Genomic DNA, 115,343 nt, shown 5'->3' with positions numbered 1-115,343 from the left:
GCGCGGAAGACGACCTCCCGCACGGAGTTGCCGACATTGACGACGCCATGCCGTGCCATGAGGACCACGGTCTGGTTGCCGAGACTTTCGGCGATATCAGCGCAGACCCCGGAGCTGCCGCCGAAGAGATCCGTCTCGTCGCCATTCTTGTCGCGAATCTCGTAGACCGGGACTGACTCGCCGATGAAAGCTCCCATGTGGGTGACCGGCCGAAGCGGCGTATCGACGAAGCAGTACGGCAGGACGGCCGGAGAATGGGTGTGGAGCACACACTGAACGTCGGGCCGCGCCTTGTAGATCTCGCTGTGGATGTAGCGCTCAAGATAGGAGGGTCTGTTATCCGACGTCTCGCCGTCGAGATTGAAACGCTGGATGTCACCGACGGTTATAAGGCTCGGAGCAAGCTTCTGGGCCAGAAAGAAGCTTTCGGGATCGTCGGGGTCACGGGCGCTGATGTGTCCGAACGTGTCCAGAATGCCTTCGTTCAGAAGGATCTTCGTCGCTGTGACCAGCTCTTCGAAGACCGTCTGGCGCGCCGGGCTGTTGTCTTTCATTTCCAAATTCTCCCATTGCGCGGCGATGGCGACCATTTTTGTTCTTGTTATCGGTCGCCGAGGCCGCGGATTTCACTTGTTTTCGTAGATGCCGACGATCCGATTTTGCTCGATGATGTTTCCGGCATATTTCTGGAGGAACTCCTCCCTGGTGGGTGTCCCTTCGACCTTCGTGTCCAGGGCATAGACCCAGAAGTAGTAGTGATGCTCTCCATGGCCAGCGGGCGGCTGAGGCCCGTAATACTGCTTGCCGCCGGCGCCGTTGGGCCCGACGCGAAACTTTTCCTGCGCGTCCGAAAGATCGGTGGTCGACGGATCGATGCCGTAGACGACCCAGTGCGTGAAGCCGTTGGGCAAGGGCGCGTCGGGATCATGGCAGATGACCGCGAGCTCCTTCGTGCCTGCCGGGACGCCGCTGACCGTAAGCCTGGGCAATACGTTGCCCTTGTCGCCGGCATGCTCGTCGCGCAATTTCCCGAGCGGCTTGAAATCCGCCGAAGTGATCTTGAGGTCCTTGATGTTCAGGGGCATGGAATTCGTCCTTCGCCAATTTCGATCGAACTAGACACCGGCCTTGAGGTCGGCGACGGTTTTGCCGCCGACGCGCTGATGCACGCGCGGACCCGATGCGACGGCGACGCAGATCAAAAGCTCATCGGGGCGTGGGCCGTCCGGCACGGAAAACGTGACGGCATCATAGTGGGAACGGATGTAGAGCTCGTCCTTGTGGGCAAGCGGGATATCGATGGATGTGCCGGCGGCGGCGACCTTGCTGACCGACGAAATCCAGGCCTTGCCGCCCCCGACCTGCTGCCGCAGCGGATCTCCGAACACCGTGGTGATGCAGGCGACGACATGTTCCTGTTCGCCTGATGTACCCGCGATACCGCCCTTGCCATAGCTTTCGACCGGCCTGTTGCCGAGCAGCGCCACGGCCCGCTCACCGAGCGCATGACCGATGGCTGAGCTCGGATCCGTCAGCTCGGACAATTCCGCGACGAACTTTCCGGCGAACGGATTGCGTATGACGACGCCTGTCGCGACTTTGACGAGGGTGTCGCCAGGCTGGCCGCCGTCATGCCGGCTTTCCTGGACCGAGGCGTACCAACCCCTGACATCGTAGTCCCGTTCGACTTCACTGGAATAGTTCATCTTTATCTCCTGAAGGGAGCGCTGCTTGCGCGCGCGCCGATTAATTCGTTGACCGGCTTGTCCGGCGCTACTGCGGCCATGAGTAGACGCGGCGCAGCGGGTCGTAGCGGGCTGCTTCCAGGGCCGCCGGCGTGAACATGTTCCCCTTCGACAGCGAGCGGTTCGCCGCATAGTCGCCGGACAGGGCCTGGCAGCGATCGGTGATGGGGCGAATGCGCTTCTCCCACGCGACGAGTGCATCTTCGACCGAAGAGCCCGCCTCCAGGTCTTGCGACAGGCTAAACGCATTGACCATCGCGCAACCAGCGCCCTGAGCAAGAGCCGGGCACATCGCATGCGCGGCATCGCCCACAAGGGCGACCTTGCCTCTTGTCCAGCTATCCAGCTTGGTCGTCTCGTACTTGTCGTACCTTGCGGTTTTCAGCTTCGCCGCCTCGATCAGGCACGGTTCGAGAAAGGGGAACATCTCGACCCAAACATCGAGGTCTATCGGAACCTGCGACCCGCGGGGATCGGCGGCTGGAGCCATGAGGCCGAGATAGAGCTCATTTTCGTTGCAGGGCGAGTAGAGTATTCGTTGAACGCGCGGCCAGAAATTCCACATGTCTATGGTGTTGTCCCACTCGCCGTAACCGAGTTCCTTCTTCTTGCGAGGCACGATCAGCCGGATGAGACCATCTTTCGAAACCCACCGGTCCTGTTTGAAGCCGATGGAATCCCTGACCTTGGAGCCAACGCCGTCGGCACCGACGATCAAGTCGGCCTCGAGAACCTCTCCGGTCTGAAGAGTCAGGCGGCCTTCCGGATCGGCGGCGACCGCTTCGGAGTTGACTGATATGTCGACACCCAGCGCACGGGCGCGGTTGACCAGGGCATCGTGCAGGTGGCTCCGGGTCATGATGCGCCAGGGAAGACCGTTGAACGTCTCCTTGGAAACGGACTTGTTATGCATCCAGGTCTCGTAGGTCGGAGGCGTATGGGAGCCCTGGAGAACATCATCCAGGGTGCCCAGTCCTTCGAGCACGCGAAGGCCATTGTGCCAGAGATAGATACCCGCGCCGAATGCCCGGAGCTCCGAGCTCTTTTCGTGCAGCCTGACGTCCCAACCGTTCTGCCTCAGAGCGATGGCGGCTGTCAGGCCGGCAAAGCCGCCGCCAGCGACCTCGGCACGGCGCGCCTTACCCTGGGTTTTGTTTACATTGGCCATTTTCTATCCTGATGCTGCGTACAAGAAGACGGCGTGCTGGGGCCGTCAGGCGTCGATGAAATTCGTGATGGCTTTCAGCGTGATCTCGGGAGCTACCTCGTTGACGTAATGGTCGGCGCCCGGGACGACGACCACGGGCAGATCGGGCCGCAGCCGGCATGTTTTTGCCAGCGCCGCCGCCGAAACCAATTTGCTCGCCTCACCCCGAACGATGAGAACGGGCTTCGTCACGTCCCGATAGGCAGGCACCAGGTCCGATCGCAGGCCCTTGGCTGTCTGGGCCATGGCTGCGGGCGACGCCAATGGCCGCAGGCCGCCGTCGACCCGATGATAGGCGCTTTCGGCCCTGATCCTGATGGCGGCGGCGGGAATGTTTGGATAACGGCCGGCAAGATAGGATTCGACGGCATCGATACCCTCGAAAAGCTGGCTTCCCGCGTTCACGCGGGCTTCCAGCGCATCAAGCGCCTCGGTCTCGATGTAAGGCGTGAAGTCGATTGCGACGACCGACCGCACCAGTTCCGGATATCTCATTGCGGCCGTGACGGAATTTCTCGCGCCAAGCGAATGTCCGATGAGGATGGCAGGGCCGCGGTCGAGCGTGCGGATCAGGCCGGCAATGTCGTCAGCATAGTCATTCGCCTGGTAGCCGCTTTCCGGCTTGTCGCTGAGGCCATGCCCTCTCTGGTCGACGGCCACGGTCGTGAAGCGATCCGAGAGCCGAGCCATCAACGGCGTGAAGACCGCGGAGTTGGACGTTATGCCATGGAAAAACAGCATCAACGGGCCGTTACCCCCCTCGCGCACATTCAAGGCAATGCGATCGGCATCGACGCGTCGCGAGCCAAATTGGTCGCAGCTTATCTCCGCCGTCATGTCCATGATCCTCACCATCACTGCCCGTCTCCTTCAAAAGGATCATACAGCCACGGGGACGTCAAGCGGATTGTCTGACATTCTTGCAATCTTCAGATTTGACAATCTGGCTATTTTTTACGGCGTGGCGTATGCTGCTTCCGAAGATTGCGACTCAAACCCATGAGACGTTTAGAGATGCCTCCAGATTTGAATTTGCGAATTTCGCCACGGACGGTGCAACGGGAGACCGTCGACAAGTTACGGCTCGCCATCTTCTCCGGATTGTTCCAGCCGGGAAGCCGCCTCATCGAGAGTCAGCTGTGCACGCAACTCGGCATCAGTCGCCCTTCGCTAAGGGAGGCTTTGCGCAGTCTCGAGGCCGAGCGCCTGATCGAGATCGTACCCAACCGCGGACCGTCGATACCGTCACTTTCGTGGGAGGTGGCAACAGCCATCTACGAGGTTCGAGAGTTGCTGGAAGTCGAGGCGGCGGGACGATGCGCGTCGAGAATTTCCCCGGAGCAGTTGCGTGAACTCGAGAAATCTCTCTCGGCATTCGAGGAGGCGGCATCCAGCAATGACAGCCTGGCGCAGGTCATGACCGCCGCGGACTTCTATTCGATCATACTCGCCAATTGCGGGAATCCGATCCTCGAGGAAGTCCATCGTGGCCTGGTTGCCAGGATCAGCTTCTTTCGAGGACGGTCGATGTCATTGGAAGGCAGAGCGCAAAGCAGCCTGGCGGAGATGAAGGAGATATTCGAATCCATCGCCGCCGGCGACGAGAAGGCCGCCCGCAAAGCCTCGAAAAATCACCTGTTGAAGGCGAAAGCGGCAGCGAAGATGTCCATGGACAGCGCGATTTAGGTTTTCTCGGCGGGCGGTTATCCCCCCGTCTGAAGTCTCGAAATCCTTCATGGCGTATCGGACCAGATATCCACCCGACTGAGATCGGCACGCCGGGGTTTTGCCCTGTTAGCGCCGGACATGCCCGCGACCGAAGCCAGCATATGCAATATGGAGTGGCGATGACCAAGGCGGCTGTTGAGCGCGAACCGAGTGCCGATATCGTCATCGTCGGCGGCGGCTCGGCTGGCACTTTGCTTGCAGCGCGACTGAGCGAGGATCAGACCCGCAGCGTCTTGCTGATCGAAGCAGGCGAAGAGGCGGCGGACCCCGACATCTGGAACCCCGCCGCCTGGCCGGCGCTTCAAGGGCGCAGCTACGATTGGGACTATCGCACGGAGCTGCAAGCCGGAACCGCGGGCCGGCCACATCATTGGGCGCGCGGGCGGTTGATCGGCGGCTCGAGTTGCCTGCACGCGATGGGCTACATGCGTGGCCATCCCCTGGACTTCCAGGCATGGGTCGACGCGATCGGCGATAATAGATGGAGCTGGGATGAATTGCTGCCCGCGTTTCAGGCGATCGAAGATCACCCGCTCGGTGGCAACGGCCTTTACGGCAAGGGCGGGCCGATGCCGGTGCATCTGCCAGCCGACGAGGTAAGTCCGGTCGCACGCGCCTTCATCGAAGCCGGCGCTTCCCTCGGCCTGCCGCGTCTTGAAGGTCACAACAGTGGACAGATGATCGGCGTCACTCCGAACTCGTTGAACATTCGAGACGGGCGGCGGGTCACGGCGGCCGACGCCTGGCTGACGCCGGCTGTTCGAAGCCGCAAGAACCTGACCATTCTCATGGGATCGCGGGTGCGGCGGCTCAAGCTGGAGGGCAATCAGGTCCGCAGCCTCGAGGTCGTGGGGCAGCAGGGTCCGGTCCAAATCCTTGCGGATCAAATCGTGCTTTGCGCCGGCGCGCTGGAAAGCCCGGCTTTGCTGATGCGCTCGGGCATCGGTCCGCGCGATGTGCTCGACGCCGCGGGCGTCGGCTGCCTGATCGATATGCCGGAAGTCGGCGGAAACCTTCAGGATCACCTGCTTGGTGCAGGCAACCTTTATGCGGCCCGCAAGCCCGTTCCGCCATCGCGCCTCCAGCACTCGGAATCGATGGCCTACATGCGCGCCGACGGGTTCACCGGTGCCGCTCAGCCCGAAATTGTCGTTGGTTGCGGCATCGCGCCGATCGTGTCCGAACGCTTTCAGGCGCCTGCCGCCGGCACTGCATATTCGTTGCTGTTCGGGATCACCCATCCGACGAGCCGCGGCAGCGTGCGCATAAGCGGGCCGGAACTCGACGATCGATTGATCATCGACCCCGCGTACTTGCAAACCGGTCGGGATCGGGCGCTGTTTCGCCAGGCGCTGGAGGCAGCCCGGACAATCGGACATCGAGATGAACTCGCCGGCTGGCGAGAGCGCGAGCTCCTACCAGGCAGCCTGAACAGTGCGGCTGAAATGGACGACTTCATCGCGCAGTCGGTCATCACACACCACCATCCCTGTGGCACCTGCAGGATGGGCAAGGACCCGAACGCCGTCGTCGATGCGGATCTACGGCTCAAGGCGCTCGACAATCTCTTTGTCGTTGACGCGTCGATCATGCCCAGCCTCACCGCGGGACCTATACACGCCGCGGTTCTCGCGATCGCCGAGACCTTCGCTCGCCGGAAAATCCTGCTGTCTTGATCCGAGGGCTGCGCGCCCGTACCCTGGCGACAAGGCCCGGGCGCTGTTCCCTTGCACCTCAACGTGCGCTGAGCGCGACCATGCGATCAAGGGCTGCGCCAAGGCCTTTCAGCGACACCGGAAAACTCAGCGGGGTCTCGGCCGCGGTGGTGACGTTGAGCTTGAGCTCGGTGCCTGCCTTGAGTTTCTGCGTCAGCGCCCGGTCGACCGGAAACAGCGCCACGCATCCATTCGGCAGGCAGGTCCTGAACTTCAACGGTCCGACGGGCGGCTGGTCGTCGACCTGTGCCGCCACGCCGGGATCGAACAGGATGCCGAAGGGCAGCAGCAAGGTTCCGGCCAATCCGCCCTTCTGCCCCACGCGCAGTTCCACGGCCAGAAGCCTCTGGCCGTTTTTCTGCGTCTGGTCCTGCGTGACCGTGCAGACCCGGGCATTGTCCTGCATGCTGCAGGCCAGCTGCCAGTCCTGATAGGTTTCCTGGAGCGACGATGCGCCGTTCGGAAGCGACGCCGCTTGCTGCTGTTGGGCGAAAGCAGCCGGTACCGAAACGGAGAAGGCAGCCGCGCAGATGGCGGCTGCCTTCAGCGAAAAATGTCTACGAACCAATGAATGCGGCCTTCTCTTCGGTGCCGGGCAATGCCCAAAATATCGGCTTCGAGAGTCCGTGGTTACTGTCACGTACAGACCCATTCGCGGATCTTGCATTGAATCCCCCCTGCCTCGCAGGCCTGCAGGGCGAGGTCCTCAGCTTCCCGGCGGGTCTCGGCCGAGTTCACGCCCCACGGAGTGAACCGGTGCTCCACTTTGTCGGCCACGGCGAGCGCGCCGCAATGCTTGTAGGGAAATCCGGTCTCGTCGTCGTCCGTCCAATGGCGGTGATTGCGGAACACGGCCACGACATTGCAGGCCCTTCCGCCGGCATTCTCGCAATATTTCTGCGCTATGTCCTTCGCTTCCTGCCGCTTGTCGGCGCCCCAGAAGAAGCCGTACTTGGTATCGGTCTGGGAGTAGGCGATTGCCGCCCAGATGCCTTTCTCCTCCTGTGGCGGCTCGGACGGCTCCGCCAGATCGGCGGAGACCACCTGCCCGCTCCACAGCAAGGCCATGCACAAGACTGTCAAACGTCGCGATTTCATGGTCCGCAATCCTTTCCAGGGCGCCTCGCCCATTCGCCTGACATCCTCACTTGGCCGCCGATGCGATGGAAATCACCACGCATGTGTTGCCCGTCGGCAGCAGAAGGGCTTCGCCCGTGCTGCCGCCAAGCTCGTACACTTCGACCTGTCCGAGATGATCCGTGATCTTGCTGCCTTGCGGAAGAATGGACGGAATGTCCGCGCACGGACTGGCGAACGGCGCCACCCGCACCATCGCGCCCTCGCAGCCCGAAGCGGTGGGCGATGCGAAGACCACGCCGGCCGCCGGCCCGCTGTAACGGTCCGTGGCATAGTCCATGCCTACAAAGGCCTGGACGGCGTGCTTGTCGGCGGCCTGCTCGTTCCACAGGGATTTGACGCTGTATTTCGTGCCGGTCGTCAAAAGTTGTCCGAGCACCGGATAGACGGTCGAGCAAGCCTGCACGCCGGCCTGCTTGACGTGCTGGAGGAAGGGCGAGTCCGGCAGCGCGGGAGCGGCGGCCGCCTCGGCCTGTGCGGCCGTCGGGCTGCCGGCAAGGCCGGCGATCGCGGCATAGTTCGCGCCGGCAAAGCCAATGCCCATCATGACTAGCCCCAGCAGCGAGAATCCGACGACCCGCAGCCACCGCCGCGGCGGCTCGACGGTCCTCTTGCGGTCCGGCTCGGCGACCCGTCGCCGGTCCGGCTCGACGGTCGGATTGCTGCGCGTCGCGGAGATGAACGGGTCTTGCTGGCTCACGGTGCTGCCTCGGTTATTTGACTGGCGCAAGGGCCTCGGACAGCCCCTTGAGCGTTGCGATGACGGTAATGGTCTGGCCATCGACGGTCGGGTAGGAAATCGCCGGCGTTGCCTTCTGCGCTATCTCCTGGCGCATCAGGGGTCCCACCGGCAGCATGCCGACGCAGACCATTTCGTTGCAGCCATTCAGATGCACGTCGATCGGCTCGGCACGCCCATCGAACTTCAGCGACACCAGCCCATCGCTCCTGGCGTTCGGCGCGGTGCGCAGGATCATGTAGGGCTTGCCGTCCTGGGTGGCGGCGAGCGACCAGCTGAACGCCATCTTGCCGGCGCCGTCCTCGATCACCTGCGAGACGTTGCAGACCTTCTTGCGCGCCTTGAGGTTCTCGTCGCAGATCAGCGTCCAGTTCTCGAAGGGGCGGATGGTGCGCTGGTATTGTCCGAGCTTTACATCGGGAGGCACGATCACGTCGGAGGGCTTGATCCTGTAGGGCGAAGCCACCTGCCCGGCAGCCGGCGCCAGCCCGCCGGCAAGCGCCAGGCAGGTCAGGAATGCTATGGCAAATCCGGGAAAACCAAACGGATTTCCCGGATTCGCGTCTAGCCTGTCATGGCCGGTTCGCCTGTTCATTGCCGCCCTGCTGCCCGCCTCAGTTCAAGGTGAAGCTCAGCCCGGCGCCGACACCGACATTTCCACCGGCCGCCGTGCCGGACACATTGCCACGGATGCGGCCGTCCTCGCTGGTGTAGCCCGCACCGAAGGCAAAGGCGCTCGAATCCCGCCAGAAGCCACCGCCGGCCGCCACGCTCAGCTTGCCGGGACGGTCGTCATAGCGCAGCGATGCCGCCGCCAATCCGATTGCCGCCGCCTGCCGGGCTTCATCCCTGATGCCACTGATGTCGGAATTGAGCTGGCTGAACTTCTGGTCGGTATAATTGTTGGCCTGCTGCAACGTCGTGACCGCTACCTGGTCGGTATAGGTCTTGCTCTGAGCCAGGTTCAGGTTCAGCTGGTTGACGTTGACCGCGTCGGTGCCGGCAACGCCGGGGCCGACATTGGAGATGACGACAGGCGCATTCGGGTCGCCGCCCTGCAGCGTTATCTTGTTGGTCTTGGTCGTCGATCCGTCCGGATTGGTGACGGTGTCGTATTGCACGGTGTTTTGGACGGTGCCGCCGATGCCGCCAATCGTCTTGGTCAGATCCTCGATCGCCGTGTTGGTGGCGTAGAGCTGCGACCCGTTGATCGCATCGGTGCTGCCAGAAGAAACGCGTCCGGCGGCAACATTGGTGATCGTTCGCTCGGAGCCGGCGTCGCCGACGCTGACGGTTCCGGTCGGGGTGGTCCCGGCAAAGGCGTAGGTCTTGCCGTTGATGGTGGTGCTAGACGTGCCGACCGCGGTCTGCGACACCGAACCCGAACCGAGCGCCACATCGCTGGCGTTGTTGGCCTTTGCGCCCTGGCCGAGCGCCACTGCGCCTTGCCCCGCGGCTGTCGAACCATGGCCCGCGGCCAGGCTGTCGGTGCCGCTCGCCACGCTGGCCGGCCCGATCGCGACGCTGTCGGTGCCGCTGGCGGTGGAGTCGGCCAGCGTCGAATTGGCGTGGAAATACTTGATGCCGCCGCCATTGTTGATGTTGGTCAGCGCATTGTTGACGGCCGTGAAGCCGTCGTAGACGGTCGAGTAGTTGTTGCCCTGGATGGTATAGGTCGGACCGGTGATCGAGCCGTCCGGATTGACCGTGGTACCGCCGCCGAACAGGTTGGAAACGTTCTGCGACACGCCGCGCAGCTGCGAGACGTTGACGGCGTCGGTATTGGCCGAGCCAGCCGCGACATTGGTGAGCTTGCGCTCCGCCCCGGCGGCGCCGATTGACACCTCACCGACCGAGGTCTGCGGGGCGGTCAAGGCAAAGCCTGTGTAGTTGGCCTGCGCTCCAACCGTCGTGATGGATTGGGCACCCAGCGCGACGCTATTGGCGAACGTGCTCTGGGACCCCGCGCCGAGTGCCACCGACTGGATGCCGGCGGCGGTCGAATTGGTGCCGAGCGCAATGCCGTCGGCCAGCATGACATGGGCGTTCTGGCCGATGGCCGTGCCGCCGGGCGCCGTCTGGTCGACGATGGCGCCATTGCCGATGCCGACGCCGTTGTCGCCGTTCACGACGGTCGTTGGACCAACCGCGACCGACTCGGCGCCCACCGCGAGCGAGTCGCCGGCTGTCGAATTGGCATGGAAGTATTTGGTCGACGTCACCGAGACGGAGGCGATCGCCCCCTGCAGCTGGCGCACCGTCACGGCGTCCTGCTCCTGCGTGCCGTCGGCGACATTGGTGATCTGCCGGTAGGAGGTGGAGGTGCCGACCGACACGGCGCCAAGCAGCGTCTTGTCGGTGGTGTTGTATTCGATAATTGTCGACCCGGCGGGGAGTTGCCCGGTGGCGGGAGCGAGCGGCCGATCGGAGACCGAACCGGACCCAAGGGCCACGCCGCCGTCGATGCTGGCCTGGCTGTCACGGCCGAGTGCCAGCGCGCTGACGCCGGTCGCGGTCGCCTGGTAACCGACAGCGGTGGAGCCGACACCTTGCGCGAAGGAATCGGTTTGAGCCAATCCGGTCTCGTTGGTGCGGGCGTAGCGAATGCCCACGCCATTGGCGTCGGTATAGGCGGTCGAGGTGTCGCCGGCGATATTGTTGATCGTGTTGCCGAGATTGGTGATGTTGCCGCCGATGGCGGCTATGTCGGTGGTGTTCTGCGTCACCTGCTGGTTGGTGGCGAAGAGCTGCGAGCCGTTGACGGCGTCGGTCGATCCGCCGTTCAATTGCCCGGCCGCAACATTCTGGATCTGCCGCGCGGCCCCGGCCGATCCGACCGAGAAGGCGCCGGCCGGCGTGCCGCCGGCGAAGGTGTAGTTGACGCCGCCGATCGTCGTGCCGCCGACGGCGGTCGTCACGCCCGACGCCGAATTGAGGCCGATCGCGACGTCGCCGGCATTGTTGGCCACGGCGTTCGGGCCGACGGCGACAGAATCCGTTCCAAGGGCCTGTGAATCCGCCAAGATCGAATTGGCGTGGAAATACTTGATGCCGCCGCCGACATTGATGTTGTTGAGCGTGGCGCCGATGGCGTCGACCGCCTGGTTGGTGGCGAAGAGCTGAGAACCGTTGATAGCGTCAGTCGAGAGCGCGCTGATCCGCCCCGCCGCCAGATTGGTGAGCGTGCGCTCCGCGCCGGGCGCGCCGATGCTGACCGTCGAGGTCGGCGCGGTGCCTTGGAAGGCATAGGTCGTGCCGTTGATCACAGCACTGGCCGTACTTACCGCCGCGACGGTCGTCGAGCCCGAGCCAAGCGCCACATCGCCGGAGCTTGCCGCCGCTGTCGCGCCATCGCCGAGTGCGACGTTGCCCGCAAGACCGGCGGCGCCCGCCGTGGAACCATTGCCGAGCGCCACGGAGCCCTGTCCGATCGCCTTGTTGTTGTTGCCGATGGCGACTGCGCCCGCAGCCATGTTCCCGGCCGTGGCGCTTGCCGTGCCGTCGCTGTTGGCGATGTTGTTGGCGCCGCCGGTGAAGGCACCGGTGCCGCTGGCATAGCTCGGATCGCCGATGGAGACCGCGCCGTCGCCATAGGCTATATTGCCGGCGCCGATGGCAACGGCCTTGCCGCCATCGGCGGTCGCGCCCGAGCCGATGGCGACGGAGTCGGCGGAGAGCGCAGCGGACTGTAGACCGACCGCGATGGCGTTGGTTGCCGTCGCCTGGCTTTCGCGCCCCATTGCAATGGCGTCGTCGTCAGATGCCGTCACGTCCGTGCCGATGCCGATGGCGTTGTCTCCACTGGCGCTCGTTGCAAAAGTGCTTGAGCCGACATAGACGGCGCCTATTCCGGACGCCCTCGTCCCAGCGCCGAGAGAGATTGAGTTCAGGGCGCTGCTTTGGGCGCCGCGGCCGAGCGCGGTACTGTTGAGTCCGGTGGCGCGGGATTCACGTCCGACGGCAGTGGAATTGTCGGCGCTGGCTACGGTCCCGATGCCGAGAGCGGTGCTGGCGCTTCCGCCGGCGTTGGCGCTGACGCCGGCGGCGAGAGAATTGTCTCCAGCCGCATTTGCTCCGGACCCGAACGAGGAGGCGTTTGCGCCGCCGGCAACGGCGACGTTACCAACCGCTGTGCTGGCGGTGCCACTTGCAATTGAGGTGGTGCCCAGGGCTATGGCATCCTGCGCGCTCGCATTGGCTTGCTTGCCGATCGCCGTGCCGTCTACACCGCCCGCAGTGGCGCCCAAGCCCAGCGCGCTAGCGTTCGCGGCAGTCGCTGCGGCGTTATTGCCAAGCGCCGTGGTCGAGACGCCCGTGGCCTGGGCTCCCGAACCCGCCGCGACGGAGCCCACTCCGCTCGACACCGCCTGATTGCCAAGCGCCAGCGCGAAGTTGCCCGAAGCATTGGCGACGTTGCCGAGCGCTTGCGAGTTCAACCCCCCGGCGCTGGCCTGGTTGCCAATCGAAACGGCATTCGTCCCGGCGGCTTTGGCCAGGTAACCTAGGGCCGTGGTTCCGATACCGGAGGCGGCTGCCCCGTTGCCGATTGCCGTGGACTGGTTCGCCGAGGCTGTGGCGGACGTTCCGAACGCGCTGGCTCCAGTCCCGGTCGCGGAAGAGCTCGAACCTACGGCGGCCGACCATGCCCCCGTTGAGGCTGCGGCTGTGCCAAGCGCAACGGCCTCGAACGTGAAGCCGGCAGGAGCGGTGCCGCTTGCATTGGCATTCGTGCCAATGGCAACGGGAGAACCGCCGCCCGTTCCAGCGTTTGCCTTAGCACCGACCCCCATGGCTATGGCGGAACCGTTTGAAGATGAGGCGTTGGACGACAATCCAATCGCCACCGAGGCACCACCCGAAGCGCTGGCCGTTGAACCCAGCGCGACGGCGTTCGCCCCGTTTGCGGTGCTGTTGACACCAAAGGCCGATGCTCCATCCACGAGAGCGCGAGCGTTCCCGCCTACGGCAAGAGCATTGACGCCGTTGGCGTTCGCGAAGACACCTATGCCTATGGCGTTGAGGCCAGTGGCACTCATGGTATAGCCGATGGCAATCGAAGCATCGCCTGTTGCGGTGATACTGGTGCCCAACGCCACGCCGTTATTCCCATTCACATGGGCGCCAGCCCCGATGGCGGTTGAAGCGGAGCCGGGGGCGGTGCTGCCGCATCCGATCGCAGTGCTTTGCCCTCCTGCAGAGGGACTCGTGCAGTTCGCGACGTTGGTCAGAACCCCGTTACCGATGACAACCTGCGCGAAAGCCGCTTGCGGGGCTATTACTCCTGTGATGGCAACCAGCGCCCCAAGCACCCCACCGGTTCCAAGCGTCCCCAGACCCAGGCGCTTGCGTCCCATCCCGAGCACGCAATGGGCCATGCGCAGCACGGCCATCAGGCGGCGCCGAGCCGAGCGGGAGCGAGTGTCGGCCCCCGCGATCCAATGCCCTGCGAAATGCGCCGCGCGGCGCTGCACAAGAAGCGAGCCGCTCGAAATCTGATTGTCGGTCATGGTGCCCTCTCCGCTGGCCGGCATGGAATCGTCTGACAATTCCAATCCACGACAGGAAGACATGATTCCCGCTTGCGGTATTTCACGATATTGCTGTCTTGTCAGAAAAGAGCCGAGCAACCGGGCAGAGGTTAATGGCTCGTTACCTTAGCCAGTGCTTTAAAACCAAGTAATCAAACAATGTCGCGAGCAGCGCCTCATCTAACCTTGGCGTTAAGCTTGCCAACGCGCGCCTGCAATGGCGTCACCTGCCGGTATTTCTTCATCATCGTGGTAAAATGGCTTTGGCTTGAAAATCCGCAGGAATGAGCGATGTCGGCGATCGTAATGCGGTTGTCGGCAAGCAGCCTTTCGGCGAGGTCCAGCCGCAGGTCGAGAACATATTGATGCGGCGGCACGCCGAACGTCCTGGCGAACGCCCGCACGAAGTGAGAGGGCGAAAGCGCGCACACCGCGGCCATCTCGGCAAGCGTCAGCTTGCGCGTGAGGTTCTCGTGCAGGAAGTCTTGCACCTTGCGTGCACCGTGGGGAGAAAGCCCGCCTTTTGCGTTGAGCGCCGGTTGCCGGGCGGAATTGTGTCCGGAAACCGACCCGGGTAAACCATCATCGCCCGGCATTTTTCCACCTCCTGATACGTCGCGGATGAAGTCCAAACCCGAGGCCTCCTTCACCGTTCCCCCGAAAAACAATTCGTGATTGATCGCGCGGCCCTGCATCGTCAGGCCCGTTCATGCGGTCGATCCGTTCGGACGGCGAACAATACGCAGGCTGCATGGCACGAGCACCCCCCTACGGATGTTCCCTGGCCAGCAATGTCCGCGAACCTGGTCCGCCAACGGAATAGATCACGCTTCCTTGCGCGGTGGCCCTTCGCGAACCGGCACTTTCAGGAATTATGTCCAGGACGTATCGGGCCGTCCGCTCCCAATCGATGCCTCGGGAAACGCCGCTTTCCCGAGCCTCGCCCGCATGTTTCATTCGCGCTGCCTCAGCCGTCTCGACGCCGCCTCAAATCCCCTTTCCCCGACCCGAAGACAGCGTAACGCACGCGTCTTGGCTTGGGAAGAACTCCCACGCGCAAAGAAAAATCTTTATTCGAGAAAGAAAGAAAGAAGCGTCGGCAAGCGTTTCATTTTCGCTCGGCGCGAGGCCTTCGCCATCCCAGAGTTTCGCCAATCGGTCATGACACGCGGTCACGCGATTCTGTCTTCTCGTCACCACTGATGGAGGCTGAAAGCCACGTACGGAGCCAGCATCTCGCCGCTAGAGATCACCGCGCCGGTTCTCGTACAGGTCCCAGGCGAGTTCCACGAAGGCCAGAAGAACGTCGTCCCTGTTCCAGCCGGCAGCCGCCGCCGCCTGGACGATCTCATTGATGAGAGGCAGCAACTGGTCCTGGCATTCGGCCGACATATCGCCGTCGCCCGGCCCTTCGAAGTTGAACGTCATCAATCGGCGCCCCCCTCGCCTTCAGCCGAAGTGTTACATCGGCAATTGCATTCCCTCTGATATACAATGGATGCAGTATCAAAGTACAGGAAGCCCTAGAGGACCAAAACAGCACGGGGCCACGCCGGACCACACGGGCTTTATGCTCCCCGGGGATAAGGGGGTGGACGCCGCTTTCAGCGTCCTGGTTGACTTGCTCAAATAACCGCGCGCCGACCGTTTTCGCACCCACCGAGAAGACCCGGCAGTGCCACGCGCCCAATGGGCGGATGTGGACATCGCCGACTGCATTGCCTTCTGCGGGCGCTCACTGGATAGTCCCGGCAATGTTCGAGACCCTGGTGATTCCCTGGCCCCAAATACTGGCGATCATCTCGGTGGTGATGGCGACCATCGGCATTGCCCATGCCGTCATGACCAAGGAGGACGTCCGCGCCGCCACCGGCTGGGTCGGCATCATGGTGCTGTCGCCGATCCTCGGCGTGCTGATCTACGCCGTGGCCGGCATCAACCGCATCCGCCGCGCCACGATCAGCGCACAGCGCCCGCTTGCCGAAGGCCTGGTGTCGGCCAAGCACGAGCGCGACGTCGCCGCCGAAGAGGCGTTGATCATCGAGCGCTATGGCCAGCGGTTCACCGGCCTCCGGACGCTGGGCGACAGGGTGGCACGGCGCGCGCTCAACCCGGGAAATGCAATCGACGTGCTGGAGAGCGGCGACGAGGCCTACCCCGCCATGTGCGCGGCGATCGACGGGGCCGAGCGCAGCGTCCTGCTCGAGACCTATATTTTCGACAATGACGCCGTCGGCCTGCTTTTCGTCGAAGCGCTGGCCGGCGCTGTCCGGCGCGGCGTCACCGTCCGTGTGTTGATCGATGCCGTGGGCGCCCGCTACTCCGTCCCCAGCATCCTGGGACACCTGCGCAGGGCCAACATCACGGCGGATGTCTTCAACGGCAACATCGTCATGGGCCTGCGCTTGCCCTACGCCAACCTGCGGACCCACCGCAAGATCCTGGTTGTCGACGGCACGGTCGCCTTTACCGGCGGCATGAACATCCGCAAGGGTTTTTCCGCGGAGTTCGCCGGGTCGAACAGCGCCAAGGATACGCATTTTCGGGTCACCGGGCCTGTTGTCGCCGATCTCTTCTCGGTCGCCGCGGAAGACTGGCGCTTCGCCACCAAAGAGCCGCTGAAGGGCGATGCCTGGCGGATCACACCGGTTTCACCGCCCGCCGGCCAGCAAATGCTGGTGCGTGCGGTCGCATCCGGTCCGGACGCCAGCAACGAAACCAACCACAAACTGCTGATCGGTGCCTTCTCGGTCGCGCGCAAGTCGATCCGGCTGATGTCGCCCTATTTCCTGCCGGACCGGGAACTGATCAGTGCCTTGATTACCGCGGCCAGGCGCGGTGTCGAGATCGATGTCGTGGTGCCGGCGGTGAACAACCTCTTCCTTGTCGACCGCGCCATGACGGCCCAATTCGACCAGATCCTGAAGAATTATTGCCGCATATGGCGCACGGAAGGACCCTTCGACCATTCCAAGCTCCTTTCGATCGACGGCGTGTGGGCCTATGTCGGGTCATCCAACCTCGACGCCCGCTCGTTGCGGCTCAACTTCGAGATCGATCTGGAGGTCCTCGACGCCGGCTTTGCCACCGAGATCGAGACCCGGATCGGATCGGCGATCGAAACGGCCGTTCCTGTTACGCTGGTCTCCTTGCGGGACCGGCCGTTCATCATCCGCCTGTTCGACCGCATCCTCTGGCTAGGATCGCCCTATCTCTGAGAAACTCTGCCTTTAACAAAACGACGTGTTTGCCAGATAGCGTGTCGCCAACCATGGAACATCGGCCGAAAGACTCTATTTCTAGGTGCATGGTGAGAACATCAAGGATGACGGGCGCGCTATGCGAATGAACGGGCGCAGCCTGCCGGCCAGCATGCTCCTGTCCATTCGCGACAGGCGGATGCGCAAGGCCAACGCCTTGTCGCCGAAGAAGGACGGCGTCACCGGGACGCTGGTCGCCTCCTACAACGTCCACAAATGCATCGGCGTCGACCGCAAATTCGATCCCGACCGCACCAGCCGCGTCATCCGCGAGATCGCCCCCGACGTCATCGCCCTGCAGGAGGCCGACAATCGTTTCGGCGACCGTGACGGGCTTCTCGACCTGCACCGTCTCGAAGTGGAAACCGGCCTCGTGCCGGTGCCGATTTCAGCAACGGGCAAAGGCCATGGCTGGCACGGCAATGTCTTGCTTTTCAAAAGGGGCGTCGTTCGCGACGTGCATCAGATCAGGCTTCCGGGTCTCGAACCGCGCGGCGCTGTGGTGGCCGAGATCGATCTCGACGGAAATCAGTCCTTGCGCATCATAGCGGCCCATCTGGGATTGCTGCGCCGCTCCCGCTCGCAGCAGGCCCAGGTCGTGCTGGATATCATGAACAGCGCCGACGAGAAGCCGACGCTCCTGCTCGGCGATCTGAACGAATGGCGGCTCGGAAACCGCTCCGCGCTGAACACGCTGCACGCGACTTTCGGCCCGCAGCCGCCGGCAGTCCCCACCTTCCCGTCCAACCTGCCGCTGCTGGCGCTCGACCGGATCATGGCCAACCGGCACGGCATGATCGCGACCGTCGAAGCGCATGACACGCCGCTGTCGCGCGTGGCCTCCGACCATCTGCCGCTGACAGCCTTCGTTCGCCTGTAGTATGTGACCGATAACACCTTGATGTCGCCGGTGTCGCAAAGCGTGTGGATACGAGCGGAACACCCGGTTCTTCCGCGAGTTTATGTGTGTTGAACATATAGGAGGATGGAATGAAGAAATTGATTTTGGCCTCGATGCTGGCGTTTGCCGCAACAGGGGCAGCGATTGCGCCCACGCAGGCTGCAAGTGTGACAATCCAGTCCGACGATTCCTCGGACGATTCCGGAATCGTCGTGCGCCGTCATCATGAGCGCCGCTACGACAACCAGTATGATGGCGACCAGAGCGTTCAGTATGGTGGCTACGACAATGGCGGCTACCGCTGGCGCCACCGCCATCATCGCTGCCACATCGAGACAGTCGTGCATTGGCGCCACCATCACAGGGTGGTCGAAGACATTCGCGTCTGCGGCTGACCGGGCCCAGCTCCGTTCTCGGACGGATCCTTGGCGGCGGAGGGATGCAGGCGCGCTGGGACACCGAGGAAAAGCGCTCGGCCGTGGCAAGCCACCCACCGCTCGGCCGCATCGGCACGCCGCAGGACATGGCCAACGCGACACTCTTCCTGCTCTCCGATGCCGCGAGCTACATTACCGGCATCGAGCTTGCCGTCGACGGTGGCCTGCTCATGCCCTGCGGGGCCGCGGCTGCAATCGCCGCAATCACAGGCATTGGAGCGGCCCGCGAGGCGCGCCGAACCTGTCCAACTGTTAATTCGACTTCGCGAAGGTTCGGCCATATTGGTTGATGGGGTTGGAAGATGCCGCCATGGACCAGCAGTTGGAAATGCCCCTGCAGACGACCGCCGCGCGACGCCGCTCGCGCGGCTGGATTCCGTGGCTAATCTTCATCGCCATTGTCGCCGCAACGGGCGCTTATCTCTACCAGCGCCCGCAGGTCACTGCCAGGGAATCTGGCAGCAGGCGCGGCGCACAGCCGGCGTCGATTGGCGCAGCCACTATCGAAAAGGGTACGATAGACGTCACCCTCAACGCCCTTGGCACCGTCACTTCGCTAGCCACCGTGACGGTGAAGTCACAAATCAGCGGCCAGCTCCTTCAGGTGAATTTCACCGAGGGCCAGGACGTCAAGAAGGGCGACCTGCTGGCGCAGATCGATCCCCGCCCCTACCAGGCCGCCTTGGCCCAGGCGCAAGGCCAGCTCGCGCGCGACCAGGCGATGCTGAAGGATGCCCAGCTCGACCTCGCCCGCGACAAGACGCTGGTCGACCAGGGGGCGGTGACGCACCAAGCCTACGATGCCCAGGCCGCCCTGGCCGGACAAGACGAGGGCACGATCGAGCTCGACAAGGCCTTGGTCCAGTCCGCCACCGTCAATCTCGACAACTGCCGCATCCTTGCGCCCACGGACGGGCGGGCGGGCCTGCGTCAGGTCGACGAGGGCAATTACGTGACGCCAGGCGATGCCAACGGCCTGGTCGTCATCACCCGCGTTCAGCCGATCAGCGTGCTGTTCACCGTGCCCGAGGACGAACTGCCTGAGATCGCGCAGCGCCTGCGGCAGGGTGCCACGCTGCCCGTCACCGCCTTCGACCGCGCTGGAGCCAAGAAGCTCGCCGACGGTCAGCTTCAGACCTTCGACAGCCAGATCGATCCAAGCACCGGCACCATCAAGCTGAGGGCGGGCTTCGCCAACGAAGCGCGCGTCCTCTATCCGAACCAGTTCGTCAACGTCACGCTTCAGGTCGACGAGCATAAGGACGTGGCTATCGCTCCGATCGCGGCGATCCAGCGTGGACTGCCCGGCACCTTCGTATATCTGGTCAACCCCGACAGCACCGTCTCGGTGCGCAAGGTCAAGCTTGGCGTCACCAGCGGCGAGCGCGTCGAGATTCTGGACGGCCTGACTCCGGGTGACCGTGTCGTCGTCGACGGCGCCGACAAGCTCCGCGACGGCGTCCATATCAACCTTCAGCAGGATAGCCAGACACAGGTCCCGGCACAGCCGCCGGGACAGGCTCCAGCGCAGACGCCTCCGCAGGGACCTACAGCTCCGCCCACCGGGACAGCGCTTCAATCCCAGGCGCAGGCCCCCGACCAGCCCACGTCCGATACGCCGAAGCCGGATGACACGGGCAAGCATAAGGGCCAGGGCCGCAAGCATCGTCACGCGGAGTCCGGGCAGCAGCAATGAGCCCGTCGCGAGCTTTCATCCTGCGGCCGGTGGCGACATCGCTGTTCATGGTCGCCATCATGCTGTCCGGTCTGCTGGCCTATCGGTATCTGCCCGTTTCGGCCTTGCCCGAGGTCGACTATCCGACCATCCAGGTGCAGACCTTCTATCCCGGCGCCAGCCCCGACGTCATGACGTCCTCGGTCACCGCGCCGCTGGAAGTCCAACTCGGCCAGATCGCCAACCTCAACCAGATGAATTCCGTGAGCTCGGCCGGGTCCTCGGTCATCACGCTGCAGTTCAGCCTGGCGATCTCGCTCGATGTCGCCGAGCAGGAGGTGCAGGCCGCCATCAACGCCGCCGGCAACCTGCTGCCGGCCGACCTGCCGGCTCCGCCAATCTATGCCAAGGTCAATCCGGCCGACGCGCCGGTGCTGACGCTCGGCCTGACCTCGGCCACGATGCCGCTGCGCGACGTGCAGCAGCTAGCCGACACCAGGCTGGCACAGAAGATATCGCAGCTGCCGGGCGTTGGCCTTGTCAGCCTCAGCGGCGGCCAGCGACCCGCCGTGCGCGTCCAGGCCGATCCGCGCAAGCTCGCCGCCTATGGCCTCAATCTCGACGATCTGCGCACCACGCTCGGCAGCGCCAACGTCAACACGCCCAAGGGCAATTTCGACGGGCCATCGCGCGCCTACACCATCAACGCCAACGACCAGCTGAAGAGTGCCGACGAATACCGCTCGCTGATCGTCGCCTACAAGGATGGCGCCGCGGTGCGGCTGAGCGATGTCGCTGATGTGGTCGACGCCACCGAGAACAACCGGCTGGCGGCCTGGATGAACAGCACGCCGGCGATCATCCTCAACATCCAGCGCCAGCCCGGCGCCAATGTCATCGACGTGGTCGACCGCATCAAGGCGCTGCTGCCGCAGCTCCAGGCCTCGCTGCCGAACGCCGTCGACGTGAAGGTGCTGACCGACCGCACCACGACCATCCGCGCTTCCGTGCGCGACGTCGAATACGAGCTGACGCTGTCGATCATCCTGGTCGTGCTGGTCATCTTCGTCTTCCTGCGCAGCGCGCGCGCCACGCTGATCCCGAGCCTGTCGGTACCCCTGTCGCTGGTCGGCACGCTTGGCATCATGTACCTGTTCGGCTTCAGCCTCGACAATCTCTCGCTGATGGCGCTGACCATCGCCACCGGCTTCGTCGTCGATGACGCCATCGTCGTCATCGAGAACGTCGCCCGCTATGTCGAGGAAGGCGCGACACCGCTGCAGGCGGCGCTGAAAGGGTCGCAGCAGATCGGCTTCACCATCATCTCGCTGACCGTTTCGCTGATCGCGGTGCTGATCCCGCTTTTGTTCATGGGCGATGTCGTCGGCAGGCTGTTCCGCGAATTCTCCATCACGCTCGCCACCACCATCCTGATCTCGGCCGTGGTGTCGCTGACGCTGGTACCGATGGCGTGCGCCAAGCTGCTCAAGCCTGTGTCGGCGGTGCATGAGAACGTCCTGCAGCGCGCCAGCCATGACTTCTTCGACTGGGTGATCAGGGGCTACGGCCGGGCGCTGACCTGGGTGCTCGACCGGCAGACGCTGATGCTCGTGGTGGCGGCGGCGACCCTGGTGCTGACGGCGGCGCTCTACGTGATCATCCCCAAGGGCTTCTTCCCGGTGCAGGATACCGGCGTCATCCAGGCCATATCAGAGGCGCCGCAGTCGATCTCCTATGCTGCCATGGCCGAACGCCAGCAGCAGCTGGCCGCCATCATCCTGAAGGACCCCGACGTCGACAGCCTTTCATCCTTCATCGGTGTCGACGGCACCAACACCACTCTCAATGTCGGCCGCATCCTGATCAACCTCAAGCCGCATGCGGAGCGCACCGCCGACATCACACAAGTTATCGGGCGCCTGAAACAGGAAGCCGCTTCGGTGGCAGGCGTCACGCTCTACATGCAGCCAATTCAGGACTTGACCATCGACGGCCAGGTCAGCCGCACCCAGTATCAATTCGTGCTCCAGGACGCCAATGCCGACGAATTGGGGGAATGGACCCCGAAGCTTCTCGCCAGGTTGAACACGCTGCCGCAGCTCGCCGATGTCGCAAGTGACCTGTCGAACAGCGGCCTAGCCGTTTTTGTCGACATCGACCGCGACCAGGCCGCCCGCTTCGGCATCACCCCGGCGACCGTCGACAACGCGCTCTACGATGCCTTCGGCCAGCGCATGGTCTCGACCATCTACACCACGTCGAGCCAATACCGCGTCATTCTCGAGGCTGCTCCGTCCGAACAGGATTCGCTCAAGGCGCTCGCTTCCGTCTACCTGCCCTCGTCGACGGGCGGCGCCCCGGTGCCGCTGTCGGTGGTGGCAAGCACCCATGTCGCCACCACGCCGCTGCAGATCACCCATATGGGGCAGTTCCCCGCCACCACGATCTCGTTCAACCTGGCGCCTGGCGCCTCGCTGGGCGAGGCGGTCACCGCTATCGAGCAGGCGCAGACCGACATCCGCATGCCGCTAAGCATCATCACCAGCTTCCAGGGTGCGGCGCGCGCCTTCCAGGCTTCGCTCGACAACACGCTGTTCCTGATCCTGGCTGCGGTGGTGACGGTCTATATCGTGCTCGGTGTACTCTATGAAAGCTTTATCCACCCCATCACCATCCTGTCGACGCTGCCTTCGGCCGGCATCGGCGCGCTGCTGGCGCTGATGATCGCGGGCCAGGACCTGACCATCATTTCGATCATCGGCATCATCCTCCTGATCGGCGTGGTCAAGAAGAACGCCATCATGATGATCGACTTCGCGCTCGATGCGCAGCGCAATGAAGGAAAGACGCCGCGTGAGGCCATCCACCAGGCCTGCCTGCTGCGCTTCCGCCCGATCCTGATGACGACGCTGGCGGCTATGCTGGGCGCGTTGCCGCTGATGCTTGGCACCGGCGTCGGCTCGGAACTGCGCCATCCCCTGGGCGTCTCCATCGTCGGCGGCCTGCTGCTCAGTCAGTTGCTGACACTGTTCACCACGCCGGTGATCTATCTCTGGTTCGACCGCATTGCGGCTCGGCTGCAAGGCATTGAGCCCGACCGTCCAAGGGCGTATGGCGTGGATGTCGCGCCATGAACCTGTCGGTTCCCTTCATCCGGCGGCCAGTTGCGACGACGCTGCTGACCTTCGGCCTGCTGGCGGCAGGACTTGTGGCGTTCCCGCAACTGCCGGTGGCGCCGCTGCCCGCGGTCGACTACCCCGTAATATCGGTGCGGGCCTCGCTGCCGGGCGCCAGCCCCCAGGTGGTGGCCAACACGGTCGCCAGCCCGCTCGAGCGGCATCTGGGCGAAATCGCCGATGTCAACGAAATGACGTCGTCCAGCAGCGTCGGCGGCGCGCGCATCACCTTGCAGTTCGGCCTCGACCGCGACATCGACGGTGCCGCGCGTGACGTCCAGGCGGCGATCAACGCCGCGCGCGCCGACCTCCCCTCCAGCCTGCGCTCCAATCCGACCTATCGCAAGGTCAATCCCGCCGACGCTCCGATCCTCATCCTGTCGCTGACATCGGACACCCTGTCCAAGGGCCAGCTCTTCGATGCCGCCAGCACGGTGCTGGCGCAAAAGCTTTCGCAGGTCGACGGCATCGGCGAAGTGTCGGTGGGCGGCTCCTCACTGCCGGCGGTGCGCGTCGAACTCAACCCGCAGGTGCTCTACAATTACGGCATCGGGCTGGAAGATGTGCGCGCGGCACTTGCCTCGGCCAACGCCCACAGCCCCAAGGGCGCAATCGATGTCGGCCAGCAGCGCTACCAGATCTATGCCAACGACCAGGCCAACCAGGCGGATGCCTATCGCTCGCTGATCGTTGCCTACCGCAACGGTGCGCCTGTGCGGTTATCCGACGTCGGCGAGGTCAATGACTCCGTCGAGAACATCCGCAATGCGGGGCTCGCCAACGGCAAGCCGGGCGTACTCATCATCCTCAACCGGTCGCCCAATGCCAACATCATCGCGACGGTGGACCGCGTGAAGGCCCTGCTGCCGACGCTTCGGGCATCGATCTCGCCGGCCATCGACCTATCGCTGGCAGTCGACCGCTCGACCACCATCCGCGCCTCACTGAGCGAAGTCGCGCAGACGCTGATGATCGCCATCGGCCTGGTGATCCTTGTCGTCTTCGCTTTCCTGCGCGACGTGCGCTCGGCGCTGGTGCCGATCGTGGCCGTACCCGTGTCGTTGGTCGGCACGCTGGGCGCCATGTATCTGCTCGGCTTCAGCATCGACAATCTGTCGCTGATGGCAATGACGGTGGCCACGGGCTTCGTCGTCGACGACGCCATCGTCGTGCTCGAAAACATCTCCCGCCATACCGCTTCCGGCATGGGCCGCCTGGAGGCGGCCATCAAGGGCTCCCAGGAGGTCGGCTTCACCGTGCTGTCGATGAGCCTTTCGCTGATCGCCGTCTTCATCCCCATCCTGCTGATGGGCGGCATCGTCGGCCGGCTGTTCCGCGAATTCGCCGTCACGCTCTCGGCCGCGATCCTTGTCTCGCTCGCCATATCGCTGACCACCACGCCGATGATGTGTTCGATCCTGCTGCGCAGCGAAGGCGAGCGCGAACACGGCCGGCTCTACCGCATCAGCGAGCGGATCTTCGAGGCCATGCTGGGCTTCTACCGCCGATCGCTGTCCTGGGCACTCGATCATCCGCTGCTCATCATGGCCGTGCTTGCGGCAACGCTCTGCCTCAACGGCTATCTCTATGTCACCATCCCGAAGGGCTTCTTCCCGCAGCAGGATACCGGACGGCTGACCGGCTCGATCCAGGCCGACCAGGCAACCTCCTTCCAGTCGATGTCGCAGAAGCTCAGCCAGTACGCCGCCATCGTCAGCAAGGATCCCGCTGTCGAGACCGCCGTCGGCTTCACCGGCGGCGGCCAGACCAATTCCGGCTTCATGTTCGTGTCGCTGAAGCCGCTGGCCGAGCGCAAGATCTCCGCCGACCAGGTCATCGGCAGGCTGCGGCGCCAACTGGCGGTGGTGCCCGGCGCCACGCTCTTCCTGCAGGCGGTGCAGGACATCCGCGTCGGCGGCCGCCAGTCGAACGCGCAGTACCAGTACACGTTGCAAGGCGACAGTTTCGAGGAGCTGGCGGAGTGGGCGCCGAAGCTCGCGGCCGCGCTGCAGAAGGAGCCCAAGCTCACCGATGTCAACAGCGACCAGCAGAACAAGGGTCTGGAAGCCGACATCGCCATCGACCGCGAAACGGCAACGCGGCTCGGCATCACCGCCAGTCAGATCGACAACACGCTCTATGACGCCTTCGGCCAGCGCCAAGTGTCCACCATCTATGTCCAGCGCAATCAGTACCACGTGATCATGGTGGTGGCGCCGCAATACTGGCAGAACCCGGACGCGTTGAAAAAGGTCTATGTCAGCACATCGGGCGGCTCGGTCGGTGGATCACAGTCGAGCAACGCGGTGGCCGGCACATTCGTTGCGTCAGGCCGTTCCACCACTGCCCAATCGGTCGCCGCCGACGCGGCACGCAACCAGGCCAACAATTCCATCACCAGCACCGGCAGGACCGCGGCCTCGACCGGTTCGGCGGTCAGCACCGGAACAGAGTCCATGGTGCCGCTATCCGCCATCGCGCATTACGGCCCCGGCAGCACGCCGCTTTCGGTCAACCACCAGGGCCTGTTCGTCGCCACCACGCTGTCGTTCAATCTGGCGCCGGGCGTCGCGCTCAGCGAAGGCGTCGCGGCCATCAACGCGGCGGCAGACCGCATCGGCATGCCGGCCACCATCCATGGCAGTTTCCAAGGCACCGCGCGCGTGTTCCAGGACTCGCTCTCCGATCAGCCCCTGCTGATCCTGGCGGCGCTGATTGCCGTCTACGTCGTGCTGGGCATTCTCTACGAAAGCTACGCGCATCCGCTGACCATCCTCTCGACCTTGCCGTCGGCCGGTGTCGGCGCCTTGCTGGCTTTGACCCTCTTCAACATCGAGTTCAGCATCATGGCGCTGATCGGCATCATCCTCCTGATCGGCATCGTCAAGAAGAACGCGATCATGATGATCGACTTCGCGCTGGCCGCGGAGCGCAACGACAACAAATCGGCGCATGACGCCATCTACCAGGCGTGCCTGCTCCGCTTCCGCCCGATCATGATGACGACCATGGCCGCCCTCTTCGGCGCCGTGCCGTTGGCCATCGGCATTGGCGAAGGCTCCGAACTGCGTCAGCCGCTCGGCATCGCCATCGTCGGCGGCCTGATCCTGAGCCAGGTCCTGACCCTCTACACGACGCCGGTCATCTACATCTATGTTGACCGCTTCGGCCGCTGGTGTCAGCAACTGCGTTCGCGGGCGCCGCAGCCCTGGCGGCCAGATTTGCAGCCGGGGGAATGAGACGGCTCTCTCCGCCGATCACAACATGTCAACTTTCCGTTCCACGCCATTCCAGAACCCGGAACATCCCTATATCGATACTGCGGGCCACGAACCGCCGGCGATGACAGGATCATCGCGACGCGACCGGAACAGATTGTCCGCGCTCGGAAAGCGATAGCCATACCGCTTTTCCCGTTGAAGGGAGGCGCAGCCATGCGCAATTTCTCACCGAAGATCATAGCGATCGCATCGCTTCTGGCGGCGGTGCCACTATCCAGCGCTTACGCGGTGCACCGCCACAGGGTCGAACCAGGCGGCATGTCCGTCGAAGCAAGAGCTGTCCTGGACCAGTTGCAAGGCGTGAAACAGGGGATTGTCGAGGCAATGGATGCAAAGGCGATCACACCTGAGCAGGAGCACGATCTGATGATGCAGGCCGACAACATCCGTCGCTCGGCCACGGGCGGCACATACCGGGGTCTGCTCGGCCAGATCCAGAACCTGGATCAACAATTGCGGGACGATTCGGGCGGCGGTATCTATATGGGCGACGGTTCCGACGGCGGCTATTACCCAAATGGCTGATACGGGCCGACAATGATCGCCCGGCGCCTCGGACAGTGTCCCGGGCGCCGGCATTTCCAAATTCGAGCCTCGCTGACGTGACGGGTTCGAGCAAGCCGGGAGTCTGATGCACCGAAGCGATGGCGCAGATGGACGCGGTTTCTCCAACCCCTCGGCAAACAGCGGGACCGCCAAGGCGTGGATTCTCGATCAGCGCTTGTATTTCCCCAGAGGCCGGCTGGCCGGTGCGGTTTGAGCGAAGGCACCGGTGGAAGGTCAAAGCCGTATCGAAGCGGCGAGCAGACCGAACCATCCACGCGCCGACGGCCTGCCAGGAACAGGCAGGCCATCGGCATTTTTGTTGGGAGCGGTTTCCAAGCCATAGCAAGCAGTTGGCGAAATGCGCATGTAACCGTCGCCGTGGATCGGGGCCCCGGCTGGCCCTGTACTCCGCAATTGGTACGTCTGGACACACGTGTTGAAGACTGGAAAATGAGGAACGCAAACTCCCCATCCGAGTTGATTCAAAGCATCAGGAGATCAGCGCTGAATCTGGAAGACATAGCCGGCCATCCGGCCTTGCACCGCTACGTTCAGGAACAGTCGCAGTCCCTGATCCGTATCTATGAGGAAAGCCCGCGGCTGGCTTCCATCTTTGCCACGCAGCAGCGCTGGCTACTGGGCCATGTCGGCCTTGCCATGCACTTCAGGCGCGACCCGAACGATCGCCGCAAGGAACTGACGGTATCGCGTTTCATCGAGGTCGTGCACAAGAACGCGGTGGCCAGCCGCAACACGGCGGACGCCTTCATCAAGGAGATGCTGCATTACAACATCGCCGAGTATGTGGCGGGCGGAGACGGCCGCACGCATCCCCTGCAGCCGACTGCGGCCACCATTGAGCGATTCACCGGCTGGGTGACAGCTCACCTGCGCACGCTCGACCACATCGATGGCGGCGACCGGCTGGCCAGATTCCTGGAGCGGCCCGAGATGCTTGCCACGCTGCAGCCCCTGGTGGCTGACGGCCTGCTTGCGTCGAAGCCGGTGCGCGAACCCAACCAGACCTTCTCCCTGTTCATCTGGCTCAACAATGGCGGCATCGTCATGGACTGGCTGATGTCGGGCATCGACCCCGACCACGCCGGCCTGGAGCGGATTCCAACCAGCGTGGTTTCGATCGGCGACTTCGCCAAATGGCTCAAGCTGTCGCGGACCCACCTCAGCCGCAAGCTGCGCACGGCGGAGGAACTCGGCAGCATTGGCTGGCTTGGTCAGCGCGGCCATTCGGTAATGTGGGTGTCGCACGGGTTCTACGAGGAATACATGACCGTCCAGGCCGCAAAGCTGGCCGTCGTCGACACCGCCTTCAAGGCCTGTTTTCCTCCATCGCAAGGCGACGGCTGAGCAGCGCCGTTGAGCGCCTATGCGGGGGATACACGAATCCCGCCATGCCCGGTAGCACTCCAATCGCCTCCATAAGCGGCGCAATGATCGGAGAGGAACCTGCATGAAAAAACGTTACGAAAAGCCGACGCTGGACAGGCGTCAGAAGCTGTCCAGCGTTACAGCCGCGTGTAGACCCTCCACCTGTGTCGATTGATGCTCGCGAGCTTGATCGACACTGACTGCGGGTGGCGTTCTCAATCGATGTCGAACGAGACGCCCTGGGCCAGTGGCAGCGCCTTGGAATAGTTCACCGTATTGGTGGCGCGGCGCATATAGGCCTTCCAGGCATCGGAGCCGCTCTCGCGGCCGCCGCCGGTTTCCTTTTCACCGCCAAAAGCGCCGCCGATCTCGGCCCCCGACGTGCCGATGTTGACGTTGGCGATGCCGCAATCCGAGCCGTCGACGCCGAGAAAACGCTCGGATTCCTGGAGGTCACGGGTGAAGATCGACGACGACAGGCCGGCGCCGACCGCATTGTGCTCGTCGAGCACGGCGTCGAAATCGGAATACTTCATCACGTAGAGGATCGGCGCGAAGGTCTCTTCCGTCACCGGCGCAACCTGCTTCGGCATTTCGACCAGCGCCGGATGCACATAATAGGCATCCGGATGGCCATTCTCGACCCGCGTCCCGCCGGTCACCTTGCCGCCATGGGCGGTGGCTTCGCTCAGGGCCTTCTGCATGGCGTCGAACGCGGCCTTGTCGATCAGCGGTCCGACCAGCGACGAGGTCTCCAGCGGATTGCCGACCGAGACGCTCTGATAGGCCTTCTTCAGCCGCGGCACCAGGGCGTCGTAGACGCTGTCATGGACGAACAGGCGGCGCAGCGTCGTGCAGCGCTGGCCGGCGGTGCCCATGGCGCCGAAGGCGATGGCGCGCAGCGCCATGTCGAGATCGGCCGTCGGGCACACGATGCCGGCATTGTTGCCGCCCAGTTCCAGCACCGCGCGTGCAAAACGCTTGGCCAGGCGCGGACCGACATCCCGGCCCATGCGGGTCGAGCCGGTGGCCGAAACCAGCGGCACCTTGGGATGGTCGACCAGGATTTCGCCGACCGCGCGGTCGCCGATCAGCACCGGTGCCAGGCCTTGCGGTGCGTCGGCGCCGAAGCGCTTGACGGCACGCTTGAAGATCGCCTCGCAGGCAAGCGCCGTCAGCGGCGTCTTCTCGGAAGGTTTCCATACCACGGCATCGCCGCAGACCAGCGCAAGCGCCGCGTTCCACGACCACACCGCTACCGGGAAGTTGAAAGCCGAGATGACACCGACGACGCCCAGCGGATGCCAGGTTTCCATCATACGGTGGCCGGGACGCTCGGTAGCAATGGTCAGACCGTACAATTGCCGGGACAGACCGACGGCGAAATCGCAGATGTCGATCATCTCCTGCACTTCGCCGAGCCCTTCGGAGGGGATCTTGCCGACCTCGATCGACACCAGCCGGCCAAGCTCGGCCTTGTGCGCACGCAGTTCCTCGCCCAGCAGCCGCACCAGTTCGCCGCGCTTGGGACCCGGCACCAGCCGCCAGGACTGGAATGCCTGGTGGGCGGCATCGATGGTCTTTGCCGCATCGGCCGGCGAGATCGTCTTTAGCGCCGCGATCTGCTCACCCGTCACCGGGCTGCGCACGATCAGGTCGCCGCCGTCAAGCGCCTCCTTGGCCACGCCCAGTTTCGCCAGAAGCTCGGCCGTTTCCTTCGCTATCGTCATTTTTGTTCCTTTCAGATCCCGCCGCTCGTATGGCTGGGGTCAACGCCTTGCGCCATGCCTTCCAGGCGCCGTCGCGGCTGGAAGGGGCTGTCATGGCGTGCCATTACCTGTTTCAGGGGAAAATCGCCACCCCGGCATGGTCCAAGCCCAAGCTGCACGATTGAGCCAGACGATCCTTGAGCCGACCGTGCAGAGGGCGCTCAGTTTGCCTTTTTCGCCGGCGCGCGCACGGCGCCATCCTTGATCAGACGGTCGATATGCATGCGGATATGGGCTGCTTCCGCCGCCGTGTTGGCGAGCGCAATGGCGCGGTCGAAGGCAATACGTGCCTCCTCGCCCCGGTCGAGTTGCATCAACAGCCCGCCCTTGAGGCCGAAGAAATGGAAATAGCCGGACAGTCTCTGCTCGAGCGGCTCGATCATCGCCAGCGCCGCTTCCGGTCCGCGCACCTTGGCGACCGCGACCGCGCGGTTGAGCGTGACCACCGGCGACGGCTGCATCTGTTCGAGCAGCCCGTAGAGCAGGTCGATCTCCACCCAGTCGGTGTCCTCGGCCTTCCCCGCCCGCGCATGGAGAGCCGCGATCGCCGCCTGCACCTGGTAAGGGCCGGGCTTGCGGTGGCGCAGCGCCTTGTCGACCAGCGCCAGCCCTTCGTCGATCATCTTGCGGCTCCACAGGCTCCGATCCTGGTCCTCGAGCAGCACGATCTCGCCATCGCCGTCGAAACGAGCCGGTGCGCGCGCGTGCTGCAGCAGAAGCAATGCCGTCAGCCCCATGATCTCGGGCTCGGTCTGGAACAGTCTGAGAAGCAGTCGCCCTAGCCGGATCGCTTCTTCGCACAGCGGCGCGCGGGCCGGCGCCTCGCCGCTGTTGGTCGAGTACCCCTCGTTGAAGATCAGGTAGACCATGGCGGCGACCGCAGCCAGTCGTTCGGAGCGCTCGACCGCGCCCGGGGTCTCGAACGGCACGCCGGCATCGGCGATGCGCGCCTTGGCGCGGGTGATGCGCTGTTCCATGGCGCTCTCGCCGACCAGGAAGGCACGCGCGATCTGCTTGACGGTGAGGCCGGAGACGATGCGCAGCGCGACCGCGATCTGCTGCGTTGCGGGCAAATCAGGATGACAGCAGATGAACAGCAGCCGCAATATGTCGTCGCGGTAATGCGCGCCGTCGAGCCGCTCGGCGATATCGCTCTCGGCGTCTTCCAGATCTGAGATCTGGTCTTCCTCCGGCATCGGCGCCTGCTTGGCGCGCTTGCGCACCGCGTCGATTCCGCTGTTGCGGCCGACAAAGATCAGCCAGGCCGCCGGATCGCGCGGCGGCCCATTCTGCGGCCAGTTCTTCAGCGCCCTGAGACATGCATCCTGGAAAGCTTCCTCCGCGGTATCGAGATCGCGGAAATAGCGCAGCAGCGCGCCCATCGCCTGCGGACGGGCGGCGCTGATGGCGGCGCTGATCCAGGCGAGTTCGGTCATGCGGGAACCCTGGCAGGATTGAAAATGGATACCGGCCTGATCTCATATGAGCCGCCACTCGGATTGACCTCGGAGAGCTCGCGGGCGAATTCGACGGCCTCGTCGAGATCGGCGCATTCGAGCGTGTAGAAGCCGAGGAACTGCTCCTTGGTCTCGGCGAACGGCCCGTCGATGACCACCGATTCGCCCTTGACCTTCCGCAGCGTCGTCGCCGCTGTCGTCGGCAAAAGCCGCGCCACCGGGCCGAGCCGGCCGGCTTGGGCATATTTTTCCTGAACGTTGAGGAGATTGGCCATGACTTCGTCGTCCTGCGCCTTGCTCCAGGAGCTGACGACATCTTCGGAGGCATAGCAGAGGATAGCGTAGAGCATCGGTGGTCCTTTTCTGTATCAAAGGACGAAACAGTAGGGCCCTTCCCGACACGACGTCGATAAAAAAATCAGTGCCCCACGGATTTGCCTACCGCCCGATTGATGCGGGTCGGCTTTCGTGCGTCTTCAGCCACCGCAGCACCAGCGTTTCCTCGTCATCGAGGCCTTCGACGGACCGCTTGCGTTTGTTGGCCTCCACCATTTCGGCAAGCAACCGCCCCTGCGACCAGGCCTCGAAGACCTGCGGATGGATATAGCATTTGCGGCAAACCGCGCGCGTGTTGCCCAGCCGTTCGGCCACCTTGTCGATGACGTTGTTCATCACCCGCTTTTGCTGTGTCTGGCTTTCAGGCAGTTCCGTTTGCGCAAACAACGACGCGGCGTGGATGGTGCCGCCCCATGTACGGAAATGCTTCGAACTGAACCCGTCGCCGACGGCGTCCCGGATGTAGCGGTTGACGTCGTCGGAGCGGACCGGGCGTCTGTTGCCGTCGTCGTCGAGATACTGGAACAGTTTCTGGCCCGGCAGGTCCTGCGCGCCCCGAACGATCCCGGCGATGCGGCGGTCGACCAGCTTCAGTTTCCATTCCTTGCCGGACTTGCCCTTGAACGCGAAGCGCAGGCTCGATCCCTTGATGTCGACATGGCGATCGCGCAACGTCGTCAGGCCGAAGCTCTTGTTGTCGCGTGCATAGGCGGTATTGCCGACGCGGATCATCGTGTTGTCGAGCAGCCAGACCACCGCAGCGACGACGCGTTCGAGCGGCAGGCCGTGGCGGCGCAGGTCGCTGTCGATCCTGCGCCGAAGGTCCGGCAGGCTTTCGGCGAAAGCGACGAGGCTCGAATATTTGGCGCCGTCGCGCTCCTCGGCCCATTGTGGATGATAGCGATACTGCTTGCGCCCCCGCTGATCCCTCCCGGTCGCCTGGATATGTCCATTCGGGTCGGGCGAAATCCAGACATCGGTCCAGGCAGGCGGAATGACGATCGCCGCGATGCGCGCCCTGGCGGTATCCGAGACGGCCTTCCCGTCCGGTCCCTTGTAAGCAAATCCCATGCCTGCCCTCAGCCGGCGGATACCGGGCTCGGCATCGCTGACATAGGTCAGCGCGGCGTGATCGGCCGCACTTGGCGCGCCGTTCCTAGGCACAGCCCCGCAGTCGGTTGAACGGCCGTGCGACAATACGGATTTTTGCAGCATGAAGGCTCCACGGAAGTATCCGTAGATAAGCTGCCGTTTGACCGCTGGTTCCACTGCCGCTCGAAAGCTGCGGCGATGCTGTCGGCCGATGATGGGAAAGTGCCTAGAGCGCGCCTTGCAGTGCCATCTCTGGAGCCGCTAGCCGGCGCCGTATCGCGAGCTTGAGCCTGTAGCGCAGGCAGCGCCAAGCCTCCGACCGCCGCTTTGGTGCGGCCGCCGCCACCGCCAGGAAGCGCGCTGCGTTGTCCAGGTCGCCACGCGCATAGTGGACGCGGGCAATCTTGAGGGCGACAAGGCCCTCCCGGGTCTTGAGCGCCGAGATCGGGATGCTGCAATCGGTGAGTGTGTGCAATTCCCGGCGCCATTGCAGGAAGCGCCGCGCTGGGTTGATCGCAAAGCGGTCGTCGGAACGGGCCGGCGAAACCTCATAGACCATGACGGGTTGCGGAATCATGGCCAGCGATGCCTTGCTCATCAGCCGCGCCCAGAACAGCGTGTCCTCGTCATAGGCGAGGCCCACCGGAAACCGGGTCTCGCCGATAAGGCGCCGGGATGCCAGCACGCTACCCACCGCGACCGAGCGTATATCGCCCTTCACATAGGCCGAAGCGTTTGCCAGGCACGCCGCCTGGTAGCCGCTCGGCACCTTGATCTGCCGATCCTGGCCGTTGACGCGTCTTCGGTAGGCGCCAACGATCAAGTCGGCTTTCGGCTGCTTGTCTGCTTGCCGCAGCAACGCGCGCAACCCACCCGGAAGATGCAGATCGTCGGCGTCGATCAGGTACACCCACGGATGGATCGCCTGAGCCAGGGCCACGTTGCGGGCACCACCGGCATCGCGGCAGGCGGCCGGCAGTACACGTAGCGGCAGCGACAGTTGGGCCGCCGCCTGGCGTGCCACATCAGCCATGTCGTCCGTTGATGCGTCGTCGACCACCAGGACCTCGCCGATGACCTCGGCCTCACCGGCGAGTGACCTCAGTGTCGTCGCGATGCTAGCCGCTGCGTTGTGAGCAGGAATGAGGACGCTGACCGCTTTCAATTACAAAACCCCGTACCCTGCGTTGCAGCGCAAACTATTGTCCCCTCAAGACGAAAGCAGATTAACGGCCACATCGATGTTTGAGAAGCCACGTTATCTACTCAGAATTGCGTGATGAGGCCTTTTGCGCGTAGGTGAGCCTGCCCTCAGGCTTTTTCGAATGCGACCGGAATGACGTCGACAGCCTGCTCGCCAACCTGCCCGCCAGTGGTCTTCAGCACGCCGACGATCGGCGCCACATCCGAATAGTCGCGCCCGTAGCCGACAGTGATATGGTCGTTGGAAGCCCGCATGCCGTTGGTCGGGTCGAACTCCTGCCAGCCGGCATCACGCCCGCACCAGACCTTGACCCAGGCATGCATGGCGTCAGCACCTTCCAGCCGGGGCTTGCCCTTGGGCGGAATGGTGCGCAGAAAGCCGCTGACATAGCCGGCCGGAATGCCGAGACCGCGCAGCCCGGCGATCATGATGTGGGAGAAATCCTGGCAGACCCCCCGCTTCAGCCGGAAGGCATCGCTGGCCAGGGTCCGCACCGTGGTCGCTTCGCCGTCATAGGTGAAATCATGGTGGATGCGCTTGCAGAGGCTCATCGCCGTGCCGGCGGTCGAGCCACCGATGCTGTCTTGCGCATAGGCGGTGATCGCCGCATCCATTCCGGCGTGCCCGCTTGCCACCAGGAAGTGATGCGGCGAAGCGGGCGCCAGTGACCGAACGGCCGCCAGTTCCTGCCTGAGCCGGCCGATATTGGGCGACACGTCGAGCCCGGGCTCGGGCCGCGACACCGACACGCGCGCGCTCATCCTTATGTCGAGCGCTTCATGCGCGTCGCGAAACGCGATCGAGGTGACGTTGTTGCCGAAAAAATCGGTGAAGTCGGATCGTTCATTGGGCGCCGGCTCGAAGGACAGCGAAGCGGCGATGACGCGCTGCACGCCGCCAATGGTCGGCGGCAGCACCCGCACCTGATGCCGGCCGCCGCCGGCAGCGGCGGCGTAGTCGTAATGGAGCAGAAGCCGGATATCGTACAGCATGGCCATTGCTTTCTAGCCGAAATAGGCTCTGGCGAGGCTGTTGTAGAGGCCGCCGATTTCGCTGGCGAGTTCGTTCAGCGCCTTCGTCGTCATATCAGCCGGCTCCTTGATGGCGATGGCCGTGTTGAGCTGCAGGATCTCCTTGGCCGCCGCCGACATGTGCCCCTCGCCGCCTGTCGCTGGCAACAGCCCTATCTCGGCCTTCAGCCTTTCCAGTTGGAACAGGATGGAGCGTGGATTGAGCGGATCAAGCGCCAGAAGATCGATCACCGTGCGCCGGCCGGCCTGCACCGGATATTGCCGGCGATGGGTCATGACGCTGTCGCCGATCTCCAGCATCATGTCCAGTGCGCCATCCGGCGCCTTGCTGCCGGTCAGTCGGGCCAGCGTGCCGGCGATCTGGATGCCGCGCTCGAGCCGCCGGCCGATCTCGAGGAAGCGCCAGCCGGCGAAACGGTACATGTTCTCATGCAAAAGACCTGAGAATCCGGCAAGCTTGCGCAGGATGACGGTCATGGCCCGCGTCGCGTCGTCGCCGGGCGCCACGGTGGTGGCGAACTGATGGATCGTCTTCGACAAATCCTTGAGCGCCAGCCAGCCATCCGGCGAGAAACGATCGCGGATCTGGCCCGCGCTGTAGACGGCGCTATCGAGCGTGCCGATCAATCCTAATGGGATCGCCGTTTCGACATCGATGCCAAACGGTTCGAGGTAGTCCCTGACATCGGCCAGCAGAGGCATGGCGGGATCGGATGTTTCGGCGAGCCGCACATGATAGGCGCGCAGGATGCGCACGGTGTCTTCCGAGCGTTCGATATAGCGGCCGAGCCAGGTCAGGTTTTCCGCCGCGCGGCTTGGCAGGCTGCCAGGCCGAGTACGGCTGAAACTGTCGCCCTCCTGCGGCAGCAGCGTCTCGCGCTCGACCGGTCTGTCGCTGACCACCCAGACATCAGCCGCCTGGCCGCCGCGCTGCATGGCGATCGCCGTCGGGTCGAGCGAGATGCCGACGCGGGCGAAACCGCCCGGCATCACCGTCCATCCCTCGGGCGTGCGCGCTAGATAGACGCGCAGGCTCGCCGGCCGGGGCTCCAGCCAGCCGCCGACATAGACAGGTGTCGTCGAAAGCGTCACCGCTTCCTGGCCGACGAAGGCCTCGCCATCGCGTTCGATGCGCGCCACCAGCTCCGCCCGTTCCCCTGCAGACAGCGCCGAGCCGAGCTTTGTCTGTCCGTCATCTTCGAAGGCAAGTCTTGTCGACAGCGCTGGGCCGATCACCATGCGGTCGATATTGGCGAGCACATGAGCGCGCTCCGTCGCCTGCCCGCACCACCATGTCGCCACACTGGGCAAAAGCAGCTCTTCGCCCCACAATTCGCGCGCGATCTTGGGCAGGAAGGCAAGCAGCGCACGCGTCTCCATCAGGCCCGAGCCAAGCGCATTGACGGCGGACACCGTGCCTTGCCGGATCGCTTCGACCAGCCCCGGCGTGCCGATCTGCGAGTCCGGGCGCAGTTCGAGTGGATCGGCGAAGGCGGCGTCGAGCCGCCGCCACAGCACGCTGATCGGCATCAGCCCCGACACGGTGCGCACCATCAGCCTACCGCCGGAAACGGTCAGATCCTCGCCTTCGAGCAGCATGATGCCGAGATAGCGGGCGATATAGGCATGTTCATAGTAGGTTTCGTTGAGCGGTCCCGGCGTCAGGATGGCGACGCGGCCGTCGCTCTCCTTTGCCATGCCGATCAGCGCATCGCGGAAGCGACGGAAGAAGCCGGCGAGCCTGTGCACATGCATCTCGCCATAGATGTCGGACAAAGCGCGCGTGGTGGCGACCCGGTTCTCCAGCGCGAAGCCAGCGCCCGAAGGCGCCTGGGTGCGGTCGCCCAGCACCCACCAGCGGCCGTCCGGGCCGCGGCCGAGCTCGAAGGCGCAGAAATGCAGGAAATGCCCGCCGGCCGGTCTGGTGCCAACCACCGGTCGCAAATATTCCGGGCTCGCCGCGATCAGCCCTGCCGGCAGGATGCCTTTTTCGACCAGCCGGTTCTGCCCATGGATATCGGCGACAATTTCCTCGAACAGGTCGGCGCGCTGCACCAGGCCGGCACTGATCGCCTGCCACTCGCTGTCCTCGATGAGCACGGGAATATGCGCCAGCGGCCATTCGCGCTCGTTGGCGCCCGCCTTGTCATAGACGCGGTAGTAGACGCCGGCATCGCGCAGATACTGGTCGGCGCGGGCGAAGCGCTGGCCGAGCTTTTCGGCCCCGAGTTCGTCCAGCGCTTCGACAAAATGCTTCCAGACCGGGCGGGGATTGCCCGACGTGTCGACCATCTCGTCGACGACGCCGTCGATCGGCTGGTAGTGCTCCAGCAGGCTACGGGCCTGCGGCTTGCCGCGCACCCTCTTGTGATTCCCCTTTGCCATATCAGATCACAGTCTTGGTGGACGCCTGAGGTCAAGGGTCATCGGGAAATCTTCCGCCGGCTGTTCTTCGTGCAACACATAGCCGGACGGCGTATGGCCGCGCGGTTCGAAGCGGGCGAGCCGCCGTGCCTCCGCCTCGTTGCCGTTGACCGGAAAAGTATCGTAGCTGCGCCCGCCGGGATGCGCGACATGATAGACGCAGCCGCCGACCGCCCTGCCGGACCAGCGGTCATAGATATCGAACACCAGCGGCGTGTTGACCGGCAACGCGGGATGCAGCCCCGAGGCCGGCTGCCAGGCCTTGAAGCGCACGCCCGCCACCGCGACCTCCCGGTTGTCGGTGACCTTCATCGGCACGATGCGGCCGTTGCAAACGATCGCGTGGCGCTCCGGATTGAGGCCTTCGGTCTTGACCTGCAGTCGCTCGACCGAGGAATCGACGAAGCGCACCGTGCCTCCGATCGCGCCCTGCTCGCCCATCACATGCCACGGCTCCAGCGCCTGCCTGAGCTCCAGCTTGACACCGGCGTGCTGAACCTCGCCGCAGAAGGGAAAACGGAACTCGAGCTGGGCGTCGAACCATTCGGGCCGAAACTCGAAACCGTTGAGCTTGAGGTCGTCGAGCACGTCAAGAAAGTCCGCCCAGACGTAGTGCGGCAGCATGAATCGGTCATGCAATGAGGTGCCCCAGCGCACGAAACGGCCGTCGAGCGGATTCTTCCACGCGCGTGCGATGATGGCACGCACCAGCAATTGCTGCGCCAGCGACATGCGCGCATTGGGTGGCATCTCGAATCCACGGAATTCGACAAGGCCAAGCCGGCCAGTTGGCCCATCCGGGGAAAACAGCTTGTCGATGCAGATTTCCGAGCGGTGCGTATTGCCGGTGACATCGGTCAACAGATTGCGGAACAGGCGGTCAACCAGCCATGGCAGGGGTGGATTGCCCTGGTCGGGATGCGGCACCTGCGCCATCGCGATCTCGAGCTCGTAGAGCGAGTCGTGGCGCGCCTCGTCGAAGCGCGGCGCCTGGCTGGTCGGGCCGATGAACAGACCAGAGAACAGATAGGAGAGCGAGGGGCGCCGCTGCCATTGCAGCACCAAGCTTTTCAAAAGATCGGGCCGGCGCAGGAACGGGCTGTCATTGGGCGTGGCGCCACCGACCACGACATGGTTGCCGCCGCCGGTGCCGGTGTGGCGGCCGTCGATCATGAACTTGTCGGCGCCAAGCCGTGTCTGCCGCGCTTCGTCATAGATCGCCGTCGTCGTCGCCACGCAATCCGGCCAGTTCGAGGCGGGATGGATATTGACCTCGATGACGCCAGGATCGGGTGCCACGCGGATGACATTGAGGCGCGGATCATGCGGCGGGCCATAGCCCTCTATATGCACGGGAAGGCCAATCGCCTTTGCCGCGTTCTCGGCAGCCGCGACGAGTTCGAGATAGTCTTCCAGCGCCTCGACCGGCGGCATGAACACACAAAGCCGGCCGTCACGCGGTTCGACCGAAAGGGCGGTGCGCACCGCGCCGCCGATCTCGGTGATCTCCTGCTCGACCCGCTCCTGCTGGCCGGTCGCCGCCGTGAAAGAAGCCGTCTGCTGGCGGCGGGCCATTTCGTCGGCACCTTCCAGTTCGGCCGGAGCGGCCGCAGGCAAGATCGCTTCCCGCGTGGGCAGCGGATCACGCGGCAGCGACGGATCGACAGGCACGATGTAGGGGAATTGCGCCGGCGGCACGTAGGGCAGCGTGCCCAAAGGCAGACGATAGCCGACCGGGGAATCGCCTGGCACCAGGAACAACCGGCCGCGCCGCGTCTTCCATTTTTCCGAGCGCCAGCGCGGATCGGACGCCTGGCTGTTCCAGCGCTGCACCGGCAGCACATAGCCGGACGGCTTGGTCAGTCCGCGTTCGAAGACACGCACCATGCGGCTGCGTTCCTCCGGGTCTTCGAGCTTCGAATTGGACGGGTCGACATTGTCGGGCAGCTTGCCTTCCTTGAGCAGCCATTCGGCTGGGTCCTCATAGGCTGCGCTGACCATGGACGTGTCGATGCCGAGCTCGCCGGCGATCGCCGTCAGCAGGCTTTCGGCCTGTCTCGGTCCGATATCGGCCGAGCTTTTCTCCCGCGCGATGAGCGACGGGTCGCTCCACACCGGCTGGCCGTCAGCGCGCCAGTAGAGCGAGAACGTCCAGCGCGGCAGGCTTTCGCCGGGATACCATTTGCCCTGGCCGTAATGGAGGAAACCACCCGGCGCGAAGCGTTCCCGCAGTTTTCTGATCAGCGCATCGGCCTTTTCGCGCTTGGTCGGTCCGACGGCGGCCGTGTTCCATTCGGCGGATTCGAAATCGTCGATCGAGACGAAGGTCGGCTCGCCTCCCATGGTCAGCCGCACATCGCCGGCCTCGAGCGCGGCATCTACCCTGTTGCCGAGCGCATCGAGTGCCTGCCAGCTTTCATCCGAGAACGGCTTGGTGATGCGCGGATGCTCGGCAATGCGGTCGACCCGCATGTCGAAGCCGAACTCGACATTGGCGAAGCTCGCCATCCCTGAAATCGGGGCCGCATTGCGGAAATGCGGCGTAGCTGCCAACGGAACATGGCTCTCGCCAGTGAGCAGGCCAGAGGTCGGGTCGAAGCCGATCCAGCCGGCGCCGGGAAGATAGACCTCGCACCAGGCATGCAGGTCGGTGAAGTCGACGGCAGTTCCCGCAGGGCCGTCAAGCGAAACCAGATCGGGCTTCAACTGAATCAGATAGCCCGAGACGAAGCGCGCGGCGATGCCGAGATTGCGCAGGATCTGCACCAAGAGCCAGCTCGAATCGCGGCAGGAGCCCTTGGCCGCCGCCAGCGTTTCCTCCGGCGAGAAGACGCCGGTCTCCATGCGCACGATATAAGCGATCTCGCGCTGCAGCCGGGCATTGAGGTCGACGAGGAAATTGACCGTATTGGGCGCGCTGCGGTCGACGGTTTCCAGGAAAGCCGAGAGAAGCGGTCCCGCCGGTTCCGGTGTCCGGTAGATGGCAAGATCATCCCTGATTTCCTCGGGATAGTCGAACGGGAACGCCTCGGCCGACGGCTCGACGAAGAAGTCGAACGGATTGTAGACGGTCATGTCGGCGACGAGGTCGACCTCGATCTTCAGCTCCGTCACCGGCTCGGGGAAGACGAAACGGGCGAGGAAGTTGCCGTAGGGGTCCTGCTGCAGATTGACGAAGTGGTTCGCCGGCTCGACCTTGAGCGAATGGCTCAACACCTTGGTCCGGGAATGCGGTGCAGGCTGTAGCCTGATCACCTGGGGGCCGAGAACCACCGGCCGGTCGTATTTATAGTGGGTCAGGTGGTAGACGGCTGCCAGAATTGCCATGGGACCCCGGATCGGCGTTTAACTGGCCGAACCCTGACACATCTGGCCGCCATTCTCCAAGCGGATGTTGCGGTGCACCTAAATTAAAGAACCGATTGCCGGCTTAAGGTCGCTCAGAAGAACGCCTGTATCCCCGTCTGCGCCCTTCCCAGGATCAGTGCATGCACGTCATGCGTGCCTTCATAGGTGTTGACCGTTTCCAGGTTCTGCGCATGGCGCATGACGTGGTAGCCGATCTGGATGCCGTTGCCGCCATGCATGTCGCGGGCCTGGCGAGCGATATCGAGTGCCTTGCCGCAATTGTTGCGCTTGACGATCGAGATCATCTCCGGAGCCATCTTGCCCTCGTCGAGCAGGCGCCCGACGCGCAAGGATGCCTGCAGCCCAAGCGCGATTTCGGTTTGCATATCGGCGAGCTTCTTCTGGTAGAGCTGCGTGCCGGCCAGCGGCTTGCCGAACTGCTTGCGGTCGAGGCCATACTGGCGAGCGCGATGCCAGCAATCTTCCGCCGCGCCCATCGAGCCCCAGGAGATGCCGAAGCGGGCCCGGTTGAGGCAACCGAACGGTCCGCCAAGGCCCTTGGCGTTGGGCAGCAGTGCATCCTCGCCGACCTCTACGCCTTCCATCACCACTTCACCGGTGATCGAGGCCCGCAGCGACAACTTGCCGCCGATCTTCGGCGCCGACAGACCCTTCATGCCCTTTTCCAGCACGAAACCGCGGATCTCATCCTTGCCGTTCTCGCCCTTCACCTTCGCCCAGACGACGAACACGTCGGCGACCGGCGCGTTGGAAATCCACATCTTGGAGCCGGTCAGCTTGTGGCCGCTGGCGGTCTTTTCCGCGCGGGTCTTCATGCCGCCGGGGTCGGAGCCGGCATCCGGCTCGGTCAGCCCGAAGCAGCCGATCCATTCGCCACTGGCGAGCTTCGGCAGGTACTTCTTGCGCTGTTCATCCGAGCCATAGGCGTAGATCGGATACATCACCAGCGACGACTGCACCGACATCATCGAGCGATAGCCGGAATCGACACGTTCGACCTCCCGCGCCACCAGCCCGTAGGTGACATAGTTGGCGCCAAGGCCACCGAACTCCTCCGGGATATTGATGCCTAGCAGGCCGGCATCGCCCATCTCGCGGAAGATCGCCGTGTCGAAAGTCTCGTTGAGATAGGCTTCCTCGATGCGCGGCGCGAGCTTGTCGGCGGCAAAGGCCGCCGCGCCGTCGCGCACCATGCGTTCGTCTTCCGAAAGCTGGTCCTCGATCAGGAACGGGTCTTCCCAGACGAATGCATTCTTGTCGGCGGTCATGGCTTGATCCTCAGAAGGGTGAAGCCCGGCTTATCGGCCCCTGATCTCAAAAAATCAAACGAAATTGCTTCACGGATCAATGAGCGTTAGGAATGGATCATGAGCGTCCAGCGCCGCCTTTTGCCCAATATCAGTGCCCTTGCAGCCTTCGAGGCGGTAGCCCGGCTCGGCTCCTTCACGGCAGCCGCGCAGGAGCTTGACCTGACCCAAGGCGCAGTCAGTCGACAGATCAGGCTTCTGGAAGATCAGTTCGGCCGCCGGCTGTTCGAACGCGACAGCCGCAACGTGCGCCTGTCGACGGCGGGCGAAATCTACGCCGAGGCGGTACGCTCGGCGCTTGGCCAACTGCGCGATGCAGCGCTGGGATTGATGAGCAATCGACATAGCGGCATCCTGAACCTGGCCATTTTGCCGACCTTCGGCACGCGTTGGCTGATGCCGATGATCCCCGATTTCGTCGAAAGCAATCCCGACATCACCATCAACTTCGTCACCCGCGTCGGCCGCTTCGACTTCGCCAGGGAGAGGCTGGATGCGGCCATCCACTACGGCTTGCCGGACTGGCCGGAAGCCGACTCGACGCTGCTGGTGCGCGAAACGGTGGCGCCGGTGGCGTCGCCCGACTTCCTCGCCGGCCGCGCCATCGCCACGCCGGCCGACATCGGTCGTTTGCCATTGCTGCACATGACGACCCGCCCTGGCGCGTGGACGGAATGGTTCGAACATCAGGGGCTGAACGCACCGACTGGACCCGGCATGCAGTTCGAGCAGTTCGCCACCGCCGCCCAGGCCTGCATGGCGGGGCTCGGCGTGGCGCTATTGCCGCAGATCCTCATCGCGAGCGAATTGCAGCGCGGCCAGCTTGTGCCAGCGCCAGGCCAGCCGATGCAAAGCCGCAGCGCCTATTACCTCGTCGTTCCCCACGACAAGCGCGGCCATCCACCGGTTGCCAGTTTTCGAGACTGGCTGCTGGGCCAACTCGAGAAGGAGCCGGCTGTTCTGGCCTGGTAGCTATTTCCGCTTCAGCGCGTCCGCCAGCGCCGCGCCGAACGCTCCTTGCTGTGCTGGCCGTTCCGGCTGGCGCTGCGGCGCCGGCGAGCGTGGCGCCGGCCTGCCGCCGCCATTGTCGCGCGGCCCGCCCTTCGATGCGCCGCCCTCGCCGCCATCCTTGCGCATGGAGAGCGCGATGCGCTTGCGCTTGATGTCGACGTCGACGACTCGCACCTTGACCACGTCGCCGGCCTTGACCACCTCATGCGCGTCCTTGATGAAACGGTCGGCGAGTTGCGAGACATGCACCAGCCCGTCCTGGTGCACGCCGATGTCGACGAACGCGCCAAACGCCGCGACGTTGGTGACTGTACCTTCCAGCAGCATGCCGGGCTTCAAATCCTTGATGTCGTCGACACCATCGGCGAAGGTCGCCGTCTTGAAGCCGGGGCGCGGGTCGCGGCCGGGCTTTTCCAACTCGGCGAGAATATCGCGCACCGTCGGCAGGCCAAAACGCTCGTCGACAAATACGCGTGGGTCGAGCGCCTTGAGCGCCGCGCTATCGCCCATCAGCGAACGGACATCGCGGCCGCAGGCGGCAACAATCTTCTTGGCCACGCCATAGGCTTCCGGATGCACCGACGAGGCATCGAGCGGCTCCCTGCCATTGGCAATGCGCAGGAAGCCGGCGGACTGTTCGAACGCGCGCGGCCCAAGCCGTGCCACCTTCAGCAGGTCCTTGCGGCTGGCGAACGGCCCGGTCGCATCGCGATGCGCGACGATGGCTTCGGCGAGCGACGCGCCAAGGCCGGACACCCGCGCCAGCAGCGGCGCTGAAGCCGTGTTGAGATCGACGCCGACCGCATTGACCGCATCCTCCACGACCGCTTCCAGCGAACGTCCAAGCCGGTACTGGTCGACATCGTGCTGATACTGGCCGACACCGATCGACTTCGGCTCGATCTTGACCAGTTCGGCCAGCGGATCCTGCAGGCGCCGCGCGATCGACACCGCGCCGCGCAGCGAGACGTCGAGACCGGGAAATTCGGCCGCCGCCGCAGCCGAGGCCGAATAGACCGAGGCACCCGCCTCGCTGACGATCACCTTGAGCGGCTTCGGACCTGCCCCCGCGGGCATGTCCGACAGCATGTCCGCCACCAGCTTCTCCGTCTCGCGGCTGCCGGTGCCGTTGCCGATCGAGATCAGCTCGACCTTATGCTGGCGGACCAGCGCGGCAAGCTCGGCCTGCGTGCCACGCACATCATTCCTCGGCGGGAACGGATAGACCGTCGTCGTCGCCACCAGCTTGCCGGTGCCGTCGACCACCGCAACCTTGACGCCGGTGCGGATGCCGGGATCGAGCCCCATCGTCGGACGCGAACCGGCGGGTGCGGCCAGCAGCAAATCCTTGAGGTTGCGGGCAAAGACATGGATCGCCTCCTCCTCGGCCCGCTCGCGCAGGTCGCGCATCAGGTCGAGCGTCAGGTGCAGCGACAGTTTTATCCGCCAGGTCCAGCCGGCGACCTCCATCAGCCAGCGGTCACCCGGCAGGCTGCCGCCGATGGCATAGGCATTGGCGATCATCCGCTCGACCGGCTTCACCGGCGAGGTGTCATCCGCGTCGACCTCGATGTCGAGCGACAGCACTTCCTCGTTGCGGCCGCGCAGCATGGCCAGCGCGCGATGGCTTGGCGCGGTGGACCAGCGCTCGACGTGGTCGAAATAGTCCGAGAATTTCGCGCCGGCCTCCTGCTTGCCGTCGACCACCCTGGCGCGCAGGAAGGCGCGCTCCTTCATGTAGCTGCGCAGCTTGCCGACCAGATCGGCATTTTCGGCGAACTGTTCCGACAGGATGTCGCGCGCGCCCTCGAGCGCCGCCTTGGCGTCGGCTACCTCTTCGGTGACATAGGCGAGCGCGACTTCCGCGGGCACCAGCGAGCGGTCGTTGAGAATCGCTTCGGCCAACGGCCCCAAGCCGCGCTCCCTGGCGATCTCGGCCTTGGTGCGGCGCTTCGGCTTGTAGGGCAGGTAGATGTCTTCGAGCTCCGCCTTGGTGGCCACCGCCGCGATCTTCGCTTCGAGGTCTGGCGTCAGCTTGCCCTGCTCGCGGATCGAGCCCAGGATGGTGTCGCGGCGGGCGTCGAGCTCGCGCAGATAGGCGAGCCGTTCGGCAAGGTCGCGCAATTGCGTGTCGTCCAGCCCGCCGGTCACTTCCTTGCGGTAGCGCGCCACGAACGGCACGGTCGCACCTTCATCCAGCAGTCCGATCGCCGCGGCTGCCTGTTCGGGCCGCGCCTTGATTTCGGCCGCGATGATGGCTGCGATGCGCTGGATGTCGGATGCCATGTCATTCCTGCTCTTTTCGAAAAGAGCAGCGACCATAGGCGCAGACATCAGGTCCGCCAACCACCGCGCCTCGATCAGGCCGTCGGGTCCACAGGAAAGCGCGCGCAGAAATAGTGACCTGGAAGACTCAGACCATCCGGCTCAGCGCCTCGAAAAACGCGACGATCTCGATATCCAGCGGATCGTCGACCGGCTCCGGCTGCGACGACATCTTGGCGATCACCACTTCGGACCTGGGATCGACGTAGAGCCACTGGCCGTGGATGCCGATGCCGCAATAGGCGCCATTTTCGAAGCCGGTCTGATACCATTTGTTGCGGTAACGGCCTTTCGGGAACAGCGGCAGCATGGCACCGCGCTGCCAGGCTTCCGAGCTGCCACCGGTGCTGGTGGTGTCGCGCACCCAGGTCTCGGGCACGATGCGGCGGCCATTGGCCGTGCCGCCCTGCCGCATCATCTCGCCGATGCGCGCCAGGTCACGCGGCGTCACCGAAATGCCGCCGGCGGTGCGTGCGGTGCCTTCCATATCGACGCCGATCGAGGCTTCGCTGGTTGCACCAAGCGGCAACCAAAGCTTCTCACGCATCAGATCAGGGAAGCGCTGGCCCGACGCCCGCTCCAGCAGCAGGCCGAGCAGGTCGGAATTGGGCGAGCGATAGCGGAAGGTCTGGCCATGCGGCTCGGCAAGCCGCTGCAGGGTCAGGATGAATTCGCGCAGGCTTTCGGTGCCGCCGCCGGGATTCCACAGCGTCGCGCGGCGATAGCGGGCGAAGGCGCTTTCCGGATCGAGATAGGCCTCCTCGAAATCGAGGCTGACGCTCATGTCGAGCACATGCCGTGCGCTCGCATCGCCATAGGCTGACCCGACAGCTTCCGGGATGTATTGCGTCACCGGCGCTTCAGGGTCGAACACCCCCTCGCCTTCCAGTATGCCGGCGATGATCGCGGTCACCGACTTGCTGATCGAAAAGATGATGTGGCGCGCGCCGAACTCCATATGCGGCGCGAACCAGTCGCCGATGATCTTGCCGCCCTTCATCACCGTCAGTGCATCCGTGCTTGAGCGCAGGAGGAATTCAGCCACAGTCTCCGGTGCGCTCGCGACCGTGACCTTTTCGCCGAGCAAGCCGCCCAAGTCCCGCGCAGGAGTTTCGACGACGCCCGGCGCTGCTGCCACGCGCGCGGTCGGCACCAGTTCGCCGAGGTTCTGGAACGACCACCGGTTGAACGGATTTTCGCGCCAGTTGGCGAGCAGCACCTCGTTGCGGCGGAATCCGTATCGGGTCTCGAACGCGGTCTTGCCGTTCATGGCGTTTCCTTCCAGTCCATTGTTCTTGAAGCTCAGCGAAGCGCCACGGCTATGGCGTGCACGGCTTTCAGCGTTGCCACGGAGTAGGCCATGTTGCTGAAATCCGGGTAGGTCGACAGCTTCACCACCACCATTCCTGTGTCCCAGTCGATGTGGATCAACTGTCCGAACACGCCACGGCACATCAGTGCCCGCGAGCTGGAATTCTCGATCCAGAACTGGTTGCGATAGCTAGCATCGGGCAGGCTGGCGGAGAAATCCGGACCATGCTTGCCAGTGCGCGTCGCCTCGATCCAGTCGGCCGGCACGATGCCGCCGCCATTGTCGAGGATAAGCTGGCCAAAGCGGGCGTAGTCGCGCAGCGTCGCGTTGAAACCGCCGTCGGCCACCGCATAGCCGGCGCTGTCGACGGTGAAGCAGGCGCTTTCGTCCGCGCCGAGCTTTTGCCAGAGTTCCTCGGAAACCAGCTGCGCCAGCCGTTTGCCGGTCACCCGTTCCATGATGAAGGCGAGCACGTCCGTCTCGATCGAGCGGTATTCGAACTGGGCACCGTGCGGCCGCACCGTCTCCTTCAAGCCCAGGATCAGCTCGAACATGTGCGAGGGCCACCGGAAATCCGGATCGCTGCCCGGTGGCACCGGCTTCCAGCCGGTGGCGACATCGACCTGGCCGATATCGGAATAGCGGTCGGTATATTCCTCGGAGAACCGCACGCCGGTGGTCATATCAAGCACATGCTGGACGCTGGCCCCGGCCCAGCCGGTGGCGCCAAGCTCCGGCAAATAATCAGTGACTGGCCTGGCCGGATCGATCAGGCCGCGCCCGGCCAGTATGCCGAACACCGAGCCGGTGACCGACTTGGCCATCGACTGCGACAGATGCAGCGTGCGCTCGTCCATGCCGTTGAAATAGCGCTCATAGGCTATCCTGCCGTGCTTGAGCACCAGGAAGCCGTCCGTATAGGTCTCGTCGAGCAGACCAGCGAGCGTCGAAGGCCTGCCCTCGCTGTCCTCGACCGCCAGCCCGTCGAGATCGACCTCGGCGCGTTCGAGACGGTGGCGGTGACCAGTGCCGCGCCAGACTTCGGCGGTCGGCAGAATTTCCCTGATGTGCTGGAAAGCCCAGCGATTCCAGGGCGGCCTGTCCCAGTCCAGCTTTGGCGGCACCATGGCGGGCGGCGAACCCTGCATGATCGGCGGCCGCGGATCGCTGTTGCGATAGGAGTCCATGAAGGCCATTCCCGGAAAAGAAAAGACCCGGCGGCATGTGCCGCCGGGTCCCTTGTGCTGTGACTACTTCTGCAGTTCGGTCCAGATCTTGGTGTAGATGTCCTGGATTTCCGGTGCGCACATTTTCTGGAATTCGCCCTGTGGCTTGGCGGCAGCCGGAATGACGACTTCCGGCGCGTCCTTCATGTCCGCCGGCATGTACTTGTCCGAGCCGGTAATGGCGTTGGCGTAACGGTGGAAGGCCGAGAGGCCCGCCGCGTTTTCCGGGTCCATGATGAAGTTCTGGAAGAGCTTGGCATTCTCGACATTCTTGGCTTCCTTGAGAACGACGACGTTGTCGCTCCAGAGGCCATAGCCTTCCTTCGGATAATTGTAGTGGATGGCCGGATTGGCCAGGCGTTGACGCAGAGCCGAACCGTTCCAGTCGCTGGTTGCCTTGAAGTCGCCGGCGCCCATCTTTTCGATGGTGTTGTACTCCATCGCGATCCAGTTCGGCTTGGCCGCGACAAGCGTATCGCGCACCTTCTTCAGCACCGCCTTGTCGTCGGTGCATTGCTGGCCGCCGACATATTTGATCGCCGCGAAGATGACGTCATTCATTTCGGGAACGACGTTGACCTTGCCCTTGAGCTCGTCCGGCGTGTTGAAGATGATGCCCCAGCTGTCGGCCGGTCCCTTGTAGACGTCGGTGTTGACGACGACACCGACGGTGCCCAACGCCCACGGAACAGTGTATTTGCGGCCCGGGTCGAAGTCGGGATTGGCCCATTCGGGCGCAACGTTCTTGAAGTTCTCCATCTTGCCCGGGTCGGTCTCCTGGACGAGACCTTCCTTGATCCAGATCGGCACGTAGGTCTGCGAAGGCACCGCTATGTCGAAACCGGTGCCGCCCTGGCGAACCTTGGCCAGCGCGGTGTCGTTGGAATCGTAGTCGGTAATGGTCACCTTGACGTTGTATTTGGCCTCGAACTTCTTGATCACGTCGGGGCTGGTATAGTTCCCCCAATTGTAGATGTTCAGTTCGCCATCGGCGCGGGCGATGCCCGTCGTTGCGAGCAACGCCAACCCCATGGCGGTCGCTGTTGTCTTCCAGTTCATGGTTTTAACTCCCATTTCAGGTTCAGTCTCGTTTCCTGCTGACGAAGAAAAACAACGTGACGATCGCGACCGAAAGCAGCAGGAAGGCGGTCGATATCGCGTTGATCTCGGGTGTTATGCCGCGGCGGATCTGGCCGAGCATGTAGGTGGGCAGCGTGTCCTGGCCGCCCGATTTGACGAATTCGGTGATGACCACGTCATCGAGCGAGATGACGAAGGCCAGCATCAGCCCGGCCAGGATACCGGGCCACAAAAGCGGCAGCGTGATGCGGCGGAAGGTTTTCCACGGCGTCGCGTAAAGATCGGCCGCGGCGCGTTCCAGCGTCAGGTCCATATTCTCCAGCCGCGCCCGGATCGGCAGATAGGCAAACGGAATGCAGAACGCCGTATGCGCAGCGACCAGGTAGCCGATGCCGGAATAGCCGGTGAATATCTTGATGCGCGAGAAGAAGATCAGCAGCGCCACGCCGGTGACGATCTCGGGCACCATCAGCGGCTGGTTGATCGCCGCGTATTTGAAGGTGAGACCGGGATAGGATGCCGTGCGCGTGGTGGCGAGGGCGGCCATTGTGGCGAAGATGGTCGACAGCACCGCCGCGATGGCGCCGATCTGGAACGAACGCAGCGTCGCGTCGATGACCTGCGTGTTCTGGTATGCCGACTGGAACCATTTCAGCGAAAAGCCGCCCCATTCCGAGGTCGAGCTTGCCGCATTGAAGGCGTAGATCACCAGCACGAAGATCGGCAGATAGAGCACGATGAAACAGGTTGCCGCGATCGCGGTGAAGCCCGGCTGGTGCTTGATGGAGAAGTTGCTAGCCATGCCGCACCCCCGACTTACCGGCGTTGCGCACATAGGCAAGCAGCGCCACCATGACGATAATCATCACCGTGATCGACAGCGCCGAGCCCAGCGGCCAGTTGCGGCCTTGTCCGAACTGCAATTCGATCAGGTTGGACAGCATCATGTTCTTGCCGCCGCCAAGCACGCTCGGCGTCACATAGGCGCCCAGTGCCGGAATGAAGACCAGGATCGAGCCGGCAATGACGCCGGGTTTGACCAGCGGAAAGATGATCTTCCGCAGCACCTTGAAGCGTGTCGCGTAGAGATCATAGCCCGCCTCGACCAACCGGAAATCGAGCTTCTCCATGCTGGCATAGATCGGCAGCACCATCAGCGGCAGGTAGACATAGGCCATGCCGATCAGGATCGCCGTGTCGGTGTAGAGGATCTGGACCGGCGCAGAGACGATGCCGAGCTTGAGCAGGATCGTGTTGACGATGCCTTCGTTGCGGATGATCTGCAGCACGGCGAAGGTGCGGATCAACAGGTTGGTCCAGAACGGGATGGTGATCAGGAACAGCCAGAGATCCCTGGTCTTTTCGCTGCGCGTCGCCATGAAATAGGCGGTCGGGAAGCCGAGCGCCAAGGTGGCGAGCGTCGTCACCACCGCAAGCTTGATCGAGCGCCAGAAGATGGTGACATGCGCCGCGGCGAGCGACAGCGTGTCGTCGAAGATATCGCGTTCCAGGAATACCGACGTCCAGGCATTGCCCGAGAATTGCCATTTCACGTCGCCATAGGCGCCAGGGGTCAGGAACGAATAGACCAGCACGATCAGCAGCGGGCCGGTCGCGGCAAACAGAATGACCAGCAGCGCCGGCGCTGACAAAAGCCAGCGGTCACGGACATCGCGCCGTTCCGCTGCCTTGGCGACTTCTTCCGCGGTCGCCATCAGTCCCTCAGCACTTGCGCGGCATCGTTGCCGATCATGATGCCGACCTTGTCGCCGCGCTCGAAACCGCAGCCTGCGCTGCGCGTGTTCTGCTGGCGCACGGTGAAAGCCTCGCCACTGTCGAGATGGACATGGATATGCGTGTCCGTGCCGAAATAGACGATGTTCTCGACCGTGCCGGACAGATCGCCCTTGTCCTTGGTCAGCTTGGCATGCTCGGGCCTCACCACCACGGTGGCGTTGTCCTTCGGCTGGAAGCCTTCGGCAACGGTGGCCTCGATGGTGGTACCGGATTTGAGCGTCGCTCGCGCCTTGCCGCTGCCGGCGCCTGAAATGGCAGCGGTGAGGAAATTGGTTTCGCCGATGAAGTCGGCCACGAAGCGTTCCGCCGGCTTGTCGTAGATGTCCCAGGGCGAGCCGACCTGCAGGATCTTGCCCGACGACATCACCGCGATGCGGTCCGACATCGTCAGCGCCTCTTCCTGGTCATGGGTGACGAAGATGAAGGTGATGCCGGTCTCGTGCTGCAGCCGCTTCAACTCGATCTGCATCTCCTTGCGCAACTTGTAGTCGAGCGCCGAGAGCGGTTCGTCGAGCAACAGCACTTTCGGCTGCGGCGCCAGCGCCCGGGCCAGCGCCACGCGCTGCTGCTGGCCGCCGGAAATCTGGCCGGTACGGCGACCCGCCAGCGCTTCCATCTTGACGAGCTTCAGCATCTCGGCGACACGCGCCTTGATCTCGGCCTTCGGCTTGCCCAGCATTTCCAGGCCAAAGCCGATATTGTCGGCGACCGTCATGTGCGGGAACAGCGCGTAGGATTGGAAGACGGTGTTGACTGGCCGCTTGAAGGGCGGCAATGGCGCGATGTCCTGGCCGTAGAGCAGGATCCCACCGGCGGTTGGAAAGTCGAAGCCGGCGATCAGCCGCAGCAAAGTGGTCTTGCCGCAGCCGGACGGTCCCAGCAGCGTGAAGAACTCGTTTTCGCGGATGGATACCGAGACCTTGTCGAGGGCAGCGACCTGCCCTTCACCCGATCCGAAAATTTTGCTGACGTCTACTACTTCAATCGCATTCCGATCCGGTTTGTCCGGCACGATTACGCCTCACTGTTGATCCCGCTCTTGCTGGCGGAGCTGTTCCCCTGTTGGATGTGACCACACGCCCGGTAGGTTGGCAAGCCCGGCATTGAATCACAGTTCAGTCAGTCATTAGACCGCAAGCATCATGCCACTATCAGGCCTGATAGGTGACCTTGCCGCCGCAGATCGTCGTCACCGGCCGCAGCTTGTGCAGATCGGCCGGTGCCGTCTTCTCGATATCGGCCGACAGCACCACCAGATCCGCCATATAGCCTGATTTCAGCATGCCCTTGCGGTGCTCGGCGAATTCGGCATAGGCGCCCTCGACCGTGTAGGAAGCGATCGATTCATGCAGCGAGAAGCTCTGGTCGGGATCGCTTTCTGCCCATGGCTTGCGCAGCACTGCCGCTTGGATGCCCAGGATCGGGTCGATCGGCGACACCGGCCAGTCCGAGGCGAACACGACATGCGCGCCGGCGTTCTTCAAGGTCCGCCAGGCATAGCTCAGCGGCCAGCGGGCCGGGCCGATGCGCGACACGGTCGGCTCCAACGGGAAATCCATGGCGCCGGGCGGATGCGGCGGCTGCATCGAGGCGATGACGCCGAGCTCGGCAAAGCGCGGCACGTCCGATGTGGTGGTAACCTCGATGTGTTCGACACGATGCCGGCTGTCACGCCTGCCATTGGCTTTTTGCGCCGCCTCGTAGCCGTCGAGCACGGCACGCACCGCGCCGTCGCCGATCGAGTGCACCGCGATCTGCAGCCCGCGCCTGTCGATGGCGACAGCCAGATCGATGAACTGCTGCGGCGTGAACAATGGCTCGCCGACCCAATCCGGACGGTCGGCATAAGGCTCGACCATCACCGCCGTCCAGGAATCGAGCACCCCGTCATAGAACACCTTGACCATGCCCGATGACAGCCACTCGCTGTCGTATCGCTCTGCCATGACGGACGCCTTGTCGAGCATGTCGAGCGTCATGAAATTCTTGTAGTGGAAGGGGATCTGCACCCGGCAGGGCAGCCCTTCCTCGGCCTCGATCTCGGCCAAGAGTTCGAGCTGGTAGAGATTGCCGTCCATGTTCTGAATCGAGGTGATGCCGTGGCGCGCGCACCAGGCGAGGCCACGCCGCATGATGTCGCGGTCGGCAGCCCGTTCGGCGGAGGACGGCATCGGATCGGGCTCGCCGCCTGTCGCCAGCCCCAACCGCACGCGGCCTTCGCCGGCAAGGTCGAGCACCGGGCCGAAGGCCTCGCCCTCGCGCAGTTCGCCCGCTGCCAGGCCATCCTCACCCATGACGATCTCGTTGCCCGGACCAAGCGTGCGTCCATTGAGGATGCCGGCCAGTTCAAGCGCCCTGGTGTTGGCCCACATCGTGTGGTGGTCGGGCGCGGCCATGACGAAAGGCCGGTCCGGCAGGATCGCGTCGAGGTGGTGGCGTGTCACCCGCTCGTCGTCGAGCACGGTGTAGTCGGCGCTCTGCCCGACCAGCATCCGCGCGTCGGGGTGTGTCGCTGCATAGCCGCGGATCGCCTTCTGCAGCGCCTCGAACCCACGCACGCCGGCCAGTTGCAGATGGGCAAGCTCGGCGGCGCCCGAGAACAGATGCATGTGGGCTTCGATGAAGCCGGGCAGGACCGATCCGCCGAGCGCATCGATGACCTTGGTAGCCGATCCCTTGAACTCTTCGATGGAGGTGCTGCTGCCAATGGCGATGATGGCGCCGTCCTTGACGGCAACGGCTTCGGCGGCGGGATTGTCACCGTCCATGGTCAGCACGCGACCGTTGATGACAATCAGATCCGCACTATGACCCGCACCCGTGACCGACATCGCGACTCCGCGCTTTTGACGACTGACTGAGACCGGCAAGCCTCGTGTCCAACGACCCGCCACACCACGGCACGGCGCTGTCGGACAACGAATGATGTCGGCGCGCTGTCTTCGAAATTCCCCTTGTTATCCCAAGAGACAGCGTGGATAAAAGAATGCGACTGATTATTCGCGTTTGTCAACATGCCGGATTTAGAATGTATTGTGGACAGCACGCCCCGCTTGTGTTGGGACCAGGCGGGGAACGAGGGTATCAAGCAGTGAAGCGCAGTCTCGACCGCAAAACCAGGATAGCGCTCGAGCCGCGCAAGCAGCCGCGGCAGCAACGGTCCAGCAAGGTGGTCGACAGGATTCTCGACGCCGCGCTGATCCTGACGCGGGAGCAAGGAACCAGGACGCCGACAACGCTCGCCATTGCGCAGCGCGCGGGCCTGTCGGTCGGCTCGGTCTACCAGTACTTTCCCAACAAGGAAGCCATTCTTCTGGACCTCGCGCGGCGCTGGCTGTCGTCCTTTCCCGAGGTGATCGCGAGGCGCATCAAGGTCGCCCCGCCCACCAACCGCGAAGAATTTCGGCGGGAAGTGCGCAAGCTCTTCATCGACACGTCGAAGCTCTATCTCGAAAACGCCACCCTGATGCCGGTGATCGAGGCCATTTCAGGCAACGCCGACCTCCGGCCGATCCAGAACGAATATGACGACCAGATCATCGCCCTCTATGCCGCATGGTTGCAGCATGTGAACCCGGCTCTTCAAGACAAGGTCGCCAGCCGACTCGGCATGCTGATGATGGAGGTCGGGCACGCATGCCGGCTCGTGGGGCTGAAAAAGGATCGCAGGACGTACGACCTCATCGAGGACGACGTGGAAACCATGTGGCTCGCTCTGGTGAACCCCTATCTCAACCTTGACTGATTGTCGCATTTCGAGAGGAATTTCATGAAGACTGTCTATTCACCGCTTCACGCCGGCCATGCCGGCCAGATGGAACTGGTTACCTCAGCCATCGTGCCCGGCTTTGAAAAGCCTTCGCGCGCGGAGTTCATCAAGGCGCGGGTCGAAAGCGAGAAGCTCGGCCCGATCATCGCGCCGGTCGAGCACGACCTTGCCGCGGCCAAGCGCGTCCACAGGGCCGACTACATCGACTTCTTGCCGACCGTCTGGCTGCAATGGGTGGCTGAGGGCCACAGCGGCACGGCCATGCCCTTTACCTGGCCGACGCGCGGCCTGCGCGGCGACGTGCCGCCCAAGCGCATCGACGCCCTGCTCGGCTACTATTCCTTCGACGGCGGCGCCACCTTCGTTGAGGGCACCTGGACCGCGATCAAATCATCCTATGACGTCGCGCTGACCGCCGCCGGCCTGGTCAAGGACGGCGAGAGGTCGGCCTTCGCGCTCTGCCGCCCGCCCGGCCATCATGCCGGGGCCGGCTTCATGGGCGGCTATTGCTACATCAACAACGCTGCGGTCGCCGCGCAATGGTTCCGTGACCAGGGTGCCAAACGCGTCTCGATCCTCGACGTCGACTACCACCATGGCAACGGCACGCAGGAGATCTTCTATGACCGCGCCGACGTGCAGGTTCTCAACCTGCACGGCGATCCGATGGTCGAATATCCGTTCTTCCTCGGCCACGCCGATGAGCGGGGCGCTGGCGCCGGCGAAGGCTTCAACATCAACTATCCCATGCCCTTCGGCACCAACTGGGATGCCTGGAATGCCTCACTGGAAGATGCCTGCGCCAGGCTCGCCGCCTATGCGCCCGACATCGTCGTCGTCTCGCTCGGCGTCGACACCTTCGAGAAGGACCCGATCAGCCAGTTCAAGCTGAAAAGCCCCGACTATCCTAAGATCGGCCAGCGCATCGCCAAACTCGGCCTGCCGACGCTGTTCGTCCAGGAGGGCGGCTATGCCGTCGAGGAGATCGGCATCAATGCCGTCGGCGTGCTGACCGGCTTCGAGGATCGTTAGATCCATCGTCCGGAGGACGGCGGTCCGCACAAAGGAAGGACAAAGGAAGGGTGGCATCAGCTGCCCTTTTTTGCATCCAGCGGCACCCGACGAGCCCGTCGCAAACGATATGGCCGGCCTGCACGGCTCGACGTCCCCACCCATGGAAAGGCACGGAGCCGGCCCCTGAGTCGCAAGCAGAGTCCCTCCGATTCGATTTTGTCAAATCGCGTTTGATGTCGGATTCATCTGCGGGTAGATTAGACCCGAATCAGCCGGTCCTCAGGGGGCGCGGCGACCACCCAAAGTCTCACGTTCCGGACTTTTCCGGCGCCAGACGCGGATGTCTTCGCGTTCCCTGAATGGATTCCGTCTGGTTGGGCGCGACCCCGCGCCTCGTGTGTGTCTCGTAAAAGTAACGCGTTTTCGAGTTCGGCGGCTGGCTCTCCCAGCAACCGGACATCAGAATCGATTCCGGCCAAAAGCAGCAGATGAGCAGTCCCGCCGCGCCTCTTCAATCCGACACATTAGGCTCGCGCCTGACGTCACGCGGTGATCTCACCAGCTTCTTCATGGAGCTGACCGCAGAGATCGGCGCCGACAGCTACATGCTGGTCGCCATCGTCCATGACCAGGACCGCAACGATGCGCGTATCGTCTCCTCGAACTGGATCTTCGACGCCATCGAACTGATCGGCAAGCGGCTGATCGCCGGCCTTGCCCAGGGACCGCTCACCGCCGCTCCCGGCATCCGTCCGACACCGTTGGTGGCGGCCCACGCGCCGGATGCCGACGGGCTGGTCTCGGGCGAAGAGGCCCGGCTGCTCGACGTGCTCGGCCATGCCGAGATATATTCTCTGCGGCTGAATGTCGGCCGCCAGCGCCTGTTCGCCTTGTTCTCGGCGGCGGCTGCAGGCCGGATCGACCAGCCGGCGCTGATGAAGGCGCAGTTGAAATGCTGCTACGCGCTCTCGCACATTCCGCAGTTGATCGCCGCCGCGGCCATGCAGGATCCGCTGTCGGACCGCGAGCGCGAATGCCTGTTCTGGGTTTCGGAAGGCAAGACCACCGACGAGGTGGCGGTCATCCTTGGCGTCTCCTCCAACACGGTCAACAGCTACATCACCCACGCCATCCAGAAATTCGCGGCCAGCAACCGTGCGATGGCCATCGCCACGGCTATCAGGAGTGGCATCATTTGAAACACGCCGCCATCAAAGACGCCGCGGAAGCCCTTTTCAACGAGCAGCACAGCCCTTTCGGCGCCTTTTCGCTGGGATCCGAGACACATCACGCCGTCACCATTCCCGATGCGGTGCGCCGCTGCCGCTGGATATCAGTCGACATCAACGCCTCGGCCTTCGGCCTGTTCTTCGTCAGCCCGTCGCCGGAGCGCGCCCGGCTGGTCCCCTGCTTTGATTCCGACTATCCCGGCACCGCTGTGGCGACGAAGTTTATTTCAGGCGCCAATGGCGAGGACATCGTTCGCCATAGCCGGATTTCGACCGAGCCGCGCTGGTGGACGGATGATGGCGTGGCAGCCATGGCCGACATGTTCGGCAATCTCGCCTGGACCGGGCAGATCGCGCCGCTGACACCCGGATCGAGCGGCATTGCCTTTCCCGTCCACGCCGATCGCGGACAATGCGGCCTCGTCGTCTTTCTGGGATCGGAGATCGCGCTGCCCCAGGATGCGCTCTACGAAATCCACGCTCGCTGCTTCTCGTTGTTTGCCGCGGTCGCGCGCATGCGTCCCGGCGATGCCGGCAGAATGCGCTCGATCTCCAAGCGCGAGCTCGAATGCCTGAAGCTGACCGCCAACGGCAACACCAGCGAGGAGATCGCGCGGCTCCTGAAACTGTCGGTGCACACCGCCAACCAGTACCTCACCCAGTCGACCCAGAAGCTCAATGCCGTCAACCGCAACCAGGCAGTCGCCAAGGCGCTGCGGCTTGGCCTGATCGAGTAAGACTGTCGCCTGATAAAGGCGCTTTAGAACGCCAGCGGTTCGACCTTGCGGATGCGGGCCTGTTCGATCACCGCCTCCAGCAGCGCCGTATTGTGCTCGGGGTCTTCGCCGGGTTTTTCAAACGACACGTAGTTGACCACGACCGTGTTGCCGGTCTCGCTCAGAGTCAGTTGGAAATAGACGGTCACGCCGGGTGGCCTGAACTCGAGGTCGAGCACGATGCGCGGGCTGCCGCTCCAGTCGACATGCGCCTCGCCACCATGGCCGAGCCTCAGTGTACCCGGCATGAAGAACAGCTCCACCGCTGAATCGACCAGGTCCGACAGGCAGGCGAAATGCTCCAGCCGGATGAAGGCGATATAGTCGGCGACGTCGATCAGCCTCAGTTCACCGACCACCTGCTCGATGGCGCTGGCGACGATGATCTCGCGGGATTTTGCGTGCGGTTGGCGGTTCATGAAATCTGTCTGCGCTCAGCCTTTTTCGAGTAGACGATCCGCACCAGTTCGGCGACGGCCTGGTAGAATTGCGACGGGATCACATTATCGACCGAAACTTGCTTGTACATGGAGCGGGCGAGCGCCACGTCCTCGAAGATCGGGATGTTGTGTTCCTTGGCGATCTCGCGGATTTTCAGCGCCACGAGGTCCTGCCCCTTCGCCACCACGAGCGGCGCCGAATCCTCGTCGCGCACATATTTCAACGCGATCGAGAAGTGGGTGGGGTTGGCGATAACAAGCGTCGCGCGCGGCACCGCCGTCATCATCCGCTTGCGCGCGCGGTCGCGGGCCAATGACCGCAGCCGCGCCTTGACGATCGGGTCGCCCTCGGACTGCTTGAACTCGTCCTTGACCTCCTGCTTGCTCATGCGCAGGTCCTGCTTCCAGTGGAAGCGCGACCAGACGATGTCGATCGCCGCGATCAGTCCCATGACGAAGACGATCGCGACCAGTATGTCGACGGCGATGCCGCGGATAACGAGGCCGAAAGCGACCGGATTGGTGATCATGCCGGAAAGCAGCTTGCGGTGATCCTCCGACAGCGTGAAAGTGAGCACGGCGATGGCAAAACCGACTTTTGCAAGGGACTTCAGGAATTCGACCCAGCCCTGGGCGCCGAACATCCGGTTCCAGCCCTTGACGATCGAGATGCGTGACATCTGCGGCCTGATCCGCTCGCCGACGAATTGCGGCATGTTCTGCAGCACCGAGGCCCCGATGCCGGCAACGGTCAGCAGCACCAGCAGGCTGAGTACGGCGCGGCCCACTTCCAGCATGACGATCTTGTAGAGCTCGATGACATCGGTCTCGGTGTCCATCGGCCAGGCCTCGGGCTTCTCGAGAAACATCGACAGGAACATGCCGAGCTCGACGATGGCGTCCTTGGCATAGAAGACGGTGAATACGAGTATGGCGACAAAGGAAGCCAGGATCGCGGTTTCTCTCGAATGGGGCAACTTGCCCTGTTCGATGGTGTCGCGGATCTTCTTTTCCGTCGCCTCTTCGGTTTTCGAATCCTTGTCGACGGCGTCGGACATGCCTTAGGCGGCGTTCTGCGTCGAGGGAAGCTCGAATGCGCCTTCGCGCGACAGCCGGATGGTGGTCGTCACGATCGTCTTTCGTGCCGCCATGATGTCGGCGGCGGGAACGCCGTCCGATCCTTGCCCGAGTTCGGCCTCGATCATGCGCCGGGAGCGGGCGCCGATCGCCGACAGTACCGCTTCGGCCAGCGCCGCCGACGTGCCGCGCAGCGCCAGCGTGACAAGCTCGGTCGACAGCCCGTCGAACAGAAGCACGCGCGCCTTCTGGGTGAGCAGCGGCAGGTCGTCAAAAGCGAACAGCCGGGCTCGGACACCGTCGAGGTCGGGCGTGCCGGCGGCTTCGAGATCCTGCATGACCTCATCGAGCAGGGGCTTTTCCAGCTCGTTGAGCACGCTGGCGACTCGCGCCTGCCCGGCCGAAGTGTCCTTGGTCGAGGTGTCCGACAGCACGCTGGCGCGCAGCCGGTTCTCGACGATCCTGGTGGCGGCCGCCGGAACATTGGCCATCGTCACCATGCGCTTGATGATTTCGCCGCGCATCGGCTTCGTCAGCGTCAAAAGCACGCTCGCCGCCGCCTGCGGCGCCAGTTTCGACAGCACCATGGCCGCCGTCTGCGGATGTTCGCCCGCGAGGAAGGCGCCCAGCCGCGAGGGTTCGAGCTTTTCGAGATCGGGCCAGATCGGCGGCGGCCCTTCAGGTGCCGCCTCCGGCTTCTTGTTGCCCATGATGGCGCTCATCTCTTCGGGGGAGAGCGACTCGTTGAGGATGGTGTCCATCCTGTCGGCGGAATCGAGCAGGCCCGCGCCCTCGGTGAACTCGGCCTCGAATTCGGCGACGATGCGCTCGAGATCGCTCTGCGGAATGGTCCTGAGCAGCCGGGCGCCCTCGATCAGCGCCTTCAGTTCTTCCTGCTTGAAGAATTTCAACAGGCGGCTGGCCGACGGTTTGCCCATCGCCACCAGTATGGCGGCCGCCTTCTGTGCGCGTGTCAGGGTCGTTAGCGGCGTTGTCATGCCTCTCGCCTCCGCTGCCATCGGCAAGCCCTGCCAGCCATGCCTAGGCGCCCTTCGTGCCGGCGATGATTTCGGTCAGCCTGATGCCGAAGCGCGAAGGGTCGCTTTCCAGCACGGTGATCTCGCCGCGCGCTATTTTGCGGCCGTTCACCACGACATCGACCGGTTCGCCGATGCGGCGGTTGAGCGCGACCGTCGAACCCTTCTGCAGGGCCATCAGATCGGCGACCGCCATCTCTGTACTGCCGAGGATGATCTGGACATCGACGGGGATGTTCATGATGACGCTTGAATTGGCCGATGCCGCGGCCCTTGCCGCCATCTCGGGGCGCTGCTCTTCTTCGTGCAGGACCCCGCGCAATTCCTCGATGGCACGGTCGAGCTGCTCGTCCGGCTGGTCGAGCGCTGGTTCTACCTTGGTCTTGGCCATGCGTCGTCTCCAAAAGCTCAGGCGCGCCCGGCACCAGCCGGCATGAGCCCGTCGATGAAATCCTGCCCGGCATCGAAGGGATGCTTGATTCGGACGGTGTAATTCTGCCCCAGTTTGCCGAACTCGCATACGAACAGCGTCTGGCCGCGCGCGCCGAGGCGAGCCCGTGATTGCGCCGTTTCGTCGAAGTCGATCACCTGGCCAACTTCGAGATCGGCGAGGTCTCCGAGCGTCAGCCGCGCCAGCGGCATGGTGGCTTCGAGCGCCACGGTCGAGCGCATCACCTCTTCCGAAAAGCGTGCCCGCCAGCTAGTGCCGTGATCGTCCTCGCTGACGCTGGCCGTACCGTCGCGGCCGGCCAGCACGATACGCTGCGGTATCGTCACCGTGATCGAGCCGCTGTCGACCGGCGTCGAGATGCCGAGGACGATGCGGATCGCGGCACCGTCGCGCAACACGTGTCGTCTGGCCTCGATGCCCGACATGGCGCGTGGCGCGGGCAGCCGCAGTTCGAGCGAGCGTCGTCCCGACCCGTTCAGCGCCTGCGCCACCTCCTGGAACACCATGGTCGAGACGTCGGCCTCGATCGGCGACAGGTCGCGCTCGATCGGCGACACCGGCATGTCCGGGTCGCCGCCGAACAGCGTCGAGACGATGATCGCGATCGCGGGAGCGTCGATGACGAGGGTCATCGCGTCCGAGGATGCCGGTGAGCCGACAACGGTCATGGCGAAGGTATCGCCGGCGCGCGAACGCGCCTCAGGGACACGGCTGACCTCGACGGCCTTGAGGTCGACGCTTACAGGAGCGCCGAGCTCGCTGGAGAGCGCCTTCTGCAGCAGCGGTACGGCCCGTTCGGCCATGGCGCGGCCGGCATCGATGACCTGATCGGCCTCGCCGCTGTCGCCGACCAGACGCTCGATGATCAACGAACGCGCTTGCAAGGGGCTGCCCGGACTCGTCATGACAGCTTTGGCGCCGATCTGTCGTGCATCGCTCAGGCGGCCTTCTTCTCGGCGCTGCCGGTGTTCATCGTGCTCTGCTCGACGGCGTCGATGGTCGGCCGCTCATAGGAGGAGATGGTCTTGCGGCCGAACTCGATCGCCACCTGCGGCAGCGCGCCGTTCATGTAGGCGAGCAGCGTCTGCTTGACGATGATGTAGAGGCGGTTCTTCTTCTCGCGCACTGTCTTGATCTTGGTGGCGACAGGTCCGACCACCGCGTAGGACAGGAAGATGCCGAGAAAGGTGCCGACCAGCGCTGCGCCGATCAGGCCGCCGAGGATTTCCGGCGACTGGTCGAGGGCGCCCATCGCCTTGACCACGCCGAGCACGGCGGCGACGATGCCGAGCGCCGGCAGGCCGTCGCCGACCGCGACCAGCGCGTGATAGGCCTTCATCTTGTCGGACTTGATGGTCTGGATTTCCTCGTCCATCAGCGCCTCGATCTCATGCGAGCGGGCATTGCCGATGATGATGATGCGGCAGTAGTCGCAGATGAAATTCATCAGGTCGTGGTTCTTGAGCACGGTCGGAAAGGCCTGGAAGATCGCCGACTCCTCCGGATTGTCGATATGCGCCTCGACCTCGCTGCGCGACTTGGAGCGCAGCTCGCGCATCAGGCTGTGCAGCACGCCGAGCGTTTCCAGGTAGTCCTGCTCCTTCGGCACAGCCTGCTTGAAGGCCTCCAGTATGCCCTTGCCGGTATCCTTGACCGTCTTCATCGGATTGGCGACCAGGAAAGTGCCGAGCGCGGCGCCGCAGATGACCACGGCCTCCCACGGCTGAACCAGCACGTGCAGATGCCCGCCCATGGCCATGAAGCCGCCAAGGACGCAGCCGAGCGTCACCACAAGTCCAATCAGAATGCCCACGACCGGTCCTTCCGCATTTCACGTCGGACAAGGGATAGTCCCCGTGCCTTGTGTGAGGCTTGAATCCGAGCCGCTATGGAACCGAAAGTTGGCGATTCAGTTTCGCGCAAGGAAGTGAGCTTATCGTGCCGGCATAGCTTCGGCCGGAGGCGTGTCCTTGCTCAGTACCTATACCAGCTACCAGTTGATCACCAAAGACATCAACAAGTCGATCGACCGCATCGAGCAACAGCCGACGGTCGATCGCGATACCCAATATTATCTCGCCAACATCACCAAGGTGAAATCGATCGACGATTTCGTCAACAATGATCGGCTGTTCAAATATGCCATGAAGGCCTACGGCCTCGAGGATATGGACTACGCCAAGGCGTTCATGGTCAAGGCGCTCAAGGAAGGCGTTTCCGATTCCAACAGTTTCGCCAACAAGCTGACCGACAAGCGCTACGCCGCTTTCGTCAGCGCCTTCAACTTCGCTGCCAACGGCGCTGATGCGACGATCTACAACAAGGCCCAGCAGCTGGTGACGAAGAACTACGCCATACAGGCGCAAATCGCCGGTCTCGATCCGAATTCGGACTATGTGAAGGGCGAGACGACTTACTATCTCGCCAACATCACCAAGGTGAAGTCCGTCGACGACCTGATGTCGAACAGCCGGCTCTACACCTACGCGCTGGCCGCATACGGCCTCGATTCGGCGACGGAGGACAAGGACCTTATCAAGCAGGTCCTGCAGGGTGGCGTGCGCGACCCCAACAGTGTCGCCAACAAGCAGACGAACCCGGCTTACGCGGGACTGGCAACGGCCCTCAACTTCGAACAGTACGGCGAGAATGCCACCACCATCAATCCAGCGCAGCAGCCGACCGTCGACAAATACATGCGCCAGACGCTGGAAGAGGATGCCGGCCAGACCAATGAGGGCGTGCGGCTGGCGCTCTATTTCCAGCGCAAGGCACCCGACATCACCAGCTGGTACGACGTGCTGGCCGACACCGCGCTTGCCAGCGTCGTGCGCACCGCGCTGGGGCTGCCCGATTCCTTCGCCACCGCCGACATCGACAAGCAGGCACAACTGTTCGGGCAGAAGCTCGACATTTCGGATTTCACGGATCCCGTGAAACTGAACAAGTTCCTGACCCGCTTCACCAGCATGTACGAGATCAACAACCCGACCTCGCCGGCCGTGACATCGATCAGCGTGCTTTTCGCCCAACCGGTCACTTCGGGCATCTCCACAGACCTGATGATGGCCATGCAGAAACTGAAGTTCTGATCATGCGAGACAGTCTTTACGTCGCCCTCTCCGCGCAGATGGCCCTCGAGCGCCGGCTCGACACGATCGCCGACAATGTCGCCAACGCCAACACCGTCGGCTTTCGTGCCACAGGGGTGAAGTTCGCGGACGTGGTGTCGGGTACCGGGCAGAAGTCGGTTTCGTTCGCGTCCTCCGGCAAGACCTTTCTGTCGGGAGCTCACGGCTCCATGACTGAGACCGGCAATCCGTTCGATTTCGCCATCCAGGGCGACGCCTGGTTCGCCATCGACACGCCGGCCGGCACCGTCATGACCCGTGACGGCCGCTTCTCCATGAACGAGAATGGCGAGCTGATGTCGGTCGAGGGGCATCCGGTGCTCGACGCCGGCGGCGCGCCGATCCAGCTCGATCCCCGCAACGGTCCGCCCAAGGCCGGCGCCGACGGCTCGCTGCGCCAGAACGACCAGCTCGTCGGCTCGATCGGCCTCTACAATTTCGACCCGGGCGAGAATTTCGTGCGCTACGGCAATTCCGGCATTGTGCCCGCACGCACGCCCGAACCGGTCACCGACCGCTCCGACATCGGCGTCGCCCAGGGATTCGTCGAGGAATCCAACGTCAATCCGGTGCTGGAAATGACCCGGCTGATCATGGTCCAGCGCGCTTTCGAGAACACGGCCGCGCTGATGCGCCAGACCGATTCCTCCACCGACGAGGCGATAAAGACGCTCGGCTCGAAGTCGTAGCATGTCGTCAGAGCAGCCATCCATCCGCGCACCCGAAAGACAGCTCCAGCCGCCGCCGGAGGATAGGCTTGCCGCTTTGGAGCGGATTATCAGGCGCTTCGGCGACAGCGACGGGCTGGTCAAGCGCGGCGGCCTCGTCACCGAGGTCACGCCGACGCACTACAAGGTGCGCGGCCTTTCCGATTTCACCAGGCTGGGTGACATTGTCGAGCAGCGCGGCCAGGCCGGTGCGCGCCGCGGCGAGATCGTCAAGATCAGCCGTGACGAGGTTGTGATCGCCCCCTTCGAACGCAGCGCCGACACCGGTATCGGCGACGCCGTGTTCCGCAGGGGTCCCCTCGCGGTGGCGCCGCATGCTTCGTGGCGCGGCCGCGCCATCGACGCGCTCACCCGGGCGATCGATGGTGGTCCGCCTTTGATCAGGGGCGACGACATGTCGGCGGCCGCTGCGACACCCGGCGCCATGGAGCGGCAACGTGTCGGCACCGCCTTCATGACCGGCGTCAAGGTCATCGACATCTTCACGCCGCTCTGCTTCGGCCAACGCATGGGCGTCTTCGCCGGCTCCGGCGTCGGCAAGTCGACGCTGCTTGCCATGCTCGCCGGCGCCGACGCGTTCGACACCGTCGTCGTGGCGCTGATCGGTGAACGCGGCCGCGAGGTCCGCGAATTCCTCGAGGACACGATCGGCGACAGCATGGCCAAGACCGTCGCCGTCGTCGCCACCAGCGACGAGAGCGCCATGATGCGCCGGCGCGCGCCCGACACCGCCATGCGTGTGGCCGAGCATTTTCGCGACCAGGGCCACCGTGTGCTTCTGGTTCTGGATTCCATCACCCGCTTCGCCCATGCGCTGCGCGAGGTGGCGACGGGAACCGGCGAGCCGCCGGTCGCCCGGGGCTACCCCGCCTCGGTCTTCACCGAATTGCCCAAGCTGCTGGAGCGCGCCGGGCCTGGAGCCGAAGGTAAGGGCTCGATCACCGCCATCATCTCCGTGCTGGTCGACGGCGACGATCACAACGATCCGGTCGCCGATTCGGTGCGCGGCATCCTCGACGGCCATGTCGTGCTCGACCGCGCGATCGCGGAACAGGGCCGCTATCCGCCCGTCAATCCGCTGTCGTCCATATCGCGACTTGCCGGCAAGGCCTGGAGCGTCGAGCAGCGAGCCCTGGTGACGCGGCTGAAGTCGATGATCTCCCGCTTCGAGGACACGCGCGATATCCGCCTGCTCGGCGCCTATCAGGGCGGTATCGACGCCGAACTCGACATGGCGGTGCGCCAGGTGCCCCTGTTCTATGAGGCACTGACGCAATCGCCCAGGGACCGTCCGTCCGCCGATCCGTTCTCCGACCTTGCCCGCCATCTCAAGGGAAAGCAGAATGCCGAACCAGGAGACTGAACGCCAGTACACCGAGCGCCTCCTGAACGAGATGATCGCCGAGGCGAACGCCGCGGAGCAGGCTCGTGCGGAGGAGGCCAGGGTCGCCAAGGCAAACGCCGCCGGCGCCATCGCTGCCAGGACCGCGGCTGTTATAGCCAGGGCCGTCAAACCGGCTTTCCCCAGATCCGAGCCCGTTCTGGGTCGGGCTGCCCTTTCCTCAACGCATGTGGTTCCCGGCGTCGATGCTCCCGAGGTGACGCAGGCAAGCCGCGAATCGCTGATCGAAGACCTTTTTTCCGTCGCCGAATGGCCGCAACCGCCAAAGCCGCAATTTCCAAAATTGAGGAAGAAGGCGGACCGTCGCAGCGACGTCGTCATAGCCGTGCTCGGCATCACGCTCGGCCTGACCTGCGCCCTGTTTCCCTGGTACATTTTCTTCAATCAGGACCAGTTCGGCGTCCAGGCGATCAAGTTCGGCGGTACCGGCACCAATTCCGGGCGCGCGGGCGGTGGGGTGGTTGCCGCACGCAGCGCACCGCTGACGGCCAAGGACGTTCCCAACACCAACGTCGACCTGCTCGCCACTGGCGCGGTGCAGGACGATTCCAGAACGGAGCCGCCCGGCGAACAGCCCTTCCCCGCCGACATCGCAAAGTTCCGCATGATCCATGTCGCCAACGGCCGAGCCATGATCGAGGACGACACCGGCCTGTGGATGGTCCAGCGCGGTTCGACGCTTCCGGATTCCAGCAAGGTATCGGCGATCGAGCAGCGCAACGGTAAATGGGTCATGCTCACCAGCGCCAACCAGGTGATCGAGCTTTCCAGGTAAGGCCGTCTCGGCTTTTGCCCAGATTCGGCTCCATTCAACGAGATAGAGCAAAATTTCGTCCGGAAACCGCTTCACACTTTCCGGCATCATGCACTAATGCATGTCGCCCGGAAGTGTCCTCGGTTCCGGGACAACGACATGCATAAAATCAGAAGCTTACAGCAGGTCGGGCGAATCCTATTCGCCGCGACATGCTGTAGCGACCGTCCGCAAGGTCCGCGCAAGACTGGCGGCCTAGTCTTTGGGCACATGCCCGGAGATTCCCATGGAGCCCGTTTCCCTTTTCGATCTCGCCGCCAAGCAAGCGCAGTGGCTGTCCGTGCGTCAGTCGGCTGTGGCCGGCAACATCGCCAATGCCAACACGCCGGGCTACACGGCAAACGACGTCGAGCCGTTCGAGAAGGTGCTCGACCGCACCGCGGTGTCGCTCCAGATCACCGAGCCCGGCCATCTCGGCAGCGCGGCCACCAATGCCGGCTTCGCCATCAAGCCGCAGGAAGACGGCGGCGTGATCATGCCGTCCAAGAACACGGTCGTGCTTGAAGACCAGCTCCTCAAGGCCGGCGAGGTGCGCCGCTCCTTCGAGCTCAACACGGCCATCGTCAAGGCATTCCACTCAATGATGATGATGGCGGTGAAGAGCTGACCATGGACGCACTGACCGCAGCTCTCAAAGTCGCAGCATCAGGCCTCGGCGCCCAGTCCGAGCGCCTGCGCGTGGTTTCGGAAAACCTCGCCAACGCCCAGTCGACGGGCACCACGCCGGGCGCCGACCCGTATCGCCGCAAGACCATCAGCTTCGTCTCCCAACTCGACCGGGCCTCCGGCAGCTCGACGGTTGAGGTGAACTCGATCGACCGCGACCCGAGCAACTTTCCCATCGAATTCCAGCCCGGCAACGAAGCCGCCGACGAGAAGGGCTACGTCAAGATGCCCAATGTGAACGTGCTGATCGAAATGGCCGATATGACCGAGGCCAACCGCTCCTACGAGGCCAACCTGCAAGTCGTGAAGCAGGCGCGCGATCTCATTTCAATGACCATCGACCTGATGAGGAACCAATGATCGTCAACGGCATCGGCGCGCTTAACCTGAAGCCTGGGCTGGGCGATACGGCGACCGACCTGCTTCAGGGCGGTGTCGCGCCCACGACAGCAGGCAACCTTGGCACCTCCTTCGCTGAAGCGGTGAGCCAGGCGGCTTCCAAGACCGTCACCACTATGCAGAATGCCGAGCAGGTGTCGATGCAGGCGCTGAAGGGCGACGCCGACACCCGTCAGGTCGTCGATGCCGTGATGAGCGCCCAGCAGGCGCTGCAGACCGCCGTCGCCATCCGCGACAAGGTGGTCTCGGCCTATCTCGAAGTCAGTCGCATGGGCATCTGAGGAGTTAGGCCATGAAAGCACTCGCCATCGCCGCCACCGGCATGAATGCCCAGCAGACCAATCTGGAAGTCATCGCCAACAACATCGCCAACATCAACACCACCGGCTACAAGCGCGCGCGCGCCGAATTCTCCGACCTGCTCTACCAGGTCGACCGCACGCAGGGCGTGCCGAACCGCTCCAACGCCTCGCTGGTGCCAGAAGGCGTTTCGATCGGTCTCGGCGTCAAGACGACCGCCGTGCGCAACGTCCACACCCAGGGCGAACTGACCAGCACCGGCAATAGTTTCGACATGGCGCTCACCGGCAGGGGCTGGTTCCAGATCGAGGGCGCCGATGGCGGCACGCTCTACACCCGCGCCGGTGCCTTCAACACCAACGCCACCGGCCAGTTGGTGACGGTTGACGGCGCCAGTGTCATTCCGGCCATTACCGTGCCGGTCAACGCCGTCGAGGTCATCGTCAACAAGACCGGTCAGGTCTTCGCCCGCATCGACGGCCAGACCAACCTGCAGACGCTCGGCCAACTCCAGATCGCCAACTTCGCCAACGAGGCGGGCCTTGCGCCGCTCGGCGACAATCTGTTCCAGGAAACGACGGCTTCCGGCCCAGCCAATGTCGGCGTTCCCGGCGATCCCGGCTTCGCCACCGTCCAGCAAGGCTATCTCGAGGCTTCCAACGTCGATCCGGTCAAGGAAATCACCGAACTGATCTCGGCGCAGCGCGCCTATGAGATGAATTCCAAGGTCATCCAGGCCGCCGATGACATGGCCTCCGTCGTCTCCAAGAACATCAGGTAACGGATGATGGCCATGCCGATCTCCTGCTCCGCATTCCGCCGCGCCGCGCTGACCCTTGCGCTGGCGGTCGGCGGCATGCCGGCTTTCGCCCAGGAATCGGCAAGCCAATCGACGGGCCAGTCGGCCACCCGGATCGCGAGCAACCAGCCTGCCGGCGAGGTCGTGCTGATCCCCAACTGCGTCATCTATCCCGGCGAGACAATCGAACTCGGCGCCCTGAAGCAGGTCACCCTCATCCCGGGCAAGCACAAGCCCGACGCGGTGGCGACCAACGCCGAGGAACTCCAGGGCAAGATCGCCAAGCGCACGCTGCTGCCCGGCCGTTACATTCCGACCACCGCCATCCGCGAAGCCTGGCTGGTCGAACAGGGTGCTGCCGTGCAGGTCTTCTTCATTGCCGGCGGACTGACGATATCCGCCACCGCCGTGACGTTGCAGCCAGGTTCGGCCGGCGACCTCATCAAGGTTCGCAACAGCGACAGCGGCAAGATTCTCTCCGGCACGGTGATGGCCGACGGAACCATCCAGGTCAGCGCTTCATGATGCGCCCATTTGCCCTTCTGCTCGCGGCGGCACTTGGCTTGCAGCCGGCGCTGGCCGACGGCCTGACGCCCAAGGCCAAGCGCGAACTCGCCGCCAGGAACGGCGGTGTCTACGACGATCCGGAATATGATCCGGCCACCACCACGCGCATGTTTCGCGTTTCACCCGGGCCGAGTTCGCTGCCGCCAGGCCAGGTCGCATCGCGCATCAAGGACATCGCGCAGTTGCAGAGCTCGCGCGACAACCAGCTCGTCGGCTACGGCCTCGTCATCGGGCTTGCCGGATCTGGCGACAGCCTGCGCAATTCGCCGTTCACCGAACAATCGATCCGCGCCATGCTCGAAAATCTGGGCATCGCCACCGAAGGCGGCAGCGCACGCGCCAAGAACGTCGCTGCCGTCATCGTCACCGCCAACATGCCACCCTATGTGCAGTCGGGTGCCCGCATCGACATCGACGTTTCCTCGATGGGCGATGCCACCTCGCTTTCAGGCGGCACGCTGATCATGACGCCGCTGAAGGCAGCGGACGGAGAGATCTACGCCGTCGGCCAAGGGGCGGTCATCGTTTCTGGCTTCACCGCCCAGGGCCAGGCCCAGCAGGTGACGCAAGGCGTGCCGACCGCCGGCCGGGTACCCAATGGCGCGATTGTCGAGCGGTCGGTGAAGGCCGAATTCGACGACCAGCCGACGCTGACGCTGCAATTGCGCAATCCCGATTTTTCGACCGCCATCCGTATCGCTGACGCGATCAACGATTACACCAGCCAGCGCTTCGGCATGCGCGTGGCGGCCGAGCGCGATTCCCGCACCGTCCAGATCAACAGGCCGAAGAGCGTATCGGCGGCCCGCTTCTATGCCGAGATCGAGAATCTGGTGGTCGAATCCGACACGCCGGCCCGTGTCGTCATCGACGAGCGCACCGGCACCATCGTCATCGGCAACGACGTCAAGATCTCGCGCGTCGCCATCAGCCACGGCACACTGACGGTGCGCATCACCGAGGCGCCGCGTGTCGTGCAGCCTGAACCCTTCTCCAAGGGCGAAACCGCCGTCGAGCCGTTCACCGCCATCGACGCCAGCCGGCCCAACGGCCGCGTCGCCGTGCTCGACGGGCCCGACCTGCAAACCCTCGTTTCCGGCCTCAACCGTCTCGGCGTCAAGCCGGACGGCATCATTGCCATTCTGCAAGGCATCAAGTCGGCCGGCGCCCTGCAAGCCGATCTGGTTCTCCAATAGGCGATGCCGATGATGCCTTCCCTCTCGCCCCACGAAAGACGCCGCGCCCGCGCCATCCTGTTTGCGGCCGCGACTCTCGCGGCCATCTCCGTTTTCGGCGGCCGCGCTCACGGCGAGGACGCCGTTCGCCAGGTTCTGCCCGGAGCACAGCCCGCAGTGGCGCCGCAGCAATTGACGCGCGAGAAAGCGCCGGACCAGAGCGAGATCGAGCGCTTCTGCTCCAACATCGCCGACGCTGCCCGCGACCGCCGCTATGCCTTGCAGGCGGAGGAGTTGAAACAGCTCCAGGCCGGCATCGACGAGCGCATGAAAGCTCTGGACGCAAAGAAAGCCGAATACGAGACCTGGCTGAAGCGGCGCGAGGTCTTCCTGGCCCGGGCCGAGGACGGCGTCGTCAAGATCTATGCCGGCATGAAGCCCGATGCCGCGGCCGAACGCCTCGCAATCGTCAACGCAGACCTGGCCGCGGCCATCCTGATGAAGCTCGATTCGCGCAAGGCCAGCGTCATCCTCAACGAAATGGACCAGAAGGCGGCGGCGACGCTCACCGGCATCATGGCCAGCGCAGCCCGAAGGGTAGATCCGTCATGATCCGCAGAATGCTCATCCTGTGCGCGGTCGCAGCACTGTCCGGCTGCGGAACCAACCTCAAGGAGGTCGGCAAGGAACCGGCATTGTCTCCGGTCGGCTCCGGCATCGACGGCGGCAACACCGGCTCGCTTTATAAATACCCAGAAACGCCGCGGCAGCCGGTAAAGAAGTTCTCGCTGTGGAACGACCGCCAGAGCCGGCTCTTCACCGATCCACGAGCGCTCCAGCAAGGCGACATCCTGACCGTCAAGATCAGCATCAACGACCGCGCCAACTTCAAGAACCAGAACGACAGAAGCCGCACCGCCAACCGCAAGCTCGGAATCGATCTCAGCGCGCAGTGGGACAAATGGAGTACCGCCGGCAAGGGCTCTGGAGCGCTCAATTCCCAAACGGATACGACCGCCGATGGTGAGATCAAGCGGTCGGAAACGCTTGAGCTCAATGTGGCAGCCATCGTCACCGATGTCTTGCCCAACGGCAATCTGATGATCACCGGGTCGCAGGAAGTGCGCGTCAACGCCGAACTCCGGGTGCTGACCATCGCCGGCATCGTGCGGCCGGCCGATATCGGCGCCGAGAACACGATCCCCTACGAACGCATCGCCGAGGCCCGCATCTCCTACGGAGGACGCGGCCGCATCACCGAGATCCAGCAACCGGCCTATGGCCAGCAGGTCCTCGACCAGGTTCTTCCGTTCTAGTTCTTGGCCTTCTGGGGATTGGAGAGAAAAGCACCGTGGCCAATGTCGAACAGGTTCAGCCTCGCAAGGGTCCTTCCCTTGCCGTCCAGGGCGCCATGCTGCTCGTGGTGACGGCCGCCGCCATCGGCATGGGCTGGATGTCGGGCGGCTATCTCAAAGGCGTCGATGCACCATCATCGGTGCCGGTTGCGCCTGAAAATGAGGGCAAGGCCGCCCAGCCCGCTGCCGCACAACAGCCGGGCACGGGCCCGACGCTTGTCGCACTGGCGCCGATCACCACCAATATCGCCTCGCCCGCGGATACATGGATCAGGATGGAAGTATCCGTGGTCTATGACGCGCCGCAACCGCCGGCCATGGCGGAGGATATTCAACAGGATCTTCTGGCTTTCGTGCGAACCCTGAAAATGCACCAGATCGAGGGCGCCAGCGGCTACCAGCATCTCAAGGCCGATCTCGACGAACGGGCCTCGATCCGCAGTCAGGGGCACGTCAAACAGGTTCTTATCAGGACATTGCTGCTCGAATGAGAAAATTCCTTCTTGCCGCGGCACTGATCGGTGCCGCCACCTCCGTCGCGGCGGCCCAGCAACTGGACCTTGGCGGCATCGGCAAGGCCGATGGCACCACCGTCGGCTACATCATCCAGATGTTCGGCCTGCTTACCGTGCTGTCGGTGGCGCCGGGGCTGCTGATCATGGTGACGAGCTTCACTCGCTTCGTCATCGCCTTCTCGATCCTGCGTGCCGGCATCGGCCTGCAATCGACGCCGGCGAACCTCATCCTCATTTCGTTGTCGCTGTTCATGACCTTCTATGTCATGGCGCCGACCTTCGATCAGGCGTGGAACACCGGCGTCAAGCCGTTGATGGACAATCAGATCAGCCAGACCGAGGCCTTCGAGAAGATTTCCGATCCGTTCCGCACCTTCATGCTGCACAATGTGCGCGACAAGGATTTCGATCTTTTCGCCGACCTCGCCCGCGAACGCGGCCAGGTCGTCGCCAAGGAGACCGTCGACCTGCGCATCCTCGTGCCCGCCTTCATGATCTCCGAAATCCGGCGCGGCTTCGAGATCGGCTTCCTGATCGTGCTGCCATTCCTGGTCATCGACCTGATCGTGGCCACCATCACCATGGCGATGGGCATGATGATGCTGCCGCCTACGGTCGTGTCGCTGCCGTTCAAGATCCTGTTCTTCGTCCTGATCGACGGCTGGAACCTGCTCGTCGGCAGCCTGGTGCGCTCTTTCACCTGATCCGCCGCGCGCGGCATCAGGCATCGCTTGCCCGAGGAATCGGGCGGCGCGCCTATCATCGAATTTTCTCCGAATTATTTTCGATTAACCGTCCAGTTTAGTCCTTTGGTAGGGACTCGCCGCCATAGTCGCTCGCAGATGGCGGGTGACCCAAAACGCAACGGTCATTGGCATGATGCCGCTCCGTCATACCGGACAAACCGGTATGCAAAAAACACCCTGTAAAACAAGGTACGAGTAGCCATGGCCAGTATCATGACCAACACCGCCGCGTTGACGGCGCTGCAGAGCCTTAACGCCACGCAGAACAGCCTCGCCACCACCCAGTCGCGCATCTCGACGGGCTATCGCGTCTCCCAGGCTTCGGACAACGCCGCCTACTGGTCGATCGCGACCACGATGCGCTCCGACAACCAGGCCATGTCCACCGTTTCGGACTCGCTCGGCCTCGGCGCCTCGAAGGTCGACACGGCCTACACGGGCATGAGCAGCGCGATCACCACCATCAACTCGATCCAGCAGAAGCTGACTGCCTCCTATGGTCAGACGGACGCCTCGAAGGAAAAGACCCAGGTCGAAATCAAGGCACTTCAGGATCAGTTGAAGGCCTACGCCGATGGCGCCACCTTCTCGGGCACCAACATGCTTTCGGTGTCGACGGCTTCGGGCACGGCGGCCGACGTGAAGGTCGTTTCGGCTTTCAACCGTAGCGCCACCGGCGCGGTTTCGATTTCGACGATCGACGTCAATGTCGAAAGCATCAAGCTCTATGACGCCGGCGCCGCGCCGACCGCCAAGGGCATTCTGGACACAGACCGCCTCGGCGCCACTGGCGCTGCGGTTACAACGGCCTCGGCCCCGACCCTGGGCGCTGCCGCAGCGGCCACCGACACCTATTCGGTCGCCGGCCTGGCCATCTTCTCGGGCACCACGGCCGCCAGCGACAGCCAGATCTCGCAGATGATGACCGTCGTCGACGCCGCGCTCAAGGACATGACGACCGCCGCCACCAAGCTCGGCGCCGCCAAGAGCTCCATCGACCTGCAGAAGACCTTCACCTCTAGCCTGATGGACTCCATCGATCGCGGCGTCGGCCAGCTCGTCGATGCCGACATGAACAAGGAATCGACCCGCCTCCAGGCTCTGCAGGTTCAGCAGCAGCTCGGCGTCCAGGCGCTGTCGATCGCCAACGGTTCGTCGCAGTCGATCCTGTCGCTCTTCCGCGGCTGATCGCTCTCGACCGTCCAAACTAGGCAAACGGGCCGCGCCAAAAGCGCGGCCCGTTTTGCGTTTGCTCCAGCCCCACGCAACCCTCGTTCCTTAACCCTCGAAAGTCAGCTTTTAACAAGCCGTTAACCATAACGCGCTAGTCATGGTTAACCAATGACTTACAACGGGTTGGCGAATCGGCCCGATCGGGGCGGCGGCGATCCACGGGCGGGTCGAGCGGCTCGCGAGGGCAACGCCGGTTTTTGAGAAAGACCGGTCTGGAAAAAAGGAGCGAGTTTCTTGGCGAGCATCATGACGAACGCTGCGGCGTTGACTGCACTTCAAAGCCTCAACGCCACCAACAAGTCGCTCGAGCAGACACAGGCCCGCATCTCGACGGGTTACCGCGTCTCTCAGGCCTCCGACAACGCCGCCTACTGGTCGATCGCCACGACGATGCGCTCCGACAACCAGGCGCTCTCGACCGTGCAGGACGCCCTCGGCCTCGGCGCCTCGAAAGTCGACACCGCCTATACCGGCATGAACAATGTTCTGACGTCGATCGGCCAGATCAAGACCAAGCTGCTTTCCACCGTCGGCCAGACGGACGCCGCTAAGGCGAAGACGCAGACCGAGATCACGGCGCTCCAGGCGCAGATGAAGTCCTTTGCCGATGCCGCCACCTTTTCGGGTTCGAATTACCTTTCGGTGACGTCCAAGCAGGTTGCGGCCGCTAATGACGGTGTGCAGGCAAACGCCCAGATCGTGTCCTCGTTCAACCGCTCCTCGTCCGGCGCCATCTCGCTCGGAACGATCGACATCGATGTCGAAAGCACCAAGCTGTTCGATTCCGGCCTCGCCACCGACGTCAAGAACCAGGGCACGCTCGATCGCCAAACCTCTGTCTACTCGACAGCGGCGGCACAGAGCCAATATGACACCGCTTATGCGACCGCGCTCGCTGGCGGCGCCACGGACATTGCCGCCAACACCGCGGGCCAGGCCGCGGTAAGCCCGGCTGCCACGAAGATCGACAATGTCTCCGCCTACAATCTCGACATCACCGCGGCGGGCGTGACCGACGACATCATCACCCAGATGATCGGCAAGATCGACCACGTCATGGCCCAGTTGACCGACCAGGCCACTATTCTCGGTTCGGCCAAGAGCAGCATCGACCTGCAGAAGACCTTCACGCAGAGCCTGATGGACTCCATCGACCGCGGCGTCGGCCAGCTCGTCGATGCCGACATGAACAAGGAATCGACCCGCCTGCAAGCGTTGCAGGTGCAGCAGCAGCTCGGCATCCAGGCGCTGTCGATCGCCAACAGCTCCTCGCAGTCGATCCTGTCGCTGTTCAAGAACGGCTAGTCCAGCCTTAGCTGACGGGTTACTTCTACTTCCAATTCACGGGCCGCGCCGCAGCGCGGCCCGATTTCATTTTCGCACAAGCTTCGAGGGCTAGTGTTCCGGCGGACAGTCATGCTGGGAGTCGCTCAATCGTGCCGGAACAGATCCAGAGCATCATCTCGAATCTCCGCGGCTTTGGCGTCAGGCGCCTGGCCATGCTGGCGGGCATCGCCGTCCTGGTAATGGGTGTCATTGGCATTGCCTCGGTCTACCTCAACCGCCCGGCCTACGACACGCTCTATGTCGGGCTCGACCGCTCCGACGTGAACCAGATCGGCCTGGTGCTGGGCGAGGCCGGCATCGGCTTCGACGTCGGCGCCGACGGAACTTCCGTGCTGGTGCCGGCCGGCACCACGGCGCAGGCACGCATGCTGCTTGCCGAAAAAGGCCTGCCGACCAGCGCCAATGCCGGCTACGAGCTGTTCGACAATGTCGGCGCGATGGGTCTCACCTCCTTCATGCAACAGATCACTCGCGTGCGTGCGCTGGAAGGCGAGATCGCCCGCACCATCCAGTCTATCGCCGGTATCAAGGCGGCACGCGTCCACATCGTCATGTCCGAGCGCGCCAATTTTCGCCGCGACGAGCAGCAGCCTTCCGCCTCGGTCGTCATCCGCTACGCTGGCATCGACGCGGAGAAAAGCGCCATGTCGATCCGCCACCTCGTCGCCGCCGCCGTTCCTGGCCTGTCGGCCGACAAGGTGACGGTGCTCGATTCCAATGGCAACCTGCTGGCCGCGGGCGATGATCCATCCAACACCAGTGCCGCCCGCACGCTCGGCGTCGAGCAGACCGTGGAAGCGCAGATCGGCGACAACATCCGCCGCGCGCTCACCCCTTATCTTGGCCCGGACAATTTCCGTGCCAGCGTCAAGGCCGAGGTCAACACCGACACCCGTCAGACGGAAGAGACAATCTTCGATCCGAATTCCCGCGTCGAACGCTCGGTGCAATCCGTCCGCGCCAATGAAAACAGCAACCAGAAGCAGGCTTCGACTCCCGCCAGTGTCGAGCAGAATCTGCCTGAGACCCAGGCGACCAGCACCGAAGGTCCGCAGACCTCCTCGGCGAACGACCGCAAGGAGGAGATCACCAATTACGAGATCAACTCCAAGAAGATCGCCACCGTCTCCAATGGCTATACCGTCACCAAGATGTCGATCGCCGTCGTCGTCAACCAGGATCGGCTGAAGACGATCCTGGGCAAGGACGCGACGCCGGAACAGATCGCCAAACGTGTCGCCGAAATCCAGAAAATGGTGAGCTCCGCCACCGGCCTCGACGACAAGCGCGGCGACGTCATCGACGTCTCGGCGGTGGAGTTCATCGACGGGCTGGACGGCGAGACGATCCCCCAGGTTGGAATGCTCGATTCGATCAGCCAGCATGCCGGCACGCTGATCAACGCCGGCGCCTTCATCGTCGTGGTATTCCTGGTCGCCTTCTTCGGCTTGCGGCCGATGGCGGCCGCACTGACGGCCAGGGCGACGCCCGCCATAGCAGGCCCCAATTTCGATGAAGTCCAGCGCTCGCTGCCGACACCGGAAGCAGTCGCCTCCGCCGATGCGGGTGCCGCCATCGGCGCCTTGCCCGGCACGCGTGCCGGCGCCACCCCGCTCGACGATCTTCGCCAGAAAATCAGGCCGGCGCCACAGGAGCGGCTTGCCCGCATGGTCGACATCAACGAGGAGCGCACCGCGCAGATCCTGCGCAAATGGGCGGCCCAGGAAGTCGCGGCGTAGACCATGCCCTCTGCAGCCCTCTTCGATCTTCTCCCGGATTTCGGCACGCGCACGCCACGCGCCAGCCAGCCCCAGGCCGCGGCCGAGCATAAGCCGGAAGCACCCGCGCCCCAAGCTGATATCGGCACGCTGATCGCCGAAGCGGTTGCCCAGGCGGAGGCAACGCTCGGCGAACGGCTTGCCGCCGCCCATGACGCAGCGCTGGAAGCGGAACGCCAGGCGAATGCCGAGCAAGCTAGGGCTTTCCTCGAAAGCTTCGGCGGCGATGTCGGCAGGGCGGTCTCGTTGCGCATCGACGCCATGGAGGCGCGCGTGACGGATCTTGTCGCAGCCACGGTCGCCCGCATCATCGGCGGCGTCGTCAGCGATGATCTGCAGAAGCGTTCGCTTGAAGCGCTCGCCAGAGCCGTCCGCGAAGCAGTCAGCGATGGCGAAGCAGTGCGCATCGCCGTCCGCGGGCCGCTCTCCCTGTTCGAAATGCTGAAGGCATCGCTTGGGCCGCGCGCCGAAAATCTCGACTTCACCGAGGCGCCCGGCTTCGACCTGACAGTCACCATCGACGAGGCTGTGTTCGAGACACGCATGGCCGAATGGTCGGCGACACTTTCCGAGGTCCTGTCATGAGTGTCGCCGATGCCGATCATGGCAGGCACGAGATCATCATCGTGCGGCGCGGGCATGACGACCACGACGAAGGTCATCATGGCGGCGTCTGGAAGATCGCCTTCGCCGACTTCATGACCGCGATGATGTGCTTCTTCCTGGTCATGTGGCTGATTAATGCCGCCAACGAACAGACCAAGGCGGCCGTCGCCAGCTATTTCAACCCCGTCAAGCTGGTCGACCGTGAGTCGAGCCGCAAGGGCCTCGAGGATCTTGGCAATGGGCCGCGCGCGGTCGGGCTGACGGCCGACGACCCGCAGGAAGCGACAACCAAGGCCGGACAGGACGGCATCGGCGCCGCGGGCTCATCCAACCGTAAGCAGGACAAGCAGGAGGCGCCGCAGTCGCAACAGTCCGACGAGCATCTCTTCGCCGACCCCTATGCGGTGCTCTCGGAGATCGCCACCGATACCGGTGTCATGCAGAATGTCAGCCAGAAGGGCGATGGCGGCGCGCAGAACTCCGGCCCGGCGACGGGGGCCTCGGGCGGCGCGTCCTACCGCGATCCCTTCGAGCCAGACTTCTGGTCGCAGCAGGTCGCCGCGCCTGGAGCCGAGGCAAGTGCCCAGCGTCCCAGGATCGAGGGCGACCCGCTCAAGTCCGGCGACAAGGCGGCCGAGACACAGGTCGCCAAGGTCAAGGCCGTGCCGCCGGCGCCGCCCGTCAAGGACGCACCGCTCGAGCCCCTGGCCGGGGATGCGAAGGACGCCGCAGCGACGATGGTCAAGACTGGCGATGCCAAGGCCTGGGATGCCAAGGCGGGCAACGCCAAGGCTGGAGGCGGCGAGGCGGCGGATACGGCCAAGGCTGGCACGGCCGCCGCGAAGCAGGATGCCGAAAAACCCGAGGTTGCGGACAAGGCTCCGACCGCCGCCGCGGTGAAGGCGGCGGCCAACGTCAAGCAGCAGCTCGCCGATGCCTTCAGGCCCGGTGACAAGCTGCATGACGGTGTCTCGGTCGAAGCCACCGACAAGGGTGTCGTCATCTCCATCACCGATCAGCTCGACTTCGGCATGTTCGAGGTCGGGTCGGCGGTGCCGAGCCGTGAGCTGGTGCTGGCGATGGAAAAGATCGGCCGCATCGTCAACAGCCAGAAAGGCACCATCAGCATCAACGGCCACACCGATGCGCGCCCTTTTCGCAACGCCAGCTACGACAATTGGCGGCTGTCGACGGCGCGCGCGCACTCGGCCTATTACATGCTCGTGCGTGGCGGCGTCGATGAACGCCGCATCACCGAGGTTGCCGGCTTCGCGGATCGCCACCCCAAGGATCCAGCCGACCCGATGTCGGCGGCCAACCGCCGCATCGAGATCCTGATGGCGACCGGCGGATGAAGCGGGCGGCGCTGACCAGCCGCCTGACGGGCCTGTTTTTGCTGGCCGCGGCGTATCCGTCGGCGGGCCTCGCTCAGGACACGCTGCAGCCTTACCAGCTGGTGCGCTCGTTGCAGCTTGTCCAGGACCGCATCGCGGCCGGCGATCACGCCGCGATGCCGATGCAGGCCAAGCTGCTCGAGATGACCGATGCGCGGTTGCGCGCGGCGGATGCCGAGGATTTCAAGGACCCCAAGAATTTTCGCGCGCTCCTGGTCTACGGCATGAGCGGCGGCAATCCGGTAACCGTCGAGGCGGCCGTATCGCGGGCCGCCTCCGATCCGCGGAACCTTGCCATAGCCAAAGGTGTGATCGACTATCTGAACGGCCGGCCCGGCGAGGCGATCGAAGCCCTGAGGCCGATCGACCCGATGGCCCTGCCAGGCGACCTCGGCGCGTTCCTCGCTTTGGTCAAAGGGTCACTGCTTGCTACGGATCAGCCGGCGGCCGCGCTCACGCTGCTCGACGAGGCCAGGCTCCTCAGCCCCGGAACTCTGGTCGAGGAAGCAGCCCTGCGGCGCTCGGTGGGCATTGCCGTGACGCAAGGCGACGCGGCACGGTTCGCGCTTGCCTCCACCCAGTATGTCGAGCGCTATCTCTATTCGCCCTATGCCAGCCAGTTCGCCGATTCCTTCGTCTCCGGCGTCATCGCACTGCATATGTCGATTAGCCAGGACAAGCTTGCCGACATCACCTCGATGATGGATCCCGAGCGCGAGAAGGTCATCTATCTGCGCATCGCTCGCCGTGCCGCGATCGACGGCATGAGCGACTTGTCGGCCTTCGCATCGGCACGCGCCGAACAGGGTCGCGACGGCAACACCAATCAGGGCGATCCGCGCGCCCTGCTCTATTCCAGCCTGTCCACGGTGACCTCCGATACCATCGACGACGTGCGCGCCAAACTGGGCAAGATCGACCGCAGCAAATTGTCGGACGGCGACCGCGCCTTGCTCGACGCGGCCAAGGCCATCGCCGGCGAAGTGGTGGCGCCGCCTGCCTCAGTTCCGGCCGCAAATCTGACGCCCGCGTCGGTCGTGCCATCGCCCGGACCCGAGCTTGCGGCCGCGTCGACCACCGATGCCGCCGGATTGCCGCCTGTCGAGGGCGCCGTCTCCGAACAGCCGGCCGTTGCGCCATCCCTGGACGCGGCGCCGGCTGCGCCGAGCGCACCCGCGCCCGCAACCGTAACCGCAACCGACGCGGCAACCGTCCTGCCGGCATTGGCGCCAGCGACCTCGTCCGGCACCGACACGACAGACCCGACCGACGCCGCCGTGACAAAAACCCGTCGACAGCTCGACCTGATCGACCAGATGCTTGGAGCCGCCCCGAAATGACCCCCAGCCTCGGCCCGGCCCTGCCAGGAGTTACAGCCGCGCGCACGGCCGAGCAGCCGGCCGCGCCCGGAAAGAATGACGACACCGGTTTCGGCAAGATGGTGCATGGCAGCCCGAGCCCTGCCAATTCGGAAAAGCAGCCACCGGCCGAGGCAAGCTCTCGCGATCCGCGTTGGAGCAGGCTTGCCGCTGGCCTTGCGGCAAACGCTGGCGAGGATGAACCGATGCCCGCCTGGAAGGCAAGGACCACGCCGACCGGATCGCCTGCCGCGAAATCCATGAAGGACGGCAAGGACGCCGGGACGGAGGATGCCGATGCCGACGCGCAGGCCGCCGAATCGGGCGCACCGCCGCTCGACGGGCATCTGCCGCTGCTGATGGCGTTTCATGACCTGCGGCATTTCTCGACATCGGCCAAGTCGGCCGACTCGACCGCGAGCGAAACAGGACAGGGCGCGGCTGTCATTGGGCAGCTTCCGTCGAAGGTCTATCGACAGAAATCCGCCGCCGGGAGTGACGGTCTCGAACCCATGTCCAAGCCTGAGCGCGTATCGCTCGTCGACGGGCCGCTGACGAAACTAGACGGTCAGCTCGTCCGCGATGCGGCAGGCGCGCCAAGACACGACAATACGATCGCGGCCGGCCCCCTGCCCGAGGCGCCAATAGAGGTGCCGGGCGTGGAGACGAAACAAGCGCCGCCGCAGCTGAAATCCGTCGCCGACCTTCAGTCCTCATTGCGGTCCGAGCCGGGAAAACAGCAGTCGACGACGGCACGCATCGACGTGGTTTCCGAACGCAGCTTTCCTGCGCCGCCGCAGGCGCCGATGAGCCAGGCAGCCCTCAACGTGATCGGCGCCATTTCAGCCGATGGCGGTCCGAACCAGGCGCTTTCCACGGCTTCCGCGACCGCTCAGTTGACGGGCTCTGTTGCCGTTCCGACACATGTGTTGAAGATCGAACTTCACCCGGCCGAACTGGGCATGGTCACGGCCCATCTTCGGCTCTCGGGAGAACAACTGTCGATTGAGTTGAAACCAGAAACACACGATGCCTATCGCCGGCTTTCCAGCGACAGCGAGGCGATCGTGAAGTCGCTGCGCGGGCTCGGCTTCGAGGTCGACAAGGTCACCATTCTGCAACCCTCGGTAGCAGTTCCCTCTACAACCCGGACGGATACAACCGCTTCCGTCAGCGCAGCACCCGGCCGCGATCCATCCTCCTTTCAACCCGGAAATTCGGGCGGCGGCAATGGCGGAGCCGGCGGCCAGCAGTCGGGTCAGCAATCCGCAAGGGGTAGCCATGATGATGCGCAAGCACACGGCCGCGCCGCTTCGCCTTCTCGCGAGCGCGCTGGCGGCGATATATTTATCTAGTCTCGCGAGCAGCGCCGGCGCCGCCACCAATCCTTGCGAACCCGAGATCCTGCGCGCCGCCGACCGCTATGGCGTGCCCGCCGGCATCCTCTACGCCGTCGGGTTGACGGAAACCGGCAACAAAGGCAGTCTTCAGCCCAACGCCTTGAATATAGAGGGAAAAGCAGTCTTCCCGAGAAGTCGGATCGAAGCGCTTGCCGCCTTCGCCAACGCCCAGCGCGAGGGCAAGACGCTGATCGACCTCGGCTGCATGCAGATCAACCATCACTACCATGCCTCGCATTTCCGCAGCGTTGAGGACATGCTGGACCCACGCCAGAACGTCGACTACGCGGCACGCTTCCTTGCCAGCCTGCATGCTCGCCACGAGACCTGGTCGATGGCCGTCGCCCGCTATCATGCGGGTCCCGACAACGATCCGGCGCAGAAGGTCTACGTCTGCAGGGTGATCGCCAACATGGTCGCCACCGGCTTTGGCAAATGGACCGCGAATGCTCGCGGCTTCTGCAACCCTTAAGCGCATTTTCTGCTTCTAATACGTCAGACCCTGGCTGCGAAGCGGCCGGTACGACTTGGTCAAGACTTTCACCCGCAAGCATATCTGGCTGCACGCTAATGCAACCGATACGATTCCTGACTCCCAAGAAACTAGTTACAAGAAATGACGGTTGTTCAGGATTCCCGGCAGCGGATACGCCTTTCCCCACGGGGCAAATGTGCTGATTCGGAGGCGGGGCCGATGATCGTTATCGTTGACGAGCGAGAGCTCGTAACTGAGGGCTATAATTCACTTTTTGACCGCGAGGGGATCGCCTGCGCCGGTTTCGCGCCGGGCGAATTCGGCGAGTGGGTCAACTCGGCCGCCGACACCGATCTGCGCTCGGTACGGGCCTTCTTGATCGGCGACTGTCGTGACGGCGCTATCTCGCCGCGCCAGATCCGCGACCGCACCGGAGCTCCGGTCATTGCGCTCAGTGAGCAGCATTCGCTGGAAAACACGCTCAGGTTGTTCGAGAGCGGGGTCGACGACGTCATCCGCAAGCCGGTGCACATCCGCGAAATCCTGGCTCGGATCACCGCCATCCGCCGACGCGCCAGCGAGGACGTCGCCTATACCGAGATCGGCGCCATGCGCATCTTCATGGACGGCCGCGATCCCGAGATCGACGGCCAGCCGCTGCCCTTGCCGCGCCGCGAGCGCCGTATCCTGGAATATCTGGCGAGCAATCGCGGCCGCCGCGTCACCAAGACCCAGGTGTTCAACGCCATCTACGGCATCTTCGACGAAGAGGTCGAGGAGAACGTGGTGGAAAGCCACATCAGCAAGTTGCGCAAGAAACTGCGCGAAAAGCTGGGCACCGACCCGATCGATTCCAAGCGCTTCCTCGGCTACCGGCTCGTGTTCTGATGCGGCACCGCGCCAGCCTCGCGCAAGACAGGACGCGTAGCCTCGAAGCCAGTGGCATGGATATTGCGGAGACATCTCGATGAGCCTCTACGGAATGATGCGGACCGGCGTTTCCGGCATGAACGCCCAGGCAAACCGCCTGTCGACGACAGCCGACAACATCGCCAACTCCGACACCACCGGCTACAAGCGGTCCTCGGCCGAATTCTCGACGCTGATCATGCCGTCGACCGGCGGCGCCTATAATTCCGGCGGCGTCACCACCACGATCCGCCAGGCGGTGAGCGATCCGGGCGTGCTTCAATACACGACCTCGGTCTCCGACCTTGCCGTCAGCGGCGACGGATTCTTCGTCGTGCAGGATCCGAGCGGCACGCCTTTCCTGACCCGCGCCGGCGCCTTCGTTCCCGATGCACAGGGCCGGCTGGTCAATGCCGCCGGTTTCCAGCTGATGGCCTACAGCTACGCCAATGGCACGCCGGCAGCGACGGTGAACGGCTTCGAAGGCCTCGAGCCGGTTGTCATCTCCGACCAGGGACTGACCGCAACGCCGAGCACCCAGGGTAATTTCAGCGGCAATCTGCCGGCAGGTGCGACACCGGTCGCTGCCGGCAACCTGCCCAGCACGAACTCGGCGGGCGCGCAGTATACTTCGAAATCGTCGATGGTCGCCTATGACAATCTCGGCAACAAGAAGCTGCTCGACGTCTATTTCACCAACACCGGTGCCGGCACCTGGGAGGTGGCGGTCTTCGACCAATCGAAGGCAACGGCCGGAACTGGCTTCCCCTACGCTGCCGGCGGTGCACTGGGCACGGCCAACCTGACCTTCGATACCACTACCGGCAAGCTTACCGGCGCCCCCACCGACGTTTCATTCACCGTGCCGGGCGGCGCCAGCCTCGACCTCGATCTTTCGAAGCTGACCCAGCTCGGCACCGGCTTCACCGTCACCGACGCCCAGGTCAACGGCAACGCGCCGAGCACCATCGACAAGGTGCAGATCAGCAAGGACGGCACCATCTACGCCCAGTACAAGGACGGCACTTCCAAGCCGCTCTATAAAATTCCGCTGGCCGACGTGCAAAGCCCCGACCAGCTCAAGGCGCTGCCGGGCAACGTCTATGCGCAAGGCACCGACTCCGGTGCGATCCGTGTCGGCTTTGCCAATGAAGGCAAGCTTGGCTCGATCATTTCCGGCGCGCTCGAAAATTCCAACGTCGATATCGCCGAGGAATTGACCGACATGATCGCGGCCCAGCGCAGTTACACCGCCAATTCGAAAGTCTTCCAGACCGGTTCCGATCTGATGGACGTCCTTGTCAACCTGAAGAGATAAACCGGGCTTTGCCCGTGAAAGACCAGCATGTCGCTTTCCTCCGCACTGAGCATCGCCCAATCGGCGCTTCTGGCTACCTCGCGGCAGACCAGTGTTGTCTCGCGCAACGTCTCGGACGCCTCCAATTCGGACTACACGCGCCGGATCGCCGTCGTCAGCAGTACGACGCCGGGCGCCCGGGTGGTCGATATCCAGCGGGTGACCAACGACCTGCTGTTTCGCCAGAACCTTGGCGCACTGTCGGCCTATAGCGGCCAGAACGCGCTCTACAGCGGCATGGATCAGCTGGATGTGGCGGTCAACGGCGTCGACAATGCGTCTTCGCCCTCGACCGCCATCGCCAACCTGCAGCAGCAGCTGCAGCTCTACGCCACCTCGCCGTCCAACCAGAATCTCGGCTCCACGGTCATCGACGCCGCCAGGCAGGTCGTGCGCTCGCTCAATGAAGGCTCCCAGGCCATTCAGGCTTTCCGCACCCAGACCGACGGTCAGATCGACACGGCGGTCAAGGATCTGAACTCGCTGCTCAGCCAGTTCCAGGACGCCAACCAGGCCGTCATTTCCGGAACCCGTTCCGGCACCGACGTTTCGGACGCGCTCGATCAGCGCGATGCACTGCTGAAGAAGATCGCCGACTATGTGCCGGTCTCGACCTTCACGCGCGGCGACAATGACATGGTCATCACCACGGGTGACGGCACCACATTGTTCGAGACCATACCGCGCACGGTGAGCTTCACGCCGTCCGCCGGCTATGCCGCCGGAGCCGCCGGCAACACCGTCTATATCGACAACGTCCCCGTCTCGGCGGGAGCCAGCGGCAACACCAGCGCCAGCGGCAAGCTTGCCGGCCTGCTGCTACTGCGCGACGACGTCGCCTCGACCATGCAAAGCCAGCTCGACGAGACCGCGCGCGGCCTGATCACGGCCTTTGCCGAGACCGCGCCCTCGATGCCCAACGCCGCCGGCCTCTTCACCTGGTCCGGAGCGCCGGCCGTGCCGGCCGCGGGCACGCTGGTCAACGGCCTGGCCGGTTCGATCAGCATCAATGCGGCGATGGATCCAAGCGCTGGCGGCAATCCGACATTGCTGCGCGACGGCGGCGCCAACGGCGCGGCCTACGTCGCCAACACCAGCGGCGGCGCGTCCTATTCCAGCCTCCTGGTTGCCTATGGCGACCGGCTCGACCAGCCGATGACATTCGATTCCGCCGCCGGGATTTCGGCGACATCCAGCGTTTCCGACTACGCCGCCAATTCGATCGGCTGGCTCCAGGGCATGCGCCAGCAGGCCTCGACCGCATCGAATGCCAAGGAGGCGCTGGCACAACGCAGCGCCGAGGCGCTGTCCAATGCGACCGGCGTCAATGTCGACCAGGAAATGTCGCTGATGCTCGACCTCGAGCACACCTATCAGGCGTCGGCCCGGATGATGAAGACCGTCGACGACATGATGACGGCCCTGTTGAACGCGGTGGGATAATCCATGACCTCAGTCTCCTCGGCCGCCCTCTCCAACGCCATGCGCTACCAACAGATGCGCATGCAGGCGGACCTCGTCAAAGCCACCAAGGAATCCTCGACCGGCAAAGTCGCCGATGTCGGCCTGGCGCTCGGCGGCCGCACGGCCCAGTCGGTCACCTTCTCGCGTGACCTCGACCGGCTCAACGTGGTCATCGATTCCAACGGGCTGGTCGCCGCCCGGCTTTCGTCGACCCAGACTTCGCTCGGCCAGCTCTCCGGCGTTGCGCAGACTTTCCTGTCCAGCCTGACCACCGCATCGTCGGGCGACAACTCCGACAGCCTGACCCAATCGACCGGCCAGACGGCGATCCAGCAGCTTGCCTCGATCCTCAACACGAGCGTCAACGGCGAATATCTGTTTGCCGGCACCAACACCGACGTCAAGCCGATCAACGATTTCACGGCCGCCGGCTCGCCGGCCAAGGCTGCCTTCGATGCCTCCTTCGTCGCCAAATTCGGCTTTACGCCCGATGATCCGGCGGCCGCCAACATCACCGCCGCCCAGATGGACGACTTCATCACCAACGATGTCACGCCGCAGTTCCTCGGCGCCGGCTGGCAAACCAATATGTCGAATGCCACCGACCAGCAGATCGTCAGCCGCATTGCGCTCAACGAAACCACCGCGACCTCGACCAGCGCCAACAGCGATGGTATCAGGAAGCTCGCGATGGCGGCGGCAATGGTTTCGAGCCTGATGTCCACCAACATAAGCCAGGCGGCGAAAGACAAGATTGTCAGCCGTTCCCAGTTGCTGGTCGGCGAGGCGCTGAGTGGCATCGGCCAAGTCCAGTCCGAAACCGGCATCGTTCAGAAGCGGGTCTCCGACGCCAGCGACCGCATGAAGACGCAGGTCGACCTGTTCGAGCGCCACATCCTCGATCTCGAGGCCGTCGATCCGGCGGAAGCCGCGACCCGCGTCGCCGACTTGACGCAGCATATCGAGACGTCCTTTGCTCTGACGGCGCGCCTGCAGCAACTCAGCCTGCTGAATTACCTGACCTGAAAGCACTCTGAATCGGAACGGTAGAGCCAACGATGTACCAATTCTCCTACGCCGACGTCCAAAGCACCTCCGTTACGGACGCCAAGGACCGTGAGCGGGAGCTCCTGACCCGCTCGATCGACATGCTGTCGGCCGCCGCCGCGGCCGGCCAGCAATCGATGGAGGCGGTGGAGGCGCTGCATTTCACCAATCGCGTCTGGACCACCTTCGTCGAGGATCTTGGCTCCAGCGACAATGCACTCCCCAAGGAATTGCGCGCCAACCTGATCTCGATCGGCCTGTGGCTGCTGCGCGAGGCCGAGGACGTCCGCCAGGGCCGCACCGACAATTTCGAGGGGCTGATCGAGGTCTCCCAGATCATCCGCGACGGCATTCAATGACCAACACGCTTAAGATATCGCTGAAGCCCAACGAGAAGATCTACATCAACGGCGCGGTCATCCGCGTCGACCGCAAGGTCACCGTCGAGCTGATGAACGACGTGCAGTTCCTGCTCGAGAGCCATGTGATCCAGGTAGACGAGGCGTCGACGCCGTTGCGGCAGCTCTATTTCATCGTGCAGGTCATGCTGATGAACCCTGCTGGTGCCGATGAAGCACGCGAGATGTTCCGCCGCTCGCTGCCGCTGCTCATTGCAAGTTTCGAAGACGCCGAGATCGGCAACGCGCTGAAACAGATCGACCGCTTGGTCGGCGAGGATCACATCTACGAGGCCTTGAAGGCGATCCGTTCGCTTTATCCTCTCGAACGCCGCGCGCTTGGCGGCAATGACGACGTTCCGGGCGCCGCGCGCCCGCTGGCCGTGGGAGCACGATACTAATGACCGTGGACATGACGACGACGATACCGGCCGGCGCCAACCAGACCACCACGCAGACCGCCAAGACCGCTGTCGACTACAACTCGTTCCTGAAACTTCTGATCGCCGAGATGAAGAACCAGGATCCGACCAAGCCGATGGATTCGACGCAGTACGTCGCCCAGCTCGCCACCTTCTCGCAGGTCGAGCAATCGGTACAGACCAACACCAAGCTCGACCAGATCATGCAGTCCTCGGCGCTATCGCAGGCCGATGCGATCATCGGCCGCTCGATCACGTCGGCCGACGGCAAGACCACCGGAATAGTGGCTTCGGTGACGCTCGCCAGCAGCGGATTGATCGCTGTGCTGCAGGATGGCACCCAGGTCCCCGTCGGCGCGGGCGTGTCGATCAAGCCGGCGAGCTAGGCCAACCGCTGACATGAACGAAGCCGACGCTCTCGACATCGTCCAGTACGCGGTGTGGACCGTGCTGACCGCGTCCGCCCCGGTGGTGCTGGTCGCCATGGCGGTCGGCATCGGCATCGCCTTGATCCAGGCGTTGACACAGGTCCAGGAAATCACCTTGACCTTCGTGCCCAAGATCGTCGCTATCATGCTGGTGGTGGCGCTTACGGGCCCCTTCATCGGCGGCCAGATATCGGCCTTCACCAATGTCATCTTCCAGCGCATCCAGAACGGCTTCTGAACGATTCCAGGAAGGGTGCCCGGCGACTTCCATCCAGATTGCGCCGGGATGGAACGCAGCTTGCGGGCGGCCGCGTTGCGGCTAGAGTGCCGTCCACGATCCGGCAAATTGTCGGCCCGACATGGCGGTATTTGTCTCGATGACGTCTCCCAAACCTCCGACCCAGGCCAGACCGGCCGGCTCGCCATGTGCGGCATAGCCGGCGTCTGGCGCAAACGCGATCCGATCAGCGGCGGTGACATCGCCGACGTCACCCGCATGATGCAGGCGCTGGCACACCGCGGGCCCGACGACCATGCCAGCTGGAACGACAGCCGGCTCGCGCTCGGTCACCGGCGGCTCTCGATCATCGATCTGTCAGCGCAGGCACGCGAGCCGATGCTCACAGCCTGTGGTCAGGGCGTGCTGGTCTATAATGGCGAGGTCTACAATTATCGCTCGGTGCGGAACGCGCTGGAGGCCGAGGGCAGACGGTTCCGGACGGTCTCGGATACCGAGGTGGTTCTCGAAGCGCTGCACCACTGGGGGCCGGACAAGGCGATCCCGATGTTCGACGGCATGTTCGCCATCGCCTATTTCGACGCGCGTGCCGGCGCCCTCTGGCTCACGCGCGACCGTCTCGGCATCAAGCCGATGTCGGTGGCCGAAACAGGTGAGCGGATCCTGTTCGCCTCCGAGGACAAGGCGATCCTGGCCTGCGATGGCGTCGCACGGACCATCGATGCGCGCGAGATCACCTTGCGCCTTGCCTGGCAGAGCCGTGACTCCTGTTCCAGCCTGTTCCAGGGCATAGAGCGGCTGCCGCCGGCAGGCCTGTGGAAGATCAGCGACGCCGGCGTTGAAAAGCGCTGTTTCTGGCATGTCCTCGATGTGCTCGACGCCGCCCGCATCGCTGGCGATACAGCCAGCGACGCCGAGCACATGGCAACGCTGGAAGCGCTGATCACGGACAGCGTCGGGCTCCATTGCATCGCCGATACCAGCCTGGCCGCCACGTGCAGCGGCGGTGTCGATTCCGGCCTCGTCACCACGCTGGCCAAACGGTTCAGGCCGGAGATGACGGCCTATGTCGTCGATCCCGGTATCGGCCACAGCGAGGCCGATGACGCCGAGCGCACCGCCAGCCACGCCCACGTGCCGCTGAACAGGGTGCCGGTCGACAAGGACCGGTTCCTCGACCTGTGGCCGAAGACCATCTGGCATCTGGAAAGCGACGGCTGGCATGCAAGCCATGTCTGCCTGCTCGCGCTCGCCGAGCAGTGCCGGGCCGATGGCATCAAGGTGCTGCTGACCGGTGAAGGCGCCGACGAGCTCTTTGGCGGCTACGATTGGCAGGAAGCCAGCATGAAATTGTGGCGCCCCTGGTCCTGGCCGAGGCGGCTGTTCCTTTCGAAGCGCAACCTGACCCGCAAATTCGAGCGCCAGCGTCATGCCCCGTTCCGCACGTCGATCGCGGGTGGCCGTGCCTGGGATCGCAACATCGTGCTCAGGGCACTTTCGCCGGAATTGAATTTCCTTCAGGCGAAGATCTTCGACCGGCTGGAGCCGGTGACGCCGCCTGGCGACCGAGCCTTCCTCGGATGCTGCCTTCACGACATGTATTCGCATCTGCAAGATCTGCTGAACCGGCATGACCGGCTCAGCATGGCGGCCTCAGTCGAACTCAGGGTGCCGTTTCTCGAAAACCGGCTGATCGACTTCGCGATCCATCTGCCTCGGCGACACAAATACCGCCGGAAGCAAGGAAAATGGCTTTTGAAGAAAGTCGCGGAAAAACACATTCCGCTTCAGAACGTGATGGCCAGGAAGAACGGCTTCCAGGTATCCGCGAACTTCACCGACGGCACCGAGGCCCTGCTGCATGGCGGCTTTCTGCGCGATGCCATGAAGTGGCCGGCATCTTCGGTCACGGACCTGATCGACCTGGCCAAACGCGACCAGGCCTCGAGGCTTCGGCTGGTGGGATTGGAGCTTTTCCTTCGTCTCCATGCAGGCGGCCAGTCCACCGGCCATCTGACCGAGGCGCTGCATGCAGCCGTGGCCGAGGCGCGCTGAAAACGACACGCTGTACGAAGGGGCACAGCGGTTTTGCGATGCGGCCCAGGCGTGTGGCCCTTCGCTATCCCCTTGTTGGACCATGATCTTTCTTGCAAGGCATTCGCCCTTTGCGCCGCGATGCCATAGTTTCGGCAAATCATGCGGGGAAACGGATCACCGCAAGGATCAGCACGCCGTGGCAGGAACCCGCCCATGATCGACGAAAAGCCGGACAGCGAAAGCGTCTCGGCGCTGGCGCCGTTCCGGCACGGCATCTTCCGCGCCGTGTGGGGGGCAAGCCTCGTCTCCAATTTCGGTGGCTTGATCCAGGGCGTCGGCGCCGCCTGGATGATGACCACCATCGCCACCTCGCCCTATCAGGTCGCCCTGGTCCAGGCTTCGACCACCTTGCCGATCATGCTGTTCGCGCTTGTCGCCGGCGCCATCGCCGACAGCTTCGACCGCCGCAAGGTGATGCTGGTCGCCCAGACCTTCATGCTGGTCGTTTCGGTGCTTCTGACCGCGTTCACCTATCTGGACCTGATCACGCCGTGGACGCTGCTGGCCTTCACCTTCCTGATCGACAGCGGCACGGCGCTCAACAGCCCGTCATGGCAGGCTTCCGTCGGCGACATCGTTCCGCGCAACAAGGTGCCCGCCGCCGTGGCGCTGAATTCCATGGGCTTCAACCTGACCCGCAGCGTCGGCCCGGCGATCGGCGGCATCATCGTCGCGGCCGCCGGCGCGGCCGCCGCCTTCGCGGCGAACGCGGTGAGCTATGTCGGCCTCATCGTAGTGCTGGCGCGCTGGAGGCCGGATGTACCGGCCTCGACCCTGCCGCGCGAGTCATTGGGGGCCGCCATGGGTGCGGGCCTGCGTTACGTCGCCATGTCGCCCAACATCGGCAAGGTGCTGGTCAGGGGCGCGGCCTTTGGCTTCAGTGCCGGCGCGGTGCTGGCGCTGCTGCCGCTGGTGGCGCGCGACGTCGTCAAGGGCGACGCGCTGACCTACGGCATCATGCTGGGCGCCTTCGGCATCGGCGCGGTCGGCGGCGCGCTGATCAGCGTGCGGCTGCGGCAGCTGCTCTCCAGCGAGACAATGGTGCGCTGCGCCTTCGCCGGTTTCGCTGCCTGCGCCTTCAACGCCGCCATCAGCCAACATGCCTGGCAGACCTCGCTCGGCCTGCTGGTCGGCGGTGCCTGCTGGGTGATCGCGCTATCCCATTTCAACGTCACCGTGCAGATGGCGACGCCGCGCTGGGTGGTCGGCCGGGTTCTGTCGGTCTACCAGACCGCCACCTTCGGCGGCATCGCGCTGGGCAGCTGGATCTGGGGTGTCGTCGCCGACGCGCATGGCGCCGAGACGGCGCTGATCGCCGCGGCCATCGCCATGCTGGCCGGCGGCGCAATCGGCCTCGTGCTGCCGCTACCGCAGCAGCCGGTGCTCAATCTCGATCCGCTGAACCGCTTCAAGGAACCGCACCTCGCCCTCGACCTCAAGCCGCGCAGCGGTCCGATCGCCATCATGATCGAATATGTGATCCGGCGCGAGGACGAGGCGGAATTCCTCGCCACCATGGCCGAGCGCGGCCGCATCCGCCGCCGTGACGGCGCCCGCAACTGGACGCTGGCGCGCGATCTCGAAAATCCGTCGATCTGGATCGAGCATTACCACACGCCGACCTGGCTCGAATATGTCAGGCATAACGGCCGCATCACCCATGCCGACGCCATGGTCGGCGAACGCTTGCGGGCGCTGCACTCGGGCGACGAGCCGCCGCGCGTGCGACGCGTGATCGAGCGCCCGACAACCGCCGGCACGGCGTTGGTGCCGGCGAAGGGACCGATCGAGCACTGACGAGTTCGGAAACCGCGGGCGCGCCTACCCCTCGCCCGACAGGTCCCGGCGCGCTTTTTCGAGTTCCTCGGCATAGCGCCGCATCAAATGGCCCTCGGTCAGAAGCCCGAGCACGATGTGGTCGGCGAAGTCCTCGACCACGGCCAGTTCCTCGGCGCCGGCGCGCTGGAAGGTCTCGGCGGCGGTCTGCACGTTCATGCTGGGCACCAGCACGGCATCCTTGTACTGGGCAAGATCGCGCACCGGCACGCCATCCCCGGAGGGATCGCTGTGCAGTTCGGCCACGATCAGCATGCCGACATATTCATCCCCCGGGTCGACGGCGATCACGCGCTGGGCCGACCCCAGCGGGAATTCCTCGCGGAAGGCGGCCAGCGTCGTCGACGCATCGATGGTCTTGATATCCTCGCGCATCATCGAGCCGACGGTCAGGCTGCGCATCCAGCCGACATCGTGGGCGCTGCGGATCGTCTCGCCGCGCAGGTGGAAACGCCAGGTCGAGAACGAATAGCCGAAGGTCTCGCGCACCAGGATCGCCGCCATGATCGAAGCGGCCAGCACCACGCCGGTGAGGGTCAGGTCGCGGGTCGATTCCAGCGCCAGGAAGGTCATGGTCAGCGGACCGCCGACGACGCCGACGGCGAGCGAGGTCATGCCGACGACGGCGGCGACGGAGGGGTCGATGCCGGTCGCCGGCGAAACGAGCGCCATCACACCCGCGAATGCCTTGCCAAGCAGCGCGCCGAGGAACAGCGAAGCGAAGAACAAGCCGCCGCGAAAACCCGAGCCCAGCGAAATGGCGGACGCCGCCAGCTTCAGCACGAAGACGCTCGCCACCACCGCCAGCCCGTAATTCATGGCGAACTCGCGGTGCAGCGCGCCATGGCCGCTGGACAGGACCTGCGGCGTGATCAGTCCCAGCAAGCCGACGATGACGCCGCCAATGACGGGCCGCAGCGAGGCATCGATCGAAAGCCGGTTAAAACCACGCTCGATCAACGTCACCAGTTGCATGATGGCGATCGAGGCCGCACCCCCGAGCAGGCCGAGCACAAGGAACGGCACATACTGGCTGGGCGTCAGCGCAGGAAGGCCGGCAAGCTCCAGCGGGAACGGGACACCGCCGAATACTTCCGCCGTCAGCGAGGCCGAGATCGCGGCGGTCATCACGGGCGCGACATTGGCGACCGAGTAGATGCCTATGACCAGTTCGAAACCGTAGAAGGCGCCGGTCAGCGGCGCATCGAAGGCGGCCGATATGGCGCCGGCCGCGCCGCAGCCGACCAGGATGCGGACGTCGTTGCGGCGCAGCTTGAATATCCGCGCCAGCCGCGAAGCCACGCCGGAGCCGACCTGCGTATAGCCCGCCTCCAGACCGACCGAGGCGCCAAAGCCGCTGGAGATCATCGTCTGACAGACGATGATGAAAGTATCCGTCAGCGACATGCGCCCGCCATAGAGCGCGTTGGCCTCGATCGGATCGACAGGGGTTCGGAATTTCCGTTTTCTCAGCCAGATCACGCTCAGCCCGAGCAGGATGCCGCCGATTGCCGGAATCACCGCGTGCATCGGATTGGCGAGCGAGAACATGCCGGAAAGCCGGCCGCCGGGCTGAACGCCGAACAGCAACCCATGCAGATCCTGCACGATCTGGCTCATCGAAGTGACCAGTACGCCCGCCATGACGCCGACAGCCCCGGCCAGGATGACCACGGCAATGCCGCGGGCCTCGAGCAGCGGCACCGATCTGATCAGCACTGCGCGCAGCCGGCGTGCGTAGACTTGCGGTTCGTTTCTGGAAAGCACCGGAGCGGCTCGCCGATATCGGAAAGGCAATGGGAAGCCCGCCTGATACGCCCGGCGACACGGCATGGCAACCACAATGCCGACATGAAAGGCGGCATTGTGGCCATGAAACAGCTCATTGCACCTCAGCCGGCCTCGGCTGGGCAAGAGCAGACGGCGGACATCGCCAGACCCTGAGCACCCGTCCCTGGCTTGTGGACATCCAAGAAGCGCTCAGGTCGGCATCGGCTCATCAGCTTCATAGAGCAGGAGATTGCGCTTGCCGATGCCAAGTGCCGGCCAGCTTGAACGCCACTCGGCGATGTGCGGCGAGCGGAAATGCGCATCGAGTGCTAGCCTGTCGCGCCATGCCTCGGTGACCCGGATCAAGCCGGGATCAAGCACATCCTGCGCATAGGAATATTCAAGGCAGCCATCCTCGGCACGGCTGGCTCGAACCATGCGCTCCATCACCGGCCTTGCCTCGTCGAGCCTGTCGGGCGGCAGGCGGATCGTGCCGATTATCAGGAGCATGAATTGTCCTTCGCGAGAGAGTCCATCCGGCCACTCTCCCACCCTCGCGCAAGCTTGACCAGCTACCCTCGCCGGGCTGTCGCATGCTCGGCAGCCCTGTGGTTCGAGGACGAGAATGGCGATCAGCGAAAGCATCCAGCCCGGCGCGGTGGCCAAGAACGGCCGCGACATCTTCTTCGCGCTCGGCATCGTCATCATCCTGGCCGTGCTGTTCCTGCCGATCCCGGCCTTTCTCATCGACATCGGGCTAGCCTTCTCGATCGCGCTTTCGGTGCTGATCCTGATGGTGGCGCTATGGATCCAGCGGCCACTCGATTTCTCCTCGTTCCCGACCGTGCTGCTCATCGCCACCATGCTGCGCCTGTCGCTCAACATCGCCACCACGCGCATGATCCTGTCGCATGGCAATGAGGGCACGCACGCCGCTGGCTACGTCATCGCCGGCTTCTCCAAGCTGGTCATGGCCAGCGACTTCGTCATCGGCCTCATCGTGTTCATGATCCTGATCGTGGTGAACTTCATCGTCATCACCAAGGGCGCCACCCGTATCGCCGAGGTCGGCGCGCGCTTCACCCTCGACGCCATCCCCGGCAAGCAGATGTCGATCGACGCCGATCTCTCCGCCGGCATGATCGACGACAAGACCGCGCAGCTGCGCCGCCGCGAACTGGAAGAGGAATCCTCCTTTTTCGGCTCGATGGACGGCGCCTCGAAATTCGTGCGCGGCGACGCCATCGCCGGCCTCATCATCACCGCCATCAACATCGTCGGCGGCATAGCCATCGGCTACATCAGGCACGGCATGGGCATGGGCGAGGCCGCCGACGTGTTCATCAAGCTGTCTGTCGGCGACGGTCTCGTCACCCAGATCCCGGCGCTGATCGTCTCGCTGGCCGCCGGCCTGCTGGTGTCCAAGGGCGGCACGCGCGGCTCGACCAACCAGGCCGTGTTCGGCCAGCTGGGCGCTCATCCGCGCGCTCTTTATGTGGCGGCGGCGCTGTTGGTGCTGCTCGGCCTGATGCCCGGCCTGCCACTGTTCCCGTTCTTCGCGCTCGCCGCCGGCATGGCCGGCCTCGGCTATGTCATTCCGATGCGTCACAACCGGGCAGTCGCCGAGGCCGAGGCGCTGAAGAGCCAGGAAAAAGCGACCAAGGCCGAGGAAGAAAAGAATTCGGTCAAGGCCTCGCTCGCCACCGCCGAAATCGAACTCCTGATCGGCAAGCAGCTTTCGACCCGGCTCCTGGTCTCGCATCAGGAACTGGTCTTCCGCATGTCCAAGATGCGCAAGAAATTCGCCCAGCAATACGGCTTCGTCGTGCCGGAAGTGCGCGTCGCCGACGACTTCGCCATCCCGCCGAAAAGTTATCAGATCAAGGTGCACGGCACCGTGGTCGCCGAATATTCGATGCGCGTCGGCGAGATCATGGTGCTGCTGGGCAATCGCGACATACCCGAAATCCCCGGCGAGGAAATCCGCGAGCCCGCCTTCGGCATGCGCGCCTATTCCGTCATGGAGACCTTCGCCGAGGATCTGAAGCGCGAGAACTTCACGTTCGCCGACAACATGTCGGTGCTGCTCACGCATCTCTCGGAAGTCATCCGCAACAACCTGCCGCAGCTCCTCTCCTACAAGGACATGAAGGCGCTGCTGGAGCGCCAGGACCAGGAATACCGCAAGCTCGCCGACGAGATCTGCACCACCCACATTTCCTATCCCGGCCTGCAGGCGGTGCTGAAGCTTTTGCTTGCCGAACGCGTCTCGATCCGCAATCTGCATCTCATCATCGAGGCCATCGCCGAGATCGCGCCGCATGTGCGCCGCACCGAGCAGATCGTCGAACATGTGCGCATCCGCATGGCCCAGCAGATCTGCGGCGACCTCTCGGAAGGTGGCGTGCTCAAGGTATTGCGCCTCGGAAACCGCTGGGACCTTGCCTTCCACCAGAGCCTCAAACGCGACGCCAAGGGCGAGGTGCGCGAGTTCGACATCGATCCGCGCCAGCTCGAGGAGTTCGGCCAGGACGCCACCAAGGCGATCAAGAAACATCTGGAAGCCGGCGAACGCTTCGTGCTGGTCACGGCGCCCGACGCGCGTCCCTATGTGCGCATGATCATCGAGCGCCTTTTCACCACGCTGCCGGTGCTCTCCCATGTCGAAATCGCCAAGGGCGTCGAGATCAGGGTGCTCGGGACTATATCGTGAGCGTTCTCTCGCAGGCCGTCGTCATCGCGGCGTTCCTCGCCTTCTGCCGCATCGGCGCCTGCTTCATGCTGATGCCGGGCCTGTCAAGCGCCAGGATCCCGGTGCAGGTCAGGCTGTTCGTGGCGGTCGCCGCCACCGGCGGCCTGCTCGCCTTCCTGTGGGACAAGATCTTTCCCTTCGTCGATCCGCGCCCGCAGGTCCTGGTGCCGATGATCATCTCGGAATTGCTGGTCGGCGGGCTGATCGGCGCCATGACCAGGCTCTACATGGAAGCGCTTCGCTTCATGGGCTCGGCCATCGCCATGCTGATCGGCTATGGCGGCTCCGGCGGACCGGCGATCGAGGAGCCGGAACCGCAGGCGGCCCTTGCCGCCATCATCTCGTTCTCGGCGCTGCTGATGCTGTTCGTCTTCGACTTCGACCACGAGATCGTCCGCGCCCTGGTGACGTCCTACACGGTCGCGCCGGTCAACGTCTTCTTCAACCCGCAGGCAGCGCTGGTCGACATCACCGACACCGTGTCGGACACGTTCTTCCTGGTCATCCGCCTCGGCAGCCCGTTCGTCGCCTATGCCATTCTCGTCAACCTGACGATCGGCTTCGTCAACAAGCTGACCCCGCAGATCCCGATCTATTTCATCTCCCAGCCCTTCGTCATCGCCGGCGGCATGCTGATCTTCTATTTCGCCATCGGCACCATGCTGTCGCTGTTCGTCGACGGCTTCGTCGACCTCACGCTGGCGAGGTGACATGAGTACGCGCAAGGATCGTCTGAGGAAACTGGTCAAGGTGCAGGAGCAGCTGAAAGCCCTGCACGAAACCCGCCACGCCACCTTCGTCGCCGCGGCAAACGCCGCCGAGACCGAAGCCCGCGAATTGATCGGCCATTTCGACCAGGACAATTCCCTCTCCAGCCTGTTCCCCGATCTCTATCATCGACGCATCGCCCAGGCCGTCGTGCGCCAGGAGGAGAGCCTGGAAAGCGCACGGCAGGAAGCAAGCCTCATCGCCGCCGCTACCGCCCGCACCAACATGGTCGAGCGCGCTTACAAGGACGTGGCCAACCGCGACGAACGCGAACGCTCCGACCGCGAGCGGCTGGACCTGATCGCGCAGAAGCGAAACGACGAATAGCTGCGGGTATTGGGCCTATTCGGTTTCGAAATGCCGGCGGATGAAGGAGCCCACCATGTCGAGAGCTTCGTTCGCGGCTTGGAGTTGCGACAGGTTGGAGGGAAAGACGTGTGTCATGCCCTCCCAGATATGGAGTGCGGCTTCGCCACGGGCAACGGTCGCCGCCTCGATCACGCGACGCGAATCGTCAAGCAGGATCTCATCCTCGCCGACATGCACAAGAAGCGGCGGCAGGCCGGCGAGATCCTGATAGAGCGGAGAGGCACGCGGATCGGTCGCCACGCTACCCCTGAGATAGAGGTCGGCCGCCTTTTTCAGTTCCGCGCGCTTCACCAGAGGGTCGGCATCGGAGCGCGTGATCATCGAACCGCCTGTCAGCGCCAGATCGGTCCACGGTGACATCAGAGCTGCGCAACGCGGTGCGACGCCTTTCCCTTGCCTGGCTTGGATCGTCTCCAAAGCCAGCAGCGAAAGCGCAAGGCCGCCGCCGGCCGAGTCACCGGCGAGCGCGATCGTTTCGAACCCCATGTCGCAAAGCCCGGAAAATGTACTTCGTGCGTCGTCGACAGCGCCGGGAAATGCATGTTCCGGCGCGAGGCGATAGTCGGGGAGGAAGGCCGCTATGCCCGTTCGCTTGACGATCTGGCTGACGAAGTTGCGGTGGCCGAAGGCGGAGCCCAGCACATAGGCTCCGCCGTGAAAATAAAGGATCGCAGTGTGCGCTTTGCCGCTCCCCGGCCGGCACCACCAGCCCGCCACGCCACCGACGGTCGCCGCCTCGAAGCTGACACCGTCGGCTGCCGGGGTCTGCTCCATCATCGCGTCGAAGACCGGCCGCGACGCAGGCGTGAACTCCAGCGTCGGCTGCGTCGCCAGCATTTCGCGCAATGCCGACATCACTGCCCGGTCATCAGGATATTCCGGGTGCGTTTCGATGCTCATGCCCTGCCTCGTCAAATCAAGGCTTGAGCAATTCGGTGTGGAATTGCGGAGCGAGCGCAGCAGCCTTGGCAAGGAATGCGCCAAACTCGTCCTTGCTGAGCGCCGGCGCCGCGGCGGTGCGGCTTTCAACCGGCATGCCCACCCTGGCAAAGAACTCCTCCTGGCCAGCCGGTGCGCACAGGCACAGCATGCGCACAACCGATCCCGAAACATTCTTGAAGGAATGCGGGGCATTGGCGGGAATGTTCACCGTCATGCCGGCCTTCGCCACCCGCCTTTCGCCACGAAAGGTGAACTCGATCTCGCCTTCGATCAGATGGAACATTTCTTCGAAATCATGCCGGTGCGGGCCAGGCCCGCCACCATCGGGAACCATCATGTCGATCAGGCAGAAGCGTCCCCCGGTCTGTGCGCCGGAAAGCAGCACCGTGTATGTGTCCCCTACAATTGCCAAATGCGACAGGGATGGATCGTCGGGATCGACGACCGATAGCTCGCGATCAAGGTTGTCTGCCGGGATTGTGGACTGAGGCATGGGCGCTCTCCAATCGGGGTGGCGGGGATCATGTCCTCGCGACACTAGCAAGCCCGCGATCTCTGGCTAATGACGAAGCGGTGAAAATCCGTTCGATCGGCTGGACTCACTGTCCCGCTGATGGAACAGTCCGGCCGTGATCGATCTCAACGACCTTCGCGTGTTTGAGCGGGTGGCGGCGGCCGGCAGCTTTTCCGTGGCCGGCCGGGCGCTCGGCCTGCCGAAGTCGACGGTCAGCCGCAACATCGCCAGGCTGGAGCAGGGACTGGGTGCACGTCTGTTCCAGCGCACCACCCGTGCCGTGATCCTGACCGCGGCAGGCGAAGCGCTGCAGAGCCGCTGCACCGAACTGATGTCGCGCATCGATGAAATGGTGGCCTTTGTCGAGAGCCTCAATGGCGAACCGCGCGGATTGTTGCGCATCAGCGCCGGCATTGGCTTCGGCATCAACGTCCTGTCACGCCACCTGCCGGAATTCCTGACCCGCTTTCCGCGGATCGACGTGTCACTCGACCTGACGAGCCGCGACATCGATCTCGTCGCCGACCGTGTCGATGTGGCCGTCCGCATGGGTCCGCTGCCGGATTCGGCGCTGGTGGCGACACGTCTGGGCAGTGTGCCCCGCTGCCTCACCGCTTCGCCCGATTATCTGCACCGGCGCGGCACCCCGCTGACGCCAGCCGATCTGTCCGAGCATGAATGCATCGAAATGCCTCGCGGCGATGGCCGAACGCGTAGCTGGCACTTCCACAGAGGCGACCAGCGGGCAACGGTCGAAGCGCACAACCGCGTCAGCGTCAACGATGCGCTCACCGTTCATCAGCTTGTGCGAAACGGCGCCGGCATGGGCGTGCTGTCCACCTATCTCTGTATTGATGATTTCGCGCGGGGACATCTGGTGCGCCTGCTTCCGGACTGGGCGATCGCGCCCGTCGAGGTCAACCTCCTTTTCCCGAGCAAACGCGAACTCTCCGCCAGCGTGCGCGCCTTCGTGAATTTCATGCGCGAGGTCACCGTGCCCGATGAACATTGGCAAGCGGACTTCCCGACCGAAGCCTGACGGTATCGTCCGGCGGTAAACCGGGAATCACGGTTTCGTGCCGGCAAGCCTGCCACAAGCTTGTTGAGGCATGGTCCTGGCTAAGGAAACCCGGAAAAAGGCGGACCTTCTTGGCGATTTCTCCACCCAGCGACATCGTGATGGATGTCGCCCGAGCTGCCGATCCGATGGATATCGAGGCTGCCCGCGCCGCGCTGACCAAGCGCGCCGGCAGCGTCGCCGGCACGTTTTCGGTCGACACCGCGGCTTCAGTCGATGCTGGCTCCATCCTGTCACGCGCGACGGCTGACAAGGCCGCCGCCACGGCTGACCCAGCCAAGAAGTTCAAGAAGTTCGAGGCGATGGTCTTGCAGACCTTCATCCAGAACATGTTGCCCAAGGATACCGAGGGCGTCTACGGCACGGGTCTCGCCGGCGACATGTGGAAATCGCAGCTCGCCGAGCGCGTCGCCAACGTCATGGCCGATCGCGGCGGCATCGGCATCGCCAAGTCGCTGCTCGCCGACCACTACATGGACGGGAAGCGCAAGGTACCGATCGGCCCGGTTTCGAATGGGCCGGAAAAGACCGAGATCGACCAGCAGACCCGTCTGTCGACCTCGCTCGTCCAGGAATTGCAGCGCAAGGCCGCCAGGTCGATGACCGGCGACGAGACAACCATAAAAACAGACATCAAGATCTAGACTGGGAAACACCATGGCCGACTCTTCCGAATTCACCGCCAAGCTGCCCGTGCGCACGACTGCGTCGGACGCACCGATCCCGTTCGCGCGGCCTGGAAACCTTGCCGCCATCATCGGCCGCATCGAGGAGGTGGTCGAGGAAGAAACCGCCGGCATCCGCAGCGATACAAGTTATGACCTCAAGGCGTCGAACGCCCGCAAGAGCCGCTATCTCTACGAGCTGACCCGCGCCATGAAGGGCGGCAGCGAAGCCGAATTCCTCGAGCAGCACCGCGAGGGCCTGACCCGGCTGCGCCAGAAGCTGGCGAAGAACGAGGCCGCGATCCTGGCGCATCTGAGCGCCGTCAACGAGGTCGCGAGCCTGTTGCGCAGCGCCATCCAACGCGCCGAAACCGACGGTACCTACTCGGCCGGCGAGTTCGGCAGGCAGAGAGGTTAGAGCGCGGCGATGCCGGGCTCGGGTTCAAAATGATCAAGGTCATCGCCATAGCGGTCTGGATCTGCGCCGCCACGCTCGGCGCGGTGTTCTATTCGTTCCAGGCCGCCGGCGAACACGGCGTCGGCGAAAAACCCAAGCCGATGCTGGGTGGGCTGGATTATGTCAAGACCGACGTCATTTCGGTGCCGCTGATCCACGACTCGAAGATCGACGGCTACTTCCTGGCCAAGCTCGTCTATACCGTCGAGCCGGAGCAGATAAAGAAACTGTCGATCCCGGCCGAGGCGCTGATCACGGACGAGGTCTACAGTTATCTCTACGCCCATCCCCAGATCGATTTCACCAAGAAGGCGACGATCGACCTCGACGCCTTTCGCGCCGCGATCCGCGACACCGTCAATACCCGCGTCGGCGCAACCCTGGTGCATGAGGTCCTGATCGACCAGGTCAATTTCCTCAGCAAGGATGAGATCCGCGACAACTGGCTGCGCCGACGCCAGGAGGCCGGCACCTCGGCGCCCCAAACTCCCAAGCCGGTCAACGCGCATTGAACGATCGGCCACCGCCCGGTGCCGGGGGTGTCGATGGCAGTCGGCGTTCGAGCCAGTTCCTGCAATTCGCGTTGACGTAAACGTCAATCCAAAGCTATATGCGGCAGCGATCGTGATCGCCAGTGATGCCACATGGACTTCGGCTGGACCGGAGGGCTATTGCGTGACAGATGCAACCAGACAGGAGAACAGCGTGAGCGTTCAGGAGATTGCCGAGAAGATCAAGTCGCGCGTGGCCAGCAGCGGGTTCGATCGTTCCGTGAAATTCGACACCGGCAGCGACGGCGTCATCGTCATCGACGGCGCAACGGTCTCGACCACGGACGCTCCCGCCGACTGCACCATCAAGCTGTCGCTCGACGATCTGGATTCGCTGATCGCGGGCGACCTGAACCCGACCATGGCGTTCATGACCGGAAAGATAAAGGTCGAAGGCGACATGACCGTCGCCATGGCGCTGAGCCAGTTGATCGGCTGACGAAGCGGCCGCCGGAAGCGGCTTTGAGATAACAAAACGCCGCCTTTCAGGCGGCGTTTTGTTTGAAAGGCAGTCGCGCTTAAGGCCTCACGCCGCCAGGGTCGGTGCCTGTGCCTTGAGCTTGCGGCCGGACGCTTTCAGCGTGCCTCCGGCGCCGTCGAGCGCGCCAGCCGTCAGTTCCAGCGCCAGCAGGCGGTGCCGCTCGTAAGGTCCCGGCATGGCGAGCGCACCGGTCCTGGCGGCCGAAAAGCCGAAGCGGCCATAGTAAGGCTCGTCGCCAACCAGCAGGATCGCCGCGTGGCCAAGGCGCGCGGCTTCCGCCATCGCATGGCGCATCAGCGCCGAACCGATGCCGGCACTCTTGAGCGACGGGTCGACGGCGAGCGGGCCAAGCAGCAACGCTGCCGGACCGCCCTCGCCCAGCGTGACATCCCATAGCCGCACCGTGCCGGCCAAGCCGCCCGAGGCATCGCGGGCGACGAAAGCCAGGCCCTCGGAGGGCCGGCGGCCGCGCCGCAGCTTCTCCGACGATTTTGTCTTGCGCTTCGGCCCCATGGCACGGTCGAGCAAGGCTTCGCGCGCCGCCACGTCGGCAGCGGTTTCGGCGACCATGACGAAGGCCGGCGCATGAGCTACGATTTCAACTGACATTTCCATTTCCGCGATCCCTTCACGAGCGGAGATATGTTCCACAGGCGAGCCCAAGCGGGCGACGGACGCCCACCTGGGATGATCTGAACAGCTCTAACGAGCCGTCAGATCACGTAGGATCGGAGAGGCTCGAAGCCGTTGAAGGCGACCGCCGAGTAGGTGGTCGTGTAGGCGCCGGTGCCTTCGATCAGGACCTCGTCGCCAATGGTCAGCGACAAAGGCAGCGGATACGGCGTCTTCTCGTACATCACGTCGGCCGAATCGCAGGTCGGACCGGCGAGCACGCAAGGCGCGGTCTCGGTGCCGTCATGCGCGGTGACGATCGGGTAGCGGATCGCCTCGTCCATCGTCTCGGCCAGACCGCCGAACTTGCCGATGTCGAGGAACACCCAGCGCACATTGTCGTTGTCGGCCTTCTTGGAGATCAGCACGACTTCCGACTTGATGACGCCGGCATTGCCCACCATGCCGCGGCCCGGCTCGATGATGGTCTCCGGGATGGCGTTGCCGAAATGCTTGCGCAGCGCCGAGAAGATCGCCTGGCCATAGGCCTGCGCCGCCGGCACGTCACGCAGATAGCGGGTCGGGAAGCCGCCACCCATATTGACCATCTTGAGCACGATGCCTTCGTCGGCGAGCGTGGCGAACACCTTCTTGGCGTCGGCCAGCGCACGGTCCCATGCGGTCAGGTCCGTCTGCTGCGAGCCGACATGGAACGACACGCCATAGGCGTCGAGGCCGAGGCTCTTGGCATGGCGCAGCACGTCGACGGCCATGTCAGGCACGCATCCGAACTTGCGCGACAGCGGCCATTCGGCGCCTTCGCCATCGGTCAGCACGCGGCAGAACACACGCGCGCCGGGAGCGACGCGGGCGATCTTGTCGACTTCCTCGACGCAGTCGACCGCGAACAGCCGGATGCCGAGCTGGTAGGCGCGTGCGATGTCACGCTCCTTCTTGATGGTGTTGCCGAAGGAGATGCGGTCCGCCGGCGCACCGGCGTCCATCGCCATCTCGACTTCGGCAACGGAAGCGGTGTCGAAGGACGAGCCCATCGCAGCAAGCAGGCGCAGGATTTCCGGCGCCGGGTTTGCTTTCACCGCATAGTAGATCTTGGAATCGGGCAGAGCCTTCTCGAAGGCGCGGAAATTGTCGCGCACGACGTCGAGGTCGACGACGAGGCAGGGGCCGGACGGACGTCGGGTGGCGAGGAAGTCGAGGATGCGCTGGGTAGCCATCGGGATTCTCCATCGCGCCTTTCGGCGCGCACAAGGGTGCGGGCGCGGGCTGTCGGCCTCGCGAACACGCGGTCAAACAAAGGCGGGACGGAAAATCCATGGAACCAGCCGGTGGAGACCCCGGAACCATGAAATGCCGTCTCGCGGCGATGAACCTTGGCCTTGCCCGGCTTCGGTTCGCTTTGTCTGCCTTGGCTTGGATTGGGAGAACCCCGTTCCGCACTGCCGGCAATGAAGGTGTGCCTCTTCAGTAACCCCGGTCTTTGGACAACCGGCAGAGAACCAGAAAGGCCCGCACCGTCGTTGCTTCAAGGTGTCCTCGGTCTGGCGGTTGGCCGCTAAACCGACTGGAGGGGTTGGCTCCAGTTACCTTACCGATTTCCCTCACCATTCGAGGACCGGCGGACACCCACAGGCACGTGCGACTTTGGGCAAGCGCGATATATGGCTGGTGGCCGTCACAATCAATAAAAATCGTATCTCAGGTTGTAAAATTTCTGGCATCGAACAATGTTGGCGCAACCGTATCCGGATATCGAACGATGACAGGCACGCACGGTCCCTTCAACGCCTTTCTCGACCTTCGCCAGATGCCGGTGGCGCATGCCGAACTTGGGGCCCTGGCCGGCCTGCGGCTGGCCGTCAAGGACATTTACGACATTGCCGGCTATCGTACCGGTTGCGGCAATTTGCAGAAATTCGCCGAAGGCCACGCCGCCTCGCGCACGGCACCCGCCGTGCAGATGATTCTCGACGCCGGCGCGCGTTTCGTCGGCAAGACCCAGACCGACGAACTCGCCTTCGCTCTGTTCGGCCAGAACGCGCATTTTCCATTTCCGGTGAACCCCGCGGCTTCCGACCGTGTCACCGGCGGTTCGTCGTCGGGGTCGGCTGCGGCGGTGGCGGGCAGGCTGGCCGACATTGCCACAGGGTCCGACACCGGTGGCTCGATCCGCGCGCCGGCGAGTTTCTGCGGGCTGATTGGGTTGCGCACCACGCATGGCCGCATTTCCCTCGACGGCACCATGCCGTTGGCGCCGAGTTTCGACACGTTCGGCTGGTTCGCCGACGACATCGAAACCTACGAGACCGTCGGGAAGCTGCTGCTTGGCCGCGACCCGCACCAGCATCCGCTCGACCGCCCGCTGACGCTCGGCTGGCTGGACGACATGGTCGCCCGGCCGGCGCTCGCCGAATATGCGGGAATGAAGGCGCTGGCGAGCAAGGTGTTCGGCACGCCTGCGACGCCGATGTCGCGCTTCAGTTCTCCCCCGGATGAACTCTACTGGTGCTTTCGCCGGCTGCAGGCCAAGGAAGCCTGGACGGTGCATGGCGAATGGATCACCAGCGGCGAGCGCGACCTTGGCCCAGGTGTCGAGGAGCGTTTCGGCTTTGGCCGTGCAGTCGACGATCGGACGGCACAGGCCGAAAAAGTGCGCCGGCTGACTTTTCGCGGCGAATTGAGCGCCCTGCTCGGCAAGGACGGCTTCCTCATCCTGCCGACGGTGCCGGGCCCGGCACCTTACGTCGACAGCACGCCGGAGCAGTTCCAGGCCTATCGCGAGCGCGCCTTGCATCTCCTGTGCCTCGCCGGACTCTCCGGCTTTCCGCAAATCACCTTGCCGATCGGCTCGGTCGCCGGCGCTCCTTTCGGCCTGTCGCTGCTTGGCCCTTCCGGCAGCGACATTGCCCTGATACGGCTCGGCCGAAAACTTCTCGATGCCACACGAAAGGCTTGATTCATGGACACATTGACGCGCATGCGCGCCTTCATCGACGTCGTCGAGGCCGAGGGCTTTTCGGCGGCGGCGCGCAAGATCGGCCGCTCCAAGGCGCTGCTGTCGAAATATGTGCGCGAGCTGGAGGACGAACTCGGCGCGCTGTTGCTGAACCGCACCACGCGCCAGTTCTCGATGACCGAGGCCGGCCACACCTACTACCGCCGCGCCTCGGAGATCGTGCGCGAAGTCGATAGCCTGGCCGATGCCGTGCGCGAATCCTCCGGCGACGTGCGCGGCCGGATCAAGCTGTCGGCGCCGCGCACCTTCGCCGACGCGCCGATCGGCCAGTCGCTGATCGATTTCGCCAAGCAATATCCCGACATCGTGCTCGACATCCAGCTCGACGACCGCTTCGTCGACCTGGTCGAGGAAGGCTTCGACCTTGCGGTGCGCATCTCGCGGCTAGAGAACTCTTCGCTGATCGCCAGGCGGCTGGCGCCGTTTTCGATCAAACTCTGCGGTTCTCCCGAACTGATCGCCAAGCATGGCACGCCGACACGGCCGCAGGATCTCGGCCACATGCCCTGCATCGTCGATACCAATGGCCGCGGACTGAACAACTGGCCATTCAAGGGCGACAATGGCGATCCGGTGAGCATTGCCGTGTCGGGCCCGATCGAGGTCAACAGCCCGATGGCGGCGCGCGCCGCAGCCTTGTCGGGGCTGGGATTCTGCATCCTGCCGGATTTCATCGCCGCGCCCGACCTCAAGAGCGGCCAATTGGTGGCGGTGCTCGACGACCGCATCCTGTCGGGCGGCGGCATCTTCGCCGTCTACCCGCATCGCCGCTATCTGCCGGCGAAGGTGCGCGTTTTCGTCGACTTCCTAGTGCAATGGTTCAGGACGCGCGAGAGCGCCTGACCCGCCTCAGCCCAGATGCCGCACGCTTTTGAGCTCTCATTGCCTGCGTGCCGCTGTACCAAAACCGCTTCGCACTTTTGGGTGACATGCGGCGGCGGTCCCATTTTCGCCCCCTTTCTGGTAACCTTCGACAAACTCTCTCCGAAAGCCAAGGGAATCGCGACCGCGAATGCATTTGAAACGGCACGCAATCATGCTGGCTTCGGCCTTGGCGGCGATCTTTGCCGCGACGGGACCCGCCGAGGTGCATCCGCACGTCTTCGCCGAGGCACGCCTCGACGTAATCCTGTCCCCGGATCACCAAAGCGTGAAAGCGCTGCGCCATCTCTGGCGCTTCGACGACCTGTTTTCGAGTACGGTGATGATGGAATTCGACAAGAACTCCGACCTGAAGCTTGATGACAAGGAGCTGAAAGAGGTCGCCGATACCGTCCATGCCTCGCTGGCCGAGTTCAATTATTTCCAGCTCGTCACGCAGAACGGCAAGGACGTGACGATGGTGCCGCCACCGCATCTGATGGCCAATTTCGACAACGACCAGTTGATCATCCTGTTCGAGTCCGAGCCCAAGGTGCCGATCAAGCTGGGCGGCAAGATCGACATCGGCGTCTATGATCCGACCTTTTACACGGCGATCGATTTCACCGAGGATTCCAACATCACGGTCGAAGGCCTGCCGTCGAACTGCACCAGCAAGGTCATCCGTCCGGACCCGGACGAGGCGATCAAGGAAAACCAGAAGACCCTGACGGATGCTTTCTTCAACGATCCGACAGGCACCAACATGAGCAAGATCTTTGCCACCAAGCTCGAACTGACCTGCCAGCCAGAAGGATAGATCCGGTGAACCTGATCGGGAACTGTTCGAAACCCTCCCTGCGATTGGCATTCGGCCTGTTGGCCCTTACCTTTGCCATGATGCATTTCGCCAATGCCGCGCACGCCCAGAGTTCGCTCGGCATCGGCGTCAATGACGGCATGGCGCCGACCACCGGTCCGTTCGCCCATATCCTGATGTGGATCAATCTCAGGCAACAGGAATTCTATCGCGCGCTGGCGACAGCCATGAAGGCAATGCGCCAGGACGGCAGCAAGATCTGGATACTCATCGGCCTGTCCTTCGCCTATGGCATTTTCCACGCCGCCGGCCCCGGTCACGGCAAGGCGGTGATCTCCTCCTACATGGTGGCAAACGAAGTGGCGCTGAAGCGCGGCATCCTGTTGTCCTTCGTCTCGGCGCTGCTGCAGGGCCTGACCGCGATCCTGGTGATGCTGCTTGCCTATTTCGTCCTGCGCGGCACCACCATCTCGATGACCGATGCTGCCTGGTTCATGGAGATCATGAGCTTTGCCCTGGTTACCCTCTTCGGCGCCTGGCTTTTGTGGCGCAAGCTGGGTCCAGCCGTCCTGCGCCTGTTCGGCAAGGGGCCGGCCTACAGCCTGTCGGCGGCTCACGCCGGGCATTCCCATGCGGGCCATGCTGGTCATTCCCATGCTGGTCATTCCCATGCCGGCCATTCGCATGGCGCCCATGCCCATGCTGCGCACGCTCATTCCCACGCACTGCACGCGCATGACGATGGCCATGGGCATGGCCCTTCGCATCACGACCACGGCGCGCATGACCACCATCATGACCATGGCGCACAGGATCATGCGCATCAAGGCCACGCCAGCGGCGAGGTCTGCGAAACCTGCGGCCATTCGCATGCACCCGATCCGGCACTGCTGTCGGGTGACCGATTCGATTGGCGCACGGCCTGGTCGGCGGTGGCCGCCGTCGGCATTCGCCCCTGCTCCGGCGCGCTGATCGTGCTGAGCTTCGCGCTGCTCAACGGACTCTGGCTCGGCGGCCTGCTGTCGGTGCTGGCGATGTCGATTGGAACCGCCATCACCGTTTCGGCGCTGGCGACGATGGCCGTGACCGCCAAGAACTGGGCGGTGTATTTCGCCGGCGACGGCCGCATGGGCAACCGCATCCATTCGATCGTCGAGATCGGCGGCGCCGCCTTCGTGTTCCTGTTCGGGCTGTTGTTGCTCTCGGCGAGCCTGACGGGCAGCGTCTAATGCATGTCGCCCAAAAGTGACCTCGGTTTTGGGAAGACGACATGCATAAAGACAAAGACCTAAAGCGCGTCGCCTGAATCCGTTTCGACGCGACGCGCTTTAATGCATGTCGCCCGGAAGTGTCCTCGGTTCCGGGATAACGACATGCATAAAATCAGGAGCTTACAGCAGGTCGGGCGAATCCTATTCGCCGCGACATGCTGTAGGCCGGTCCATCCCGATCAAATGGGTAGGCTCCACCCTAACTGGGAATCTTGCCGCCCAATTCATCCTCGATATGCGCGCGGATGATCTCGTCAAAGCTCTTCTCGGCGACAAAGCCAAGTTCGCGTGACCGCCGCGCCTCGAACCGGGTCGGCCAGCCCTTGACGATCGCCCAGATCGTCTCGTCGGGCACCTCGCGGATCAGGCTTGCCGTCTTCGATCCGGCGATGCGTTCCAGCGCCTCGATCTGCTCGCCGACGGTGACGGCGACGCCCGGCATCGTCAGGTTGCGGCGCGGCCCGACGGCGGCACCGTCGATGCCAGCCGCATGGATCAGGAAATTCACCGCCGAACGCGGGCTGGCGTGGGTGTGCACGACCGAGCGCGGCACAGGCAGGATCGCCTCATGCCCGCTCAGCGGCTCGCGGATGATGCCGGAGAAGAAGCCGGAGGCCGCCTTGTTCGGCTTGCCTGGCCTGACACAGATGGTCGGCAGCCGGATGCCGATGCCGTCGAAAAAGCCGCGCCTGGAATAGTCGGCGAGCAGCGCTTCGCTCATCTGCTTCTGGGTGCCGTAGGACGTCAGCGGCGTCGGGTGGAATTCGTCCGGTATGACATCCGGGAACGGCGCGCCGAACACCGCGATCGACGAGGTGAAGACGACGCGCGGCGCGAAGCCTGCCAGGCGGATGGCGTCGAACAGCGCGCGTGTGCCGTCGAGATTGACGCGGTAGCCGAGATCGAAATTCGCCTCCGCCTCACCCGACACGATGCCGGCGAGGTGAAAGACGACATCGGGGCTCGACGCAACCAGGCTTTCTGCGGCGCCTGCTTCGGCAAGGTCACCCGTGTGCAGTGCGACGCTGACGCCGTCCATGGCCGGCGCTCGCGGCGGCACGATGTCGTGCAGGTCGAGCGCGGTGATCTTCTTGCCGCGCAGCGTGCCGTCCTTGGCCAGCCGGGCGATGAGCTTGCGGCCGACCATGCCCGCGGCGCCAGTGATCAGAATGCGCATGTCCGATATCCCTTACTTGTCCTGATTTTTGCGCTGGGTGCGCGCGCGCAACCAGAACACCAAGAAAAACGCCAGCACGAAGACGGTGCCGAAGATACCCGCCAGCACGGTCGAAAAACTGCCGAGTGCCAGCATCACGGTCGGCAGGTAGAAAGCGGCAATGCCGAACAGAAGCATGATCCAGACCGCCGCGATGGCCGCATTGCGCGTGTCACGGTCCATCATGCCGCACCGGAGCGGCGGTCGTTCATCGGGCTGAGTTTCAAAGCTGGAGAACTCCTGAGGCAGGCCCGATCAATGGTCATCGATCGGGCCTAGTGATAGTGGCCGTGATGCGCGGCAGCATCGTGCTCATGCTCATGATCGTGGTCGTCGCCCTCGTCGGCGCACTGGCCGAATTCCGGTTCCACGGTGGCATGGCTGATGCCGTGCTCGCTGGCAAGCCGCTTCTTGATGGCGCTGACTGCCTGATGTGCATCGACGCCCTCGTTAAGACAAGCATGCAGCGTCGCCATGCTGCTTGTCCCGTCTAGCGACCAGATATGCATATGGTGCACTTCGCGCACGCCCTGGACCGTTGCCTGGATATCCCCGGCGATCCGGTCGCGGTCGAGGCTTGGCGGTACGCCTTCGAGCAGGACGTGGGCGGCGGCGCGCATCAGCGACCAGGCGGTGGACAGGATCAGCAGCGAGACCAGCACGGACAGGATCGGGTCGATCGGCGTCCAGCCGGTCGTCAGGATGACCAATGCCGCCACGATCGCGGCGGCCGAGCCAAGCAGATCGCCAAGCACATGCAGGATGGCGCCGCGCATGTTGAGGTTGTCTCGATCGCCACCATGCAGCACCAGGAAGGAGCTGATATTGACCAGCAGGCCGAGGATCGCCACCACCAGCATCGGTCCGCCCAGCACCGGCATCGGCGCCTGCAGGCGCTCCCAGGCCTCGTAGACGATCCATAGCGCGATGACGAAGATGGCGATGCCGTTGGTGTAGGCGACCAGCGTCTTGACCCGGCCGAAGCCATAGGTGAGCTGGCCGGTCGCCGGCCGGCCCGCAAGGTGAAAGGCATACCAGGCCAGGCCGAGCGCGATGGCGTCGGCGAGCATGTGGCCGGCATCGGCCAGCAGCGCCAGCGACCCCGTAAATAGGCCGCCAAGCGCCTCCGCCACCATGAAGCCCGCCGTCAGGCAGGCCGCGATCATGACGCGTTTCTTGTCGGTCGAGCCATGCACATGACCAGCGCCGTGATCGTGCCCGCTATGATCATGGGTATGCGCCAAGTGGCAAACTCCCGTTAGGCGCCGAATTCCGCGCGAAAATCCTCGAGCCGTCGCTTCTGCTGGCCGTCGCCATCGAAATTGGCCGGATCGAGCCAGCCTTCATAAGCCCTGCGCAGAGCCGGCCATTCCTTGTCGATGATCGAATACCACGCGGTGTCGCGGTTTTCACCCTTGACGATGAGATGCTGGCGGAAAATGCCCTCGAACTTGAAGCCGAACCGTTCCGCCGCGCGCTTCGACGGCTCGTTGCGGTTGTTGCACTTCCATTCGTAGCGGCGATAGCCAAGTTCGTCGAAGATGTATTTCATGAACAGGAACTGCGCTTCCGTCGCCGCCGGCTTGCGCGAGATGAGCGGTCCCCAATAGATGTTGCCGATCTCGATGACGCCATAGGCCGGATCGATGCGCATCAGCGTCTGGCGTCCGGCGACCTTGCCGCTGGCCTTGTCGATAATGGCGAAGAACAGTGGATCCTCGCTGGCCTCGACCTTGTCCAGCCACGGCTGGAAGGCAGCGCGGGTTTCCGGCGGATAATCAGGCAGCCAGGCGAAGCGGCCGCCGACATCGGAAACCGAAGACGCTTCATAGAGGCCGTCGCCATGCTTTGCGGCACTCAGCGGCTCGAGCCTGACATAGCGGCCCTCCAGCACCTTGCGCTCCGGGCGCGGACGCGGTTGCCAGTCTTTGAGATTTTCCGACACCGAAAGCTCCAATCCGTTTGACTTTTGCGAGCGGACGCTCACAAAAACGCTGCCGAAGAGTAAGAACCACAGGGACGGGAAAAATGCTCCACACGATTTCGGCCTTCGATCGTCTCGGCGAGGAAAATGCCTTTGCCGTGCTGGCGCGAGCAACGGCACTTGCCCAACAGGGCCGCGACATCGTCAACCTCGGCATCGGCCAGCCAGACTTCAAGACGCCGCAGCACATCGTCGAGGCGGCGATCAAGGCGCTGCGCGACGGCCACCACGGCTACACGCCGGCCAACGGGCTTTTGGCGACGCGCGAGGCGGTGGTGCGGCGCACGCTGACCACCACCGGAGTCGAGGTCTCGCCGGAGGCGGTGATGATACTGCCCGGCGGCAAGCCGACCATGTTCGCCGCCATCCTGATGTTCGGCGAGCCCGGCGCCGAGATCCTCTATCCCGATCCAGGCTTTCCCATCTACCGTTCTATGATCGAGTTCACGGGCGCGGCACCCATTCCCGTGCCGATGCGCGAGCAGAACGGCTTCGCCTTCTCGGCGCAAGAGACGCTGGCGCTGATCACGCCGAAGACCAAGCTCCTGATCCTCAACTCGCCGGCCAACCCGACCGGCGGCGTCACGCCTCGGGCCGAGATCGAAAAACTGGTCAAGGGGCTGGAGAAGCACCCTGATGTCGCCATCCTCTCTGACGAGATCTACGATGTCATGACTTATGACGGCGAGACGCATTGCTCGCTGCTCGGCTTTCCCGAGATCCGCGACCGGCTGATCGTGCTCAACGGCTGGTCAAAGACCTGGGCGATGACCGGCTGGCGCATGGGTTGGTCGATCTGGCCGAACGGCGACAAGGGCGCCCACCTCTACGACAAGGTGCGCAAACTGGCGGTCAATTGCTGGTCCTGCGTCAACGCGCCGAGCCAGTTCGCCGGCATCGCTGCGATCGACGGCCCGCAGGACGACGTCGACAAGATGATGCGCGCCTTCGATAATCGCCGGAAAATCGTCGTCGAAGGGCTGAACGCCTTGCCCAACATTTCCTGCATCACGCCCAAGGGCGCCTTCTATGCCTTCCCCAATGTCTCGAAGACCGGCTGGAAGGCCAAGACACTCGCCTCGGCCCTGCTGGACGAGGCCGGCGTCGCGCTGATCGGCGGCCCCGATTTCGGCATTCTCGGCGAAGGTTATATCAGGCTCTCCTACGCCAATTCCGAGGAGAACATCCTGCGCGCGCTGGAGCGGATCGGGGCGTTTCTGGCCAAGTGAAGCCCAGCGCCCGCCGCGCGAGCGCAGATAGGGTGCGGCTGCCTTCCATGACGGTGTCATGAGCCGTCCGGAGGCGCTTGGGCAAGGCTGGGCGGGCATGCCGAAAACGGCTACGAATTCCCTGTATCAGGACCAAATGAGGGTATCCCGGATGTTCTATGCAATCCTCGCCTATCACGTGGAAGACGCGATCAAGGCGATGACGCCGCAGGAAGATACGGCGCTGATGGCCGAGTTGCTGAAGATAAACACCCGGCTCCACGAGGAAGGCACGCTTGGACCGTCCGCGCGTCTGGGGGCAACACAGGATGCCTGCACTCTGCGCGGCCCAGGCGACGGCATGATTGTCGACGGCCCCTTCGCCGAGACCAAGGAACAGTTGCTCGGCCTCTATGTCGTCGACTGCGCCGCGAGAGAGGACGCCATCGCGATCGCTCGCGACCTTCGCCGCGTCAATCCTACCGCCGTTTACGAGATCAGGCCGATTTTGCTCTTCAAGCCCGGCGTGCCGCTAGCCGGCAAATGAACCGGCGGCGAAAGCCCTACCGGAACCCGTCGCTTACAGCATGTCGCGGCGAATAGGATTCGCCC

The 115,343-nt window shown here is 63.9% G+C and carries 107 protein-coding genes (1 of these 107 only partly in view); 62 read left to right on the top strand and 45 right to left on the bottom strand.

Annotated features, from left to right (window positions below):
* From C7I87_RS04240 to C7I87_RS04220, 5 genes are all read right to left on the bottom strand, one after another.
* On the bottom strand, positions 1-590 hold the 5' portion of the coding sequence (locus C7I87_RS04240; protein WP_246696183.1) for a class II aldolase/adducin family protein. Its footprint begins 169 nt before the window's first position; 590 of the gene's 759 nt are visible here — the first part of the coding sequence; its start codon is at positions 588-590; its stop codon lies beyond the left edge, outside the window.
* Between the two features lie 36 nt (positions 591-626).
* Complete coding sequence (locus tag C7I87_RS04235) at positions 627-1,085, bottom strand: YbhB/YbcL family Raf kinase inhibitor-like protein (RefSeq protein WP_149903018.1); 459 nt, start codon at positions 1,083-1,085, stop codon at positions 627-629.
* 30 nt (positions 1,086-1,115) lie between these two features.
* Positions 1,116-1,706 (bottom strand): amino acid synthesis family protein, encoded by a 591-nt coding sequence (locus C7I87_RS04230; protein WP_149903017.1) that lies wholly within the window; start codon positions 1,704-1,706, stop codon positions 1,116-1,118.
* A 67-nt stretch (positions 1,707-1,773) separates the two neighbouring features.
* On the bottom strand, positions 1,774-2,913 hold the full coding sequence (locus C7I87_RS04225; protein WP_149903016.1) for an FAD-dependent oxidoreductase: 1,140 nt from the start codon (positions 2,911-2,913) through the stop codon (positions 1,774-1,776).
* Positions 2,914-2,958: 45 nt separating this feature from the next.
* Positions 2,959-3,795, bottom strand: a complete 837-nt coding sequence (locus C7I87_RS04220) for an alpha/beta fold hydrolase (RefSeq protein WP_149903170.1) — start codon at positions 3,793-3,795, stop codon at positions 2,959-2,961.
* Between the two features lie 141 nt (positions 3,796-3,936).
* Here C7I87_RS04220 and C7I87_RS04215 point away from each other — a divergent pair, with 141 nt between their 5' ends.
* Both C7I87_RS04215 and C7I87_RS04210 read left to right on the top strand, forming a co-directional pair.
* Complete coding sequence (locus tag C7I87_RS04215; protein WP_246696182.1) at positions 3,937-4,638, top strand: GntR family transcriptional regulator; 702 nt, start codon at positions 3,937-3,939, stop codon at positions 4,636-4,638.
* 161 nt (positions 4,639-4,799) lie between these two features.
* Positions 4,800-6,356, top strand: a complete 1,557-nt coding sequence (locus tag C7I87_RS04210) for a GMC family oxidoreductase (RefSeq protein WP_246696181.1) — start codon at positions 4,800-4,802, stop codon at positions 6,354-6,356.
* A 58-nt stretch (positions 6,357-6,414) separates the two neighbouring features.
* Here C7I87_RS04210 and C7I87_RS04205 read toward each other — a convergent pair whose 3' ends face one another.
* From C7I87_RS04205 to C7I87_RS04170, 7 genes are all read right to left on the bottom strand, one after another.
* The gene (locus C7I87_RS04205) at positions 6,415-6,963 is read right to left on the bottom strand and encodes an invasion associated locus B family protein (RefSeq protein WP_149903014.1); all 549 of its coding nucleotides are present in this window, start codon (positions 6,961-6,963) and stop codon (positions 6,415-6,417) included.
* A gap of 68 nt (positions 6,964-7,031) precedes the next feature.
* On the bottom strand, positions 7,032-7,493 hold the full coding sequence (locus tag C7I87_RS04200; RefSeq protein ID WP_149903168.1) for a DUF4189 domain-containing protein: 462 nt from the start codon (positions 7,491-7,493) through the stop codon (positions 7,032-7,034).
* Between the two features lie 46 nt (positions 7,494-7,539).
* Positions 7,540-8,232 carry a hypothetical protein gene (locus C7I87_RS04195; RefSeq protein ID WP_149903013.1) on the bottom strand — a complete coding sequence of 231 codons (693 nt, stop codon included), beginning with the start codon at positions 8,230-8,232 and terminating at the stop codon, positions 7,540-7,542.
* 13 nt (positions 8,233-8,245) lie between these two features.
* A complete protein-coding gene (locus C7I87_RS04190; protein WP_149903167.1) occupies positions 8,246-8,794 on the bottom strand; it encodes an invasion associated locus B family protein in 549 nt (182 codons plus the stop codon).
* 91 nt (positions 8,795-8,885) lie between these two features.
* On the bottom strand, positions 8,886-13,778 hold the full coding sequence (locus C7I87_RS04185) for a beta strand repeat-containing protein (RefSeq protein WP_149903012.1): 4,893 nt from the start codon (positions 13,776-13,778) through the stop codon (positions 8,886-8,888).
* Positions 13,779-13,975: 197 nt separating this feature from the next.
* Positions 13,976-14,494, bottom strand: coding sequence for an AraC family transcriptional regulator (locus C7I87_RS04180; RefSeq protein ID WP_246696180.1), 519 nt, complete (start codon positions 14,492-14,494; stop codon positions 13,976-13,978).
* Positions 14,495-15,041: 547 nt separating this feature from the next.
* Positions 15,042-15,230, bottom strand: a complete 189-nt coding sequence (locus C7I87_RS04170; RefSeq protein WP_188393723.1) for a hypothetical protein — start codon at positions 15,228-15,230, stop codon at positions 15,042-15,044.
* 323 nt (positions 15,231-15,553) lie between these two features.
* On the opposite strand from C7I87_RS04170, the gene C7I87_RS04165 reads away from it, so the two are divergent.
* From C7I87_RS04165 to C7I87_RS04125, 9 genes are all read left to right on the top strand, one after another.
* Positions 15,554-17,017, top strand: a complete 1,464-nt coding sequence (locus C7I87_RS04165) for a phospholipase D-like domain-containing protein (protein ID WP_149903010.1) — start codon at positions 15,554-15,556, stop codon at positions 17,015-17,017.
* A gap of 121 nt (positions 17,018-17,138) precedes the next feature.
* Positions 17,139-17,939 (top strand): endonuclease/exonuclease/phosphatase family protein, encoded by an 801-nt coding sequence (locus tag C7I87_RS04160; protein WP_149903009.1) that lies wholly within the window; start codon positions 17,139-17,141, stop codon positions 17,937-17,939.
* Positions 17,940-18,049: 110 nt separating this feature from the next.
* On the top strand, positions 18,050-18,355 hold the full coding sequence (locus C7I87_RS04155; protein ID WP_149903008.1) for a hypothetical protein: 306 nt from the start codon (positions 18,050-18,052) through the stop codon (positions 18,353-18,355).
* 44 nt (positions 18,356-18,399) lie between these two features.
* On the top strand, positions 18,400-18,687 hold the full coding sequence (locus C7I87_RS36720; protein ID WP_373424626.1) for an SDR family oxidoreductase: 288 nt from the start codon (positions 18,400-18,402) through the stop codon (positions 18,685-18,687).
* A 20-nt stretch (positions 18,688-18,707) separates the two neighbouring features.
* The gene (locus C7I87_RS04145) at positions 18,708-20,093 is read left to right on the top strand and encodes an efflux RND transporter periplasmic adaptor subunit (RefSeq protein ID WP_149903007.1); all 1,386 of its coding nucleotides are present in this window, start codon (positions 18,708-18,710) and stop codon (positions 20,091-20,093) included.
* On the top strand, positions 20,090-23,206 hold the full coding sequence (locus C7I87_RS04140; protein WP_149903006.1) for an MdtB/MuxB family multidrug efflux RND transporter permease subunit: 3,117 nt from the start codon (positions 20,090-20,092) through the stop codon (positions 23,204-23,206). The genes C7I87_RS04145 and C7I87_RS04140 overlap by 4 nt, the downstream gene beginning before the upstream one ends.
* A complete protein-coding gene (locus C7I87_RS04135; RefSeq protein WP_149903005.1) occupies positions 23,203-26,487 on the top strand; it encodes an efflux RND transporter permease subunit in 3,285 nt (1,094 codons plus the stop codon). The genes C7I87_RS04140 and C7I87_RS04135 overlap by 4 nt, the downstream gene beginning before the upstream one ends.
* Positions 26,488-26,682: 195 nt before the next feature.
* Positions 26,683-27,054 carry a hypothetical protein gene (locus C7I87_RS04130; protein WP_149903004.1) on the top strand — a complete coding sequence of 124 codons (372 nt, stop codon included), beginning with the start codon at positions 26,683-26,685 and terminating at the stop codon, positions 27,052-27,054.
* A 471-nt stretch (positions 27,055-27,525) separates the two neighbouring features.
* Positions 27,526-28,440, top strand: a complete 915-nt coding sequence (locus C7I87_RS04125; protein ID WP_149903003.1) for a hypothetical protein — start codon at positions 27,526-27,528, stop codon at positions 28,438-28,440.
* A 236-nt stretch (positions 28,441-28,676) separates the two neighbouring features.
* Here the strand turns inward: C7I87_RS04125 and C7I87_RS04120 are convergent, their stop codons facing one another.
* From C7I87_RS04120 to C7I87_RS04080, 9 genes are all read right to left on the bottom strand, one after another.
* Positions 28,677-30,191 (bottom strand): L-piperidine-6-carboxylate dehydrogenase, encoded by a 1,515-nt coding sequence (locus C7I87_RS04120; protein ID WP_140755852.1) that lies wholly within the window; start codon positions 30,189-30,191, stop codon positions 28,677-28,679.
* A gap of 200 nt (positions 30,192-30,391) precedes the next feature.
* Positions 30,392-31,666, bottom strand: a complete 1,275-nt coding sequence (locus C7I87_RS04115; RefSeq protein ID WP_149903002.1) for an RNA polymerase sigma factor — start codon at positions 31,664-31,666, stop codon at positions 30,392-30,394.
* Positions 31,663-32,037 (bottom strand): YciI family protein, encoded by a 375-nt coding sequence (locus C7I87_RS04110; protein ID WP_149903001.1) that lies wholly within the window; start codon positions 32,035-32,037, stop codon positions 31,663-31,665. The genes C7I87_RS04115 and C7I87_RS04110 overlap by 4 nt, the downstream gene beginning before the upstream one ends.
* A gap of 88 nt (positions 32,038-32,125) precedes the next feature.
* Positions 32,126-33,238 carry a DNA topoisomerase IB gene (locus C7I87_RS04105; protein ID WP_149903000.1) on the bottom strand — a complete coding sequence of 371 codons (1,113 nt, stop codon included), beginning with the start codon at positions 33,236-33,238 and terminating at the stop codon, positions 32,126-32,128.
* Between the two features lie 103 nt (positions 33,239-33,341).
* On the bottom strand, positions 33,342-34,280 hold the full coding sequence (locus tag C7I87_RS04100; protein ID WP_149902999.1) for a glycosyltransferase family 2 protein: 939 nt from the start codon (positions 34,278-34,280) through the stop codon (positions 33,342-33,344).
* A gap of 146 nt (positions 34,281-34,426) precedes the next feature.
* Positions 34,427-35,311: a transglutaminase family protein gene (locus C7I87_RS04095; RefSeq protein ID WP_149903165.1), complete on the bottom strand. Its 885-nt coding sequence runs from the start codon at positions 35,309-35,311 to the stop codon at positions 34,427-34,429.
* A 12-nt stretch (positions 35,312-35,323) separates the two neighbouring features.
* Positions 35,324-37,735, bottom strand: a complete 2,412-nt coding sequence (locus C7I87_RS04090; protein ID WP_149902998.1) for a circularly permuted type 2 ATP-grasp protein — start codon at positions 37,733-37,735, stop codon at positions 35,324-35,326.
* Between the two features lie 6 nt (positions 37,736-37,741).
* Positions 37,742-41,101: a transglutaminase family protein gene (locus tag C7I87_RS04085; RefSeq protein ID WP_149902997.1), complete on the bottom strand. Its 3,360-nt coding sequence runs from the start codon at positions 41,099-41,101 to the stop codon at positions 37,742-37,744.
* Positions 41,102-41,214: 113 nt separating this feature from the next.
* Entirely contained in the window at positions 41,215-42,411 is a 1,197-nt protein-coding gene (locus C7I87_RS04080) for an acyl-CoA dehydrogenase (RefSeq protein ID WP_149902996.1), read from the bottom strand.
* A gap of 99 nt (positions 42,412-42,510) precedes the next feature.
* Here C7I87_RS04080 and C7I87_RS04075 point away from each other — a divergent pair, with 99 nt between their 5' ends.
* Positions 42,511-43,422 carry a LysR family transcriptional regulator gene (locus C7I87_RS04075; protein WP_149902995.1) on the top strand — a complete coding sequence of 304 codons (912 nt, stop codon included), beginning with the start codon at positions 42,511-42,513 and terminating at the stop codon, positions 43,420-43,422.
* Here the strand turns inward: C7I87_RS04075 and C7I87_RS04070 are convergent, their stop codons facing one another.
* The 8 genes from C7I87_RS04070 to C7I87_RS04035 all read right to left on the bottom strand — a co-directional run bounded on the left by C7I87_RS04070 (position 43,423) and on the right by C7I87_RS04035 (position 54,032).
* Positions 43,423-45,747: a Tex family protein gene (locus C7I87_RS04070; RefSeq protein WP_149902994.1), complete on the bottom strand. Its 2,325-nt coding sequence runs from the start codon at positions 45,745-45,747 to the stop codon at positions 43,423-43,425.
* Positions 45,748-45,874: 127 nt separating this feature from the next.
* Positions 45,875-47,056 (bottom strand): serine hydrolase domain-containing protein, encoded by a 1,182-nt coding sequence (locus tag C7I87_RS04065; protein WP_149902993.1) that lies wholly within the window; start codon positions 47,054-47,056, stop codon positions 45,875-45,877.
* A gap of 32 nt (positions 47,057-47,088) precedes the next feature.
* Entirely contained in the window at positions 47,089-48,285 is a 1,197-nt protein-coding gene (locus C7I87_RS04060) for a serine hydrolase domain-containing protein (RefSeq protein WP_149902992.1), read from the bottom strand.
* 63 nt (positions 48,286-48,348) lie between these two features.
* Positions 48,349-49,383: an ABC transporter substrate-binding protein gene (locus tag C7I87_RS04055; protein WP_149902991.1), complete on the bottom strand. Its 1,035-nt coding sequence runs from the start codon at positions 49,381-49,383 to the stop codon at positions 48,349-48,351.
* Between the two features lie 22 nt (positions 49,384-49,405).
* A complete protein-coding gene (locus C7I87_RS04050) occupies positions 49,406-50,206 on the bottom strand; it encodes an ABC transporter permease (RefSeq protein WP_149902990.1) in 801 nt (266 codons plus the stop codon).
* A complete protein-coding gene (locus C7I87_RS04045) occupies positions 50,199-51,119 on the bottom strand; it encodes an ABC transporter permease (protein ID WP_149902989.1) in 921 nt (306 codons plus the stop codon). Before C7I87_RS04045 ends, C7I87_RS04050 begins: the two co-directional genes overlap by 8 nt.
* Complete coding sequence (locus C7I87_RS04040; RefSeq protein WP_149902988.1) at positions 51,119-52,213, bottom strand: ABC transporter ATP-binding protein; 1,095 nt, start codon at positions 52,211-52,213, stop codon at positions 51,119-51,121. The genes C7I87_RS04045 and C7I87_RS04040 overlap by 1 nt, the downstream gene beginning before the upstream one ends.
* A gap of 139 nt (positions 52,214-52,352) precedes the next feature.
* The gene (locus tag C7I87_RS04035) at positions 52,353-54,032 is read right to left on the bottom strand and encodes an amidohydrolase (protein WP_149902987.1); all 1,680 of its coding nucleotides are present in this window, start codon (positions 54,030-54,032) and stop codon (positions 52,353-52,355) included.
* A gap of 260 nt (positions 54,033-54,292) precedes the next feature.
* Here C7I87_RS04035 and C7I87_RS04030 point away from each other — a divergent pair, with 260 nt between their 5' ends.
* The 4 genes from C7I87_RS04030 to C7I87_RS04015 all read left to right on the top strand — a co-directional run bounded on the left by C7I87_RS04030 (position 54,293) and on the right by C7I87_RS04015 (position 57,950).
* Positions 54,293-54,946, top strand: a complete 654-nt coding sequence (locus C7I87_RS04030) for a TetR/AcrR family transcriptional regulator (RefSeq protein ID WP_149902986.1) — start codon at positions 54,293-54,295, stop codon at positions 54,944-54,946.
* 24 nt (positions 54,947-54,970) lie between these two features.
* The gene (locus C7I87_RS04025) at positions 54,971-56,002 is read left to right on the top strand and encodes a histone deacetylase family protein (RefSeq protein WP_149902985.1); all 1,032 of its coding nucleotides are present in this window, start codon (positions 54,971-54,973) and stop codon (positions 56,000-56,002) included.
* A 470-nt stretch (positions 56,003-56,472) separates the two neighbouring features.
* Entirely contained in the window at positions 56,473-57,183 is a 711-nt protein-coding gene (locus C7I87_RS04020) for a helix-turn-helix transcriptional regulator (RefSeq protein WP_149902984.1), read from the top strand.
* The gene (locus C7I87_RS04015) at positions 57,180-57,950 is read left to right on the top strand and encodes a helix-turn-helix transcriptional regulator (protein ID WP_149902983.1); all 771 of its coding nucleotides are present in this window, start codon (positions 57,180-57,182) and stop codon (positions 57,948-57,950) included. Before C7I87_RS04020 ends, C7I87_RS04015 begins: the two co-directional genes overlap by 4 nt.
* Before the next feature lie 23 nt (positions 57,951-57,973).
* Here C7I87_RS04015 and C7I87_RS04010 read toward each other — a convergent pair whose 3' ends face one another.
* Genes C7I87_RS04010 through motA form a run of 6 tightly spaced genes read right to left on the bottom strand, consistent with a single transcriptional unit; the run spans position 57,974 to position 62,807 of the window.
* Complete coding sequence (locus C7I87_RS04010; protein WP_149902982.1) at positions 57,974-58,408, bottom strand: hypothetical protein; 435 nt, start codon at positions 58,406-58,408, stop codon at positions 57,974-57,976.
* Positions 58,405-59,487: a flagellar biosynthesis protein FlhB gene (flhB, locus tag C7I87_RS04005; protein ID WP_149902981.1), complete on the bottom strand. Its 1,083-nt coding sequence runs from the start codon at positions 59,485-59,487 to the stop codon at positions 58,405-58,407. The genes C7I87_RS04010 and flhB overlap by 4 nt, the downstream gene beginning before the upstream one ends.
* A gap of 3 nt (positions 59,488-59,490) precedes the next feature.
* Positions 59,491-60,504, bottom strand: coding sequence for a flagellar motor switch protein FliG (locus tag C7I87_RS04000; protein WP_149902980.1), 1,014 nt, complete (start codon positions 60,502-60,504; stop codon positions 59,491-59,493).
* A gap of 43 nt (positions 60,505-60,547) precedes the next feature.
* Positions 60,548-60,934 (bottom strand): flagellar motor switch protein FliN, encoded by a 387-nt coding sequence (fliN, locus tag C7I87_RS03995; protein WP_149902979.1) that lies wholly within the window; start codon positions 60,932-60,934, stop codon positions 60,548-60,550.
* A 17-nt stretch (positions 60,935-60,951) separates the two neighbouring features.
* Positions 60,952-61,899 carry a FliM/FliN family flagellar motor switch protein gene (locus C7I87_RS03990; RefSeq protein WP_149902978.1) on the bottom strand — a complete coding sequence of 316 codons (948 nt, stop codon included), beginning with the start codon at positions 61,897-61,899 and terminating at the stop codon, positions 60,952-60,954.
* 32 nt (positions 61,900-61,931) lie between these two features.
* Positions 61,932-62,807 carry a flagellar motor stator protein MotA gene (gene motA, locus C7I87_RS03985; protein ID WP_015315920.1) on the bottom strand — a complete coding sequence of 292 codons (876 nt, stop codon included), beginning with the start codon at positions 62,805-62,807 and terminating at the stop codon, positions 61,932-61,934.
* Between the two features lie 157 nt (positions 62,808-62,964).
* Between motA and C7I87_RS03980 the strand changes: the two genes are divergently transcribed.
* The 32 genes from C7I87_RS03980 (at position 62,965) to C7I87_RS03825 (ending at position 93,339) form a co-directional block, all read left to right on the top strand.
* Positions 62,965-64,086 carry a DUF1217 domain-containing protein gene (locus C7I87_RS03980; RefSeq protein WP_149902977.1) on the top strand — a complete coding sequence of 374 codons (1,122 nt, stop codon included), beginning with the start codon at positions 62,965-62,967 and terminating at the stop codon, positions 64,084-64,086.
* 2 nt (positions 64,087-64,088) lie between these two features.
* A complete protein-coding gene (gene flgF / locus C7I87_RS03975; protein ID WP_149902976.1) occupies positions 64,089-64,814 on the top strand; it encodes a flagellar basal-body rod protein FlgF in 726 nt (241 codons plus the stop codon).
* A gap of 1 nt (position 64,815) precedes the next feature.
* Positions 64,816-66,216, top strand: coding sequence for a flagellar protein export ATPase FliI (gene fliI, locus C7I87_RS03970; RefSeq protein ID WP_149902975.1), 1,401 nt, complete (start codon positions 64,816-64,818; stop codon positions 66,214-66,216).
* Positions 66,197-67,030, top strand: coding sequence for a hypothetical protein (locus C7I87_RS03965; RefSeq protein WP_149902974.1), 834 nt, complete (start codon positions 66,197-66,199; stop codon positions 67,028-67,030). Before fliI ends, C7I87_RS03965 begins: the two co-directional genes overlap by 20 nt.
* 265 nt (positions 67,031-67,295) lie before the next feature.
* Positions 67,296-67,676 (top strand): flagellar basal body rod protein FlgB, encoded by a 381-nt coding sequence (gene flgB / locus C7I87_RS03960; RefSeq protein ID WP_149902973.1) that lies wholly within the window; start codon positions 67,296-67,298, stop codon positions 67,674-67,676.
* A 2-nt stretch (positions 67,677-67,678) separates the two neighbouring features.
* Positions 67,679-68,095, top strand: coding sequence for a flagellar basal body rod protein FlgC (gene flgC / locus C7I87_RS03955; RefSeq protein WP_149902972.1), 417 nt, complete (start codon positions 67,679-67,681; stop codon positions 68,093-68,095).
* Positions 68,092-68,415 (top strand): flagellar hook-basal body complex protein FliE, encoded by a 324-nt coding sequence (locus tag C7I87_RS03950; protein ID WP_188393722.1) that lies wholly within the window; start codon positions 68,092-68,094, stop codon positions 68,413-68,415. Before flgC ends, C7I87_RS03950 begins: the two co-directional genes overlap by 4 nt.
* Before the next feature lie 11 nt (positions 68,416-68,426).
* Positions 68,427-69,215: a flagellar basal-body rod protein FlgG gene (gene flgG, locus C7I87_RS03945; RefSeq protein ID WP_149902971.1), complete on the top strand. Its 789-nt coding sequence runs from the start codon at positions 68,427-68,429 to the stop codon at positions 69,213-69,215.
* Between the two features lie 6 nt (positions 69,216-69,221).
* Positions 69,222-69,758, top strand: coding sequence for a flagellar basal body P-ring formation chaperone FlgA (gene flgA / locus C7I87_RS03940; protein WP_188393721.1), 537 nt, complete (start codon positions 69,222-69,224; stop codon positions 69,756-69,758).
* Positions 69,755-70,996 (top strand): flagellar basal body P-ring protein FlgI, encoded by a 1,242-nt coding sequence (locus C7I87_RS03935; protein WP_149902969.1) that lies wholly within the window; start codon positions 69,755-69,757, stop codon positions 70,994-70,996. Before flgA ends, C7I87_RS03935 begins: the two co-directional genes overlap by 4 nt.
* Before the next feature lie 3 nt (positions 70,997-70,999).
* Complete coding sequence (locus C7I87_RS03930) at positions 71,000-71,587, top strand: MotE family protein (RefSeq protein ID WP_149902968.1); 588 nt, start codon at positions 71,000-71,002, stop codon at positions 71,585-71,587.
* Positions 71,584-72,291 carry a flagellar basal body L-ring protein FlgH gene (flgH, locus tag C7I87_RS03925; protein WP_149902967.1) on the top strand — a complete coding sequence of 236 codons (708 nt, stop codon included), beginning with the start codon at positions 71,584-71,586 and terminating at the stop codon, positions 72,289-72,291. The genes C7I87_RS03930 and flgH overlap by 4 nt, the downstream gene beginning before the upstream one ends.
* A 35-nt stretch (positions 72,292-72,326) precedes the next feature.
* Positions 72,327-72,821 (top strand): flagellar basal body-associated FliL family protein, encoded by a 495-nt coding sequence (locus C7I87_RS03920; protein ID WP_149902966.1) that lies wholly within the window; start codon positions 72,327-72,329, stop codon positions 72,819-72,821.
* Positions 72,818-73,549, top strand: coding sequence for a flagellar type III secretion system pore protein FliP (gene fliP / locus C7I87_RS03915; protein ID WP_135898514.1), 732 nt, complete (start codon positions 72,818-72,820; stop codon positions 73,547-73,549). The genes C7I87_RS03920 and fliP overlap by 4 nt, the downstream gene beginning before the upstream one ends.
* 243 nt (positions 73,550-73,792) lie before the next feature.
* Positions 73,793-74,779, top strand: coding sequence for a flagellin N-terminal helical domain-containing protein (locus C7I87_RS03910; protein WP_149902965.1), 987 nt, complete (start codon positions 73,793-73,795; stop codon positions 74,777-74,779).
* A 279-nt stretch (positions 74,780-75,058) separates the two neighbouring features.
* A complete protein-coding gene (locus tag C7I87_RS03905; protein WP_149902964.1) occupies positions 75,059-76,129 on the top strand; it encodes a flagellin N-terminal helical domain-containing protein in 1,071 nt (356 codons plus the stop codon).
* 131 nt (positions 76,130-76,260) lie between these two features.
* Positions 76,261-77,910: a flagellar basal-body MS-ring/collar protein FliF gene (gene fliF, locus C7I87_RS03900; protein WP_149902963.1), complete on the top strand. Its 1,650-nt coding sequence runs from the start codon at positions 76,261-76,263 to the stop codon at positions 77,908-77,910.
* A gap of 3 nt (positions 77,911-77,913) precedes the next feature.
* Positions 77,914-78,534, top strand: coding sequence for a hypothetical protein (locus C7I87_RS03895; protein WP_149902962.1), 621 nt, complete (start codon positions 77,914-77,916; stop codon positions 78,532-78,534).
* Complete coding sequence (locus C7I87_RS03890; RefSeq protein ID WP_149902961.1) at positions 78,531-79,910, top strand: MotB family protein; 1,380 nt, start codon at positions 78,531-78,533, stop codon at positions 79,908-79,910. The genes C7I87_RS03895 and C7I87_RS03890 overlap by 4 nt, the downstream gene beginning before the upstream one ends.
* The gene (locus tag C7I87_RS03885; RefSeq protein ID WP_149902960.1) at positions 79,907-81,289 is read left to right on the top strand and encodes a chemotaxis protein MotC; all 1,383 of its coding nucleotides are present in this window, start codon (positions 79,907-79,909) and stop codon (positions 81,287-81,289) included. The genes C7I87_RS03890 and C7I87_RS03885 overlap by 4 nt, the downstream gene beginning before the upstream one ends.
* The gene (locus tag C7I87_RS03880) at positions 81,286-82,662 is read left to right on the top strand and encodes a flagellar hook-length control protein FliK (RefSeq protein WP_149902959.1); all 1,377 of its coding nucleotides are present in this window, start codon (positions 81,286-81,288) and stop codon (positions 82,660-82,662) included. The genes C7I87_RS03885 and C7I87_RS03880 overlap by 4 nt, the downstream gene beginning before the upstream one ends.
* A complete protein-coding gene (locus tag C7I87_RS03875; RefSeq protein WP_188393730.1) occupies positions 82,592-83,179 on the top strand; it encodes a transglycosylase SLT domain-containing protein in 588 nt (195 codons plus the stop codon). The genes C7I87_RS03880 and C7I87_RS03875 overlap by 71 nt, the downstream gene beginning before the upstream one ends.
* A 222-nt stretch (positions 83,180-83,401) precedes the next feature.
* Entirely contained in the window at positions 83,402-84,070 is a 669-nt protein-coding gene (locus tag C7I87_RS03870) for a response regulator transcription factor (protein WP_015315897.1), read from the top strand.
* Between the two features lie 79 nt (positions 84,071-84,149).
* Entirely contained in the window at positions 84,150-85,409 is a 1,260-nt protein-coding gene (locus C7I87_RS03865) for a flagellar hook protein FlgE (RefSeq protein WP_149902958.1), read from the top strand.
* A 27-nt stretch (positions 85,410-85,436) separates the two neighbouring features.
* The gene (gene flgK / locus C7I87_RS03860; protein WP_149902957.1) at positions 85,437-86,891 is read left to right on the top strand and encodes a flagellar hook-associated protein FlgK; all 1,455 of its coding nucleotides are present in this window, start codon (positions 85,437-85,439) and stop codon (positions 86,889-86,891) included.
* A 3-nt stretch (positions 86,892-86,894) separates the two neighbouring features.
* On the top strand, positions 86,895-87,938 hold the full coding sequence (locus tag C7I87_RS03855; RefSeq protein WP_149902956.1) for a flagellar hook-associated family protein: 1,044 nt from the start codon (positions 86,895-86,897) through the stop codon (positions 87,936-87,938).
* A 32-nt stretch (positions 87,939-87,970) separates the two neighbouring features.
* Positions 87,971-88,318, top strand: a complete 348-nt coding sequence (gene flaF, locus C7I87_RS03850) for a flagellar biosynthesis regulator FlaF (protein ID WP_149902955.1) — start codon at positions 87,971-87,973, stop codon at positions 88,316-88,318.
* Positions 88,315-88,758 (top strand): flagellar biosynthesis repressor FlbT, encoded by a 444-nt coding sequence (gene flbT, locus C7I87_RS03845; RefSeq protein ID WP_149902954.1) that lies wholly within the window; start codon positions 88,315-88,317, stop codon positions 88,756-88,758. Before flaF ends, flbT begins: the two co-directional genes overlap by 4 nt.
* Positions 88,758-89,165, top strand: coding sequence for a flagellar hook assembly protein FlgD (flgD, locus tag C7I87_RS03840; protein WP_149902953.1), 408 nt, complete (start codon positions 88,758-88,760; stop codon positions 89,163-89,165). Before flbT ends, flgD begins: the two co-directional genes overlap by 1 nt.
* 13 nt (positions 89,166-89,178) lie before the next feature.
* Complete coding sequence (gene fliQ, locus C7I87_RS03835; RefSeq protein ID WP_149902952.1) at positions 89,179-89,445, top strand: flagellar biosynthesis protein FliQ; 267 nt, start codon at positions 89,179-89,181, stop codon at positions 89,443-89,445.
* A 108-nt stretch (positions 89,446-89,553) separates the two neighbouring features.
* A complete protein-coding gene (gene asnB / locus C7I87_RS03830) occupies positions 89,554-91,500 on the top strand; it encodes an asparagine synthase (glutamine-hydrolyzing) (protein WP_188393720.1) in 1,947 nt (648 codons plus the stop codon).
* A 195-nt stretch (positions 91,501-91,695) separates the two neighbouring features.
* The gene (locus C7I87_RS03825; protein WP_149902950.1) at positions 91,696-93,339 is read left to right on the top strand and encodes an MFS transporter; all 1,644 of its coding nucleotides are present in this window, start codon (positions 91,696-91,698) and stop codon (positions 93,337-93,339) included.
* Positions 93,340-93,363: 24 nt separating this feature from the next.
* Here C7I87_RS03825 and C7I87_RS03820 read toward each other — a convergent pair whose 3' ends face one another.
* Together C7I87_RS03820 and C7I87_RS03815 are read right to left on the bottom strand one after the other, a co-directional pair.
* Complete coding sequence (locus C7I87_RS03820; RefSeq protein ID WP_149902949.1) at positions 93,364-95,145, bottom strand: chloride channel protein; 1,782 nt, start codon at positions 95,143-95,145, stop codon at positions 93,364-93,366.
* Positions 95,146-95,358: 213 nt separating this feature from the next.
* Positions 95,359-95,658, bottom strand: coding sequence for a putative quinol monooxygenase (locus tag C7I87_RS03815; protein WP_149902948.1), 300 nt, complete (start codon positions 95,656-95,658; stop codon positions 95,359-95,361).
* A gap of 115 nt (positions 95,659-95,773) precedes the next feature.
* On the opposite strand from C7I87_RS03815, the gene flhA reads away from it, so the two are divergent.
* The 3 genes from flhA to C7I87_RS03800 are packed head-to-tail and all read left to right on the top strand — an operon-like array spanning position 95,774 to position 98,995.
* Positions 95,774-97,861, top strand: a complete 2,088-nt coding sequence (gene flhA / locus C7I87_RS03810; protein WP_127869888.1) for a flagellar biosynthesis protein FlhA — start codon at positions 95,774-95,776, stop codon at positions 97,859-97,861.
* The gene (gene fliR / locus C7I87_RS03805) at positions 97,858-98,610 is read left to right on the top strand and encodes a flagellar biosynthetic protein FliR (protein ID WP_149902947.1); all 753 of its coding nucleotides are present in this window, start codon (positions 97,858-97,860) and stop codon (positions 98,608-98,610) included. The genes flhA and fliR overlap by 4 nt, the downstream gene beginning before the upstream one ends.
* A gap of 1 nt (position 98,611) precedes the next feature.
* Positions 98,612-98,995 (top strand): hypothetical protein, encoded by a 384-nt coding sequence (locus C7I87_RS03800; protein ID WP_149902946.1) that lies wholly within the window; start codon positions 98,612-98,614, stop codon positions 98,993-98,995.
* Between the two features lie 15 nt (positions 98,996-99,010).
* Here the strand turns inward: C7I87_RS03800 and C7I87_RS03795 are convergent, their stop codons facing one another.
* Together C7I87_RS03795 and C7I87_RS03790 are read right to left on the bottom strand one after the other, a co-directional pair.
* A complete protein-coding gene (locus C7I87_RS03795; RefSeq protein ID WP_149902945.1) occupies positions 99,011-99,937 on the bottom strand; it encodes an alpha/beta hydrolase fold domain-containing protein in 927 nt (308 codons plus the stop codon).
* A gap of 16 nt (positions 99,938-99,953) precedes the next feature.
* Positions 99,954-100,472, bottom strand: a complete 519-nt coding sequence (locus C7I87_RS03790; RefSeq protein ID WP_149902944.1) for a cupin domain-containing protein — start codon at positions 100,470-100,472, stop codon at positions 99,954-99,956.
* Positions 100,473-100,608: 136 nt separating this feature from the next.
* On the opposite strand from C7I87_RS03790, the gene C7I87_RS03785 reads away from it, so the two are divergent.
* The 5 genes from C7I87_RS03785 (at position 100,609) to C7I87_RS03765 (ending at position 103,683) form a co-directional block, all read left to right on the top strand.
* The gene (locus tag C7I87_RS03785; RefSeq protein WP_149902943.1) at positions 100,609-101,532 is read left to right on the top strand and encodes a LysR family transcriptional regulator; all 924 of its coding nucleotides are present in this window, start codon (positions 100,609-100,611) and stop codon (positions 101,530-101,532) included.
* Positions 101,533-101,642: 110 nt separating this feature from the next.
* Complete coding sequence (locus C7I87_RS03780; RefSeq protein ID WP_188393719.1) at positions 101,643-102,215, top strand: rod-binding protein; 573 nt, start codon at positions 101,643-101,645, stop codon at positions 102,213-102,215.
* A 13-nt stretch (positions 102,216-102,228) separates the two neighbouring features.
* Positions 102,229-102,654 carry a hypothetical protein gene (locus C7I87_RS03775; protein ID WP_149902942.1) on the top strand — a complete coding sequence of 142 codons (426 nt, stop codon included), beginning with the start codon at positions 102,229-102,231 and terminating at the stop codon, positions 102,652-102,654.
* Positions 102,655-102,683: 29 nt separating this feature from the next.
* On the top strand, positions 102,684-103,205 hold the full coding sequence (locus C7I87_RS03770; protein WP_149902941.1) for a hypothetical protein: 522 nt from the start codon (positions 102,684-102,686) through the stop codon (positions 103,203-103,205).
* Positions 103,206-103,398: 193 nt separating this feature from the next.
* Complete coding sequence (locus C7I87_RS03765; RefSeq protein WP_027144782.1) at positions 103,399-103,683, top strand: SCP2 sterol-binding domain-containing protein; 285 nt, start codon at positions 103,399-103,401, stop codon at positions 103,681-103,683.
* A gap of 87 nt (positions 103,684-103,770) precedes the next feature.
* Here the strand turns inward: C7I87_RS03765 and C7I87_RS03760 are convergent, their stop codons facing one another.
* Both C7I87_RS03760 and odc2 read right to left on the bottom strand, forming a co-directional pair.
* Positions 103,771-104,340: a GNAT family N-acetyltransferase gene (locus C7I87_RS03760; RefSeq protein ID WP_149902940.1), complete on the bottom strand. Its 570-nt coding sequence runs from the start codon at positions 104,338-104,340 to the stop codon at positions 103,771-103,773.
* 98 nt (positions 104,341-104,438) lie between these two features.
* Positions 104,439-105,572, bottom strand: a complete 1,134-nt coding sequence (odc2, locus tag C7I87_RS03755) for an ornithine/lysine decarboxylase (RefSeq protein WP_149902939.1) — start codon at positions 105,570-105,572, stop codon at positions 104,439-104,441.
* A 542-nt stretch (positions 105,573-106,114) separates the two neighbouring features.
* Between odc2 and C7I87_RS03750 the strand changes: the two genes are divergently transcribed.
* The 4 genes from C7I87_RS03750 (at position 106,115) to C7I87_RS03735 (ending at position 110,281) form a co-directional block, all read left to right on the top strand.
* Positions 106,115-107,311: an amidase gene (locus tag C7I87_RS03750; protein ID WP_149902938.1), complete on the top strand. Its 1,197-nt coding sequence runs from the start codon at positions 106,115-106,117 to the stop codon at positions 107,309-107,311.
* Positions 107,312-107,314: 3 nt separating this feature from the next.
* Positions 107,315-108,214, top strand: a complete 900-nt coding sequence (locus C7I87_RS03745; protein WP_149902937.1) for a LysR family transcriptional regulator — start codon at positions 107,315-107,317, stop codon at positions 108,212-108,214.
* A gap of 169 nt (positions 108,215-108,383) precedes the next feature.
* Complete coding sequence (locus C7I87_RS03740) at positions 108,384-109,052, top strand: DUF1007 family protein (RefSeq protein ID WP_149902936.1); 669 nt, start codon at positions 108,384-108,386, stop codon at positions 109,050-109,052.
* Between the two features lie 77 nt (positions 109,053-109,129).
* Complete coding sequence (locus C7I87_RS03735; RefSeq protein ID WP_373424638.1) at positions 109,130-110,281, top strand: nickel/cobalt transporter; 1,152 nt, start codon at positions 109,130-109,132, stop codon at positions 110,279-110,281.
* Positions 110,282-110,522: 241 nt separating this feature from the next.
* Here the strand turns inward: C7I87_RS03735 and denD are convergent, their stop codons facing one another.
* The 4 genes from denD to C7I87_RS03715 form a co-directional block, all read right to left on the bottom strand.
* Positions 110,523-111,500: a D-erythronate dehydrogenase gene (gene denD, locus C7I87_RS03730; RefSeq protein ID WP_149902935.1), complete on the bottom strand. Its 978-nt coding sequence runs from the start codon at positions 111,498-111,500 to the stop codon at positions 110,523-110,525.
* 12 nt (positions 111,501-111,512) lie between these two features.
* Positions 111,513-111,725, bottom strand: a complete 213-nt coding sequence (locus tag C7I87_RS03725; protein ID WP_149902934.1) for a hypothetical protein — start codon at positions 111,723-111,725, stop codon at positions 111,513-111,515.
* Between the two features lie 89 nt (positions 111,726-111,814).
* On the bottom strand, positions 111,815-112,783 hold the full coding sequence (locus C7I87_RS03720) for a cation diffusion facilitator family transporter (protein ID WP_149902933.1): 969 nt from the start codon (positions 112,781-112,783) through the stop codon (positions 111,815-111,817).
* A 14-nt stretch (positions 112,784-112,797) separates the two neighbouring features.
* Entirely contained in the window at positions 112,798-113,484 is a 687-nt protein-coding gene (locus C7I87_RS03715; protein ID WP_149902932.1) for a GNAT family N-acetyltransferase, read from the bottom strand.
* 83 nt (positions 113,485-113,567) lie between these two features.
* On the opposite strand from C7I87_RS03715, the gene C7I87_RS03710 reads away from it, so the two are divergent.
* Entirely contained in the window at positions 113,568-114,752 is a 1,185-nt protein-coding gene (locus C7I87_RS03710; protein ID WP_149902931.1) for a pyridoxal phosphate-dependent aminotransferase, read from the top strand.
* Between the two features lie 151 nt (positions 114,753-114,903).
* Complete coding sequence (locus tag C7I87_RS03705; protein ID WP_149902930.1) at positions 114,904-115,278, top strand: YciI family protein; 375 nt, start codon at positions 114,904-114,906, stop codon at positions 115,276-115,278.
* Positions 115,279-115,343 lie beyond the last annotated feature (65 nt).

The organism is Mesorhizobium sp. SARCC-RB16n, from assembly GCF_008520305.1.
Classification (GTDB): Bacteria; Pseudomonadota; Alphaproteobacteria; order Rhizobiales; family Rhizobiaceae; genus Mesorhizobium.
Note: the sequence above shows the minus strand (reverse complement) of the source record. Positions and strands in the feature narration are given on the sequence as shown.

Bases quoted from the DNA above. Each gene is read 5' to 3' on its own strand.
- C7I87_RS04235 (WP_149903018.1), bottom strand. From the start codon at position 1,085: ATGCCCCTGAACATCAAGGACCTCAAGATCACTTCGGCGGATTTCAAG.
- C7I87_RS04230 (WP_149903017.1), bottom strand. From the start codon at position 1,706: ATGAACTATTCCAGTGAAGTCGAACGGGACTACGATGTCAGGGGTTGG.
- C7I87_RS04225 (WP_149903016.1), bottom strand. From the start codon at position 2,913: ATGGCCAATGTAAACAAAACCCAGGGTAAGGCGCGCCGTGCCGAGGTC.
- C7I87_RS04220 (WP_149903170.1), bottom strand. From the start codon at position 3,795: ATGGACATGACGGCGGAGATAAGCTGCGACCAATTTGGCTCGCGACGC.
- C7I87_RS04210 (WP_246696181.1), top strand. From the start codon at position 4,800: ATGACCAAGGCGGCTGTTGAGCGCGAACCGAGTGCCGATATCGTCATC.
- C7I87_RS04200 (WP_149903168.1), bottom strand. From the start codon at position 7,493: ATGAAATCGCGACGTTTGACAGTCTTGTGCATGGCCTTGCTGTGGAGC.
- C7I87_RS04185 (WP_149903012.1), bottom strand. From the start codon at position 13,778: ATGACCGACAATCAGATTTCGAGCGGCTCGCTTCTTGTGCAGCGCCGC.
- C7I87_RS04180 (WP_246696180.1), bottom strand. From the start codon at position 14,494: ATGCAGGGCCGCGCGATCAATCACGAATTGTTTTTCGGGGGAACGGTG.
- C7I87_RS04165 (WP_149903010.1), top strand. From the start codon at position 15,554: ATGTTCGAGACCCTGGTGATTCCCTGGCCCCAAATACTGGCGATCATC.
- C7I87_RS04160 (WP_149903009.1), top strand. From the start codon at position 17,139: ATGCGAATGAACGGGCGCAGCCTGCCGGCCAGCATGCTCCTGTCCATT.
- C7I87_RS04155 (WP_149903008.1), top strand. From the start codon at position 18,050: ATGAAGAAATTGATTTTGGCCTCGATGCTGGCGTTTGCCGCAACAGGG.
- C7I87_RS36720 (WP_373424626.1), top strand. From the start codon at position 18,400: ATGCAGGCGCGCTGGGACACCGAGGAAAAGCGCTCGGCCGTGGCAAGC.
- C7I87_RS04145 (WP_149903007.1), top strand. From the start codon at position 18,708: ATGGACCAGCAGTTGGAAATGCCCCTGCAGACGACCGCCGCGCGACGC.
- C7I87_RS04140 (WP_149903006.1), top strand. From the start codon at position 20,090: ATGAGCCCGTCGCGAGCTTTCATCCTGCGGCCGGTGGCGACATCGCTG.
- C7I87_RS04135 (WP_149903005.1), top strand. From the start codon at position 23,203: ATGAACCTGTCGGTTCCCTTCATCCGGCGGCCAGTTGCGACGACGCTG.
- C7I87_RS04130 (WP_149903004.1), top strand. From the start codon at position 26,683: ATGCGCAATTTCTCACCGAAGATCATAGCGATCGCATCGCTTCTGGCG.
- C7I87_RS04125 (WP_149903003.1), top strand. From the start codon at position 27,526: ATGAGGAACGCAAACTCCCCATCCGAGTTGATTCAAAGCATCAGGAGA.
- C7I87_RS04120 (WP_140755852.1), bottom strand. From the start codon at position 30,191: ATGACGATAGCGAAGGAAACGGCCGAGCTTCTGGCGAAACTGGGCGTG.
- C7I87_RS04115 (WP_149903002.1), bottom strand. From the start codon at position 31,666: ATGACCGAACTCGCCTGGATCAGCGCCGCCATCAGCGCCGCCCGTCCG.
- C7I87_RS04110 (WP_149903001.1), bottom strand. From the start codon at position 32,037: ATGCTCTACGCTATCCTCTGCTATGCCTCCGAAGATGTCGTCAGCTCC.
- C7I87_RS04105 (WP_149903000.1), bottom strand. From the start codon at position 33,238: ATGCTGCAAAAATCCGTATTGTCGCACGGCCGTTCAACCGACTGCGGG.
- C7I87_RS04095 (WP_149903165.1), bottom strand. From the start codon at position 35,311: ATGCTGTACGATATCCGGCTTCTGCTCCATTACGACTACGCCGCCGCT.
- C7I87_RS04090 (WP_149902998.1), bottom strand. From the start codon at position 37,735: ATGGCAAAGGGGAATCACAAGAGGGTGCGCGGCAAGCCGCAGGCCCGT.
- C7I87_RS04085 (WP_149902997.1), bottom strand. From the start codon at position 41,101: ATGGCAATTCTGGCAGCCGTCTACCACCTGACCCACTATAAATACGAC.
- C7I87_RS04080 (WP_149902996.1), bottom strand. From the start codon at position 42,411: ATGACCGCCGACAAGAATGCATTCGTCTGGGAAGACCCGTTCCTGATC.
- C7I87_RS04075 (WP_149902995.1), top strand. From the start codon at position 42,511: ATGAGCGTCCAGCGCCGCCTTTTGCCCAATATCAGTGCCCTTGCAGCC.
- C7I87_RS04070 (WP_149902994.1), bottom strand. From the start codon at position 45,747: ATGGCATCCGACATCCAGCGCATCGCAGCCATCATCGCGGCCGAAATC.
- C7I87_RS04065 (WP_149902993.1), bottom strand. From the start codon at position 47,056: ATGAACGGCAAGACCGCGTTCGAGACCCGATACGGATTCCGCCGCAAC.
- C7I87_RS04060 (WP_149902992.1), bottom strand. From the start codon at position 48,285: ATGGACTCCTATCGCAACAGCGATCCGCGGCCGCCGATCATGCAGGGT.
- C7I87_RS04055 (WP_149902991.1), bottom strand. From the start codon at position 49,383: ATGAACTGGAAGACAACAGCGACCGCCATGGGGTTGGCGTTGCTCGCA.
- C7I87_RS04050 (WP_149902990.1), bottom strand. From the start codon at position 50,206: ATGGCTAGCAACTTCTCCATCAAGCACCAGCCGGGCTTCACCGCGATC.
- C7I87_RS04045 (WP_149902989.1), bottom strand. From the start codon at position 51,119: ATGGCGACCGCGGAAGAAGTCGCCAAGGCAGCGGAACGGCGCGATGTC.
- C7I87_RS04035 (WP_149902987.1), bottom strand. From the start codon at position 54,032: ATGTCGGTCACGGGTGCGGGTCATAGTGCGGATCTGATTGTCATCAAC.
- C7I87_RS04025 (WP_149902985.1), top strand. From the start codon at position 54,971: ATGAAGACTGTCTATTCACCGCTTCACGCCGGCCATGCCGGCCAGATG.
- C7I87_RS04020 (WP_149902984.1), top strand. From the start codon at position 56,473: ATGAGCAGTCCCGCCGCGCCTCTTCAATCCGACACATTAGGCTCGCGC.
- C7I87_RS04010 (WP_149902982.1), bottom strand. From the start codon at position 58,408: ATGAACCGCCAACCGCACGCAAAATCCCGCGAGATCATCGTCGCCAGC.
- flhB (WP_149902981.1), bottom strand. From the start codon at position 59,487: ATGTCCGACGCCGTCGACAAGGATTCGAAAACCGAAGAGGCGACGGAA.
- C7I87_RS04000 (WP_149902980.1), bottom strand. From the start codon at position 60,504: ATGACAACGCCGCTAACGACCCTGACACGCGCACAGAAGGCGGCCGCC.
- fliN (WP_149902979.1), bottom strand. From the start codon at position 60,934: ATGGCCAAGACCAAGGTAGAACCAGCGCTCGACCAGCCGGACGAGCAG.
- C7I87_RS03990 (WP_149902978.1), bottom strand. From the start codon at position 61,899: ATGACGAGTCCGGGCAGCCCCTTGCAAGCGCGTTCGTTGATCATCGAG.
- flgF (WP_149902976.1), top strand. From the start codon at position 64,089: ATGCGAGACAGTCTTTACGTCGCCCTCTCCGCGCAGATGGCCCTCGAG.
- fliI (WP_149902975.1), top strand. From the start codon at position 64,816: ATGTCGTCAGAGCAGCCATCCATCCGCGCACCCGAAAGACAGCTCCAG.
- C7I87_RS03965 (WP_149902974.1), top strand. From the start codon at position 66,197: ATGCCGAACCAGGAGACTGAACGCCAGTACACCGAGCGCCTCCTGAAC.
- flgB (WP_149902973.1), top strand. From the start codon at position 67,296: ATGGAGCCCGTTTCCCTTTTCGATCTCGCCGCCAAGCAAGCGCAGTGG.
- flgC (WP_149902972.1), top strand. From the start codon at position 67,679: ATGGACGCACTGACCGCAGCTCTCAAAGTCGCAGCATCAGGCCTCGGC.
- C7I87_RS03950 (WP_188393722.1), top strand. From the start codon at position 68,092: ATGATCGTCAACGGCATCGGCGCGCTTAACCTGAAGCCTGGGCTGGGC.
- flgG (WP_149902971.1), top strand. From the start codon at position 68,427: ATGAAAGCACTCGCCATCGCCGCCACCGGCATGAATGCCCAGCAGACC.
- flgA (WP_188393721.1), top strand. From the start codon at position 69,222: ATGGCCATGCCGATCTCCTGCTCCGCATTCCGCCGCGCCGCGCTGACC.
- C7I87_RS03935 (WP_149902969.1), top strand. From the start codon at position 69,755: ATGATGCGCCCATTTGCCCTTCTGCTCGCGGCGGCACTTGGCTTGCAG.
- C7I87_RS03930 (WP_149902968.1), top strand. From the start codon at position 71,000: ATGCCGATGATGCCTTCCCTCTCGCCCCACGAAAGACGCCGCGCCCGC.
- flgH (WP_149902967.1), top strand. From the start codon at position 71,584: ATGATCCGCAGAATGCTCATCCTGTGCGCGGTCGCAGCACTGTCCGGC.
- fliP (WP_135898514.1), top strand. From the start codon at position 72,818: ATGAGAAAATTCCTTCTTGCCGCGGCACTGATCGGTGCCGCCACCTCC.
- C7I87_RS03910 (WP_149902965.1), top strand. From the start codon at position 73,793: ATGGCCAGTATCATGACCAACACCGCCGCGTTGACGGCGCTGCAGAGC.
- C7I87_RS03895 (WP_149902962.1), top strand. From the start codon at position 77,914: ATGCCCTCTGCAGCCCTCTTCGATCTTCTCCCGGATTTCGGCACGCGC.
- C7I87_RS03890 (WP_149902961.1), top strand. From the start codon at position 78,531: ATGAGTGTCGCCGATGCCGATCATGGCAGGCACGAGATCATCATCGTG.
- C7I87_RS03885 (WP_149902960.1), top strand. From the start codon at position 79,907: ATGAAGCGGGCGGCGCTGACCAGCCGCCTGACGGGCCTGTTTTTGCTG.
- C7I87_RS03880 (WP_149902959.1), top strand. From the start codon at position 81,286: ATGACCCCCAGCCTCGGCCCGGCCCTGCCAGGAGTTACAGCCGCGCGC.
- C7I87_RS03875 (WP_188393730.1), top strand. From the start codon at position 82,592: ATGATGCGCAAGCACACGGCCGCGCCGCTTCGCCTTCTCGCGAGCGCG.
- C7I87_RS03870 (WP_015315897.1), top strand. From the start codon at position 83,402: ATGATCGTTATCGTTGACGAGCGAGAGCTCGTAACTGAGGGCTATAAT.
- C7I87_RS03865 (WP_149902958.1), top strand. From the start codon at position 84,150: ATGAGCCTCTACGGAATGATGCGGACCGGCGTTTCCGGCATGAACGCC.
- flgK (WP_149902957.1), top strand. From the start codon at position 85,437: ATGTCGCTTTCCTCCGCACTGAGCATCGCCCAATCGGCGCTTCTGGCT.
- C7I87_RS03855 (WP_149902956.1), top strand. From the start codon at position 86,895: ATGACCTCAGTCTCCTCGGCCGCCCTCTCCAACGCCATGCGCTACCAA.
- flaF (WP_149902955.1), top strand. From the start codon at position 87,971: ATGTACCAATTCTCCTACGCCGACGTCCAAAGCACCTCCGTTACGGAC.
- flbT (WP_149902954.1), top strand. From the start codon at position 88,315: ATGACCAACACGCTTAAGATATCGCTGAAGCCCAACGAGAAGATCTAC.
- flgD (WP_149902953.1), top strand. From the start codon at position 88,758: ATGACCGTGGACATGACGACGACGATACCGGCCGGCGCCAACCAGACC.
- fliQ (WP_149902952.1), top strand. From the start codon at position 89,179: ATGAACGAAGCCGACGCTCTCGACATCGTCCAGTACGCGGTGTGGACC.
- C7I87_RS03825 (WP_149902950.1), top strand. From the start codon at position 91,696: ATGATCGACGAAAAGCCGGACAGCGAAAGCGTCTCGGCGCTGGCGCCG.
- C7I87_RS03815 (WP_149902948.1), bottom strand. From the start codon at position 95,658: ATGCTCCTGATAATCGGCACGATCCGCCTGCCGCCCGACAGGCTCGAC.
- flhA (WP_127869888.1), top strand. From the start codon at position 95,774: ATGGCGATCAGCGAAAGCATCCAGCCCGGCGCGGTGGCCAAGAACGGC.
- C7I87_RS03800 (WP_149902946.1), top strand. From the start codon at position 98,612: ATGAGTACGCGCAAGGATCGTCTGAGGAAACTGGTCAAGGTGCAGGAG.
- C7I87_RS03795 (WP_149902945.1), bottom strand. From the start codon at position 99,937: ATGAGCATCGAAACGCACCCGGAATATCCTGATGACCGGGCAGTGATG.
- C7I87_RS03790 (WP_149902944.1), bottom strand. From the start codon at position 100,472: ATGCCTCAGTCCACAATCCCGGCAGACAACCTTGATCGCGAGCTATCG.
- C7I87_RS03775 (WP_149902942.1), top strand. From the start codon at position 102,229: ATGGCCGACTCTTCCGAATTCACCGCCAAGCTGCCCGTGCGCACGACT.
- C7I87_RS03770 (WP_149902941.1), top strand. From the start codon at position 102,684: ATGATCAAGGTCATCGCCATAGCGGTCTGGATCTGCGCCGCCACGCTC.
- C7I87_RS03760 (WP_149902940.1), bottom strand. From the start codon at position 104,340: ATGGAAATGTCAGTTGAAATCGTAGCTCATGCGCCGGCCTTCGTCATG.
- odc2 (WP_149902939.1), bottom strand. From the start codon at position 105,572: ATGGCTACCCAGCGCATCCTCGACTTCCTCGCCACCCGACGTCCGTCC.
- C7I87_RS03750 (WP_149902938.1), top strand. From the start codon at position 106,115: ATGACAGGCACGCACGGTCCCTTCAACGCCTTTCTCGACCTTCGCCAG.
- C7I87_RS03745 (WP_149902937.1), top strand. From the start codon at position 107,315: ATGGACACATTGACGCGCATGCGCGCCTTCATCGACGTCGTCGAGGCC.
- C7I87_RS03740 (WP_149902936.1), top strand. From the start codon at position 108,384: ATGCATTTGAAACGGCACGCAATCATGCTGGCTTCGGCCTTGGCGGCG.
- C7I87_RS03735 (WP_373424638.1), top strand. From the start codon at position 109,130: ATGATGCATTTCGCCAATGCCGCGCACGCCCAGAGTTCGCTCGGCATC.
- denD (WP_149902935.1), bottom strand. From the start codon at position 111,500: ATGCGCATTCTGATCACTGGCGCCGCGGGCATGGTCGGCCGCAAGCTC.
- C7I87_RS03725 (WP_149902934.1), bottom strand. From the start codon at position 111,725: ATGATGGACCGTGACACGCGCAATGCGGCCATCGCGGCGGTCTGGATC.
- C7I87_RS03710 (WP_149902931.1), top strand. From the start codon at position 113,568: ATGCTCCACACGATTTCGGCCTTCGATCGTCTCGGCGAGGAAAATGCC.
- C7I87_RS03705 (WP_149902930.1), top strand. From the start codon at position 114,904: ATGTTCTATGCAATCCTCGCCTATCACGTGGAAGACGCGATCAAGGCG.